Genomic DNA, 112,909 nt, shown 5'->3' with positions numbered 1-112,909 from the left:
AACATTCAAAGCCTGAATACGGAAGAAAAAGATGGCCGCGTTTACAGCGCCTTTATTCGCCTGACCGCCCGTGACCGCGTGCATCTGGCAAATATTATGCGCAAGATCCGCGTGATGCCGGATGTCATTAAAGTCACCCGTAACCGAAACTAGCATTATGAATTCAAAACGTTACGAGCGAATCTGCGAAATGCTCGCCAGGCGTCAGCCTGATCTGACGGTCTGCATGGAGCAGGTCCATAAACCTCATAACGTCTCTGCTATCGTCCGCACCGCAGATGCCGTCGGCGTGCATGAAGTCCACGCCGTCTGGCCAGGCGCACGTATGCGTACCATGGCCTCCACCGCCGCAGGCAGCAACAGCTGGGTATCCGTGAAAACTCACCAGACTATTGGTGAAGCGGTCTCGCACCTGAAAGGGCGTGGCATGCAGGTTCTGGCAACCAACCTCTCTGCTAAAGCCGTGGATTTCCGTGAGATCGACTACACCCGTCCGACCTGTATTTTAATGGGCCAGGAGAAAACGGGGATCACGCAGGAAGCACTGGATTTGGCCGATCGGGACATCATCATTCCGATGATTGGCATGGTCCAGTCACTCAACGTGTCGGTCGCCTCAGCGCTGATCCTGTATGAAGCGCAGCGCCAGCGTCAGAATGCCGGAATGTACGAGCGCAGCAACAGCATGCTGCCGGAAGAGGAGCAGCAGCGCCTGCTGTTTGAAGGTGGCTATCCGGTGCTGGCTCGCGTTGCGAAGCAGAAGAAATTGCCTTACCCCCACGTCAACGCGCAGGGCGAAATTGAAGCCGATGCCGAGTGGTGGTCCACCATGCAGTACGCGGGATAAATCATGAAAGGCCGCCTGCTGGACGCTATACCGCTCAACAGCCTGACGGGCGTGGGCGCGGCACAAAGCAGTAAACTGGCGAAGATTGGCCTGCACACCGTGCAGGATCTCCTGCTCCACCTCCCCCTGCGTTACGAAGACCGTACTCAGCTTTATAAAATTGGCGATCTGCTGCCCGCTATTTACGCCACCGTTGAAGGGGAAGTGCTGAACTGCAACATCACCTTTGGCGGACGCAGGATGATGACCTGCCAGATCAGCGACGGCACCGGTATTCTTACCATGCGCTTTTTCAACTTCAATGCGGCAATGAAAAACAGCCTTGCCACTGGACGACGCGTACTTGCGTACGGTGAAGCCAAACGGGGCAAATACGGCGCGGAGATGATCCACCCGGAATACCGCGTGCAGGGCGATCTCAGCTCACCTGAGCTACAGGAGACGCTCACGCCGGTCTATCCAACCACTGAAGGCATTAAGCAGGCTACGCTGCGCAAGCTCACCGACCAGGCGCTGGAGCTGCTCGATACCTGCGCCATTAACGAGCTGCTGCCGCCGGAGCTGGCGCAGGGCATGATGAGCCTGCCAGAGGCGTTGCGCACCCTGCACCGCCCACCGCCAACGCTTCAGCTTGTTGATTTAGAGAGCGGTAAACACCCCGCCCAACGGCGTCTTATCCTTGAGGAATTACTGGCTCACAACCTGAGCATGCTGGCCCTGCGCGCAGGTGCGCAGCGTTTCCACGCGCAGCCATTAAGCCAGCGTGATGAGCTCAAAGATAAGCTGCTGGCCTCACTGCCGTTTAAACCCACCGGCGCCCAGGCGCGGGTGACCGCCGAGATCGAACGCGATATGGCGCTGGATGTGCCGATGATGCGCCTGGTGCAGGGCGATGTGGGTTCCGGTAAAACGCTGGTCGCCGCGCTGGCCGCTTTGCGCGCTATCGCCCACGGCAAGCAGGTGGCGCTGATGGCACCGACGGAACTGCTGGCCGAGCAGCACGCCAACAATTTCCGTAACTGGTTTGCCCCGCTGGGAATTGAAGTGGGCTGGCTGGCCGGGAAGCAGAAGGGCAAAGCGCGCCTTGCGCAGCAGGAGGCGATAGCCAGCGGGCAGGTGCAGATGATTGTCGGCACGCACGCCATTTTCCAGGAACAGGTGCAGTTTAACGGCCTGGCGCTGGTGATTATCGACGAACAGCACCGCTTTGGTGTTCATCAGCGTCTGGCGTTGTGGGAGAAAGGTCTGCAACAGGGCTTCCACCCGCATCAGCTGATCATGACCGCCACGCCGATTCCGCGCACCCTGGCGATGACGGCCTATGCCGATCTGGATACCTCCACCATCGACGAACTCCCCCCGGGTCGTACGCCGGTGACAACGGTCGCCATTCCGGACACGCGCCGCAGCGACATCATTGACCGCGTGCGCAACGCCTGCACCCACGAAGGACGTCAGGCTTACTGGGTCTGTACCCTGATTGAAGAGTCTGAGCTGCTGGAAGCGCAGGCTGCCGAAGCCACATGGGAAGAGTTAAAGCTCGCCCTGCCGGAGCTGAACGTCGGTCTGGTTCACGGGCGCATGAAGCCTGCCGAAAAGCAGGCGGTGATGCAGTCGTTCAAACAGGGTGAACTGCATTTACTCGTTGCGACCACGGTTATCGAAGTGGGCGTGGACGTGCCGAACTCCAGCCTGATGATTATTGAGAACCCGGAGCGCCTGGGCCTGGCGCAGCTCCACCAGCTACGAGGCCGCGTGGGGCGTGGCGCGATCGCCTCTCACTGCGTGCTGCTCTACAAAGCCCCGCTGTCGAAAACCGCGCAGATGCGTTTGCAGGTATTACGCGACAGCAATGACGGCTTCGTCATTGCGCAAAAAGATCTGGAGATCCGCGGCCCGGGTGAACTGCTGGGCACGCGTCAGACGGGTAACGCCGAATTTAAAGTGGCGGATTTGTTGCGCGATCAGGCCATGATCCCCGAAGTACAACGCCTTGCGCGTCATATTCATGAACGCTACCCCGAACAGGCGGCAGCGTTAATTGAACGCTGGATGCCGGAAACCGAGCGGTATTCCAACGCCTGACGATCAGCCAAACATCGGCAGCATCAGGTAGAGCTTAATGACCAGCGCGTTGACGATATCAATGAAGAATGCCCCCACCATCGGCACCACCAGAAACGCCATGTGCGACGGACCGAACCGTTCAGTGATCGCCTGCATGTTTGCGATGGCCGTTGGCGTTGCCCCCAGTCCAAACCCACAGTGGCCCGCTGCCAGTACCGCCGCATCATAGTTTTTGCCCATCATGCGCCAGGTAACAAAGATGGCATACAGCGCCATAAACACGGCCTGTACCGCCAGGATCGCCACCATCGGCAGCGCCAGCGAGGCCAGTTCCCACAGCTTGAGGCTCATCAGCGCCATCGCCAGGAACAGCGACAGGCTGACGTTCCCCAGCACGGACACTGCGCGCTCAAAGACGCGGTAGAAGCCCATCTGCGCCAGACCGTTGCTCAGGATCACCCCGATAAACAGCACGCAGACAAAGGTTGGCAGTTCGAAAGCCGTTCCCGCCAGCCATTGCGCAACGATTTTGCCCACGGTGAGGCAGATAGCAATCATGGCGATGGTTTCAATCATCACCAGCGAGGTGATACTACGGCCAACGTCCGGTTTTTCAAATGCGGTCGGCACCATTTCATCGTCTGGCCTGCCTTCCGGCGTGGTGGAGTGTTTCACCAGATAGCGCGCCACCGGGCCGCCAATCAGCCCGCCAAGCACCAGGCCAAAGGTCGCGCAGGCCATCGCCACTTCCGTTGCGTTTTCAAAGCCATAGCGTTCGATGAACAGCTTGCTCCACGCCGCGCCCGTTCCGTGGCCACCTGACAGGGTAATCGACCCCGCCAGCAGACCCATCAGCGGATCCAGCCCCAGCAATGACGCCATACCGATGCCGATGGCGTTTTGCATCAGAAGCAGGCCCACCACAACAATCAGAAACACGCCCAGCACCTTGCCACCCGAACGTAGGCTTGCGAGGTTAGCGTTCAGGCCGATAGTGGCAAAGAAGGCCAGCATCAACGGATCTTTCAGGGACATATCAAAATCGATTTCCCAGCCCATGCTTTTTTTCAGTACCAGCAGGGCCAGCGCCACCAGCAAACCACCGGCGACGGGTTCAGGAATGGTGTACTTTTTCAGAAAGGAAACACTGTGTACCAGCTTGCGACCAAGCAGAAGAACCAGCGTTGCGGCAACAAGGGTCGACAACGTATCGAGATGAATCATAAAAGGCTCCTGTTATGCGCGTATTCCATACACACGCGGCGTTATCCTGGGCCGGGTGATGCTCGTCATGAGCCGCCGGCGCGAAAAGTGTAATTTTTTTTTGCTGTTCGTTGTAGAAAAGCTGCTCACACCGGCAGATTTTCTCTCTTTTTTTTGCTGGCAATCGTTTGCTTTTACCAGGTGGTCAGCTAAAATGCCCGCTTTTCCACCGTGGGATTGCCGCCGATGTCTGTTAACACTCTGGAGTCTGCTGATGCGCAACCGATTGCGCAGAAGCAAAACAGCGAACTGATTTACCGCCTTGAAGATCGTCCCCCGCTGCCTCAAACCCTGTTTGCCGCCTGCCAGCACCTGCTGGCGATGTTCGTTGCGGTCATCACGCCGGCTCTGCTGATTTGCCAGGCGCTAGGGTTACCGGCGCAGGATACGCAACACATCATCAGTATGTCTCTGTTCGCTTCCGGCGTGGCCTCCATCATTCAAATTAAAGCCTGGGGTCCGGTGGGTTCAGGTTTGCTGTCGATTCAGGGCACCAGCTTTAACTTTGTGGCGCCGCTGATCATGGGCGGTACGGCACTGAAAACCGGCGGCGCAGATGTCCCGACGATGATGGCGGCGCTTTTCGGCACCCTGATGCTGGCAAGCTGCACAGAGATGTTCATCTCCCGCGTTCTGCACCTGGCGCGCCGGGTGATCACCCCGCTGGTCTCCGGCGTGGTGGTGATGATTATCGGCCTGTCGCTGATTCAGGTGGGTCTGACCTCCATCGGGGGCGGCTACGCGGCAATGAGCGACCATACCTTCGGCGCGCCGAAAAACCTGCTGCTGGCAGGCGTGGTGCTGGCGATCATTATTCTGCTTAACCGTCAGCGTAACCCGTACCTGCGCGTGGCATCGCTGGTGATCGCCATGGCGGCCGGTTACCTGCTGGCGTGGGCGCTGGGTATGCTCCCGGAGAACACCACCCCAACCAACAGCGCGTTGATTACCGTGCCAACGCCGCTCTACTATGGCCTGGGCATTGACTGGAGTCTGCTCCTGCCGCTGATGCTGGTCTTTATGATTACCTCGCTGGAAACCATTGGCGATATCACCGCCACCTCCGACGTGTCCGAGCAGCCGGTCTCCGGCCCGCTGTACATGAAACGTCTTAAAGGCGGCGTGCTGGCGAACGGACTGAACTCGTTTGTCTCGGCGGTGTTCAACACCTTCCCGAACTCCTGCTTCGGCCAGAACAACGGCGTGATCCAGCTGACCGGCGTGGCCAGCCGCTACGTGGGCTTCGTGGTGGCGCTGATGCTCGTGGTCCTCGGCCTGTTCCCGGCGGTAAGCGGATTTGTACAGCACATTCCCGAGCCGGTGCTGGGCGGCGCGACGCTGGTCATGTTCGGTACTATCGCGGCCTCCGGCGTGCGTATCGTCTCCCGCGAGCCGCTGAACCGCCGCGCAATCATGATTATTGCGCTGTCTCTCGCCGTAGGGCTTGGCGTCTCCCAGCAGCCGATGATTTTGCAGTTTGCCCCGGACTGGGTGAAAAACCTGCTCTCTTCCGGCATCGCCGCGGGCGGTATTACCGCTATCGTGCTGAATCTCATTTTCCCGCCTGAAAAGAACTGATCCCCACACGGCAGGCTGTCAATGCCTGCCGTGACATCTCTTTACACCATTCCCGCCTTGAGCATTGCGCATAATTCGTGCATAACACCCTTATGTGCGTTTCGCGGGAGGGAAGACCATGAAATTTATTGGAAAGCTGCTTATCTATCTTCTGGTAGCCCTGCTCATTGTAGTGCTAGCCTTTTATTTTCTGCTCCAGACCCGCTGGGGCGCATCGCAGGTCAGCAGCTGGATCACGGTGAATACCGATTACGAGCTCAACTTTGACCTGATGGATCACCGCTTTTCATCCCCTTCTCACATCCTTCTGGAAAACGTTACCTTCGGACGAGATGGCAAACCGGCCACGCTGGTCGCTAAAAAAGTGGATATTGGCTTAAGCAGCCGCCAGATCACCGACCCGCTGCATATGGATGCCATCACCTTGTTCGATGGCACGCTGAATTTATCGCCGCAGACGGCGCCGCTGCCGTTCCAGGCCGACCGTCTGCAACTGAATAACATGGCCTTTAACAGCCCGAATACGGAGTGGGATCTCAGTGCGCAAAAGGTGACCGGCGGCGTCAGCCCGTGGCAGCCCGAGGCGGGGAACGTACTGGGGAAAAATGCGCAAATCCAGATGAGCGCCGGGTCGCTCACCCTCAACGGCATACCGGCCAACAACGTGCTGATTCAGGGACAACTCAACGGCAAAGAGGTGGCGCTGAATACCATCGGTGCCGATATGGCGCGCGGCTCGCTTACGGGCTCGGCTCTGCGTAATGCCGACGGTGGCTGGGTTATCAACACCCTGCGTCTGAATGAGATCCGCCTGCAAAGCGACAAATCGCTGCTGGATTTCTTCGCCCCTCTCTCCACCCTGCCTTCGTTACAGATTGGGCGGCTGGAAGTGACCGATGCCCGTCTACAGGGGCCAGACTGGGCGGTAACCGACCTCGATCTCAGCCTGCGTAACCTCACCCTGAGTAAAGGTGACTGGCAAAGCCAGGAGGGACGGTTATCCATGAACGCCAGCGAATTTATCTACGGCTCGCTGCATCTGTTTGACCCTATCCTGAATGCGGAATTCTCCCCGCAGGGCATTGCGCTGCGTCAGTTCACCTCCCGCTGGGAAGGGGGCATGGTGCGCACCTCCGGCAACTGGCTGCGCGAGGGTCAGGCGCTGGTGCTGGACGACGTTGCGATTGCCGGGCTGGAATATACGCTTCCGGAAAACTGGAAAACGCTGTGGATGGACCCGCTCCCGGCATGGCTGAACAGCGTGACGCTGAAAAAATTCGGCCTGAGCCGCAACCTGGTGATCGACATCGATCCGGCGTTCCCGTGGCAGATCACCTCCCTCGACGGTTATGGCGCTAATTTGCGGCTGGCGCAGGATCACAAGTGGGGCGTGTGGGGCGGTAACGCAACCCTCAACGGGGCGGCAGCGACCTTTAACCGCGTCGACGTGCGTCGCCCGTCGCTGGCGCTGAATGCCAACGCCGCAACGGTAAATATTACCGACCTGAGCGCCTTTACCGAGAAAGGGATCCTGGAAGCGACCGCCACCGTGTCACAGCTGCCACAGCGACAAACCACCGTGAGCCTGAACGGGCGCGGTGTACCACTCAACGTCTTGCAGCAGTGGGGCTGGCCAGCGCTGCCGATTACGGGCGACGGCAATATTCAGCTCACCGCCAGCGGCAGCGTGCAGGCGAATGCGCCGCTGAAGCCGACGGTGAACGGGAAGCTGAGCGCGGTGAATATGGATAAACAGCAGGTGCAACAGACGATGACGGGTGGTGTGGTGTCGACGGTGGCTCCGGCACAGTAAATAGCCGGGTGGCGGCTTCGCCTTACCCGGCCTACGATCTCATGTAGGCCCGGTAAGCTAAGCGCCACCGGGCATTTTTCCAGCTCAGAGGTGAACCACCACCTCATCCCCCTCGGCTTTCACCACCACACCCCACTCGCTGCCCGCATGTGAACCGCCTTTTACGCCGCCGACCTTCTGCACGTTGCGCAAGCACACCGACCAGTTTTGCGCATCTCCCGTGCCGGTAAAGGTCACGACGTCGCCCTGACGTGACGCCTTCAGCGTAAACAACACGGAACCGTCCGCCGCAGGCACTTCACTCACCGCCGTTGCGCCATCGCTCAGGTTGAAGAGCTGGAAGGCTGTCCCCTCATGCCACGCATAGTCCGGCTTCTGGTTATTATTGCCGAGCGCCAGCAGCGTGTTGTCGCGCACATAGACCGGCAGGCTCTGGAAATCGTGCTGCTGCTTATGCCAGCGGCTACCCTCGATTTCGTCGTTGTGCCACAGGTGCGTCCAGCGCCCTTCCGGCAGCCAGAACTGCACGTCGCCCGCCTCGGAGAACACCGGCGCCACCATCATTGAATCCCCCAGCATGTACTGACGGTCAAGATAGTCACACGCCGGATCGTCCGGGAACTCCAGCATCATCGCCCGCAGCATCGGCGTGCCGAACTCACGCGCCAGAGCCGCCTGACGATACAGGTACGGCATCAGCTGGCATTTCAGCTGCGTGAAGTGGCGCACCACGTCGCAGGACTCGTCATCGTACGCCCACGGCACGCGGTAGGATTTGCTGCCGTGCAGGCGGCTGTGGCTGGAGAACAGCCCGAACGCGCACCAGCGTTTGTAGACGTGCGCCGGAGCGGTGTTTTCGAACCCGCCGATATCGTGGCTCCAGAACCCGAAGCCGGACAGGCCAATCGACAGCCCGCCGCGCAGGCTTTCGGCCATCGATTCATAGTTGGCGTAGCAGTCGCCGCCCCAGTGTACCGGGAACTGTTGCGCACCCACGGACGCGGAGCGGGCAAACAGCACCGCCTCTTCTTCTCCCACCGTCTCTTTCAGCACGTTCCACACCAGCTCGTTATAGATGTAGGCGTAATGGTTGTGCATCTTCTGCGGATCGGAACCGTCGAACCACTGGACGTCCGTCGGGATACGCTCGCCGAAATCGGTCTTGAAGCAGTCGACTCCGATCTCCACCAGGCCTTTCAACTTGTCGGCGTACCACCGGCACGCGTCCGGGTTGGTGAAGTCGTAGATCGCCAGCCCCGGCTGCCATTTGTCCCACTGCCACAGGGAGCCGTCCGGGCGCTTCAGCAGGTAGCCCTTCTCTTTCAGCTCGCGGAAAATCGGGGATTTCTGGCCGATGTACGGGTTAATCCACACGCAGACCTTCAGCCCTTTCTCTTTCAGGCGGCGGATCATCCCTTCCGGATCGGGGAAGGTCACCGGGTCCCACTCGAAGTCGCACCACTGGAAGGCCTTCATCCAGAAGCAGTCGAAGTGGAAGACGTGCAGCGGCAGGTCGCGCTCGGCCATGCCGTCGATAAAGCTGTTCACCGTCGCTTCATCGTAGTTGGTGGTGAAGGAGGTGGTCAGCCACAGGCCGAACGACCACGCAGGCGGCAGCGCCGGGCGGCCAGTGAAGCGGGTATAGCGGTTCAGCACTTCTTTCGGCGTCGGGCCGTCGATCACAAAGTAGTCGAGATATTCCCCTTCCACGCTGAACTGCACTTTGGACACTTTCTCGGAGCCGACTTCAAACGAGACGTTTTCCGGGTGATTCACCAGCACGCCGTAGCCGCGGTTGGTCAGGTAGAACGGGATATTTTTGTAGGACTGCTCGGTGCTGGTGCCCCCGTCGCGGTTCCAGGTTTCGACCGTCTGACCGTTGCGCACCAGGGCGGTGAAGCGCTCGCCCAGGCCGTAGACCGTTTCCCCCACGCCCAGATCCAGACGTTCAAACACATAGTTGCGATCGGTATTGCTGTCCTGTACGTAGCCGTTGTTTTTCAGCTGGCTGCCGGTAATGCGCTGGCCGTTGCGCAGGAAATCCAGCGCCCAGAACTCGCCTTTGGTGACGCGCACGCTGACGCTGCCGCTTTTCAGCTCGGCAAACTCGGCGTTGTTTTCAATCTCTACCTTCACGTCTTTCAGAACGTTCAGCGGATAGTGCGGGCCTTTATTCAGCGCGCCCTGGAAGTGCTCAATGCGCACCCCGACAATCCCTTACTGCGGGGCAAACAGGCGCACCGTGAACATCAACGTGTCGAGCTGCCAGGTGCGTTCGCGCACGTCACGCGGCGCGACATACACCACCAGGTCATTGCCCTGCTGCTCCACGTCGAACACCTGAACCGGATACGTCACGTTCAGGCCCGGTTGAATAAGCCAGTTTCCATCACTGATTTTCATGCTTTCGTCCTCTTAGTTCTGCAATTCTTTACTGACCGGCAGGTTTTCAAACTCCTGCTGATTGCGGCGCGCACCCTGCGCCAGCTCGCGCAGGATTTTGGTCAGGAAGGGGGTTTTCAGCGTGTAGTAGCGTTTGGCGATGATGGCGCTCAGCACGTAGCAGATCGCTGGTGCCAGCGTAAACAGGCCGATAATGATACTGATGGTCGCGCTGTTCTGGGTTTTGGCCGCCGCGTCGTAGCCGCCGCCTGCCAGCATCCAGCCGATCATCGCCCCGCCCAGCGCCAGGCCGAGCTTCAGCACGAACAGCGTGCCCGCAAAGCTGATGCCGGTCAGACGTTTGCCGTTAGTCCATTCGCCGTAGTCGACGGTATCGGACATCATGACCCACTGAATCGGCGTCACCAGCTGATGCAGCACGCCGATAACGAAGATGAAGCCGAACATCAGCACGGTGGCATGCATCGGCACGAAGAACATCGCCACGCTGACCACCGCCAGCGCGGCGTTGGTCCACCAGAAGATGCTCACCTTGCACTTCCAGTCGGTGAGCGGTTTCGCCAGCGCGGAGCCGATCAGGTTACCGACGCAGTAGGTGGTGAGGAAGGCGACGAACACCTCCGGCGAGCCCATGATCCAGGTGCAGTAGTACATCATCGCGCCGCCGCGCACGCAGACGGCGAGGATGTTGAGGATGGTGAGCACGCCGACGATACGCCACTGGTCGTTTTGCCAGATGTCGCGCAGATCTTCCCGCATGGAGGTGGTGCTCGGCGGCACCTGGATGCGCTCTTTGGTGGTGAAGAAGCAGAACGCCAGCATCAGGAACGCGACCACCGACAGCACGGCGATCCCGCCCTGGAAGCCGAACGCTTTATCGTCGCCGCCAATCAGGTTCACCAGCGGCATCATCAGCACCGTAGAGAGCATGCCGCCCGCCGTCGCCAGCACAAAGCGCCAGGACTGGAGGGAGATACGCTGCGTCGGGTCGTTGGTGATCACGCCGCCCAGCGCGCAGTACGGGATGTTGACCACGGTATAGAGCAGGGTCAGCAGCGTGTAGGTGATGGCGGCGTAAACCATTTTGCCGTTGAGGCTCAGGTCCGGCGTGGTGTAGGCCAGCACGCAGACGATGCCGAACGGAATGGCGCCGAACAAAATCCACGGACGGAACTTGCCCCAGCGGCTGCGGGTGCGGTCGGCAATCAGGCCCATGCACGGGTCGGAGATCGCATCCAGCGCGCGGGCCAGCAGGAACATGGTGCCGACAAACCCGGCGGGAATACCAAAAATATCGGTGTAGAAAAACATCATATAAAGCATGACGTTATCAAAAATGATATGGCTGGCGGCGTCTCCCATGCCGTAGCCAATCTTCTCTTTTACTGACAGGACTTCGCTCATATTTTTATCCTTCACGCTGTAGGGGGCGCTGAGACCGGTTACCGTTTTTTAAACCATTGTTTCAGGGGCGGGTATTGCGTTTTCTGGTTAAGAGATTACGTTTCTTGTTTTTTGTGATCGGGATAAAAGTTGGTGAGCACGAAATGCTAACCTGAGGATTTTCTTAAGAATTAGCTGAAACAGGGGGATTCAGGTCAAAAGAGAGGTGAAAAAAGTGGTGTGGGGTATGTGGTAAATGCCTGAAAGTAGCTATAATGCGCCCCGCCTCCATGTAGCAATGCAGGCGCGGAAGATCGTCATCTCCGGTGAGGTGGCTGGACTTCAAATCCAGTTGGGGGCGCCAGCGTTCCCGGGCAGGTTCGACTCCTGTGATCTTCCGCCAAAATAAATTCAACCCTCAAAACCTCAAAACTTTACTAAGTTGCTTTTCTTTGCTATAGAAAAGTTGTCTTGATGTGCTCAAGATACTGGCGATAGTTTTTTTAGGATGTATAATTTCGCGCGAAATTTACTATAACGATGGATTAGAGTATGGGCATACTATTGACAATGGCGAACGATGACGTTTATGACATGAATCATCTCGATGACACTGTTGCCCGTGGCTTCAATACCTCTCACTCATCGCATCAATGCTCAGTCATCGACTTTGAAGTTGAGCTTAAAAAGAAAGATTACATTGAGGCAATGGAAAGGATTGCAGCTGCTGAAGATGAATTTGATTGGTAAAACCAATCAAACTTGAAAGCCACTCTCTGAGTGGTTTTTTTATATTTAACCAGCAATTCAGAACTCTTATGAGGATATTACATGGCTGAACCCGCTGAAGTTATTATTATATCGAATGCAAACGACAGTGATGTTTATGAACAGGACAACCGTAGAATTGATGAAAAAATAAAAGATAGAAGATCACAAGAATTAATTATAGGTTTATGTGGGGCAATAGGTTCTGGGGTAAAAAAACTTAAAGATTCTGTTATAAGCGAATTAAAAGGGGTGGGCTATAAAGTATGCCACATTAGACTTAGCGATTTAATAGCAGATACGCAAGGTGATAAAGCCAGAGAAATAAAATCACTAACTGGTTTTGAAAGATATAAAGTATTGCAGGACCTAGGAGATCAACTTAGAAATACAGATAAAAATAATATGACAGTCGTAGCTGAGATGGCTATTAGAGAGATTGTCACTTTACGTAATGCAGAGTTTAAAGATGAAACAACTAAAGGTGGCTTAGCTAAAACGAAAAAAAAGGTAGCTTACGTCATAGATCAGCTCAAAAACCCGGCCGAGGTTGAATTATTCAGAACAGTCTACCGAAATAACTTTTATCTCATTGGTCTATTAAGAAATAAAGAAGAAAGAGTCCAAAACCTTCGCGATGAACCTATGTCATTAGAACAAGCAAATATTCTGATGGAAAGAGATAGAAGCAGTAAAGATGTTAATGGCAAATCGGTAGATTCAGGACAACAAGTTGAAAAAACACTTTATTTAGCGGACTACTTCATAAAAAACATTGATCAAGTAGCAGATATAAATGCTTCCGTAGGTCGTTTTTTAAAGTTAATACATGGCGTTGGAAATCTAACGCCCACTCATGATGAGACCGGTATATTTACTGCTCATTCCGCATCGTTTCGTTCGGCATGTTTATCTAGGCAAGTCGGTTCTTGTATAATGGATGATAACGGGAATATATTGGCTACAGGATGCAATGACGTACCAAAAGCAGGGGGAGGACTTTATACTTCTAATACGAATACTGATATGCGTTGTTATAACCGTTCTACTTGTTTTAACGATAAGCATAAAGACATCCTTTGTAAGGAAATTGAAGTACTTCTCAACAAGCTAAATGTTGAATCATCAGCTACAATTGCAAAAAAATAATGTCTGAAACTAAAGCAAAATCTATTATAGAATATTCTAGAGCAATTCATGCTGAAATGGATTCCATTATGGCATTAGCTAGAAATACAAACATAAGCTCTGTAGACAAAATAATGTATTGTACGACATTCCCTTGTCATAATTGCGCTAGACATATTGTGGCCGCAGGGATCAAGAAAGTTATTTATATTGAGCCTTATGAAAAGAGTCTTGCATTAGACTTACACAATGATGCAATCACTCAATCAGATACCGAGAGCACCCAAAAAGTAATATTCTGCAACTTTGAAGGCGTATCGCCTTCTCGGTACGAGTCATTTTTCAAAATAAGTAGAATAAGAAAAGAAGAAGGCAAAATCAAGAACTATGAAATAACCAACTCTCCACATGTTGACCCTATATATTTGGATAGTTATATTTCTTATGAAACAAGAATCTCTAAAGAGGTAACAAGCAAGTTGGGTAAACAATCTATTCCTGATTTTGATAAATAAAATTAAGATACCTACAACAGGATCGCGCTCTCAGCGGTTCTGTTGGTAATTTTCATCATATATAATTAAAATGCTAGATTAATTTAAACAACATCTCCGCAATTATTTATGCGAAAATTCACTTAATCTTAACAACTCTTTTCTACCCAAACTTTTCAGCCAGTTCCCTAAACTCATCCCTTCATTTTTTGCTGCTTCCTCAAACTGCGCCTTCAATTCCGGCGTAATACGAATCTGAAACGTCGGTGCTTTGCCGGATTTAGATTTGTTAGGGTCGCGTTTAGCTGTTGACATGTACGTACCTAAAAGAGCAAAATATCATCATCGAGGTACGTACCTTAACATACGAAAACCTCACATTGAAACGCCCTCGCCAAGTACTCGCAATACCGGACGAGAGCTAACCTCACCAACTATCAAGGAGTTGATTATGGCTGATTCGCATTCTACCCCAGACACCGACCAATCCGGAACCGAGCGTTCGTTAATTGTGGGATACCGCCCGAATGTTTTCGACAAATCTACGCCGAAAATCATCCTTTCCGGCAAGTGGCTGCGCGCGGCGGGGTTTGATACCGGACAGCAGGTCACGGTAAAGGTCATGAAAGGATGCATCGTTCTGGTGGCGTATAACGAGCAGGAGCAGAGGTTGCAGGATGATTATAAACGGACGAAAGCAAAGCTTATTGAGATAGAGAAAGCGCTTGCAGCGATCCAAATTCCACATGCTGGAAAGCGCCTCGCAAAATCAAATACAAACCACCTGGCTTAGCGGCTGTTTCTGGCATACTACCTGCCTGGTGCATTAGATGTGGAGGCGACATGGCAGATAAAGACGTAATCCAATCCCCGGCAGGCGAATTTGTTATGTTTGCCAGTGATGATGGAACGGTTCGCATCACATGTCGCTTTGAACATGAAACACTCTGGCTGTCGCAAGCAGCCATTGCGTCTCTTTACCAGGTCACCCCTCAAGCTATTACTCAGCATATTAAAGCTATTTACGAAGAAGGTGAGCTTGAACAAAAAGCAACTTGTAAGGCTTACTTACAAGTTCAGCAAGAAGGTCAGCGCAAGGTCAATCGCAACACACTTCACTATAGCCTGCCCGTCATTCTCGCCATCGGCTATCGCGTCCGATCCACGCGAGGTACACAGTTCCGCCAGTGGGCCACCCAAACGCTACAGGAATACCTGGTTAAAGGCTTCGTTATGGACGACGAGCGCCTGAAAAATCCGCCTGTGGGATCTTCCGCCGTACCTGACTATTTCGATGAAATGCTGGAACGCATTCGCGATATACGAGCCAGCGAACGCCGGGTCTATCTTCGCGTGAGGGAGATTTTCGCATTAGCCGCTGACTATCAGCCGTCGCTCAAAGAAACCACGCAATTCTTTCAGACCATCCAGAATAAACTGCATTTTGCCTGCACTGGGCACACCGCTGCTGAGTTGATTCACCAACGTGCGGACGCCACTCAACCGCATATGGGGTTGACCAGCTATAAAGGCGAAGAAGTCCGTAAAAGCGATGTCACCACCGCAAAAAATTATCTGTCTCAGGATGAGGTGAGCGAGCTTAATCGCGTCGTTAATATGTGGCTCGATTTTGCCGAAGATCAGGCCAAACGCCGCAAGCAGGTATTTTTACGAGACTGGCAAACCAAGCTCGATCAGTTCCTGCAATTCAACGACCGGGACGTTTTAGAAGGCGCAGGAAAAATCAGCAAGAAAGCGGCTGATGAAAAGGCGTGCTCAGAATACATTGAGTTTGAAAAAAAGCAGCGCCTGCTGAAAGAGGCCGAAGGTGAGAAAGATATTGTCGGCTTATTAAAATGGGATAAGCAGGCTAAGCGCTAATCCCGGTATTTCTGCTCAGCTTCATATGCAACAGCGGAAACGGATTCCCCTGCCCGTCCAGTGCCGAGCGCCCGACCTGCTCAAACCCCATATGACGATAAAACGCCACCCCCTGCGGATTCTGCTCGTTCACATCCACTTCATTTACGCCGAATTCTGCGATGGCATATTGCAGCAGCATTTTCCCGATACCCCTCCCCCGGCTCGCATCATCCACAAACAGCATTTCAATGCGATTTTTATCCACGCCCAAAAAGCCGTGAATAATACCCACGTCATCCCGGGCAATCACAACCCTGAGATTAGGCAAATATGCGTTGAGCAATAACGGACGCAGCGCCGCGATATCGCTTTCCTGCAAAAAGCGGTGCGTGGCGCGAACTGACGACTCCCAGACTGCGACGAGGCGTTCAAATTGCGAGGGGTGTGCGGCTTCTATTTTCATGGTGATATTCCGGTTGAGTAAAGTTTCAGGGCAGCAATGTAATGATATTCAGCTCTGCGACGTGCGCCACACGCCAGGCGTACAACCATACTCCGTCTGGAAATGACGAATAAAGTGCGCGCAGTCGCTGAATCCCATCCGCTGCGCAATATCCGTCACGCTTTGCTGTGAGTTCTTCAGCAGCCAGCAAGCATAGCGCAGCCTGGCGCTGCGGATAAATTCGCGGGCCGTTTTGCCGAATTCTGCGTGGAACAGGCGGTTGAGCTGGCGTTCACTCAATGCCACTTCTCGCGCAAGCCCGGCGGTGGTGAGCGGCCGGGTCAGGAACTGTTCAATCAGCATGACGGCGCGGCGCAACCGCGAGTCAGGGATAAGCGCAAGATTCGCCGGACGTGGGGTGGCAATTTCATGCGGAACGAGCGACAAACGCTGGCAGGTGGTGCTGGCGATATCATCCCCGGCATGGGCGCGGATAAGCTCAGTTGCCAGCGTCAGGGTGGAAATACCGCCCGGGCAGGTCAGCACATCGCCATCGTCGATGAAATCATACCCTTGCTCAGCATAAACCAGCGGGAAAGCCTGCCGAAATGCATCAAGGTGGAAAGGATGGATGGACGCTCGTCGTTCATTCAGCAATCCTTCCTGTGCGAGGACAAAACTGCCGGTGCCAATGCCAATGAGCGGAACCCCGGCATGGTGGGCATGTGCCAGATACGCTTTATCCCCCTGATACCCTAAGTCCAGATACTGCAATTCACCGCCGATAACAGCAAGGTAGTTAAAACTGTCCGGCGGCGCATGGGTGGAATCCGGTCTCATGATAATCCCCGCATTGCTGATAATCGGGATATCAGGAAATTCACTTATCAGGCTGATTTTAAATGCTAATTTATCCTGAGCTTTCGCTGCATAACGCAGCGCCTCCAGCAATCCGGAGACGGCCAGGAGTGAATAACGGGGCCATAATATCAACCCAATATGCAGACACTTTTCCGGTACTGATTTCCCCCTATCGGAGGAGTCAAATACACTTTTCATTTGCTTGCCAAATTTAAAATTAATTACATTATCGCAACATGATCTGTCGCACTTTATATTTCTAAGATATTCCTGATATTTTAAATCAAGCATAAATGAGAAGGGAGGAAAATATAATGTTTTTCTCGTTTATATCATTCTTTTTTTGAACCACGACACACATATGTCGGTAATGTTCCTAAGGTAAAGATATAGTTACCATTATGTTGTTCATTGATCCGCATATAAATACTCTTGCCCGGATAGACAAAAAATTGCGGTTCATATTTTTCCAGCCAGCTGTCGTCAACATTATCGTCCGGGAACGTCATATTTTTTTCTGACGTCAGCAAATAGAGATGATCTTGCCTCTCCACCCGAAAGGAAATTTTCCTGTCGATGGTTTTACCCGGATCGCTCTTTGCCCGGCCATTCATGCTCAGGGTGCCGAATTTCCCGTCGAAGGTGTAATTCAGCCAGACCGTCAGCGTCTCATCCGGATGGTGCTGGACCAGATTAGCCTTGCATGAAAAAGGCTGAACGTAAGTTCGGTGCCACAGGTAATAGCCCGTCAGCACGCCTGCGGTGACGAGGCCCGTCACGATGATATACAGCATCTGCCGAAAACGAGTCATGCTAGCTATCCTTCAGGAAATAATCAGATATACAGCGGTTCGGTTCTTTCATTGGCCGGTCGCAGCGAATAACCGACGCACGAGGAAGCAGAGCGTACCAGCTGATGTAAACCCAGGGATATTGCGCGCATTCAGCCTTGAATTGTTCCACATAGGTCAGCGCGGAAGCGCGTTCAGCGTGAGTCTGAATGTCGTTCGCAAGATAAACGCGACAGGCTCCGACGGATGCCGCAAAACGGTAATCCTCAACAAAACGGTTTTCTGTGGCGTTCATATATCCCGTCACGCCTGCCCCGGCCAGGACGATCAATAGCCCCATGACAACAGCCAGCCAGCGCGTGGGCTTCCTGGCAACGGGCGTTGCTGGCGCGGAGGATGCAGAGACCTCCTCGATCGCTGGCGCCTCCACACATTGTTCCTCTGCGGGTTGAGGCGCGACAGGTGAAGACTCTCTGACGGTTATTTGCGTGTCGCTTGCCAGCGTCAACCCAATCCGCGGAATGGTAACGATAGGGTCAGTTTCAAAACCAATCTTTTTGAGCCCTTTGCGCAGGATGGAGATGTTCTGGTAATAGGTATTGGAGGAGACAAGCATGCCGCGGCTTTGCCAGACAATATCAAGGAACTCTTGCTGAGTGACAATCGACCCCGCTCTGTCGATTAATAACAACAGGCATCGGCCTGCTGGCGAATTTAACACAACCACACGGTCAGGATTGTTGATATCACGTAACGTGCTGGCCGCAGGATGAAATTCGACGATATTATTTATAATGTAATGCTTATGCATAGGGGCAGTATGAATTCTCCGGTTAACAGATGTTGAACCTGGGTCACCGCATGTATGGGATGACATTCACGTCGGGATTAATGTGACTGATTAACGGCATGCTGTATATCTTCGCCATTGGCGAAAAATCTTAATTTATATTTCATCCCTTAAGCTTCACTGAACCTGCATAAGAACTCAACCCTTGTAGAATGCGGCTTGCAGAGCCACTTCATCCGCGATCATCCTCATTCTGATGTTTTGTGAAGTGAATTTCCGCTCCACAGAAGTATCTCACTACCGGCAGCATCTCATTTATCAGAGCCTCACCTTTTGGCGCACTCCTCGCCTCTTGACATTGACAAATACCTACATAAAAAAACATTGTACGCCACGGACATGCGTGTCTGAAATATTCAGCACCCTTAAGCCTTAACTTTTCTCAACCAGAACAATATCAATAACTTATATGGTTTTTGTATGCTTTTCAGCCACCGTTCTATCAGTTTTTATCGATGATAACATTCGTAAATTGTTATTCCCCGTCAGCAACTTCACACCCGCACTGACACCAGACGACAAACTCCTTACAAAACATTTATCAAAGCTAAATTTTCATTAAAAATAGAAGCTATCATAATTTACAGAAAGCGAAGCGGAATAAGACCAATCAGAGGGAAGCGTCGTAACCGGTCTCGATCTTAGTAATTAATACAATTTTAGATTAATTCAGATTACCTCTTTATTGGCCGACGTATAGTAGGCCTACACTATGCAATACGTCATTGCTTCGAGAATACTGGCGATAACCTTATAAATAATTCGCCTGTTTACTATTATAAATCGAGGAATAACATGACGAACAATAGCCAAATAACACAGCATATAACTGTTGCACTGATGGGCGGCGATCATTATGCAAGAAACGGCATTAAAACATTATTAAGCAGCATCCGCGACGACCTTCACATCATTATCATCGAAGGAGGTTATCAGGAACTGGATAAGGCGCTGTCGTCGATTCGTGTCGATATCTTATTTATATCTGGCGCAGAGAAATACCATACAGGGTATGACTCACTGAAATATTTAAAAAAAATCAAAGCCACGCAGCCTGAAGTGATGATCTGCCTGTACTCAACCTCTGCCCATTCCCTGTTATGGGTCCGGGAAGATATTGATGCCTATATCTCGCTACAGAACACGGTTTATCAGTGGCGGATAAAGCTAGCAAAAATGGTCGATAGCCATTATCGGCCCCAAAAGCAGCCAGCGGCGTTATCGCTGACGCCTGGAGAAAGGAGGGTATTAAAGGAACTCAGGAACGGACTGGATATACGTTACATCGCAGAACTGGAGAAACTTTCTTATCGCCGCGTGAGCGCCTTAAAAAGCTCAGCGATAAGGAAACTCGGGCTCAGGAATAAGACAGATTTGCTGGTCTTTTTAACCAGTTAGACCTGCCGCTTTCAGAGCAAATCTCGTAATAAAAAAATCAAGGAATTATGAAATGAAAGCACGCCTTACTTGCCATTCTCTGCTGGCATTAAGCATTGCCGCCCTGCTGCCAGCGGGCTCAGCACTGGCAGCCACCACCAGCGGCGGCACGGTTAACTTCAGCGGTAAAGTGGTGACCTCCGCCTGTGCCATCAGCGCCGGTAGCGCCAATATCGACGTCGACATGGGGGAAGTGCGTACCGCCACGCTGGCTGCCGCAGGCAGTGAAGCCAGTACCGCAAAAGCCTTCTCCATCACCCTGGAAGATTGCGAAATCGCCGATACCTCCGCGTCCACGGAAAATAACCCCATCGCCGCAACGACCGTGGCTATCACCTTCACCGGTACGCCGGACAGTACCGATGTCAATAGCCTGGCCGCGGGAGTAAACGGCGGCGCGGGCTCGGCGCAGCATGTCGCTATCCGTCTTTATGACGAACAGGGCAACGTCGTCAGGCTGGGTGAGCCGGCAGCAGCGATCCCCCTGCGTGCGGGGGCGAACACCCTGAACTTCAGCGCGAAATATTACTCCCCACTGGGCAACGCCACGGCGGGTGATGCCAGCGCGGTCGCCACCTACACCGTGACCTATTCGTAATCTTCAGGCCCGGTCTGCTGGCCGGGTCTGACTCAGCTTTCAGGAGACGCACTATGCGCGTAAACACATGGATTTGTCTGGCTGGCACGTTATGTTCATCCGCCGTGTATGCAGGCGGCGTGGGGTTAGGCGCAACGCGGCTGATCTACACCGGCGCGGCTACGCAGACGATGATGCAGGTAAGAAATACCCACCCTGATGCCACGTTCCTGATCCAGTCATGGATGGAAGACGAGAAAGGGAGCCGTACCAACGACTTCGTCATCACGCCGCCGCTGTACGTCATGAAGCCCGCCAGCGAAAGCGCGGTGAAAATCATGTTCAGCGGTGACGCCCTGCCAGCCGATCGCGAGACGCTGTACTGGATGACGGTCAAAGCTATCCCACAGCAGGTTAAAAACGGTTCCGGCAATTCGCTGCAATTCGCCTCTGCCAACCGCATCAAGGTCTTTTATCGCCCGGAGCGGCTCAGGGAAGGTGCAGGGGAGGCATGGAAAAACCTTGCCGGCGCCTACCGCGCGGGCAAGGTCACGCTGACCAACCCAACGCCGTATTACCTCACCACCATTAACGTGAAAATTGATGGCAGGCCGGTATCGCCCGTCATGGTACCGCCGAAAGCCAGCGTGACGCTGGCAGACACCTTCAGCCATGCGAGCAGCATGAGCTACCAGACGATTAACGATTATGGGGCCTGGACGCCCGTCACCCGCACGTCATTGTCCCAATAATAAAAACAGTAAGGCGTGACCACATGAAAATTAAAATCCTGTGCGCCACGGCGATCGCCCTGGTGATTCGGCAAGCCGTGGCTGCCGAAAGCGAGCTGCAATTTAATCCTGCGTTTCTCAACGGCGAGCGCGCCAACAGCGCCGATCTCGCCTGGGTCAACGCCGGGAGCGCGTTGCCGCCGGGCGAGTACAATCTTAACGTGTATATCAATACCCAGTTCGCGTTCACAGGTAACGTCACGTTTCGCGTCGCTGAAAGCACCGCCGGTGAAGCCCTGCCGTGCCTTACGCCTGCACAATTCGCCGCACTTGGCATCGACAGCCGTCAGGCTAAAGGGGGTGAGCTGCCGCCTGCGCAGCGCTGCATTTTTTTAACCCAGTCATTCGCCGATACCCGGTTTGATTTTGACCAGAGGACGCTTACCCTCAACTTCACCGTACCGCAAAGCGCGATGCGCGCTCTGCCGCGCGGATACGTCAGCCCGGAGAGCTGGGAGTCCGGCATCCCTGCCGCGTGGCTGAACTATGTGGTCAATGGCGCGAATAATGACTACCGGGGCGAGACGCGCACGCGGGAACAACAGCTGTTTGTGAGCCTGAACAGCGGCGCCAACCTGGGCGCATGGCGGCTGCGTGATTTCACCACGTGGACCAAAGAGAGTAACGAGCTCACCCACGTCCAGACCTGGCTACAGCGGGATATCCGCGCCCTGCGTGCCCAGGTTTATGCCGGTGAAACGTTCACCTCCTCGCAGGTGTTTGACGCCGTTGGCCTGCGTGGGATTGCCCTGAAGACCGATGACAATATGTTGCCCGCCAGCCTGAGCGGTTACGCGCCTGAAGTGCGCGGCATCGCGCGCAGCAATGCCACGGTGACGGTTCGCCAGAACGGTAACGTCATCTATCAAACCTCCGTTCCGCCGGGGGCGTTTGTGCTGAAAGATCTCTATCCGACCTCTTCCGGCGGCGATCTCGCGGTCACCATTCAGGAGAGCGACGGTAGCCAGACGCAATACACCCTGCCCTTTGCCAGCGTGCCGAATCTGGTGCGTAACGGTCAGGTCAAATATGCTCTGGGTGCGGGGAAATACCGCCCTGCGGGCAATCAGATCTCGCCCTCCTTCGCGCAGGGCGAGCTGTTCCTGGGCTGGCGATACGGCCTCACGTTTTATGGCGGGGCGCAGTTTTCCGATCGCTACACCGGCCTGGCCTTCGGGATCGGGCAGAATCTCGGCCGCTTTGGCGCCTACTCTCTCGACCTCACCCATGCCCGCAGCCAGCTGGCTGATAACCAGCACTACACCGGTGATTCGGTGCGCCTGCGGTACAGCAAGCTGCTGAACGATATCGGGACGCGGGTCAATTTCTTCTCGCTGCGTTACTCAACGGCAGGGTTTTATACTCTCAGCGATACCACTTACAAAGGCATGGCGGGCGGAGCGCCAGAACAGACCGTGGAAGACGATGGCACCGTCACCACTCACTACGACACGGTTTACAACCTGCATATGTCGCGTAAGGCAAAAAATCAGCTGCTGTTGTCGCAGCCGATGGGCGAATACGGCGCGCTGTCGCTGTCCTGGGATCAACAAACCTACTGGAATACGTCAAAAACCACGCAAAGTTTGCAGTTCGCGTGGAACGCGACGTTTCGTAACCTGTCGCTTGGCATCAGCGCCCAGCGTAGCTCTGGCCTGTACGACAACAAGAAAGACAATATCCTCGCGTTGTCCCTGTCGGTGCCGCTGGGTAACCCGGCGCTGTCGACCCGTCTCCGTTTTACCGCTACCCATGCGGATCCCGCTGGCACCACCGCCAGTACCGGTGTCAGTGGTTATCTGCCGGGGCAGGAGAATCTTTTCTATAGCGTCAACCAGCGCTACAGCGCGCAGCAGCACTACGGCGGCGATGCCGCGCTGCAATACGAGGGCGCGTGGGGAGACTATAACCTGGGCTACAGCTACGCCGGTGACTCCCGCAACCTCAGCTACGGGATGAGCGGCGGAGCGGTGCTGCATGAGGATGGTCTGACGCTGAGCCAGCCGCTCGGGAACACCAATATTCTGGTGAAAGCCCCGGGCGCCAGCCATGTCGCCGTGCTCAACCACAAGGGCATCAAAACCGACAGCCGGGGCTATGCGGTGATCCCGTACGCCACGCCGTATCGCGTTAATCAGGTTGCGCTGGATGTCACCACCGTGGGCAATGACGTGGAACTTGAGAACGCCATCGCCAATAAAATTCCCACCGACGGGGCACTGGTTCGCGCCACCCTCACCACGCGTCAGGGAGCAAAAGCGATGTTTATCGTACGTCACGCTAAAGACGTGCTCCCCTTCGGCACGCTGGTCTCGTCAGAGGATGACAAAGCCAGCGGTATCGTCGGCGACGGCGGCAGCGTGTATCTGACCGGCCTGTCAGCGCAGGGAACCTTGCATGCCGTATGGGGACGCGACAGCGCCCAGCGCTGCACGATCCGCTATGCGTTGAACCCGCAGAATTATCACGCCCGCACCGGGCTTTATTCCCAGGAGGCCATATGTCAGTAACCGTCCGTTTCCTCCCCCTGATCCTGCTGATGGTCATCACCGTCCCCGCGCGCGGCTATGACGTGCTGGTTTCCGTGACCGGCAACGTGATCGGCAATACCTGCATTGTCTCGGAAGATTCGAAGGAGCAAAACGTGCCGCTGGGCACCCTCGGCGTGAAGCAATTTAGCGAGGCGGGGGCGGTCAGCAATATCAAAACGCCCTTCACGCTCACCCTTGAAGCGTGCGGCCCCACCTTTGCTGGCGTGAAAATCCGCTTCAGCGGTACGCCGGATGACGAAAACCCGCAGCTTCTGAAAGTCGCTGACGGTGGCGCGACCGGCGTGGCAGTGCAGATTCTGGATAAAGACAGCGTACTTATCCCGCTGGACACCCAAACCGCTGCTTACGGCGCGGCGGGGGATGACAGCGTAAAAATGACCTTCTATGCGCGACTGGCCGCCACGGGTGCGCCGGTCAATGCCGGAGACGTTTCGGCAGTGGCGACCTGGACGACGGAGTATCAATAATGCGTTTACTGTTTTTAGCCCTGTTTTTTATGTCCTCTCAGGCACTTGCCCTCTCCTGGACATCGGATATCACCCTTTCGCCAACACCCATGTCATGGTCCGGCCCGGCAGACTCCATCGTGCCTGGAAAGACGATCGGCTCTGAATGGAGCGCCTCTGCGAGCGTCTCGGAAGTGTTCTGGTGCGGCCTGGTATTTACCTGCTCCAAAGGGACGCTGGAGCCGAGCAGCAGTATAACCGCCACCGGCATCACGGTTATTCTTGATGGCGCAAATTACATGGTATTTGAAACGGGCGTGCCCGGCATCGGCTTCATTCTTGGGCTCAAAGATTATAACGGCACCACCTATGTGCCGATGCAGACGGGCATTACGCAGAGCTATCCGGCCGATGGGACTAACGGTTACGCCACCGCACTGGGCTGGTCGGCAAAAGTGACGTTTATCAAGACCGGCGTTCCGCTGAAATCCGGCGTATACCAGACCCCGACCATTAACGCGGCGATCCTGACGGCCTATAACAACGAAGTGAAAACCGCGCAGGTGATCATCAACCCCACCACCATCACGGTGACGGCAAGCGGCTGCACGGTAGGCACAAAAAGCGCCAACGTCGACCTGGGCACCATTGATGTTCACACGCTGCCCAGCGTAGGCAGCACCTCGCCGTCGGGGGAGTTTAACGTCAGCCTGACCTGCGATGAGAACGTGGCGGTTAACGCAGTGATGACCGATCAGACCACACCGTCAAATATCTCGTCGGTCGTGACGCTGACCGGGGACTCCACGGCCTCCGGCATTGGCGTGCAGTTTTTCTATAACGGTACCGGGCCGCTGATGATGGGGCCAGACAGCTCGGCCGCAGGCACGACGGGACAGTTTTTCATCCAGACCACCAGCGCAGCACAAACGCTATCCCTGCCGTTCCAGGCGCAGTACATCCGAACCGGAGACCTGGTCCCCGGCTCGGCCAATGCCCTGGCAAGCATCACCTTTTCGTATCAGTAGGTTAGTGCTTCACCCACACCAGCTGATCGACCCGGAAGCCCAGACCGCGTGCGGTGTTCAGGTAGTCCTGTTTTACCGCATCCGGAATGGTCGGGGTGCGCGATAAAATCCACAGGTAGTCACGGTTCGGGCCGCTGACCAGCGCGTACTGGTACTTATCGTCCAGCTTGATCACGTTATAGCCGCCGTAGAACGGGCCGAAGAACGATACCTTCAGCGCAGCCGTAGTCGGTTCGCCGGTAAAGTACGCCTTTCCTTCGCTCTCATTCCATTTGTTCTTCACCGGATCATAGCCGCGGTTCAGTACGCTGATACCGCCATCGCTGCGCTTGCCGTACGTCGCGGTGACCTGTTCCAGACCGCGCTCAAAGCGGTTTTCCAGTCGGGCGACTTCATACCATTTGCCGAGATAGCGGCTGGCATCAAAGCCGGTAATGGGCTGCACGCCTTTCGGCGGCGTGGGAGATTTACAGGCAACCAGAGTCAGCGCAATGGCGACACCGGTAACTACAGGCCATAGCCTCATGAGAACTCCTTTCATTTACGCGGTTGGACGTTAAGTGTAGCGCACCCGTGCGGCGCTTCATCCCGTCGGGGAATATTCGTAGTATATTGAGACAACTCCTTCTCTTCGGATGCAGACATGGCTTACTCCATCGGCGAATTCGCCAGACTCAGCGGCATCACCGCCACCACGCTGCGGGCGTGGCAGCGACGCTATGGCTTGCTCAAACCCGAGCGTACGGACGGCGGTCACCGCCTGTACAGCGATGAGGACGTTCAGCAGGCGCTGAAAATCCTCGACTGGGTAAAAAAAGGCGTACCCATCGGTCAGGTTAAATCACTGCTGGAACGCCCTGCGCCGCGCCGCGCCAATAACTGGCAAACCCTGCAACAGGCCATGATGCAAAAGTTGCAGGAGGGGAAAATTGAATCCCTGCGTCAGATGATTTACGACGCCGGACGCGAATACCCAAGGCCAGAGCTGGTCACTAACGTGCTGCGTCCGTTGCGCAGCCAGATATCGGCCAACGTCGCCGCCGCCATGACGCTGCGTGAGATCCTCGACGGCATCCTCATCGCCTATACCTCGTTTTGCCTTGAGGGCGATAAAAAAGCGCCGGGCGATAACGTTCTCATCAGCGGCTGGTACCTCAACGACCCGTGTGAAATCTGGCTCGAAGCGTTAACGCGCACCGGCCAGGGCCACCGCATCGACATCCTGCCGGTTCCCCCTGCCGCGCTGGCCCCGGAAATTTTCCCGGATCGCAAATGGCTGCTGGTCACCAGCGGCAAACTCACCGCCGCGCGGAAAAAGCAGGTTGCGCAGTGGCAGCAGCAGGTTTCCCTTGAGGTAATTATCCTCTGATTATTTTCTGCTGTGGCAATCTTCACGAAAAGTTGAATATTTTTTCGCGCAGCGAGTGCTAACGTTTTCCTGTCACCGACAACTCAACAGGAAAACACGATGAAAAAGACACTCCCTCTGATGATGCTGGCTGCCATGGCTTTCGCGCCTGCCGCATTCAGCGCCCCGGCAGGCACCCTGAGCGTCCACGTTCTGGACCAGCAAACCGGTATGCCGCCAGCAGATGTGACCGTTACGCTGGAGAAGCAGGAGCAGGACAAGTGGACCCCGATTGCCAGCGGTAAAACCGACCACGACGGGCGCATTAAATCGCTTTATCCGCAGGATCAGGATATGGCACCTGGCGTGTATAAAGTGACCTTCAAAACCGCCGATTACTTCCACGGCAAAAAGCTGGACTCCTTCTTCCCGGAAGTGCCGGTGCTGTTCACCGTCACCCGCACCAATGAAAAACTGCACATCCCGCTTCTGCTCAGCCAGTACGGTTACTCAACCTACAAGGGCAGCTGATTGCTCTTGATTTTAAAGACGATTAAAAAATAATCCCGCCAATACTTGGACAAACTCGCATTGTTGTGTAACTTTTAGATATGAGATCGGGAGGTGCACACCATGACAACAAAACCTGTGCTGGGTATTAGCGGATGTTTGACCGGTTCCGCCGTTCGCTTTGACGGCGGGCATAAGCGTATGGGCTTTGTGATGGATGAGCTGGCGCAGTGGGTCGCTTTCCGCCCGGTATGCCCTGAAATGGCTATCGGCCTGCCCACGCCTCGTCCGGCGCTGCGCCTGGTGATGACCACCGGCGGCGAGACAGAAATGCGGTTCAGCAAAGCGCCCCACGATGACGTCACGCAGAAGATGGCCGCATTTACGGCAGATTATCTGCCGAAAATCGGCGATCTGTCGGGGTTTATCGTCTGTGCAAAATCCCCCAGCTGCGGCATGGAGCGCGTGCGGCTGTACGACGAAAACGGCAACCGGGGCCGCAAGGAGGGTGTCGGGCTGTTCACCGCCGCCCTCCTTGAAACTTTCCCCTGGCTGCCCGTCGAAGAAGACGGTCGCCTGCACGATCCGGTACTGCGGGAAAACTTTGTTGAGCGCGTTTTTGCCCTCCACGAACTGAACGTAATGCGTAAAAATGGCCTGACGCGCCGTGCTCTGCTGGACTTTCACAGCCGCTATAAGCTTCAGCTTCTGGCGCACCATCAGGCAGGCTACCGTGAAATTGGCCCGTTCGTGGCATCACTGCACGAGTGGGACGATCTGGACGCGTTTTTCGTGGCCTATCGCGACAAACTGATGACCATCCTGAAAAAACCTGCTTCGCGGAAGAATCACACTAACGTGCTGATGCACATTCAGGGCTATTTCCGTAACCAGCTGAACAGCCGCCAGCGCGGAGAACTGCGTGATGTGATCCTGCATTACCGGGACGGACTGCTGCCGATCCTCGCGCCGCTGACGCTGCTTAAGCATTATCTGGCTGAATACCCTGACCGGTATCTGATGACGCAAAACTACTTTGATCCCTATCCTGATGATTTGGGTCTGCGTCTGGCCGTTACCTGATAAGAAAGAAGCGAAGGCCCCATTGACCCACAGAGGCCCAAAGCTGTACCCCGTTTAGACGACACCCTCACTGTCGTCTTTTTTTTTGCACCCAGCGTAAAATACTGTAATTCTGTACAGGTTAAGCGTGCACAGCGGAGTACCCCGATGATCAAAAATCTGCATATTCAAAACTACCGCTCAATTCGCGATATGTCGCTTGAGCTGGAACAACTCAATATCGTGTTCGGCCCCAACGGCACCGGAAAATCCAATATTTATAAAGCGATTTACCTGATGCACAGCGCGGCGCAGGGGCAATTCTCCCAGGCGCTGGCAAACGAGGGCGGCATTTTGAAAGTGTTCTGGGCGGGCAAAACCCGCAGCGACCAGCTGCGGCGCATGAACCTGGCGGTGGAAACGGAAACCTATGAATATGAGCTTCAGGTCGGGTTCGTGGAAAAGCTGCCCTACCCCTCACAGTTTCAGCTCGATCCGGTGATCAAAGAGGAATCTATCTGGCTGAGCGGCCAGCACCGTCGTCCGTCGTCACAGCTGATGAAGCGTAAGAATCAGGCCGTATTCCTGAACAACGTACATCACGAAAAAGTGACCCACAGCGGTACGCTGTATGAGAACGAGTCAGTGTTCGGGCAGCTCGGCGAACCGCACCTCTACCCCGAAGTGTCGCAGATGCGCGAGTCCCTGCGTAACTGGCGCTTTTATCATGAGTTTTCCGTTTCATCCGGCTCGGCGATCCGCGCGCCGCAGGTGGGTTTCCGCTCCCCGGTGCTGGCCAGCGACGGCGCGAACCTGGCCGCCGCGTTTCAGACCATTGTCGAAATTGGCGACGAGCTGCTGCTGATGCGCATTCTCGACCAGGCCTTCCCCGGCTGCGTGTTTTACAGCGACAACACCGGCGGGCGCTTCCGCATGATGATGCAGCGCGAGGGGCTGAGCAGACCGCTGGAACCGGCAGAGTTCTCCGACGGCACGCTGCGTTTTTTATGCCTGGCGGTGGCGCTGTTAAGCCCGCGCCCTCCCGCATTCATCGCCCTCAACGAACCGGAAAACAGCCTGCATCCGCAGATGCTGCCCGCTCTGGCAAGCCTCATTGCCGAGGCCAGCCGCTACTCGCAAATCTGGCTCACCAGCCACTCGCCGGAGCTGGCGCATTTGATTGAGAAGCACCGATCGTTTTCGCTGTATCAGCTGTCGATGGCGGAGGGGGAGACACGGATGGAGCGGCTGGGGTAATGCACTTCTTTTATGCTGTCACCACTTTCAAGGTCGCCATCAACGACGAAGATGATTTCCGTCGGTATATACCTTCGGCGAATTCTGCGCTCGCGACAGATTATCCAATTTATTGTTGCCAGTTTCTGATGCCAGGATAATCTGTAAACGTTGGTTATCAGATGAGAAAATTAAAATGGATATTGTACTTTTCCCTGGTCAGAACGCCCGCGCATGGGCTGAAACAATGATAAATCTTGAAGCCCGCAAGCTCATCAATACTGCGAATATTGTCGGAGGGCAACATCTCAGCGACGGACTCGCACGGATTAAATTTATGGATGATATTCGGCAGTTTGTGATGCAACAATTTAGTGCTACCCGGGCAGCCAGAAGTGATGAGGAGTGCATGGAATGCCTGAAAAACATCCGGGCTGAGAACGAAAGTCTTCTTGAGCAAAGCAGAATGCTTCGCTCCCGTACAGCTCAGCTTTTTGCTCAGATTGAACTGGTTAAAGAAAATAACAAAGTCGTCGGTTACGTTATCTCATCGATTAAGGTTGTGCTTTCAGGGTTACAGATTGTTGCAGGTGTTGGTGCAATGATGACAATGAATCCAGTGGGTGCGCTTGCAGGAGCGATTCTGGTTATGGATGGTGCAAATGCCATTTCAAAAGAAATTAACAGAACGCTTCAACATCAACCAAACTCCGAAGGTATGCTGGCAGATGGCGTCATGGATATCGCTCAGTTTATGGGATTTAAACGTGAATCAGCACTTGGGGTATTTAATAGCGTAAGCCTGGCAGCAAGCGTCTATACGGTATTTGGCGCCATCCGGAAACCCGAATCATGGCGTCTGTTTCGTTATCTCCCGCTGGATTTCTACCGCAAAGTCGACGGAATGAATCGCGCAGCGCTCACTATGAAAATTGTCGGCTGGGGTGTCTCTGCAAAAGTCTCGTTTGATTTAATTTCTAATGCGTCTGGACAGAACTAATGTATTTCTTTCTGAAGCGCCAGGCTTTGTAGGTAATGATCGGGGGTTGAAAAAACCAGGCAATAATCAATACGATGAAAAGAGAAATGCCACCGGAAACAATATTATAATGTTCAGCGAAAAAAAGAAGCGCCAGGAAAATCAGGGCCACAGTCGCAGTAATACACAGAACCATGATAAATCGCTTACCTAACTCAAGCACTACCTCGAGCAGGGATGAACCATAACGGCTAATGTTTCGGTTCAGATACGCTAATTCTTTTACGGTGAAACCTGATTCAAGTAACTGCGTTTCAATATTGTTCATGCCACTACCTTTTCTTCTGGAAAGTAACGTGGATTATCTTAACCGGAAGAGAAGTGCTTGTAACCCGTCTTATGCATATCCATTGCCGCCAGCTTTAAAGGCAAAGAAGCCGCCCACGTTTTTTTATTCCATCGCGCCAGCATTATTTTTCGCTGCATACGGCTTAACGCGAAACGTCTTACGCCACTCCGCCGGACTGACACCAAAGCGCGCCTTAAACTGCTGCCGATACGTCACCGCTGATAAAAACCCCACCTGCTCAGCGACGCTTTCGATTGGCAGACTGCCGGACTCCAGCAGGATCTGGCTGCGCCGCAGGCGCTCGGCGGTAAGCCAGTCGGCAACGCTCATGCCCGTCGCCTTGATAAAATGGCGGGTCAGCGTGCGTCGGCTCATCGACACCACGTCCGCCAGCGAATCCAGGTTATGCGGTTCGGAAATGTGCTGCTGAAGGTAGTCAATGAGACAGTTAATCCGCCCGTCGCGGGTATCTTTCGGCACAGGTTGCGCAATAAACTGCGCCTGCCCGCCCTCGCGGTGCGGCGGGACGATCATCCGGCGGGCAATCTGATTGGCGACAACGCTGCCAAAGCGCTGGCGGATGATATACAAACAGCAGTCGAGCGCGGCGGCGGTACCTGCCGAGGTGATCACATTGCCGTCGTCCACGTAGAGCGCGTTGATGTCCAGTCGAACGTCCGGAAACAGCGTCTGAAACTGGTGTTCAAACTCCCAGTGGGTGGCGGCCCGTTTGCCGCTGAGTATGCCCGCATAGCCCAGTACAAACGATCCCAGACACAGCCCAACAATTTCCGCCCCGTTGTCTCTGGCCTGAACCAGGCTGTCGAGCAGCGTCTGAGGCGGGCGCTCCAGCACGTGCTGCCAGTAGGGTACAACCACAATTTCAGCCGATGCGATTGCAGAAAAATCCTGCGTCGCATGCAGGGCAAAACCGTCTTTCGAGGTCAGGAATCCCGGTTTTTCAGCGCAGATCGTAACGTTAAAGCGCTTTTCCCCGGATACCGTATCGCCAAACAGAATGCAGGGGACGGAGTAGTGGAACGGGCTAAACCCGTCCACCGCGACAATAGCAACGTTAACAAGCGGCATCTGTCTCTCCTTTCCCCTTTAACACTCAGAATATAACGGTTTCGCCGTCCTGAGGAATGCTCACCGCGTCACTTATCTCGTTGGCGTCAACATACTCGCGCAGCGCGCGGCGGGTCAGCAGGCAGTGGTTGATAGCTTCCATATGGGTCGCCACGATTTTCGCCTGCGGCAGCAGGAAATGCACGTTAAGCAGATCTTCTTCCCCCATGATAATCGGCCCAAACCCAATGACATGAGCGTAACCGGCGTTGAGCACGACGATATCCGGCTGGTGCTTTTGCAGATCGGCCGCCACCGCATCGCGCCAGATGGTATCCCCTGCGATATAAAGCGTCTTCTCATCGGGATGACGGAACACCATGCCGCAGGCTTCCCCCAGAAACTCTGCCAGCTCCGGCACGGCGTAAGCGCGGTCAGTACCGTGCTGGCCGCCGTGGGTTTTCACTATCCGGATATCGCCGTATGTTGTTTCCCCGGTCATGATCGTCAGGTTGGTAAATCCCTGGCTGCGCAGCAGCGCGGCATCGCTATCATTTTGCACGTAGATCGGCTTGCCTTTGGCGATCAGCTCAACGGCGTACTGATCCCAGTGATCGGCATGGGTATGGGTGACGATCACCGCGTCAGCATCCAGAAGCGTTTGAACGTCAACGGGAAGCTCGACCATCGGGTTGCGAATATCAGCCCGCGCCGTGCCGGGAAAACCCGGATAAGTGCCTTTTGGCGCCAGCATTGGGTCGATTAAAAAGCGTTTTCCCGCGTAAGTGATCAGTTGGGTGGCATTGCGAATTTGCGTAATGTTCATGGGCTATCCTCCGGTTGGTATGAGAAGGAGAATAGCCCCAGGGTGCCGTTAAGAATGTGGGCCAAAGGGCGATGATCGATGAAATCGGGTCAATCGATAAACCGCTTGCGCACCCTTTCCAGCGGGGCAATCAGCAGATTGATAAGCGGCTTACGATCGATAACGATATCGGCGTTCACCGTCATCCCGCCCATCAGCATGCGCTTTTTCTTGTCCGGGTCGGTAAACCAGGAGGGGACGCGCACTTTAGCCAGGTAGTAGTTCTGCCCTTCCTGGAGCGGGATCAGCGCCGAATGGGCATCAATGTTTACCTCATAGAAATCGGACAGCGTCGCCTCCACCGAACCGTATTTGTCCACGGGCCAGGAGTCGAAGCGCAGCTTAACCTTATCGCCTTTCGCCACGCGCCCCACCCCCGTTGCCGGAACATACAGGTACCCCTCCATCGTCGCCGCGGTATTTTTACGGATCACCACCACCACCTCGCTATTTTGCGTAATGGCCCGGCCAGGCGGGAAGTTAATCGCCACCACGTAACCATCGGAAGGGGCCAGCATCGCCATGGTGGAACTTCCCCGGCTGGACAGGTTGCGATCGATTTCGCTGATGCGGTTTTTCACATACAGCTGCTCTTCGCTCAGAGAGTCAATTTGCGACTGGGTGCTGTCGGTCAGGCTGGTTTTGCGTGCCTCAAGCTCAAGAATAGTGCTCTCCTCCAGCGTCAGGTTGAGCTGCGCATTGAGCACATCATTGTGGCTTTTATCGAGATCCACTCTAGAGACATAGCCCTTCCCGGAGACGGATTTCCACGCCTCGTAGGTGTCGGTGCTGTTTTTTAACAGCGCGCGCAGCTTCTTCACCTTATCGCGGGAAACGGCGATCTGCTTGTCGGTGAGAGCCAGCTGCTGCGCCAGATTTTTGCGATACGACGCAATCGAGTCCTCAATGGCCTGAATGCGCTGCTCGCTGCGCTTCTTCTCCGCTTCCATCTGCTGGCGGTCAAACTGCACCACCGAGCCCTGCTTGCCGCCATAGTCCTGCGACACGGTGAACAGCGGATCGTTTTCCTTCACGTACTGACCGGGCCGGACGGCAAAATCGACAAGGGTACCGGACTCTCTGGCGCGGACTTCCACATCGCCCTGCGCCGGGATCAACACCCCGCGTGCCAGCGTGGTTTCCGAAAAATTAAAGACAATCGCAAAGACCAGCAGGCAGAGAAAAAAGGCGATGAACAAGGTCAGCACGGCTTTCAGCCGTGGCGCGTTGATGTGATAGCTTTTTGAGAAGTGATGCGGGATCAGCGCCCGCCGCTGTCCGCTTCGGTTTTTTAATTTCACGATATGTCATCCATGATAAATCACTGAAAGATCATCCCATGCACTCCAGAGCGTGGGGGTTTTGCGCAGCGCGTTCAGCGTGTCGGCGGCGGCCTGACGGTAATCCTCCGGCGCATACGCCTGACTCTCCAGCCCAAACTCCGCCGCGTGCAGCGAACAGATCGGCAGCAGCGTTCGGACGCTGTAGCCATAGCGCGATAAAAACCGCGTTGAGACGTCCGTTAACCACGCCTTTTGATCCCCTGCTTGGGTGGAGAACAGCGGCGCATCCGGCAGGCGTTCGTCCATCAGCAGCACCGTCACCAGGCGGTGAGGGGCGAAAAACGAGCTGGCGCGTCGGCCTTCGTGCGCGGCCATCAGCTTATGCAGCGCAGGGTGACGGGTAATAAACTGAAAGCGCACATCGGCTGGCGCGGTGGCGAGCAGCGCATCCACGATCAGACCAAAGCCCGCCCAGCGCATGCCCAGTAGCAGGGTGCGAGATGAACTGTAAAATGCCTGCTCCCGCGTCCACTGCGCCACGTACCCGTGCAGATCAAAACGAACGTTGCGCGCCCAAAGCGCGGGCGGGAAGATCTGCTCCACGAAGTTAAACCCGCTCAGCTCATGCGCATTCTGATGCAGAAAATCAGCCGGAACATCGGCCTCCGGGCAGCGCATAAACTGGCTGTAGTTTTGCGTGATCCGGTTTGCCAGCAGCGTGCGCCCGGCCTGGCGCGCGCAGAGTCGCGCATAGAGACGCGGCAAAAGCATCATTGCTCACTCTCCCGCAGGGTGCCGTTTTCCATGGTATAGAGACGCCCCTGACAGCCCACCACGTCCGGCGAGTGGGTGACAAACACCAGGCCAATCCCCAGGCTACGCAGGTTCGCCAGCACTTTCTGCGCGGTCGTTTTATCCAGGTTCGCCGTCACTTCGTCACAGAGCAGAAGCTTAGGCTGGCTGTACAGGGCGCGCGCCAGAACCAGACGCTGCATCTCCCCGGCAGAGAAAAAGGTGTTCCCCGGCAGCATCTCCGTTTCGTAGCCGTGCGGCAGCCGGGCGACGACGTGGTCCACCTCCGCCAGCCGACACGCGGCAATGACCTGCTCTTTATCCGGTGCGCTGTCAAAGCAGGCGATGTTGTCCAGAATCGAGCCGGTGAAGAGAATATCGTCCGCATGGACGATGCGGATGTGCTGACGCAGTGAGGAAAGATCGCACTCCTCAATGGGGATCTTATTGATCCGCAGCGTGCCAGACGATGCCAGCAGCATGCCGGAGATCAGACGCAGCAGCGTGGTTTTTCCCGACCCGCTCTGGCCCACAATCACCGCCTCTTCGCCCTGCTTCAGGGTCATGTTGATATGCTGTAGCGTGGCCTCCCGGCCAGGATAGGCAAATGAGACATCCTCAAATTGCAGACAGACCGGCGAGGTGACAATCCGCTTCCCAAACTGGCTGGTTTCAGAGGGGGCAAATAGCAGGTCGCCCACGCGATCCAGCGGCCCCTTGAGGGCATTTTTGTCCAGCAGCTTCTGCGCCACCTGCACCATGGCATCGGAAAAATAGCGCTTATAGCTGATATAGGCGTAAAGCATCCCGATGCTCATCTGCCCTTCCAGGATCAGCCACGCGCCAAAGCAGACCACCAGCAGTTGCTCGGCATTGATCACCAGCAGCGAAGCCACGTCAAAGCGGGCCAGTAGCCGCTCTTTACGCATCAGCCCGGCGATGTGCTCGCGCTGGGATTTGTCCATCACCGCATCCCGGGCCTGCTCCATGTTGTTCGCTTTGAGCGTTATGATCCCTTTCTGCGTCTCCACCAGCAGAGACTCATACTGGGCGGTGCGCTCGATGGAGTCATCCACCGCGCGTTGATAGGGGCCGATCAGCGAAAAGCGGATCAGAAAAAACACGCCCATCAGCAGCATTGTCAGCAGCGCAATTTTGACGTTATACAGCAGCATAAACAGCAGGCTGGTGACGGCGATCAGGCTGGAAAAGAGAATTTGCACGTAACCATTGCTGATGAACTCCGCGCAGGCGTGGAGCGATTTCTCAATAGCCAGCACGATGCCCGGCGGGCGCGAGCGGAACCAGCTGGTCTGGGTGCGCAGCATGTAGTGGCGCACGGACTGGCTTAAATCGTCATAGGCAATGTTACGCATCAGGATCTCAAGCAGCTGCTTGAGGAATTTACCGATGACTTCAAAGATAAAGACGATAGCGAAGATCGCGGTGAGCAGGATCACCAGATCGCTGTCGCTGCGGGAAATGGCTTCATCCATAATCAGCTGCACGTAGGTGGGGCTTGCCAGCATGGTGATGAGAGTAAAAATACAGAGCACAAACAGCAGCAGCTGGCGCTGGAACAGGCTCGGAGATTTATTGGCTAAACGGCCAAGCGTGAGCTTTTCATCCGGGGATTTCTTTTCGAAGCACGGCGTGGGCTTAAGCTCAAGCACATAGCCGGAAAAGAGTTTTTCCGCCTCTTTCAGACGGTAACGACGCACGCCGCTGGCCGGGTCGTGAACGGTCACGCTGCGGCTGTCGATCTTCACGATGACCACGAAATGGTTGCCGCGCCAGAAGGCGATGAGCGGCAGCTCAGACGTTTCTATTTCAGTGATTTCGCCTTTAAGCACCCGGCCAGACATATTTTTATCGCTGGCAAGGGTCATCAATTCCGCCATTGAGGTTCCCGCATCGGCGGAAACGGAAATCTCCCGGCGCAGCTGGCTGACGGAGACATGGTGGTCGTAGTGCCCCAACACCATCGCCAGGCAGGCCAGTCCACATTCGGTAAATTCATGCTGGCGAATAACAGGGGTCTTACCCTGTTTTTTATACTGAAAGAGCGAAAACATAATGATCCGTGGCTGAAATAAAAAAATGGCCCGGCAATGCGGGCCATGCGTACAACGTGCTTCTCGCTTAGGCGCTGAAGAAACCGCCGATGAAGCCGCCCACCAGGCCGAATACGCCGCCGATGGTGCCGCCCAGCGCGCCTAACATCTGGCTGCCCGCGTTATAGCCCGCGCTTGCGCCCTGAATAGCGGCAGCAAACGGATCCCAACCACCGATGATGGCCTGTGCTTTTTTGAAATCGATAACTTGCATGATACTTTTCCTGTTAACGTGAATTAGTTGTAGCTACCAACCAGCGCGCCCAGGAAGCCCATTGCGCCACCCAGAACTCCGCCAACCACACCGCCAACCATGCCCATGATGCTGGCGCCGGTGTCGTAACCCAGCTGTGCACCTTTAACCAGACCAGCGAACGGGTTTAACGCGCCGCCAATAATGTCTTTCGCTTCTACGAATGAAATCGCTTTCATTTTTATCTCCTGTAGTGATGGATCTTTAGCATGATGCTAAAGGCTAATTTCCTTTTATGAAGGAAAGCGGTTGCTACGGGCAGGTGGTCAGCGGAATGATTTTATTGCCATAAATAATCATCCGCCTTGCAGCCTGCCCGGCATTATCTATTTCCAGCCGTTGCCCCGGTGGAATATATTTTGAATTGTTGTATTGCGTACTGCACCCGACCGAGGAAACATATTTAAAATAGGTATTCCCGGTATTACTCACCACCCCGTTGCTAAACGCATAATCAAAATGTCGTGTCCATGGGCGGACAATCAAAATAGCCTCAAGCGAGACCACCACATCCGACTGGATGCGCTGGCCTTTGCGCGTGATAACCTTTGCCTGGAGCGGCGTCTCGGTGAATTTTACGCGATAGTATCGCTCTTTGTTGTCATGCGGGCCGGTATAATAAAATTTAAAACCCGCGCGTTCACCGCTCCCCAGCGTTAATTGCTTAGGCGAATACATGACTTCGCCGTCTTTTATTTCGGTTTCTTTTCCCTTCTCTTTAGGAACGTCTACCTGAATAAGCGACACGGTATAATTCTGACGCTCGCTGGTATCGTTTTTTATCGGCTGAAAAACAACTTCTCTTTCGGGAAGAAAATCAATATTCAGACTTTCGATAATTAAAGCATTTGCCCCTGTGGAAATGAAGCAATTTATTGCAAAAATAGCCAGGAATTTTCCAGTCATGGTTGATTAATTCCAGGATGCGCTAACATCTATTCTTCCCTGCGCGGTCACTTCACCAAACCAGCTATTTCCGTCATAGGTGGTTTTCGATACCGGATTATCCATAACGAACTGGAGGATCAGCGGTGTTTTCCAGAGCCACATATCGGTCACGCCGGAACTCATTTTGTCCCACTCTTCCGCATGGGTGGCCGGCGCCGGGATCGACAGTACTTCGCCTTTACAGTTGTGCGCCATCAGCGTCTGGCTTTTCCCCACCAGCACGTTGCCCGGAATGGGAACCGTAAAGCCGTTGCCGCTAAAGGCGCAGTAGTCCACCCCATTCAGGCTTTGGGTAGGCCCGGTGACTTTTACCGTGACCGCAATCGCCGCATCTTTTTGCGCCCCGCTGTAGGTGATGGTGTAGGGGATCTCAATGGGCGCTTCGCCGATAATGCCTTTCCCTGAGCCGCCCAGACCGTCAGGATCGAGGGTGTAATCCGGGTTGTCTGGCACAATTTCCAGCCCGGGTTCGATCGGGTTAATCACCAGGCCGCCCCCCGGCTGGAAGCAGAAATCCGCCGCCAGCGAGCTGTTGCCGGGCGTCAGACACAGGCTGACGATATTGCCAATGTTGCTGCCGTCCCTCGCCTGCGCCACGCTCAGAATTAACGCTTTCGGCAAAAAGATTTTAAGGTACGCTTTGCCGCCCTTTTTCTGCGGCGCTGCAAGGAAGGTGTTCGCCAGGACACGCGTATCGCTAAGGATACCGCCGGAGATACTGTACCAGGTGTTTTCATCGAAGGTCAGCTCGGCGGCAAGCCCGGTGCCGCCGCTCATGTGCGATTGCAGCACGCTGTTGACGCGGGAAGAGGTGAGCGCCAGCCCTCCGTTGTAACCGGAGATATCTTCCCCAACAAATGTGTATTCGAGCAGGTCGCACAGGACGCCAGAGACCGTGTTACGGGTGTACTTGGTGCAGGTGGCCCCCGTTGATCCATCGACAATCGTCACCTCGCCGCTGATCGGGTCAATACCCAGGTTAAGCGCTCTGGAGTTGGTCATGGTCAGCGTGCCCACCTTGTGAAGCGTATTGGTGGTGGTCACTTTGTTGATGGAGCTGATTTGCGGCGTGGAGGTGATGGTCACTTCATCCCCTGGCGCGGCGTTGAGCAAATAGTTAAAGAACGGATCGCCCAGTACCCAGCGCCCGTATGACGTGCCGGGCTCCATCACCGGCGGCTTAACCACCATCGACGTGTCGGTATAGCTGGTCGTCGGGGTGTACCCCGTGTTGCCGCAGGACGAGGAACACGCCGTCCCTTTAAAGAACGGAGAAGCGCTGGAACCGGTCACCGAAAAGTCGATAGTTAACGCGCTGCCTGCCGGGCCGTTGAAGCTGTTGTCCGGGATGTAAGTGGCGATACCGTTATTCGTTTTCGCACTCAGGGTCGGCCACTCGCGCGAACCGTGTAAAAACGCGGTCGACGTGCTGTTCAGACTAAACAGCCCCGCGCTGTTTCCCGTACCGTTATTGTCCGGGTTATTAATGGCGAAATAGGGCAGCTCCTGCGCCTGGGCCGCCGCGCTCATCAGCAGTAAATTAAGAGCGAATATCTTTTTCATCGTCACGTTCCTGCGTTCCTTTTGCTTCCTGCCAGACGAAATCGCCTTTGTCGCAGGAGATGTCCCCAAGCCACAGCGCACCGCGGTTAGACTCGATGTCCAGGCGCACTTCGCAGACGCTGTCGTCCGGCGTGGCGATACTCAGGACAGGGTTGTTCTTATCAACGTCGATCACGAAGCGTCCGTCGTTTTCCGTCCGGGTCAGCCCGACGTGGTTTTTGATCTGCATGGCGCCAATCGGGGCCCCGTTTGCATCCACAAGACGACCAAACAGAGTGACGATTTTCTTCACCTGCGGCTTCATCACCACGGTATTGCCCGGATAAACCGTGATATGGCGACGCGCATTCGCGCCAATCTCATAGCTTTCCGTACCGGTTTCACTGTTCATCACTTCCAGGTCATAAGCCTGGTATGCCGGCAGCGACAGCCAGGTCTTATCCCCTTTGATGCGTTCTGCCCGGCCGTTAAGCTTCAGGGTCAGCGCTTCATCAGATTTGAGACCGGTACTGACAATCACCCCTGCGCTTTCGGTGCCTTTCCCGGCGGCGATGGCCTCTTTGGACCAGCCCACGCTGCCGTCACTGGTCAGCGTGGAGTTCCAGCCTTTACTCATGCCGCTCTGGACGCTGAGGATGTTGCTGTTCCACGGCGTGTCGAAGTTCACGCTGCCGCCGCCGCTTACGCTGCGATCCTGGCGGCTGTTAAAGGCTTTCGAGACGTTGGCGGTAGCCGATTTCAGGTAATCGCCTTCAAACTGGCGGCTGGCGCTGACGTTCAGCGCCGTGCCGGTATCGCGATTGTGGGAAACGCCAACCGACACGGTATTGCCGAGCGGTATAGCGAAATCGAGCATCACGTAACGATCTTTCTCTTCGTAATACCCGTCGTATTTGTTGCGCGACATTCCCACCCGCAGGCGCGCCGTACCGTAGCGACCGGCGTATAACCCCTGGGAGTAGTCCAGCTGATAGCGTTTATAGCGATAGAGGTCGTCCTCCTGGCGCATCAGGCTCAGGTTGCCCGCCGAGGGCAGACCGAACGACGGCAGGCTAAAGGAGGCGCCCCAGGTATTGCCCTTGCTCTCATAGATATCGAGGAACTTGCCACTGGAGAGCTGTTCATGGGAGTACCACACCGAGCCGATCTGCCACGGCAGGCTGAGATTCGCCCCATAGTTGGCGCGATAGGTTCCGTCGGAGGCGGCCATGGTCTGGGTATTCACCGAGAAATAGCCCGTCAGGTTCAGGGAGGCCCACAGCTCGCTGACGATGTGTTCCCGCATCATGTAGGTGGAGGCGTTCCAGTCGACCATCCCGCTGCGCTTGCTGAACGAGGCTCCCACCAGCGACATGGTGTCTTTATGTTTGGTGTCGTAATCGTAGTAGTAGGTGTTGTCCTGCTCGTTTTTGCGTTTCGCGTATTTTTTATAATTGACGACGGATTTATCGCGGCTATACATCCCGCCCCACATCTGCCAGCGCAGCGTTTCCGACACGTTGCTGGAGAACGGCTTATTTACGGTGTACATGCTACGCGACACGGTGCGGCTTCCGCTCACCACCTCAACTTCGATGCTGTAGATCCCGTAGGGCAGGCTGCTGGTGTCAATTTCATGGTTGCCGACGTCAAAGCGCTGAATGCCGATAAGCTGCCCGTCACGACGAATACGGGCCTCGCCCGCCGTGGGGAAATAGACCACCACCGGCGTCAGAGAGAGCGTGTTATCGCGTTTGCGGGAGTTGGCCTGGTTGCCCATGGAAACGCCGTAGACTTCACCGCCGGAAATCCCGCTGACGCTCGCCAGAGACTGCATCGCCCAGCCGTTCAGCATGCCTGCGGCGTAGCGCATCCCTTGATAGTCGCGCTCCCACATAACCGCATTCATCTGGGTATCGCTGCTGCTCTCGTTGACGTAGCCAGAGCCGTCGATCAGCACATGATCGACGCCCATTGAGATCCAGTTTCTCGCGTTCAGATAGCCCGACGACCAGCTGTCACCGTAGCCGCTCTCGGTGTGATACGCCCCGAGGTTGTAGGAGAACGTGCCGCTCAGGTCGTCAGACTCCGGCGCATCAATGTCCACCTCACGCGGGCGAATATTCACCCCGTAGTCGCTCTGCGACAGATTCAGCAACAGGCGCATTTTTTTCTGATCCAGCTCGAACGCGGACCCCGTACTTACCGGAATGCGCATCTGGTCATCAAACTGCTTATCGTTAATGCTCTGCAATAACGTTCTCATCTCTTTTGACAGACGAATGCCGTTATCAGACTCCTGGACCTGAACGTCCCTCAGCCCCAGCTTCAGATCTTTTGCAAAGAGCGTCACGTCACCGATACGAACATATTCGCTCGCCGTGCCTTCGTGGTTCCCTTGTTGTGCTGAGTGTGGACGCGTATTCACCAGATAGACGGGAATTTTGATCCCCTGCTCCAGCAGTGCATAAAGCGAGTCGGGAAAACGGTAATTAGCGATAACCACGGAGCTTGAGGCTGCATGCGCAAGCGCGGGCAGCGTGCCGGATGCGCAAGCCATCATCACCGGCAACACTAATTTATTTTTCACCATGCATCCTTACTTAACAGGAATGAACTGTTTCAGGTCCCATATTCCGAGATGAAAATGGTTATCCGTAACGTTGATATCCTCGATAGCGCGCGAGGTCTCTGGCATCAGGTAGAAGTTTTTGCTACACGGCGTGCCGGGGGATTCCGGATTCGGCTTCAGGCAGGTCCCGGTCGCATTGACGCGAAACGAGGTGTTCCCTTTATTGGTTATTTTTCCCGCCACATAGACGAAATCAATCTTCTTATCCCGGGGCTGAACCACCAGAATGGTGCTCACCACCGCGCGCGTCATCCCGGTGCCGTTTTTTGGCGAACCGCTGTCCACCTCTTCGCTTACCCCTTCATCCGTGAAGGTAATGCGGTAGTAACGCTCTTTGTTATCGGCGTTCCCGTGATAGTAAAATTTGACGATATTGCTGGTACCGGCGGGCATCACCATGCGCGTGGGCGTCAGCAACAGTTCGTCCACTTTCTCCGGATTGATGACGATCCCTTCATCCATTGGGCTGCTGATCCGCTGTGCGCGAACAGAAACAATGCGCACGCTGTCTGCTTCGTTTTTTATTTCCTTGGCGGTGGAGTCAGCATCCGCAGAAATAATGGTGGTGACTTTTCCCACATTAATGGCCAGCGCGGAGGAAGAGATAAATAATAAAAATAAGAAGGCGGATTTGAGGTTAAACATGCTATTTCCCTAAACAGGGGCTTGCGCCCCTGGATCGATCAGGCCTTAGCCCCAGGTTGCGCGGAACGCAACAGACACGGTCCCTTCCCACAGGCTGTTGGTCAGGTCTTTGAACTCTTTCGCCGTACCGGCGTTGTCCTGAGCGGAGTCAACGTAGAAGACAAATTTGTCCTGGCCGGTAATTTCGGTATCTGCCGCCGCGCCTGCGCTGGTGGTCAGGTTCCACAGGCCAGAAGAGACGCCGGTGTTAGAAGAGGAATCAACCAGCGTGGTCCATGCGGTTGATTTCGCCCCCACGGTGCCACCGATAGAGCCCAGGTCGTTACCGCCCCAACGCGCACCCACTTTCAGCTTGGTCGCTTCACCACCCACGCTGAACAGCGTGTTGTTTGAATCGTCGAGGATAGCTTCGAGTTTGAAGCTGGTCGCCGTAGAGTGATCGCCACGGATAGCCACATCAAACAGACCGGTGTCGGTGTTGAAAGATTTGGTGTTGGCGCTGTAAACAAAGTTCAGAGCACGCGTTGGCGTAACAACCAGATCGGATTCGCTGTCTTTGGTCGCGGTTGCCTGCCATGTGGCAGAAGCCGTCGTTTCTGCTGCATTAACTGCGCTCAGGGCAGAAACAGACAGCAGGGAGCCCAGAACGATAGCGTTCAGTTTGTTCATTTATTTAGTCCTTCAAAAAAGAATCCACGTGTATAAAAAGGGGAGCCCCTTTTTCGAGGCGGAGTATAGACAGCCGCAAAATAACGAGGCAATACAGAAAAATTCACTCGACGGAGAGCAACAATAAAAATATAAATAAATTTCTCGTATCTTATTGTTACGTATTGAGTAAATTACTCACTTTCCCGAGTAATAGATAAATATCGATTTTTTAATAAAGAGAAATATCAGGACGTCGGGACAGCCACACACATCATTACAGGCAACACCAGCCCCTTAATTAACCACGCATGTTTTTTTACGCTGGTAATATAGAAGAAGTTGATATTATCAAGTAACATTTCGTTTACAACGCCATCCGGCGCCGCATCATCTTCAGACTTATTCAGCTTTTTATCCTTAATATAAAAGATATTGCTTCCATCGACTTTTTCCACGCTGAGCGTGTAATTTCGGTCAATCAGGTAGCTTTTGCCCTCTTTCTTGAGCACGCCTTTATGAATAACCGTCACAACATCTTTGTTGTTAAACAGGAAAAGCGTGGTTAGCGACATATCGGTTGACTCACCCGTGGAATAGGTTTTCCAGGAAATGGTATCTGACTGGCAGCCAAACCCCTCATCCTGCGTTCTGGTAAAATAGATCCATAACAACGCGATGACAGACAGCGCCAGTACGATACTGAACAGTACACTCATTTTAGTCCTTGACATATTTTAACTCCCGGTCAGGCTTCTGTAAGAAATGCAGTTCTTATAATCGTCGATACTGTCCTGCTGATAACAGATGGCCAGGAAATAATTTTCTATCTGCGACTTTTTAAACCTGGAATAGTAAGCATCTGCAACCTGATGTTGACAGTCGATATGTTGACTGGCGATGACCTCTTTTACGTGATTAAAGTAGTGCTGTCGCGGCTGATACATATTCTTATCGATCAGGTATACCGTACACCGGTCCACTTTACCGAGCAGATGCATATCAGAATCTTTCAGGCTCTCGGCATAGGAATCCCTTTGGTGCAACAGTAAAACAGCGGTGCCGATAACGGTAATCAGTAATAAGGTGCAGAGAGAAATAAAGAGTCTGTGCAGCGATATTAATTGTTTAGGCGGATCGGCATCTTTCTTATGCGCTAGCGTATCGAATGATTCAGAGGCAGATTGTTCACTAAGCGTTGAAACAACCGGCGGCCTGACCGTGTGGTGTTCAATATGCGCGGCAAGGCTAAATCCCTTGCCACGTATCGTTTTTATCAGTAAAGGGTCGCATCCTAATGTACGAAATGCTTTTCTGATTTCACTTATGGCAACATTCAGACTCACCGAAGAACCAGAGAAACCATGATCCTCCCAGACCTTCTTTATCAGGTCGTCTCTGTCGAGAGTTTTACCATTATTGATGATAAGTTCATAAAGCAGACGACCCGCCTGGTTAGATAACTTAATGGATGACTCTTCCTCTCCATTAATCATGATCATACCGGTGTCGACTTCATAAAGCATTGTAAGATCAATGAGATACTTCATATTATTATTACGCCATTGTTAAAATTATGTGCATTTGCCAGGCAATAATAAGTCTAAAGTTTGTGTGGTCAAGTCGCGTGATATTAATTGAGAGATGAATTCATAAAGCTTCATTAATTAACAATTATTAAATCATTAATAAAAATATTTGAACCAACGCATTTAGGTTAAAACATTAAAAAAAACTAACACACAAGATTATAATCTTAAACTTTAGAAATTGTTGGAATAATGTTTTGTTATGTACTTTTTTAGTGCAACATAATATCGTCAAAGCATTCTCCCGAGTCGCCATGCGTCTAGCCGGTACATCAGGGACATGTGTAGCCGATTAACATTCATTTTAAATAACACAAATCTTCATGGAGTTTATCATGTTCAAATCGATCATGACCGTATCACTGCTGGCCGCCGCTATTGCCTCTACCAGCGCAGTGGCCGCAGACAATTCAGCGGGTGGTATCATTAACTTTACCGGCGCTATTACCGATACAACCTGTACCATTAACGGCGGTAAAAGCGCAGACTTTACCGTTGCGCTTTCCCCTATTTCGGTAAAAGATGCAGGCACGACGGTTGGCCTGATCACTAAGAATAAAAAATCTATTGCGCTGACTTTCTCAGGTTGTTCACCAGCAGCCGGAACGACCGGCACCCCGCTGAAAGTGTATTTCTCCAGCGCGGATAATATTTCCACTGACGGTAAATACCTGCTGAATAACAGCGTGAACGAAAGCGATGCCAGCGTGGCACGTAATGTCGGTTTTGCGTTAGTGGAGCCAGGTTCGTCTACGCCAATTACCCTGAACCAGCCTTACACCACAGATATTATGGGTACAGCGACCGCGCCAGATTCCGAGACGCTGACGCTGGATGTTTATTATTATAAAACGAACGCCGCTGCCGCCACCGTGGGCGAGTTAAGCTCCAACGTAACGTATACCATTTCCTACCTGTAATAATGATTATTCAGGCTCTGTTTTCGCAGAGCCTGTATTTAAGGTTGCAATCATGCGCAAGGCAATTTTGCTGGCAGGCTTACTGCTAAGCACCGGTCACTCATGGGCCAATATTGTCATTAATGGCACCCGTGTCCTTTATCCTGAAAATAACAAAGAGGTGATCGTCCAGTTAATGAATACGGGCGATGCGCCCGCTCTGGTGCAATCCTGGATAGATGACGGTGATATTAATTCCACGCCGGAAACAGCCAATGTGCCGTTTTTGCTGTCGCCGCCAGTGATAAAGGTTAACGAACATAATGGCCAACAGCTTCGTATTAAAAAGCTGCCGTCCAGCTTGCCTGCGGATCGCGAATCCGTCTTTTTCCTGAATGTTCTCGACATTCCGCCCAGACCTGAAAATCTGCAAAATCAGAATACCGTTCAGCTGGCGATTAAATCCCGTATCAAACTTTTTTACCGGCCCGCTGCGCTGAAAGGCACGCTGGATGACGCGGTGGCGAAACTGGCGCTCGCCGCCGAAGGCGATCGCTTTCGCATTACAAATAACAGTCCGTTCCATATTACGGTCGCCAATATTTCGCTGGGTAAAACGAAATTGCTCCAGGAGTCCCCTATGGTTTCCCCGTTTGGGCAGCTGACGGTCGCCGCAAAAAATACGGTTAAGCGCGGACAGACCTTCCAGCTGATGTATGTGGACGATCTTGGCGCGTATAAAACCCGGACTTTCACCAGTCAGTGATCGGAAAGACTCACCATGAAAATGAAACAAAACAGACTCTGTCTGCTGGCAGTCTGCACGCTTCTGCTTTCGCATAAATCAGGGGCCGTCTCGTTTGATCCCTCCCTGCTTGCTGGCGCATCCGGTGAGTCCGATCTGTCTCGCTTTTCCGAAAACAACGCCATGCCTGCCGGCAGTCAGGAGATGGATATCTACGTAAACGGCAGCTGGAAGGGACGTTATACCGTCATCTACGGCGAGCAGCGTGACGACATCCGCATTGCCTGGAAAGATGCCCGGTCGCTTGGCATCAACACCACGTCCGTGCCTGCGCCCGCCATTGCGCACGGGCAGGTTCAGCTGCGCGATCTGGTTCAGGGCGGTGAAGTCAAAACCGATACCAGCACCCTGAGTCTGGCGCTTACCGTTCCGCAGGCGGCCGTGCTGCGTACTGAAGAAGGTTACATTGCCCCCCAGTTCTGGGACGAGGGGATACCGGCGCTGATGCTCTCGTGGAACACGACCTGGTACAACACCCGCGCGAAAGGCGCTGCGAAAGACACAAATGATGATTTTTATGCCGGGCTGGATTCCGGCGCCAACCTGTTCGGCTGGCAGTTTCGCGACAGCAGCGCCTGGCGGAAAACGGCCAGCGGAGAGAGTAGCTGGCAGAATAATACCCGCTACCTGCGCCGTCCCCTGGCCTCGCTGAAATCCAACCTGACGCTGGGTGACTTTTATATTCCTGGCGATCTGTTTGATTCCCTGCGCGTGCGCGGCGTGTCGCTGGCGTCGGACATGAAGATGCGCCCAAATTCACAGCAGGGTTTTTCACCGGTGGTTCACGGCGTGGCACGGACGAACGCCCTGGTGAAAGTTATCCAGAATGGCAACGTGATCTATCAGGAGAATGTGCCGCCGGGCCAGTTTACCCTCGACAGCATTCAGCCTACCGGCTCCGCGGGCGATTTGCTGGTGGTGGTGCGTGAAGCGGACGGTTCACAGCAGTCCTTCACGGTGCCGTTTTCCGCCGTACCCGGGATGCTAAAAGAAGGGGTGAGTCAGTACAGCGTGGTGGCGGGTAAAGTGCATCAGAACACGCTCGATGCCGAACCCGCATTCATGCAGGCCACGCTGCGCTACGGGTTTAATAACCTCATCACCGGGTATACCGGGACGATTATTAGCGATAACTACCAGGCCGGGCTTGTCGGTACCGGGTGGAACCTTCCCTTTGGCGCGGTCTCGTTTGATGTCACCCACGCCAAAACCACCCTACAGGATCGCACCAGCAGCGGTCAGAGTTATCGCGTGTCGTACAGCAAATTTATCGATACCACCGCCACCAACTTCACCCTGGCGGCCTATCGCTATTCCACTAAAGGCTATTACAGCTTCAGCGACGCGCTCTATTCGCGCGAAGGGTATCAGCGCCTGAGAGCGCAGTACGACGACTATGAAGATCGGTTTGGCGTTGCGCCCGACATGTCGCTAAGCACCTGGGACGCCATGCGCGCGGCGCAGCCCAAGAATACCTTTACGCTTAACCTTAATCAGCGCCTGCTCAATAACTGGGGCACGGTGTTTGTCTCCGGCACACAGCGCGATTACTGGAACTCACAGCAAACCACGCGCGAATACCAGATGGGCTATTCCAACGCCATCGGCCGCGCCAGCTATACCCTGTCGGCCAGCCGGGTACGGAACAGGGACAGTGAAGAAGAGACGCGCCTTTACCTCTCCCTCAGCCTGCCGTTCTCGCTGTTTGATAATAATGCGTGGATCACCTCCAGCCTGACGGCCAGCGATTCGCATTACGAGCAGAGCAATATCAGCATGAGCGGGAACGCGCTGGCGTCGAACCGACTGAGCTACACCCTCTCCGGCAGTAATGCGCGGGGGGGGAAAAATGCGGCAAGCGTTAACGCCGCGTACCGTTCGAACTTCGCGACACTCGGTGGCTCTTACAGCGAATCCTCCGACTACCGCCAGACCGGGCTCAGCGGACGCGGCAGCCTGGTGGCCTACCCGTGGCACGTTCTCGCCTCAAACGAAACCGGCACAACCATGACTATCGTCGATGCGCCAAAGGCGGAGGGGCTGATGGTGAACGGCGATGAAAGCATTATGACGAACCGCGATGGCGTGGCGCTGGTGCCTTACGCCACCCCGTATCGCAAAAACGCCATTACGTTAACTGAAACGGAAAACAGCGCTGGCGCGGAGGTGATCGGCAATATGGCTAACGTGGCTCCTTACGACGGGGCGGTGAGCTATATCCGCTTTGAAACCGACAAGCGCCAGTCATGGGTACTTCATGCGACGCGCGCCGACGGCAAACCGCTGCCCTTTGGCACCGAAGTGCTGGATGAACATGGTGAATCTGTCGGGTATGTCGGACAGGCCAGCGTACTGTATATCCGTGCTGAACAGCCGCCACGCGCGCTCAACGTGCATCTCCGCGGCGGAAAGTGCGAAATCTCCTCCCCGGCCTGGGGGCTGAACAGCCCCTCATCGGTTTGCCATTAATTACGGATTATCAAAATGTTACGATCATTCATGTTCCTGCTCCTCACCAGCGTTAGCGGGATGAGCTATGCCACCTGCTCCGGCAGCAGCATCGTTTATGGCACACCGATTACCATTGATTTATCGGATAAGCTGAGCCCGGCCACGCCCACATGGACCGGCAGCTTCACCACCCAGTACAGCGGCTCGTTCAACTGTACGACGGGTAATAGCGAATTTTCTTACACGCCGATCCTCTCGACCGACAGCAAATACGCGACCATCCTCGGATTCAGCAACAACAAGTATATGGTGCGGGCGGAGATCACCAATCCCCCGGCCAATAAAACCCTGTCTGCCAGCGGTAGCCATACGGCGTCTGAGCTGAATACACCGTTTACGGTTCGCTTCACCCTCGTTAACCAGAGCGGCACCACCCTGACGGGGGATACGGCGAACATGAGCGACGTTCTGTTCGTCAGCGACATGAGCGGGTTATCTATCTGGGAAATCATCACCTGGCCAATCAATCAGGTCATCAAGATAGCGCAGTGGTTATTCAGCGGGTTCAAGTGGCCTTACGACAACCGCGATATGTTTGGTCAGCCGATGATCATCAAATACGCGCCAAAACTGACTACCTGTTCCTTTGATAATGCGGGGCTGACCGTGGCGCTGCCGACGCTCGGCATTCCCCAGCTCAGTGCATCCTCACAGCCGGGGCTGACGCCTTTTTCACTGAACATGAGCTGTCAGAACGTCGGGGTTAATGGCAATTCCGATCGGGCAATTGAGATGTTTCTGTCCAGCACGCAGCTGCTTTCGACCGACAGCTCGGTGCTGATCGACAGCAGCAGTAGCGCGGCGCAGGGCGTGGGGCTCCGCCTGATAAAACGTGACGCCCCGCAAACGCCGGTGACCTTCTCTACCTCGACCACCAGCCGTGGCAACGCCACAATGATCTTCAGCGTGGCGGCTGGCGCGGCGCTGGACGAACATTTCACCCTTCCGATGGCGGCGTACTATTACGTGTGGGCACCCGCCCAGGTGAGCCAGGGTAAGATCAATACATCGGCTACGCTGAATATTATCTACCCCTGATGTGGACTATTCCTCCATCTTTCCAACCGTCTGCACATACTTAATCAGTTCGCTGTGGTTGGAAAGATTCAGCTTTTTCATCGCATTATGCTTCTGCGTCGCAATGGTACTGACCGAACGGTTTCGATGACGGGCAATCTCCGTCGTTGAAAATCCTTCCACAATAAGATGAAGCACCTCCCACTCTCTGGCCGAGAGGATGGAGCGCGCCCGGGAGCCGGACCGCATTACCCGCCTGAGCCACGAAGAGATCGACGGTTTTTGCCCGTCCGCCATGAGCAACGCGGGTAATTCCTTTTTCAGTTCAGTCAATTCATCCTGCTGACTGATGGTTAATTCAAATTTCATCTCCAGAACTTTTTTTAACAGCCCGTAAGGCAGCTGGGCACCAACAGAACACGCCTGACGTGATGGGTTTTACATAAAGATGTAAAACGGCTGCTGACCTCCGCACTCCACTCTTTATGATTAAGCAGATAATTAAATTCAGTGAAGAAAACATCCACGCTATTATCCGCCACCGCCGCCAGCGCCTGTTCTGTGGAATCGACCTGAGTAATGTTCAGTACGTAATCGGGTAAAAGATCCTGGAGCGCCCGGAATATTATCTCTTTAAATATATTTATTTTATAAAACACCATTACCCTTACGATACGTTCAGTATTATTCATGTCTTTTCTAAATTCTCGTGACCGGAGGAAAATGATAATAGTTTATGTACTCACCACTCACAACCTCTTCGCGCCAGGATTTTATCCTTCTCAGGCCTAAAAATCTGAACAAGGACATTAAATTTATAGAAAAAATTCTATTTTATTCTGCACGCCGTTTCCTCTCGCAGATTAAGCCCTGTCGATAATCCTGCCACGATCACAACTTTTCTCACAGAAACAGCAATAACCCACTGATAAAACAGTGTATCAACTCCATTAATCAACTACCTGACACTTAATATCCACTCCTTTACAGAATAAAAACCTGTCATGAATATTATAAGAAGATTAAAACAATTACATATACCATTAAAACCATTTTTCAATTTTATCTTCTTCTAATAATTGGCATCAGCTTTACTCGCCGGTTTGTATTGGCTTACATTGATGCCATCGCATCGCGTTATTTAAAAAAGTGCTCGCTATTCTTTTAATAAGAGAGTGCGAACCGCCATTTTCTCTTATATGGACTGTTTACTCAGCGAAAGGAGAATGCCAATGCAAAATAAAAAAACAATTCACGTTGCCGTTGTTGACAGCTGCGAATTCACGATGATTGGCCTGCAATCGCTTGGAAAGCGTGAGCCTGATGAAAAACACGACGTTATTTTCCATGGGTTTACCCATATCGAAGAACTTGCTATGAGTGAACAACTCTTTGATATCATCATTTATGATCCGTTGAATACGCGTCATTTCCGGGTGACGACAAATGACGACATTCTCTGCATTAAACAGAAACAAGTGACGGCGAAGATCTATATCTATTCGTTATCCGCCGGCTATTTGAAATTCAAACATGTTGATGGGGTCATCAGCAAAAGAGTCTCCCTGGGGGATATCAAAGCGCTGTGGCAAATACTGATGAGCCAGACGCCGCAAGAGTCTGGCCGTTACAACGTAGGCATGACGACCCGCTTACGCACCCAGGCGAGGCTGTCCAGCGAGGAGGCCAGCGTATTGCGCGGCTATTCCTGTAATCTCAAAACCAAGCAAATCGCCCGTCAGCTGGGGTGTAACGTCAGGCTGGTTTACTTTTATAAGAACAACGCCATGAACAAGCTTAAAGCCGTGCGTGGCCCCTCGTTTTACCAGAGCATTCGCTGGATCCTGAATTAAGAATTTGACCGTGTGTCGTTTGCCTTTTGTTCCCGTGTCCGCGGGAACCTTTTTTTCATTTCCTGAAGGCTGTTCCATGTATACCGTTCTTCCCTCTCCCCTGTTGCAACGTATCTCAGGGCTGCGCTTCCAGCCGCTTGTCGATCTTCATTCGGGCCAGGTGTTCGCGCATGAAGTTCTCGTGGAGATCCATAACGTCAATCTTGAGGTGCTGTTTGCCTCGCTGCCCTCGCGCAGCGCGCTGCAAATCTTCTTCTGGCAGGCCAACACCCTGTTACAGATACCCGCCCGGGACGCTTACTGGCTAAACCTTCCGGCAGAACACCTTCTCGACGAACGCGCTATCCGGTTGTTGCTGGCGTTACGCCATCAGCAGCGGTTAACGATTGAAATTCAGGATCCCCTGACCATCACACGGCTGAGCGAGGCTGAGCAACGTCGTTTTCATGCCACGCTTGTTCGGTTAAAAGAGGCGGGATGGCAAATCTGGCTGGACGATTTAACCCGGGAGTTGGCTGAGGCGTTCGCGCGGCTTGCGCTACCGCTGGATGGGGTAAAAATTGACCGTTCAGCACTGCGCGAGCGCGCGCCGCTTGCCCCGTTTGTGCAGGAGGTCAGGACAGGTATCGCGCAATCAATTCTTATCGAAGGCATCGAGAATTCGCGGGATCTGGCGCGCGCCCGCACGTCCGGCGCACAGTCTGGTCAGGGTTTTCTGTGGCCCGAAAGCCGAACCGATGCCCGCGTAACGCTTTGACGGCCAGCGGAGCGCTGGCCTTTTTACCGGGGCTTACCAGCCCGGCACCGCGCCACCGTTAAAAATGGTCTCCGCCGCTTTCGCCACTTCCGGCGACTGATAGGACTGGATAAATTCCTTCACGTTTTCAGCGTCTTTGTTGTCTTCACGCGTGACCACAATATTCACATAGGGTGAGTTTTTGTCTTCAATAAAGACGCTGTCGTGTACCGGAGACAGCCCCGTTTGCTGGAGATAGGTGGTACTGATGATGGCCACATCCACTTTCGGATCGTCCAGCGCGCGCGGCAGCTGCGCCCCTTCCAGCTCCATAATCTGTAAGTTTTTCGGGTTCGCGGTAATATCCAGCGCCGTTGGCAGCAGGCCAACATCCGGTTTAAGGGTAATCAGCTTCTCTTTTTGCAGCAGCAACAGCGCGCGACCAAGGTTGGTGGGATCGTTTGGAATCGCAATGGTTGCGCCGTCCTTCAGCTCAGACACCGATTTAATCTTTCGGGAGTAACCCGCCATCGGGAAGACGAAGGTATTGGCCACGGCGACCAGATTGTAATTGTGCGCCTTGTTATCTTCTGCAAGGAAAGGGCGATGCTGGAAGACGTTGGCGTCCAGTTCGCCCTGGTTGGTGGCATCGTTGGGTAGCAGCGAGCCGCTAAAGCCCACCAGCTCAACATCCAGACCGTATTTCTCCTTTGCCACCTTTTTGGCGACTTCCGCCACGTCCTGCTCAGCGCCATTGATTACGCCGACTTTAATGTGTCTGGCATCATTGCCGCCCTGGTCACAGCCCGCGAGCAGCAGGCCAGTCAGGAGAAGCACACCCATTCGAAGTTTCACGAGACAGTTCCTTTTGAAAGACGTTTTGAAGACTATATCGACAACGAGACGGCAGGCTAAAAAACGAAAAGGAATCAGTAAGACGGTTAAGTTATATGCGGCCTGTTGCCGGGTGGCGCTGCGCTTACCCGGCCTACGTGACGGGGGAAGTGTAGGCCCGGTAAGCGTAGCGCCACCGGGCGATGGGCATCAGGCTACGGTAGTCCAGGCGCAAGCAGAACCGCTAACCTCACGCCTGCCGACGCAGCGGCGCTTCGCGCAAAAACCACGACAACACAAACGCCAGCACCATAATCCCCGCCGCCAGCATGAACACCGCATGGATCGCCGAGCCGAACGCATCCAGATAGTCCAGACGCAGGGCATCAGGCAGATGGTGTATGGCAACGGGATTAAGTTCGCGCGGCAGTTCCGCCCCTTCCGGCAGCCTGTCGATCAGACCTGATTGCAGAATATGGGTGAACACCGCGCCAAACAGCGCAACGCCAATCGCCCCGCCAATGGAGCGGAACAGCGTCACCCCAGACGTCGCGACGCCGTATTGATCGGCTGACACGCTGTTTTGCACCGCCAGCACCAGCACCTGCATCACCAGTCCCAGCCCCATGCCCAGCACGCCGGTAAACAGGTAAAGCTGCCAGGTTGGAGAGGTGATTGAAATGCGCGTCAGTAACATCATCCCCACCACGCCGAGCAGCGTGCCGAGGATCGGGAACAGACGATATTTCCCGGTACGGCTGATGATGCGCCCGCTGATGATGGAGGTGAGCAACAGCCCCCCCATCAGGGGGATGAGCTGCAAACCGGCCTGCGTCGGCGTGGCGTCTTTTACCACCTGTAAATAGAGCGGCAGGAAAGTGACGGAGCCAAACAGCGACATGCCGATAATAAAACCGATCAGGCTACAGAGCAGGAAGCTGCGGTCGCGGAAGAGCGACAGCGGGATAATCGGCTCCCACGCCAGCCGCTCTTCGTAGATAAACCCGGCGATCCCCGTCAGGCCGAAGGCCAGAATGCACCACAGCTGCGGGTCGCTCCATTGGCGGATCGTCCCCCCCTCGGTGGTAAACAGAATGATGCACAGCAACGCCATGCTGAGGTAAATCGCCCCCAGGTAATCAATCTCATGCTTGCTGCGCCGCGCGCTGCCGTGGAAAACCGCGCCAATCACCAGCAGCGCAAACAGCCCCAGCGGCAGGTTGATGTAGAAAATCCAGCGCCAGGATGCGTGCTGAACGATAAACCCGCCGATCAGCGGCCCTATCACCGTCGCCAGGCCAAACACGCCGCCAAACAGCCCCTGATAGCGACCCCGATCGGCAGGCGGGATCACGTCCGCCACGGCAGCCATGCTGATCACCATCAGCCCCCCGCCCCCCAGCCCTTGCAGGGCGCGCATCAGCACCAGCTGGGTCATGTTCTGCGCCAGACCGCACAGCGCGGACCCCACAAGGAACAGCACAATCGCGATTTGCAGAACGATTTTTCGGCCAAACAGATCGCCGAATTTGCCGTACAGCGGCACCACGATGGTCGAACTGAGGATATAGGCCGTTACCACCCACGAGAGTTTATCCAGCCCGCCCAGCTCACCCACGATAGTCGGCAGCGCGGTGGAAACAATGGTTTGATCCAGCGCCGAGAGCAGCATCACCAGCAGGAGTGCGCTGAACAGCAGCTTAATCGACGGCGCCTTTTTCGCAGGTTGAGTCATTACGTCGGACTCCATAAGACATCACTTGAAATTAATTAATCGTATAATTAATATTTGTGGAAGTGATGAATAAGATCAAGAGATACGGTGACCATGTCAGCACAAAAGGACAATTCTGAACCCCGCCGCCCCGGTCGGCCACGCGGCGGCAAGCGCGTTACCGCCAGCCGTGAACAGCTGCTGGATATCGCCCTGAATCTCTTTTCCCGCCAGGGGATCGCCAATACGTCGTTGAACGCTATTGCCCGCGAAGCAGGCGTGACGCCCGCCATGCTGCACTACTACTTCAACTCCAGAGAACAGTTGCTGGATGCGATGATTGAGGAGCGCTTCCTGCCGTTACGCGAGCGGATCGGGGCGATTTTCGCCGACAACCGGGATTCGCCGGTGGATGCCCTGACGGAAATGGTCAGGGTGCTGGCCGAACTGGCTGAAAAGTATCGCTGGTTTGCCCCGCTGTGGATGCAGGAGGTGATTGGCGAGATGCCGGTACTGCGCACCCATTTGCAGGCACGCTTTGGCGATGAGAAATATCACACCACGCTGGCAACCATCAAAGGCTGGCAGCAGGAAGGAAAGCTGAATCCGGCGCTGGCCCCCGAACTGCTGTTCACTACGCTGCTGAGCCTGGTGCTGGTGCCGTTCTCCCGCATGCGCAATGACGAGAGGCTTAGCGCCCTCTCGCCGGAGATCGTGGTGCGCCACGTGTTAGCCGTGATAGGCACCGGGATCGGCGGTTAAAGATTTTTGGACAGATAGTGTCTCTGCATTCCCTGATAAGGGTAATCCTGCAAGGACATCTGCACCTGATAACCCTGTTTTTCATAGAACGGACGCGCCTGGAAGCTGACCGTATCCACCAGCGCGTGACGACAGCCTTTGCGACGGGCCTCCTCTTCAGCCGTTTTGATAAGCTGGCTTCCCACGCCCGTTCCCCGCACGCTGTCGCTGACCCACAGATAGTCGATGTTCAGCCAGTCGCCTTTCCGTACGCCGATTAACCCGCCCAGCATGACGCCATTGTCGTCTCGCATATATACGCCAATATCGCCACTAAACGTCGCCAGATCTAAATACTGCGCGTTATAGGCTCTTAGCCCCGTTAATAATTCTTCTTTTTCTTCAGCCGTGACTTTATCTGTAATGCTCAGGTGCATAAATCTCTCCTTATTTTCAGCGCAATCTGAATATCTCACAGCTTAACCTTCATAAAAACTCCTTATTTCCTCCATTGTTTAAACAAGGAAATATTCATTCAATATGTAAATAAAAAAAACCTTTCCAATAGGCTCCGAAAACGTATAATGAGAACGATCATTCTCACTTTTTACGGTAGCCGACGATGAGCACAAAGCTGGAAGAACGACAAAAACTACGGCAGGACGAAATCATCACCGCCGCGCGCCGCTGCTTTCGCGCCAGTGGATTTCACGCTGCCAGCATGTCGCAGATCGCCAGCGAAGCCAGGCTCAGCGTCGGACAAATCTATCGCTATTTCAGTAACAAAGACGCGATCATTGAAGAGATGATCCGGCGCATTATCGACTCACGTATTGAGGAGATGCAGGGCAAAACCCTGGTTGAAGGGATGCCGCAGGCGCTTGCCTGGCGCCAGACGCTTAACGAAGATGATGACGCGCTAATGCTCGAAATGTCCGCAGAGGCCACGCGCAATCCGCTGGTGGCAAACATGCTGATCGAAGCCGAAGCCCGCATGTTCGCCAACGCTTGTGAGCACCTTAAAAAGCAGTTCCCCCACCTGAGCGATGAGCATATTCGCTGCTGCGTGGAGATTACCGCTGTGATGATCGAAGGCACGATTTACCGTCGACTCACGCCTTTAAAAGTACCGTCAGAACAATTAGAGCCCATATACCAGAATATTTTAAATATGCTTTTCTCTGCGAAGTAATCGCATGTGAATAATTAGCGGAAATAAGTAATTTCCCTTTTTTCATTTCTGGCTCAGCCAGAGATGCGGGATCGCTGTGCTTTTAATTAGCCCTCCTCCCTGTTAAGCGATTAACAGGGCAGGCTTCGTTCACCCTGGAAAAAGATTATGAAAACCATAACAACCTCCATCGCAGCATTACTCCTCCTGACAGGGTGCGATAATGCGCAAACATCTGCTCCTCAACGTCCTCTTCCGGAAGTGGGGATTGTCACACTCATGAGCCAGCCGGTGTCCGTCGTTAGCGAGCTGACCGGCCGCACCGCCGCCGCGATGAGCGCCGAAGTGCGCCCTCAGGTGGGCGGCATTATTCAGAAACGGCTCTTCACCGAAGGCGATACGGTCAAGGCCGGGCAGGCGCTGTATCAGATCGATCCTTCCAGCTACCGCGCCGCTTATAATGAAGCTGCCGCCGCACTGAAACAGGCGCAGGCGCTGGTGCAGGCCGACTGCCAGAAAGCCCGACGCTATGCGCAGCTGGTGAAGGACGACGGCGTATCACGTCAGGATGCGGAAGACGCGAAGTCCACCTGTGCGCAGGACAAGGCCAGCGTCGAGTCAAAGAAAGCCGCGCTGGAAAGCGCCCGCATTAACCTCAACTGGACCACCGTCACCGCGCCGATTGCCGGACGTATCGGCATCTCCTCTGTGACTCCTGGCGCGCTGGTGACCGCCCAGCAGGATACCGCGCTGGCCACCATTCGCGGGCTGGACAGTATGTACGTCGATTTAACCCGTTCCAGCGCCGATCTGCTGCGTTTACGCAAGCAAACCCTCGCCAGCAACAGCGATACGCTGAACGTGTCGTTGATTCTCGAAGACGGCAGCAGCTACAGCGAAAAAGGCCGCCTGGCGCTGACCGAAGTGGCGGTGGATGAGTCTACCGGCTCAGTTACCCTGCGCGCCGTCTTCCCGAACCCGCAGCATCAGCTTCTGCCGGGCATGTTCGTCCGCGCCAGAGTGGATGAAGGCATCATGAATGACGCGATCCTCGCCCCGCAGCAGGGCATCACTCGCGACGCCAAAGGCACCGCCACCGCGCTGGTGGTGAACGCCAGCAACAAGGTCGAACAGCGTCAGCTGGAGACGGGTGACACCTACGGCGACAAATGGCTGGTGCTGAGCGGTTTGAAGGCTGGCGATAAGCTGATTGTGGAAGGCACCGATAAAGTCACCGCCGGGCAGGAAGTGAAAGCTGAAGAGATGAAAACCAACGGAGGAAACGCCTGATGTTTTCCCGTTTCTTCGTGCGTCGCCCGGTCTTTGCCTGGGTTATCGCCATTCTCATCATGCTCGCCGGAATGCTGGCGATCCGCACGCTGCCCGTTGCGCAGTACCCGGACGTGGCTCCGCCGTCGATCAAAATCTCCGCCACCTATACCGGTGCCTCCGCACAGACGCTGGAAAACAGCGTGACGCAGGTGATCGAGCAGCAGCTCACCGGGCTGGATAACCTGCTCTACTTCACCTCCACCAGCAGCTCGGACGGGTCGGTGAGTATTAACGTCACGTTTGAACAGGGAACCGATCCGGACACCGCTCAGGTACAGGTGCAGAACAAAGTCCAGCAGGCGGAATCGCGCCTGCCGACCGAGGTGCAGCAGTCCGGGATCACCGTCGAAAAATCCCAGAGCAACTTCCTGCTGATCATGGGCGTATATGACAAAACCGACACCGCCAGCAGCTCGGATATCGCCGACTGGCTGGTGAGTAATATGCAGGATCCGCTGGCGCGCGTGAATGGGGTCGGTAGCCTACAGGTGTTCGGTGCAGAATACGCGATGCGCATCTGGCTCGACCCGGCGAAGCTGGCGTCGTACTCGCTGATGCCCTCCGACGTGCAGAGCGCGATTGAAGCGCAGAACGTGCAGGTTTCCGCCGGTAAAATCGGCGCGCTGCCCTCGTCGAACGCCCAACAGCTGACCGCCACCGTCCGCGCTCAGTCGCGTCTGCAAACGGTCGATGAGTTCAAAAAGATCATCGTCAAGAGCCAGTCCAACGGTGCGGTGGTGCGCATCAGCGACGTCGCGCGCGTGGAGATGGGCAGCGAAGATTACACCGCCACCGCGAAGCTGAACGGCCACCCGGCGGCGGGTATGGCGGTGATGCTCTCACCGGGCGCCAACGCGCTTAACACCGCCACGGCGGTAAAAGATAAGATCGCCGAGTTCAAAAAGTCGATGCCGGAAGGCTACGATGTGGCCTACCCGAAAGACAGCACCGAGTTCATCAAGATCTCCGTTGAGGACGTGATTCAGACCCTGTTCGAAGCCATTATCCTCGTGGTGGTGGTGATGTACCTGTTCCTGCAAAACATCCGTGCGACGCTGATCCCGGCGCTGGCGGTGCCGGTGGTGCTGCTGGGCACCTTCGGCGTGCTGGCGCTGTTCGGTTACTCCATCAACACCCTGACGCTATTTGCGATGGTGCTGGCGATAGGGCTTTTGGTGGATGACGCCATCGTGGTGGTGGAAAACGTCGAGCGTATTATGCGCGACGAAGGGCTGCCCGCCCGGGAAGCGACCGAAAAATCGATGGGCGAAATTTCCGGCGCGCTGATCGCCATTGCGCTGGTGCTCTCTGCGGTATTCCTGCCGATGGCCTTCTTCGGCGGCTCTACCGGGGTCATTTACCGCCAGTTCTCGGTCACCATTATTTCGGCGATGTTCCTCTCCGTGGTGGTGGCGCTGACCCTGACGCCCGCGCTGTGCGGCTCGATCCTGAATCACACCGCTCCGCACAAAAAGGGCTTCTTCGGCGCGTTTAACCGCTTCTACAGTAAGACCGAGCACAGCTATCAGAACAAGGTGCTGCGCGCCCTGCGCCGTTCCGGTGGCATGCTGGTGATCTACGCCCTGCTCTGCGGCGCGATGGGGTTCGCCATGCTAAAACTGCCGGGCAGCTTCCTGCCAACCGAAGACCAGGGTGAAATCATGGTGCAGTACACCCTGCCTGCCGGCGCAACCGCGGTGCGTACCGCCGAGGTAAGCCGCCAGGTACGCGAGTGGTTCCTCACCAAAGAGAAAGCCAATACCGACGTGATCTTCACCATTGAAGGCTTCAGCTTCAGCGGCAGCGGCCAGAACGCCGGGATGGCGTTCGTCTCCCTGAAAAACTGGTCAGAGCGCAAAGGCGATGAGAATACCGCCCAGGCCATTGCCCTGCGCGCCACGCAGGAGCTGAGCACCATTCGGGATGCCACAATTTTCGCCATGACGCCCCCGGCGGTGGATGGTTTAGGCCAGAGCAACGGCTTTACCTTTGAGCTGATGGCCAGCGGCGGCACCGACCGCGACGCGCTGCTGAAACTGCGTAACCAGCTGATTGGCGAAGCCAACCAGGACAACTCGCTGCACGCCGTGCGCGCCAACGATCTGCCGCAGATGCCGCAGCTTCAGGTGGATATCGATAACAACAAAGCCGTGTCGCTGGGGCTGTCCCTGAGCGACGTCACCGACACCCTCTCCAGCGCCTGGGGCGGGACCTACGTGAACGACTTTATCGATCGCGGCCGCGTGAAAAAGGTCTACATCCAGGGCGACAGCGACTATCGCGCCGTGCCGTCGGATCTCAACAAGTGGTATGTGCGCGGCAGCGACAGCACCATGACACCGTTCTCCGCCTTCGCCACCACCCGCTGGGAGTACGGCCCGGAAAGCCTGGTGCGCTACAACGGCTCGGCGGCGTATGAGATTCAGGGCGAAAACGCCAGTGGCGCCAGCTCCGGCACGGCGATGAGCAAAATGGAGCAGTTGGCAAACAGCCTGCCGTCCGGCAGCACATGGGCGTGGAGCGGTTTGTCGTTGCAGGAAAAACTGGCGAGCGGCCAGGCGATGAGCCTTTATGCCCTCTCGATCCTGGTGGTGTTCCTGTGCCTGGCAGCGCTGTATGAGAGCTGGTCAGTACCGATTTCGGTCATCATGGTGATCCCGCTAGGGGTGCTGGGCGCGGCGGTTGCCGCCTCCCTGCGCGGCCTGAACAACGACGTCTATTTCCAGGTGGCGCTGCTGACCACCATCGGTCTGTCGTCGAAGAACGCCATTCTGATTGTCGAGTTTGCCGAAGCCAAAGTGGCCGAAGGCTACTCCCTGACGCGCGCCGCCCTGCGGGCCGCCCAGACGCGTCTGCGTCCGATCATCATGACCTCGCTGGCGTTTATCGCAGGCGTGACGCCGCTGGCGATTGCCACCGGCGCCGGGGCCAACAGCCGCGTGGCGATCGGTACCGGTATTATCGGCGGGACGCTGGCCGCGACGCTGCTGGCCATCTTCTTTGTTCCTTTATTCTTTGTACTGGTGAAACGTCTGTTCTCCGGTAAGCACGCAAACCGGAGGTCATAATGTTTCGTGTAACCGTATTAACGTTAGCGCTGCTGAGCGCAGGCTGTGTGTCGTTAGACCCAACGTATCAGCGCCCGGACGCCCCCGTCCCGACGACGTTGCCGGGCGCCCATGGCGAAGCCAACGCCGTGGTGAGCCAGTGGCAGCAGGTGATGAATGATGCGCGGTTGAAAAGCGTGGTGACGATGGCGCTCAACAGCAACCGCGACGTGCAAAAAGCGATTGCGGATATCGACGCCGCCCGTGCCCAGTATGGCGAAACGCGCTCGTCCCTGTTCCCGACGGTGGACGCGGAACTGAGCCACACCCGCAGCCGCACGCTGGCGAGCGGTGTCGCGACAAGTGACGAAGCCAACGGCGCGGTCTCCAGCTTCGAACTGGATCTGTTTGGCCGCAACCAGAGCCTGTCGCGTGCCGCGCGTGAAACCTGGCTTGCCAGCGAATTCACCGCGCAGAACACGCGCCTGACGATGGTCAGCGAGCTGACCACGGCCTGGGTGACGCTGGCGGCGGATAACAGCAATCTGGCGCTGGCGAAGTCCACCCTGGAGAGCGCCGCAAACTCACTCAAGATTGTGAAGCGCCAGCAGGAAGTAGGCGTGGCAGCGGCAACGGACGTCAGTGAAGCGATGGCGGTTTACCAGCAGGCGCGCGCCAGCGTGGCGAGCTACCAGACGCTGGTGATGCAGGACAAAAACGCTCTCAACCTGCTGGCGGGCGATACGGTGCCCGAGAACCTGCTACCCGGCACGCTGGAGAGCCTGAGCGACAACGCCATCACGCTGATCCCGGCGGGCGTTAGCTCCAGCGCGCTGCTGCGTCGTCCGGACATTCAGGAGGCGGAACACAACCTGCTGAGCGCCAACGCCAACATCGGCGCGGCGCGCGCCAACTTCTTCCCGACCATCTCGCTCACCGCCAGCGCGGGCGTCGGCAGCGATTCGCTGTCGTCCCTGTTCAGCCACGGGATGAAGGTCTGGTCGTTTGCCCCTTCCATCACCCTGCCGCTGTTCAGCGGCGGCAACAATATGGCGCAGCTGCGCTATGCGGAAGCCGAGAAAAAAGGGTTAATTGCGACCTATGAGAAAACCATCCAGAGCGCGTTCAAGGACGTGGCCGACGCGCTGGCCCGGCGCGAAACGTTGAGTGAACAGCTTGATGCCCAGCGTGAATACGTGGCGGCGGAGCAAAAAACGCTGGATGTGGCGACGCGCAGTTACAAGGCTGGCGCGGGCGATTATCTGACGGTGCTCACCGCGCAGCGGTCGCTGTGGTCGGCGCAGGAATCACTGATTGCCTTGCAGCAAACCGACCTGGAAAACCGCATCACGCTGTGGCAATCGCTGGGCGGCGGGATTCAGTAACATCACTGCCGGGCGGCGCAACGTTGCCCGGCCATCAGAGTAAATACCTATGGCAAAAGTCTCTTTTTCTTTCGCGGCCATCCTTGGCCTGCTGACGGCGATCGGGCCGCTGTGTTCCGATTTTTATCTTCCGGCGCTGCCGGAGATCGCCACCCAGCTCAACACCTCCACAACGCTGACGCAGCTTTCTCTTACCTCGGCGCTGATTGGCCTGGGGCTGGGACAACTCTTTTTCGGCCCGCTAAGCGATCGCATCGGACGTAAAACGCCGCTGCTGTTCTCACTTTTGCTGTTTGTACTGGCTTCAGTGCTTTGCGCCAGCACGCAGAATATTTACGCCCTGATCGGCTGGCGATTTGTGCAGGGCGTTGCCGGGGCGGGCGGCTCCGTACTTGCCCGCTCCATCGCCCGCGATAACTATCATGGCACGATGCTAACGCAGTTTTTTGCCCTACTGATGACGGTCAACGGCATCGCGCCCGTGGTGTCCCCGGTACTCGGTGGCTATATCGCGTCGCATTTCGACTGGCGGATGCTGTTCTGGGTAATGGCAGGGGCGGGTCTGGCGCTGCTGATCGCCAGCCAGCTTTTTATCCGCGAGTCCCTCACAGAGAAACAGGGCAGGGGATCGCTGACGCAAACCGCCAGGACGGTACTTAAAAATCGTCGCTTTATGCGCTACTGCCTGATCCAGGCCTTCATGCTGGCGGGGCTGTTCGCCTATATCGGGGCATCCTCCTTTGTGATGCAAAACGAGTATGGCCTGAGCGCCATGCAGTTCAGCCTGCTGTTCGGTGTGAACGGTATCGGCCTGATCGTCTCAGCGCTGATTTTCTCCCGTCTGGCACGCCGCCATCTGGCGGAAAGATTGATGCGAACAGGCCTCGTTCTGGCGTTGTCCTGCGCGGGGCTGACATTGCTCTTTGCGTGGATGCAGCTTTCCGTTCCGGCACTGGTTGCACTCTTTTTCACCGTCGCATTTAACAGCGGGATCAGCACCATTGCGGGTTCAGAAGCGATGAGCGCAGTCGACACGAAGGAGTCCGGCACAGCGTCAGCCATTCTGGGCATGCTGATGTTTTTATTCGGCGGGATCGCAGCGCCTCTCGCGGGTATCGGCGGAGAAACGATGCTGAAAATGAGTCTCGCGGTGTTAGTAAGCTATGGCATTGCACTGGCGATCGGATCCCGCACGCAGAATGCGTAAATTCATACTTTTGGCTTGAATCGCGTTGATGAATGTAACGATATATTTCAGGGGAAGCATGTGACTTTCAAAGGAGGTTTCGATGAAATCTGCACACCTGGTTTGCCTGCTCGTTTGCCTGATTTTCGCTGCGTTTGTTCACGCGCAGGAGAAGAGCGCTCCGGAGAAAGAGGCCCAGATAAAACAGCAGGTCCTGAAAGATGTAAAGAAAACCTGTACCCCGCAGAAAAAGCAGAGCGATAAGGCCTGGCAGGCGATGATTTTGTCGTCTGAGGCCAATCAGCTGCTGATCAAAAACGCCATCACCGCCGTGAAGCGTGACAACCTGGACGCCTACTGGGATGCAGTCAGTCAGGTGGATTGTATGGAAGATTACTGAGGGTTGAGCGCCGGGTGGCGCCGCGCTTACCCGGCCTACATTACACGTTTAACGCTTCCGCACATCCGGAATAATTAAATCCCCGCGCAGCACGTAGGACCCCAGCATCTGCGTTTTCTCTGTCAGCCAACTCACGATACGCGCCGCCATGGCGTCCATGGAATACTCAATGGCCGGGATCACTGGGATACCCGGCAGATGCAGCGAACCGCCGAGGCTAAAGACCATGATGTCTTCCGGTACCGATTTATTAAACGCCTGTAACTGCGGGATCACCCGCTGGGCTTCCTGCTCATCCGCCACCAGCAGCGCGTTGAAGTTCAGCGTGGACGCGTTGTTGAGTAATTCCTGAAGCGCAACGGACGATGAAGTTGCGTCCATAAACACGAGGTTGCGATTAAAGGGCAGGAAGTTTTTCTCCAGCGCATGTTTGTAACCCAACAGCACCTGATCGGCAAAGCCGCTGCCGTGCGGGTGGATGAGCGCTATCTGGCGACGCCCCTGGCTGGTGAGATAGTTGCAGGCCGTTTCAGCCGCGAACGCGTGATCGAACTGAATGCTGTTGGCGTTATCGGCTTCCATACAGTCGACCAGAATCACGTTGTCCATGTCCACGTCCAGCGGGAAACGCGCGCCAATCACCAGAATGTCATCACATAAGCCGCAGGAGAGTTCTTCAAGGGCGTTCATCACTTCTGTTTTCGTGTGTGCGAAACGCAGCAGCAGATGTTTTTGATGCTGGCTGAGGTGTTTTTCCAGCGCGTACAGGTAACCGGTGGTCTGGTTAATGTTTTCCTGCGCGCAAATCACCCCAATGCAGCCCGTCGACTGGCTGAGCAGCGACTGGGCGATCACGTTGGGACGATAGTTCAGCTCGTCCACCGCTTTCAGAACAGCCTGGCGGCTGGCTTCTTTAACGCCACGCGACCCGCTCAACACCCGTGATACCGTGGCTTTGGACACCCCGGCCAGACGCGATACATCGTTGATTGTAGACATCTCTCTCCCCTGTCAGACGCAACTGGCGTCTGTAATTTCCATCACCGCTACGGCTCACATTATAGCCAGAACGGAGTATATCCGTTTCCGTTTTCCATGGAAACCGATTTTCCGTTTCCACTCAATTTGATGCCAAAACAGCCAAATTATGTGACCCACATCCGGTTAATTAGCCTCATAAGTAATGGATCTTGATGGTTGTCACACTTCTGTCTTTTATAAATGGAAACCGGTTTCCGTATCATGTCCAATCATCCTCGCAATAACTTTTTACATTTTGAGGATGGTTGTCGATGTTCAAGATTATGCTGTGCTGCTCTGCCGGGATGTCCACCAGCCTGCTGGTCAGCAAAATGATCGATGTAGCAAAAGAACGGGGCTTACCCGTGAAGATAGATGCGTATGGCGTATCCGAATTTGATACGCAGTTTCCGCACTATCAGGTGGTGCTTCTCGGACCGCAAGTGAAATACATGTTAAAGACACTCTCAGACAAGGCAGCGACGCAAGGCATTCCGGTGCAGCCCATCGACATGATGGATTACGGCATGCAGCGTGGCGATAAAGTACTGGACTATGCTCTGTCGCTTATCGAAGCGGCACACTAAAAGGTGTTCACATGAGTTCGTTATATCAATCTATGGTCGCGGTCATTGAGCAATCAATTACCCCGCTGGCCGCGAAGCTGGGTCAGCAAAAGTATGTGATTGCCATCCGCGACGGCTTTACCGCCGCGCTGCCGTTTATGATCATCGGCTCGTTTATGCTGGTGTTTATCTTCCCGCCGTTTTCGGCGGATACCACCAACAGCTTCGCCCGCGGCTGGCTGGATTTCTCCGAGACCTACCGCGAACAGCTGATGCTGCCCTTTAACCTCAGCATGGGCGTGATGACCTTCTTCATCTCGGTGGGGATTGGGGCGAGCCTGGGGCGTCAGTTTAACCTCGATCCGGTGATGTCCGGCCTGCTGGCCTTTATGGCCTTCCTGCTGGTCGCAGCACCCTATGCCGATGGCAAAATTTCGACCCAGTATCTCTCCGGCCAGGGGATCTTCACTGCGCTTATCACCGCGATCTACTCCACCCGCGTGTACGCGTGGCTGAAGCAGAACAACGTCACCATCCGCCTGCCGAAAGAGGTGCCGACCGGCGTGGCGCGTTCGTTTGAGATCCTGATCCCGGTGATGGTGGTGATCGGGACGCTGCACCCGCTGAACCTGTTCATTGAAGCGCAGACCGGCATGATTATCCCGCAGGCGATCATGCACCTGCTGGAGCCGCTGGTCTCGGCGTCTGACTCCCTGCCCGCGATTCTGCTCTCCGTGCTGCTGTGCCAGATCTTCTGGTTCGCGGGTATCCACGGGTCGCTGATTGTCACCGGCATCATGAACCCGTTCTGGATGGCGAACCTCTCTGCAAACCAGGCGGCACTGGCGGCGGGCGCGGCGCTGCCGCACGTTTATCTGCAAGGTTTCTGGGATCACTACCTGCTGATTGGCGGCGTAGGCTCGACCCTGCCGCTGGCGTTCCTCCTGCTGCGTAGCCGCGTTACCCATCTGCGCACCATCGGCAAAATGGGCGTTGTGCCAAGCTTCTTTAACATCAACGAACCGATTCTGTTCGGCGCGCCGATCATCATGAACCCGATGCTGTTTATCCCGTTCGTGTTCGTTCCGCTGGTCAACGCCTGCCTGGCGTACGGCGCAACTAAACTCGGCTGGCTGGCTCAGGTGGTTTCGTTAACCCCGTGGACCACGCCCGCGCCGATTGGCGCCTCGTGGGCGGCGAACTGGGCGCTGAGCCCGGTGGTGATGTGCCTCGTCTGCATGGTGATGTCGGCGCTGATGTACCTGCCGTTCCTGCGCGCCTATGAGCGTACGCTGATTAAAAACGAAGAGCAGAAAGCCCAGGCTGCAACCGTGGGTGCCGCTGAAGCCACAAGCAATTAAGTCAAAGAGGAAGGGTCATGAAATACGCATTTCCCGATAACTTCTGGTGGGGCAGCGCAAGCTCCGCTCTCCAGACGGAAGGGACACGAGAGGGTGAAACCACGTGGGACTACTGGTTTGCCCGCGAGCCGAACCGTTTTCACAACGGCGTGGGGCCGCAGCACACCTCCACGTTTTATCAGCACTGGAAAACGGACATTCAGCTGTTAAAACAGCTGAACCACAACAGCTTTCGTACCTCGATTAGCTGGGCGCGCCTGATCCCCGACGGCATCGGTGAAGTGAACCCGGACGCGGTCGATTTTTACAATCAGGTTATTGATGAGCTGAATGAACAGGGCATCACGCCGTTTATCACCCTGTTCCATTTCGACATGCCGATGGCGATGCAGGAAATTGGCGGCTGGGAAAACCGTGACGTAGTGGACGCTTACGCCCGCTATGCGCAGATATGCTTCGAGCTGTTCGGGGACCGCGTGCTGCACTGGTTTACCTTCAACGAGCCGATTGTTCCGGTGGAAGGCGGTTATCTGTATGACTTCCACTACCCCAACGTAGTGGATTTCCGCCGGGCGGCCACCGTGGCGTATCACACGGTGCTGGCCCATGCGAAGGCGGTTCAGGCCTACCGCGCCGGGCACTACGCGGGGGAGATCGGCATCGTGCTGAACCTGACGCCGTCGTATCCGCGTTCGCAGAACCCGGCAGACGTGAAGGCGGCGCACGTTGCGGATCTAATGTTTAACCGCAGCTTCCTCGACCCGGTCCTGCGCGGCGAATACCCGGCGGATCTGGTGGCGCTGCTGAAATCTTACGACCAGCTGCCCGCCTGCAAGCCGGAAGACGGTTTCCTGATTGCGGAAGGGAAAATCGACCTGCTCGGCATTAACTACTATCAGCCGCGTCGCGTGAAGTGTCGCGACAGCGCGGTGAACCCGCAGGCGCCGTTTATGCCGGAGTGGTTCTTTGATAATTACGAGATGCCGGGCCGCAAGATGAACCCGTACCGCGGCTGGGAAATCTACGAGCCGGGTATTTACGATATTCTGGTTAACCTGCGCGACCATTACGGCAACCCCCGCTGCTTTATTTCGGAAAACGGCATGGGTGTCGAAAATGAGCAGCGCTTTATTGAAAACGGCCAGATTAACGATCAATACCGCATTGATTTTATTTCTGAGCATTTATCGTGGCTGCACAAAGGTATTAGCGAAGGCTGCAATTGTCTTGGCTACCATATGTGGACATTTATTGATAACTGGTCGTGGTGTAATGCGTATAAAAACCGCTACGGTTTTATTCAGCTCGATGTAGAGACGCAGCAGCGCACCATTAAAAAAAGCGGAGAGTGGTTTGCCGCCACCGCCTTAAATAATAGTTTTGATAAAGAGTAATGATGATGATCGCACTAGAAGAAGCCGTAATGGAAATTATCGTCAACGCCGGCCAGTCCCGCAGCCTGTGCTTTGAAGCCCTGCACGCGGCGCGTCAGGGCAACCTTGACGAGGCCAAAAGCCTGCTGCGCGAAGCCGACGGCTATGCGCGCCAGGCGCACAAGATGCAGACCAAACTGATTGAGCAGGACGCGGGCGAAGCCCGCCAGCCGATGACATTAATTATGGTGCACGCGCAGGATCATTTAATGAATTCGCTATTAGCGCGTGAATTATCTGAAGAGATTATTCATTTATATCAGAGATAGTCTATGGCGAAATAATTTAATGTAATACCTCTGTACCTAAAACTAGAAATCCACTTGTTCTGATGATAGCGACATATTCTGTCAGATCGGAGCGGGATGGTTATTGTCTGAATAAAATTAAACTATATTGAGATAACCATGAATACGATTAAAAAACTTCCATTAACCATGGCGGTTATCGCCGCGCTTTGCCCAATTTCCGTCCTCGCTCAGGAATTCACTCAGGAGCAAATCGACGCCATTGTGGCGAAAGCGGTGGATAAAGCCCTGGCCGAGCGTCAGGCTAAAATGGATGCGGCGGTCGCGAAAAAAGCGGACGTGGTGACCGAGCCGCAGAGCGCGGCGCAATCCCCGGATATGGCGATCCCGTTCGGGGTTAAATTTACCGGCTACGCCCGCTACGGCGCGCACTTCCAGGCTGCCGATCAGAAATACGTGGCTGTCGATGGCTCCTACAACGGCGCGTCCGCGATCGGTCGTCTGGGTAACGAAGGCAACGGCGGCGAGTTCCAGCTCTCCAAAGCTTTCAAGGGCGAAAACGGCGCCATCTGGGACATCAACGTGATGATCGACCACTGGGGCGACGAAGTTAACCTCAAGAAAGCCTACGCCGGCGTGACCAACATTATGGCCTCCAACCCGAACGCCTACTTCTGGGCGGGTCGCGACTTCCACCAGCGTCCGCAGCAGGGCATCAACGATTACTTCTGGATGAACCACGACGGTCAGGGCGCCGGGGTGAAGAACTTCGATATCGGCGGCGTGCAGTTTGACGTCGCTGCCGTGGCGGCAGTGGAATCCTGTAGCCCGGAAGTGATGGAAGACGAAGCGAACCCGTCACGCATCACCTGTACCGGCGGGTCCGGCACGGGCGACAAAGGTAACTACGCGGCCACCTCTAAAATCCACGGCATGAAGCTCGGTCCGCTGGATCTGGAGCTGTACGCCAACTACGGCTTTGATTCAAAAGCGGTAGAGAGTGACGAGCGTCTGAACGCCTGGCAGGGCGGCGTGGTGCTGAGCCACACCAACGACAGCGGCGTGAACAAGGTGATCGCCCGCTACTCCGATAATTCTGACAACAGCGTGTTCAATAAAACCGAAGACCTGACCACGGTCTACGCCAGCTTCGAAGGGCTGTACAAATTCACCCAGGCGACGCAGGTGGAGTACATCCTCGCCTTCCACGATTACGACAATAGCCGCGATAAGACCGACAACCGCAAGAACTACAATGCCATCGTGCGCCCGATGCACTGGTGGAACGACGTTCACTCCACCTGGCTGGAAGCGGGCTGGCAGCACGTGGATTACGACAACGGCGGCGACAACAAGGGCTGGAAGCTGACCCTGTCGCAGAACATGTCTATCGCCATGGGGCCGGAGTTCCGCCCGATGCTGCGCTTCTACGTGACCGGCGGCAAGGTGGATAACGAACGCACCGCGCGCGTGAACAACACCAAAGATGAGACGCTGGACGACTTCAACGTCGGCGCGATGTGGGAGGCGTGGTTCTAAAGTAAAAGCAAAACGGCAACGAAAGTTGCCGTTTTTAATGTTCGCTCCCTCTCCCCGTGGGAGAGGGCCGGGGTGAGGGCATCAGGCCGCACACAACCATGCTATGCTGTTGACCGAATTAACGACAACATAACAGGGGAGAACATGGGTTCCACACGCAAAGGGATGCTCAACGTCCTGATCGCCGCCGTTTTATGGGGCAGTTCCGGGGTTTGCGCGCAGTACATCATGGAGAAAAGCCACATTTCTTCGCCTTACCTGACCATGGTTCGTCTGCTGTTTACCGGCGTGATCCTGTTGACGCTCTCCTTCGTTCACGGCGACAAGATTTTCTCGGTCATCAAAAACCGCAAAGACGCCCTCAGCCTGCTGTTTTTCTCGCTGGTTGGCGCGCTCACCGTGGAGCTCACCTTCCTGCTGACGATTGAAAAATCCAACGCTGCGACGGCCACCGTGCTCCAGTTTCTGTCGCCGACCATTATCGTGGCATGGTTTGCGCTGGCGCGGAAAACGCGTCCCGGCATATTTGTCTTATCCGCGATTTTCACGTCGCTTGTGGGTACCTTCCTGCTGGTCACCCACGGCGACCCGACGTCGCTCTCCATCTCGCCTGCCGCGCTGTTCTTCGGTATCGCCTCAGCGTTTGCCGCGGCGTTTTACACCACCTATCCATCGACGCTGATTGCCCGCTACGGCACGCTGCCGATTGTCGGCTGGAGTATGTTGATTGCGGGATTAATGCTGACGCCGTTCTACGCCGGACGCGGCACCACCTTCGTGATCGACGGCGGCCTGCTGCTGGCGTTTTTCTACCTGGTGGTGATTGGCACCGCGCTGACGTTCAGCCTGTATCTGAAAGGCGCACAGATGATCGGCGGGCCGAAAGCGAGCATTCTGAGCTGCGCCGAACCGCTGAGCAGCGCGCTGCTGTCGGTGGTGTTGCTGGGGGTGGCATTCACCCTGCCGGACTGGCTGGGGACGCTGTTGATTGTGTCGTCGGTGGTGTTGATTTCGATGGATTCACGCAGAAGGGTTAAGGCATCGGCGTAGCCTGATGCCCTCACCCCAACCCTCTCCCACGGGAGAGGGAGAAAAGCACTACTTCGCCTTAACCTTCCCCGCCACCAGCAGCGCCGTCAGCAGCATCAGCGTGCCGGAAATCACCAGCGGTGACGTCAGCCCCAGATGGTCGAGCGCTACGCCGCCCACCGCCGCGCCGCAGGTGTTCGCCAGCTGGATCACCGCTACCTGAATCGACCCGGCTTTTTCCGCCTGATCGGCAAGCGAGCGGGTGATCCACGTCGACCAGCCCACCGGCACCAGCGCAAAGGCAAAGCCCCAGATAATCGCGATGGCAGACGCCACCCACTTATCGCTGCCCCACAACACCAGCACCGCGGCGCTGATCGCCAGCACCAGCGGGGCACCCGCCAGCGCCACCTTCAGGGAGCGCTTCAGGAACTGAGACGACAGTGAGGTGCCGACAAAGCTGGCGATACCGAAGCTCAGGAGCACCAGCGTCAGGCCGTCCACGTCAAAGCCCGCCATGGTCATATACACCGGGCGGATATAGGTGAAGAAAGCAAACTGCCCGGCAAAGGCCATGAAGATGGCGGTCATCCCCGCCAGCACGCCCGGACGTTTCAGCAGCGCGAACATGTTCTGTTTGTGGTGCGCCGCCTCACCCGGCAGGGACGGCAGCGCTTTCCACACCCAGATAATGCACAACACGCCCATCACCGCCGCCGCGTTGAACACGTTACGCCAGCCGATAATCCCGCCGAGGAAGCTGCCCAGCGGCGCGGCAATCACCAGCGCGATGGAGACCGCGCCGAAGATGACGGACAGGGCCTTCGGCACCGTACGCGCGGGCACCAGGCGCATGGTCAGCGAGGCGGACATCGCCCAGAAGCCGCCTAATCCCAGCCCCAGGCAGGCACGGCCGAGCAGCAGCAGGGTGAAGCTTTCAGCGAAAGAGACCAGCAGGCAGGAGAGCGTCAGCAGCACGCTGAACAGAATGACCACTTTACGACGGTCAATGGTGCCGATCGCCTGAGTGATAAACAGGCTGGCGAACATCGCCACAAACGCGGTGACGGTAACGGACTGCCCCGCCACGCCCTCGGAAATGCCCAGATCCTGCGCCATCGGCGTCAGCAGGCTCACCGGTAGAAACTCAACGGTAATCAGGCAGGCGACGCAGAACGCCACGGAGAAAACCGCCGACCAGTTGGGGCGCGACACCTCTTTGGTCTGCGGTGTGGTCGTGGGCTGGGTATGTTCTGTCATGGCATCACCTGAAGATAAAAACGTGCGGAAAAGTCGCGCAGTTTATCATCAAAAGTGTGACGAATTTAACGTTTCGACAACTTTTCTTGCATCGCTGCATTCGCCAGCCCAACGATCCACTCCTGGTGCCCGTTGATCATCGGATTCGGCACGGTGCGAGCAAGTTCCTGTGCAGGAACGCCTTTCTGCGACTCCTGAGTCAGAATACGGACGCGGTTTCCCGGCAAGTCTTCAAACAGCCAGGCGTGGATCACATCCAGACGCGAGCTGGCATCGCCCTCCACCCAGCCGTGCCAGGCGATCCGTGCGGCTTCGCCGTCAACGGGCGGAACATACTCCGTGACCTGCGCCTCAACCGGGAAGCCAAAGGTCGTAAAGCGGAAGCGGGCGTTGGCGCTCAGTTCCGGACCGCTGCCGTCGTGAAAACGAATATCTTCGGCGTTGCTGTAGTAGTTCGGCCACAGGGTAGTGTCGTTAAGCTGCGCCCAAATCTCTTTTGCGCTCAGCCCGGCGACGATGATTTCGTTGGATGCAAAGTTATCGGTTGTGCCTGGCAGGTAGTCGTTTGGCCAGATAATGGCGGATTGTTTCATGGTTCACCTCAGCAGCGAGTGGATGAAGTGATGGTGCGCCTGCGGCAGATATAAATCTAATGACGATGCTTTATACTCTTCATCACGTTTCGTGATATCAGTGCAGATAAAACACGCCCTCTTCCGGGAGGAAAAGCTGGTTATAGCGCAGCTGGAAGGCGTCAAGCTCCTGCGGATCGGGCTCTATCTCGCGCATGAAGCCGAGCGCGAGGCGGATTTGCGCATCGGTGATCGGTGCGGCCAGGCGGGCTTTACGCAGCATGCGGTGCCAGGTATGCAGATTCTCTTCGCTCCCGTCGACGATGCAGACCTGCCAGATAAGCAGGACCTGGGCGGCGTTTTGCAGGTGCGCTTCGTCTGGGCGCTCAAGGTAGCGGATAAACTCATTGCCCGGCGTTTTACCGAACTGGTCGATCATCGATTCTACCGGCATCGGGGTGATACCCAGCCGTTCGCTCAAGCGTTTGATGGCGCGGCGGGAATCCGAGGTCAGGACACGAAACCCAACTACAAACACCACGGCAAGCGTTGCCAGCATTATCCAGACCATGCGTTCTCCTTAGACTAGCCGCCCATCATAGCGGGAAACGCAACGCGTCGACAGCGGGCAGCGCCATAATAGTGAACGGAAAAGAGGTAGCAAAACATCATGAAAGCGGATCTGCGCACGCTGGATCTAAACCTGCTGAAAACGCTTGACGCTCTGCTGGATGAACGCAGCGTCACCCGCGCGGCGGCGCGTCTTGCTCTGACCCAGCCCGCCGTGAGCGGCATGCTCAACCGCCTGCGGGACTACTTCGACGATCCGCTCTTTATCCGCGCCCCGCACGGCATGGTGCCAACCACGCGCGCGGAAGCGCTGGCCGCTCCGGTGAAGCGCATTCTCGCGGATATCGACGTGCTGCTTCAGCCCGTTGCCTTTGACCCAAATACCGCTCGCCTCACCTTCACTCTTGCCGCTACGGATTATGCACTTCGGGCGGTTGTTGTGCCGTTTATCGCCGCCCTTAAAACACAGGCGCCTGGCATACGCGTGCGCGTGGTGCCCGTTACCCCCGGTAGCCTTGTCAGCCAGCTTGAGCAGGGCGCTATTGACGTAGCGCTTATCACCCCCCACACCACGCCCGATGAGCTTCACAGCCGTGCGCTTTATGATGAACGGTACGTATGCATGATGCGCGCCGATCATCCAAACGCCGGAGAGCCAATGACGTTAGACCGATTTTGCGCCCTTGAGCATGTGCTGGTCTCTTACGAGGGAGACGGCTTTCGCGGGGTAACCGATAGCGCGCTGGAGAAAATTGGCCGGACGCGGCACGTGGGGCTCTCGGTGAGCCACTTTTTGGTTCTGCCGGACGTGCTGGCCCTCAGCGATATGATTGCCGTCGTGCCGTCACGCATCGCGGAAAATCAGACGGGGATGTTCATCTGCGAGACGCCAGTTCCCGTGCCAGGCTTTACCAAGAGCATGGCCTGGCACGGCAGAACGCACCGCAATCCCGCGCAGGCGTGGCTGCGCGGGCTGTTGCTGCAAACCAGTCAGCGGGCCTGAAGCCCCTTAAGCAGCGCCTCGTGGAAGCGCTCAGGATCCTGCATCTGCGGCGCGTGGCCCATGTCGTTAAATTCCACCAGCGTAGCGTGCGGGATGCGCTTCGCCGTCTCCTTTCCCAGCACCGCATAGTTGCCGAGCGTTTTGCGGATCTCAGGCGGGGCGAGATCTTTCCCGATGGCGGTGTTGTCCTTCGTGCCGATCATCAATAATACCGGCATCTTCAGCTCGTTAAATTCATAGACGACCGGCTGGGTATAAATCATGTCGTAGAGCAGCGCCGAGTTCCACGCCACGCGCGCTTTGCCTGGCCCGTTGTTTAACCCGGCAAGCATGGTGACCCAGCGCTCGTACTCCGGCTTCCACTCCCCGGCGTAGTAGGTGTTTTTCTCGTACTGACGAATGCCGTCGGCGCTGACCTTCAGCTCGCGCTGGTACCACTGGTCGACCGTAATATGCGGCACGCCGCGCGCTTTCCAGTCCTCCAGGCCTATCGGGTTGACCATCACCAGCTGCTCCACCTGCTGCGGCCACATCAGCGCGTAGCGGGTCGCCAGCATGCCGCCGGTCGAGTGGCCGATAACCGTGACGCGATCGACGCCCAGCGTTTTCAGCAGCGCGTGGGTGTTATCCGCCAGCTGCTGGAAGGTGTACTGATAATGCTCCGGCTTGGTGGATTTGCAGAAGCCGATCTGGTCGGGTGCGATCACGCGATACCCGCTGGCTGAAAGCGTGCGGATCGTGCCGTCCCAGGTACCGGCGCAGAAGTTTTTGCCGTGCATCAGCACCGCGGTGCGGCCGTTGGGTTTTTCCGGCTTCACGTCCAGGTAAGCCATATCCAGAGGCTGGTTCTGCGAGGTAAAGGTAAAGTGTTTTACCAGCCAGCCGTAGTCAAAACCTTCCAGCTTCTCGCCGTAGGTAGGTGCATTCGCGGCCATTGCGGGGGAGGCCAGCGCCATCAGCAGCGCCAGGCAGGACAATCGTCGGGTTAACATGCAAGCTCTCCGTTAGCAAAAGGGGCTAAGGCTGCACGAAAGGCGGCAGCAAAAACACTGTAGAGCAAGGAGAGGAATGGGTGTGTAAAGCGGGGTAAAGGTAGAGCCTCTGTTAATTCATACTGGTGAGTTTTACAGATTATTGCTGGAGCTATTGAAGCGGCAGAAATCATGGCCTGCCGCTTATCTTCAATTAAATCAGAGCATTTTCTGTCGCTGAATATAGGGTTCCTTCACAAAATCAGCCAACAAGTAGACGAGATCATGCAAAAGCCCAGTTAACGCTTTCGCTACTGCCTCAGGCAGATTATTAGTTAGCAACGATTGTGTAAGAGCAACGGCGTAAGAAACGGGAATGTCAGTCTCCTGCCAGCATTCAGGCATAGTGGAGACGGGTATTTCTTCCGCAGAAAGCTTGTCGATTAAATGCACTGGCAGATCATTTTCGCAAAGACTTTCCATATGGATAAGCGCATTTAGTAAGCGTCCACATATGGCATTGCGTTCTGCGGCATCGTCCGTTTCGACAAGCACGCTCGCAAACGCGGCGCTGAAATCTGCAACATCAAAAAGATCTGCATTAGAGGGAAGCGGATGAGAGATTAGCTGATAGATAAATTCGTCGTGATGATTTGAAAAATTAAGGGTTGGAACAGTAGCCATAAGGCAGCCTCTTTGCGCAATTTTAGGTAATTATCACCACCTGGGTTCCTACGCCCGAGGGTGGTGACGCTGACGAAGGTAGGAAGTACCGATGCACAAAGAAACCGGCCAGCCTTTCGGCTGCTCCGTCAGCGCCACCATGATTCTATCCAGATATGCGCTGCCCTGACAAAAAAAATCGTCATTTTGTGCATTTATTCGGGTTCCTACGCCCGGTTGCAGGTGTGCTGCAACGAGGGCAATTTATGCCTTGAGAAAGAGTTGGTAAAGGGGTTTAGCTAATGACAGGTGAAGCAATTTCATTTTTACGAAGCGGCTTCCAAAATCTTGAGAAAATACATAAAAAAGATATATATTGTTCGAAATTCATCACCAACATAGCATGAAATTTTTTAGGTTTATTTTTCTTTGTTTAAGTCAATACACAGGATAGAAAAATGACAAAGCATTTAGAACTACCTTTTAATTGGTCTGATAAAGTTGAAGACTTACCACCTGATACTCTCGAACGTAGTGAATATGCTCGATTCTTAACATCTTTTTTAGTAGATAAAGGAACAGATGGTAATTATGTTTTAAACTTAGACGCACAATGGGGGGCAGGCAAAACATGGTTTATACGTAGGTGGATGCATGAAATATCCAATACCTATCCGACAGTTTATATTGATGCATGGAAAAATGATCACTCTGGGGATCCTTTTCTGACAGTTGTTTCAGAGATTAAATCATCGCTAACAACTAAAACAGAACTCTCTATTTTAGAAAACAATGTAATTAAAGGCACATGGCGATTGATGAAATCAATTGCGCCAGAAGTAACCAAGTGTTTTATTAAAAACAAACTTGGAATTGATACTGAGGATCTTGATCTCGACTCTGAGGCTGATCTTGGTTCAAAAATAGTAGATGAATTACTAAAATCTCATGAGCAAGCAAACTCTTCAGCCGAAAATTTCAAAAAATCAATACATGAATGGCTCGAAGCAGTAATAGATACGAATGAAGGTAAATATGCATACCCACTTTTTATTTTCATTGATGAACTGGATCGCTGTCGACCGAACTATGCCATCGATATGCTTGAAACTATAAAGCATCTCTTTGACATAAATAATGTTGTTTTCGTCATTGCAACTGATAAAGAACAATTGTCTCACTCAATTTGTTCTGTTTATGGCTCCGGATTTGATGCCACTAGATATCTTGATCGATTTTTTATACGTTCTGTCACCTTAAAAAAGAGAAGTTTATTTGATTTCATAGATAAAAGAATAAGCAACTCTGTTACTTTTAACAAAACAATACTCACTAAAGAATTAATTATACATGATCAACAAACTGATAAAGTTCTTTTAGTGAAGGAAATTTTAACCACTATTGCAGATGGTTTTTCAATGGATTTAAGGACAGTAAACTTGTGGTTTGAAAGACTTGAATCCATATATAGCCACACAAATAAAAACATTGAGATTATATCATTAAGTTTTATGCTAGCTATCTATACATGTCATAACACATACTATAAGGATATGTTGTCTGGAATAGACATATTCTCCAACAACAGTAAAAAAACCATATTTTCCATATTCAAACCCCAAACAAACTTCACTACTAAAACATCAACTAAAGACATATTATTAAACACAACATCTTTTACATTTTCTGCTTACCCCATACATGACTATGTATTTTCTGAAAAAATAAACCCAATATACTTAATTTCAATAATTATGAGTAAATTTGGAATAAGCCATAACCATAAACAAAAGAAAGATAAAATACTTAATGATATTTTACACTCCCCAAATAATTACGATGCAATTGAAAAGCAAACATATTATTTTGATGGGAAACAATACAAAATAAACCAAGCAACTGATATTTATATAGACAAATTTTTTGAGGAAAATCCAATATCATTAAAGGATTACCATGATTTATGCGAGTTAGCGATGTTAATAGAATAGATAGAGCTTTCATAAGTTACATGATAAAAAAGCCCGGCATCACACACCGGGCAAAGAAGTTACCTGCACACTCAGGCTACTTTTAATTTCTGCGCACGATTCTCACGGCGAATTTTACGTTCTTCCAGCACCGCTACCATCGCCATCAGGACGATACAGCCGATCGCTGCCGCATCCAGCGCCGCGAATGTGCCCGCCCAGCCGGTGAGGCCGAAAATCGGCGTGCCGTCGGCGATCATCCCCAGGCCCAGCTTGGCGAAGCTGTCGCCGATCAGGTAGGCGAAGGTGCCTTTAATCCCATCGGCGGCGCCGATCGCTTTTTTCGGCACGAACCCTACGGCCGCCACGCCAATCAGCAGCTGAGGGCCAAACACCAGGAAGCCGAGCGCGAACAGGGACGCCAGATAAACGTACTGGTTGCTGGCGTGCTGGTAAACGCCGAGCGTGGCGATAATCAGCGCCAGCGCGATGCAGGCCACCAGCGCGCGACGGCCGTTGGCGAGGTCGGAGAGCCAGCCCCACAGCAGCGTGCCGACCAGCGCGCCCACTTCGAACAGGGTGAAGCCCTGAATCGCCACCTCTTTAGAAAGCTTCAGCTCCTGGAAAGCATACACGGTTGACCACTGGTCAATGCCGATACGCACCACGTAGAGGAAGATGTTTGAGAAGCAGAGCAGCCAAATCACTTTGTTTTTCAGCACGTACTCAACAAAGATCTGCCATTTGGTCATCTCGTTCTCTTCGGTCTCTTTGTCCTCTTCGCTGATCTCCTCGCCGAACAGCTCTTCGGCTTTGCCGAGGCCGTACGATTCCGGGGAGTCGCTGCCGTAGCGAAGGCCGATAAAGCCGACGATCAGGGCGATAATCGACGGGAAGATAAACATGCCGATCACATGGCCGTCGAACAGGTAGTTTGCGCCGAACAGCGCTACGCCAGCCGCGCCCGCCCCGCCGAGGTTGTGGGAGATGTTCCACATGCCGAGGTAGGAACCACGCTTGCGGCGCGGGGTCCATTTGGTAATGGTGGAATAGCTGCACGACCCGCCGGTACTCTGGAAGAAACCGCTCAGGGCGTAGAAGGCGATCATCAGGAACAGGCTAACGGACCCCGCGCCCATGCTGGCGCTGAAGCCGAGCATACAGATGGCGGAGAGGATCAGCATAAACGGCAGGAATTGCTTGGTGTTTTTGCCGTCTGCATAGTACGAGACAACGGTTTTCCCCACGCCGTAGGTGATGGAGAAGCCCAGGCCAATCATCCCCAGCTGCGTCATGCTCAGCCCGTAGGTCGAGATCATGTCGTTCTGCGCGATGTTAAAGTTTTTGCGGATCAGATACATGGTCAGGTAGCCGATGAAGACCACCAGATAAGACTGCATGAACGGTTTGAACCACATCTTGCGCCGCACGTCGAGCGGCAGATCCAGGGTCGGCTTGCGCACCTGGTTTAAGAAGGCCAGCATGGTTGGTTTACTCCTGAGCTGATTTTTGCAGCATTGTAAAAACCAGCCAGGAGAGATGCCTGAGACAGCGTCCAGGTGAAACCGGGAAAATTTCTTAGTTTTGCGCGTCTCGGCAGCAAAAGGTGAGGCGCGTCACGCTTCGCGCGGCGCCTGCGCGTGCAAAAACGGCAGTAAAAGCAGGGCGGAGATGCCCGCCGCGATGGCGATCACCGCGAAGAACCCGCTCCAGTGCCAGATGTCGATCACCCGCGCCAGCGGCCAGCCGGAGAGCGATGCGCCAAGATAGGCAAACAGCCCGACAAAGCCCGTCGCCGCGCCGGCCGCCTCTTTGTGGGAACACTCCGCCGCCGCCATGCCGATCAGCATCTGCGGGCCAAAGACGAAAAATCCGATGGTGAAGAAGCACGCCGCCTGCATCACGTAGCTGGCGAACGGCATCAACCATAGTGAGCCGACGGAGAGCAAGATCCCGGCGGCAAAAATCAGGTTCATCGGGCCGCGGTTGCCGTTGAACAGCTTGTCCGAGCCCCAGCCCGCCACCAGCGCGCCGATAAACCCGCCCAGTTCAAACATGGTCACCGCCGAGTTGGCGGTCACCAGATCCACGCCGAGCGTCTCGGACATGTACAGGTTGCCCCAGTCGTTGATGGCCGCGCGCACCACGTAGACCAGCACGTAGCAGAGCGACAGCAGCCAGATGTAGGGGTTTTTCAGCACGTATTTGGTGAGGATCTCCTGGCGGGACAGCCCGGCCCCTTCCTGCTGCTGGGCGATCTCCATCTCGTCGTGCCGCCAGTCGCCCACCGGTGGAAGGCCGACGGTTTGCGGCCTGTCGCGCAGGCGCCAGCAGAGGAACAGCCCGGCGACAATCGCCAGGCCACCGGCAATCATCATCCCCGCGCGCCAGCCGTAGTGCAGCGCCGCGGCACCCACCACCATCGGGATCAGCGCCCCGCCGACGTTATGCGCGGTGTTCCATATCGCCCACCAGCCGCCGCGCTCGTTGCGTGAGTACCAGGCGGTCAGCAGGCGGGCGCAGACCGGCGCGCCCCAGCCCTGGAAAAAGGCGTTCAGCGCCCACAGCAGGGCGAAGGCCCAGAGCGAGGTGGAGAAGCCAAACAGAATATTCACCACGCCGGTGGCGATCAGCCCGACGCCCATAAAATAACGCGCGTTGGAGCGATCGCTGACGATGCCGGAGAAGAACTTCGACAGGCCGTAGGTGATGTAAAACAGCGTCGCCAGCAGGCCGATGTCGGTGCGGGTCATCACGCCGCTCGCGAGGATCTCCGGCGCGGCGGCGTTGAAGCTTTTGCGGGTAAAGTAGAACAGCGCGTAGCCGAGCCAGATGGTAATCAGGATATGGCGACGCCAGTAGCGGTAGCGGGAGTCGATTTCCGCTTTGTTGCTTAGCGGGGCGGCGCTGGCGGGGGTTTTAAACATGATGCGTCCTTAACGGCAAACTGACGCTGACGCGCGTCCCGTGGGTGCAGGAGAGGCTCAGCGTGCCGCCAAGCGCCTTTACGCGCTCGCGCATGCCCGCCAGGCCAAAGCCCTGCTGGCCGGAGCCCGGCGGCAGGCCGCAGCCGTCGTCTTCAATTACCAGCATCAGGCGCTCGTCCTGCTGCCAGCCCTGGATCGTGACCGCGCTGGCACTGGCATGTTTGACGATATTGTTCAGCCCCTCCTGACAGACGCGGAACAGGGTTACGCGCTGGCCTTCGCTCAGCGCAGATTCGTTAATTCGCCAGTCGAGATGGCTGACAATGCCGCGGCTTTCCAGCTCCATCTCGCGCATCAGGGAGCGTACCGCCTGCTCCAGGGAGAGATCGTCAAGCTGGCGCGGGCGCAGCCGCCCTAACAGGCGACGAACGGAATCATAGACGCCCAGCGAAAGCTGTTCGATATGCGCCCCGCCCTGCTTCACGCCCGCGTTTTCTGCCGCCAGGCGCTGAACAATGCCCGCCTGGGTACGGATGGCGGTGATGGTCTGGCCGATGTCGTCGTGCAGCTCGCGGGCAACCTCTTGCCGCACGCTCTCTTCCGTCTCCAGCAGACGCTCCGCCAGACGGCGGTTGCGCGCCAGCTCGTTTTGCAGGGACTGGTTCAGCTCGCGCAGGCGCTGTATGCCCGCGCCGAGCAGCAGCCCGGTCAGGCTCTGGGCCAGCAGGGAAAGCAGTAAATCTACCGGATGATCGTGCCAGGTCTGGCTGGCAATCAGCGCGATGGCGTTCATCAGCGTGGCGATCAATGCGCCCTGCCAGCCGTAGTGCCAGGCAAGGGCGATGATCGGCAGCGCCAGACAAAACGGCGTGAAGCGTGATAATTCAGCTGGGAGACCAAGCTGGAGCCACAGGCTCACCACAAACAGCAGCAGATACCAGATGAGATGCCGGGCGCGCCAGTTCACCGGCTGGGAGACCAGCGCCGGGCCGAGCGGCTGCCAGACAGTGCTTGTAAGATAATGCCAGATCACAAGGCAGGTCGGGGCCAGCGTCAGGCCGCCGGTAAGGGTCAGCAGCAGGGCGTTAAGCACCTCCTTTTCACCCACCCACGGCAGGGACTGCAACAGCGCGGCGGCAATTAGTGCCGCCCCCTGACGCAGCAGCGTGCGCCAGTCGCGCTGGTGACGGTAGCGGGAAATGAGGGCGACCGGGATAAGCGTGAGCAGGCTTCCGGTTATCAATAACGGCAGATGCGCCAGCGCCACTTCCTGCGCCAGCCAGATCAGCATCAGCCACTCTGCGCCCAGCAGCACCGGCCAGTAGCCGCGAGGGCATTGCAGCATCAGCCCCAGACGCAGGCCAAAGGGGAACAGCAGCACCGCCAGCTCCGGGCGTTCCACCAGATGCAGGCTGATACTCCACAGGCAGAACCACGCGGCGGAGAAGATAAAAAAGCTGGCGACAACGGCGATCAGCCGCGAAAAAAGGGAGTTCATTGCCAGCTGTCAAACATACGGCGCGCCAGCTCGACATCGTTACTGACGTTGAGTTTTTCCATCAGGTTGGCGCGATGAACGTGAACGGTCTTTGGCGACAACCCCAGCTCTACGGCAATCTCTTTCACCGACATGCCCTGGGCAAGTTTCTCTGCCACCTGACGCTCGCGCCGGGTGAGCGGATCCTGTCGTCCAGCCGCCAGCTTGATGGCGATTTCCGGCGTCAGGTAGCAGCCGCCGGTGGAGACGGTGCGCACGGCGGCAATCAGCTCGTCCGGGCTGCAGCGTTTAGAGAGGAAGCCGCGTGCGCCCGCGTTGAGTGCCTGCTCGACCAGCGCCGGGCTGTCGTGGACCGAGAGCATAATGGTCGCCATTCCTTTCGGCAGCTGGCTTAACAGCTCCAGCCCGGAGAGATCCGGCATCGAAATGTCGCAGATACAGACCTGAACCCCGCGCCCCGGCAGGCCCGCCAGCGCCTCGCGACCGGAGCCAAACTCGGCCACGACCTGGAAATCCGGTTCGAGGTTGAGAAGCTGGGCAAAGCCAGAGCGGACGATAAGGTGGTCGTCAATAAGGGCGATGGTGGTCATGTGTGTTCCTGCGGTCTGAAAAAGCCGGATGGCGCTGCACTTATCCGGCCTACAAGAGCGAAAGACGCTTACCTTAAGCGATCTATTCGAAGAACACCGCAATTTTGTTAAACATGGTGGGATCGGACTGGTTGCGCGCCACTTTGGTGACGTCTTCCAGCTTGTCGATCTGCGCTATCATCTGCTCCAGACGCTGGTCGTCGTTGACCAGTAGCCAGATGCGGCTGTGCTCGCTGCCCTGAATCGGCAGGCAGAGAATGCCTTCCACGTTAAATGCCCGGCGGGCAAACAGCCCGCAGACGTGGGTCATGACGCCAGGGTGGTTGCGGACGGTGAGTTCCAGAATGACGTTATCATGTTGTTTCTGCATGGCTTATTCTCCCACCATCTCAGTATTTGCCGCACCCGGCGGCACCATCGGATACACTTTTTGTTCAGGGTCGATACGCACGTGGATCAACGCCGGGCCAGGGCGAGAAATCGCATCCTGCAACGCCGCGTGGGCATCTTCTTCGGCGTTCAGATCGCAGGTGTGCAGGCCAAAACCAGCGGCAATCTGCATGAAGTTGATCATCCCCGGATAGGTCGCCGCAAACACGCCCTGCTTATAGAACAGGCTCTGCTGCTGGTGTACCAGACCCAGCGCCTCGTTGTTCATCAGAATGATTTTGACGTCTAACTGGTTTTCGGCCGCCGTCGCCATCTCCTGAATATTCATCATCAGGCTGCCGTCACCGGAGAAGCAGATCACCTTACGGTCCGGGTTGGCGAGCGCCGCGCCAACCGCTGCTGGCAGGCCGAAGCCCATGGTGCCAAGGCCGCCGGAGGTCAGCCACTGGCGCGGGCGGTTCAGCGGATACGCCTGGGCAGTCCACATCTGATGCTGGCCGACGTCGGTGGTGATAATCGCGCTGTCATCCACGCAGGCGGCAACAGCGTTGATAAGACCATAGTGGCTCAGCGGGTCGCCCTCGGTTGGGATAGCGCCCGGGAACTCGCGTTGCAGATCGGCCACCAGCTGGCGCCAGTCGGCGCGGTCGGTTGCCACCGTCTGCGGGATCAGCTGCGCCAGCACCTCGGCCACGTCGCCCTGGATCGCCACGTGCGGCTGCTTGATTTTACCCAGCTCGGCGCGGTCGATATCCACGTGAATGATTTTGGCGTTCGGGCAGAACTGCTCGGTTTTGCCAATCGCCCGGTCATCAAAACGCGCCCCCATAACTATCAGCAAATCCGCCTCTTGCAGGATGTAGTTGGTGCTGCGCGCGCCGTGCATGCCCAGCATCCCTAAAGACAATGGATGCGCTTTGGGCAGCATACCCAGCGCCATCAGGGTCATGGTGGTCGGCAGGTTGGCTTTTTCCGCAAACTGGCGGATTTCATCCGCGGCGTTGATCGCCCCGCCGCCCAGATACAGCACCGGGCGTTTGGCGGCGTTGATCATTGCCGCCGCATCGCGCACGCTCTCAGCGCTGAACTCCGGCGCGGGGGCACGCTCGCCCGGCTCCGGCAGAATGTCGATCTCGATCTCTGCGGTCTGGACATCCTTAGGAATGTCTATCCACACCGGGCCCGGGCGGCCAGACTGCGCGATGCGGAACGCATCGCTGATAACCTGAGGCAGCTCGCTGATATCGCGAACTAAATAGTTATGTTTGGTGATGGGGATAGAGATGCCGTAGGTATCGACTTCCTGGAACGCATCGGTGCCGATCATCGAGGACGGCACCTGGCCGGTAATGCAGATCAGCGGAATGGAGTCGAGACGCGCGTCGGCGATGGCGGTCACCAGGTTAGTGGCGCCCGGCCCGCTACAGGCCATACAGACCGCTGGTTTACCCTGGGTACGCGCCATGCCCTGGGCGATAAAGCCTGCGCCCTGCTCGTGGCGCGCCAGCACGTGGCGGATCTGTGTGCTTTGGCTTAACGCATCATACAGCGGCAGCACGGTCCCACCCGGGATGCCCGCAACGGTGGTGATGCCCTGTCGTTCCAGTAAATGAACAATCAGCTGCGCGCCTGTAAAACGCGTCTTGGTGGATGTTGTGCCCGAACTTGCCATGCTCCAGTCCTTTTCTTCTGAGCCAGCTTTACGCGTCGTAGTTCAGGTTGCAGATGCGTTGGCTGCGTTCCCTCACCCCAGTCACGTACCTATGTACGCTCCTGGGGATTCGCTCACTTGCCGCCTTCCTGCAACCCGAACTACTTAGCGTATCCGGGAGGGGCCCTAAACGAAAAACCCCGCCCGGTTTGCGCCGGCGGGGTTTTGGATTCGTGTGTTGATCCAGTCCCTACGGCGCATTGCCGACGACCACCACCACACGCACGACGACCACTGCGGCAGGTTGCGCAGTTTTTAGTAGGGTCGAAGTGAAGATGGATGAAGTCATTGGGGACCTGTGTTTGGAATCATTGATTGAATTTATACAAACACAGGTTTTCGGGCGTGACAATGGAAATATTTTCATCTGCGCAAAAATGCGTCAGGGATCACGTTTCAGTAAGTTGCTCGCTCATTCCAGGCATCACTATAGATGACATTGCCGTCACAATACTTCCAGGTGATTTTCTCGTAGCGTATAAGAACCGTTTTAAGATGTGTTCCGGTGTTTGCGCCGGGATACAGGTCTGGTGTGATTGAGGTTATTTTCACATTCTCAAGGAGGATATTAAAATATTCCTGTTCTAAACCCGCCTCATTAATCTGATACATCTTAATAGTGGCTGACTTGAGCATTCTTCCCGTACTCAGCGCCCGAAATAAAATCGGGGTTACACGATCAAATTTCTTCTGAAACATGACGGGCATGTGTATGCGCGTGCCCGTTAATTTCCGGTATTTCCGTCGACTGGAATGTTGACATTATGAGTGAACGATTTGAGTTCAATTGCACCTTCACGCCCTGACACAAGGCAAGAGCCAACCATGGGAGAACCATTTTCATCTGTTAAAAACAAATAAGCTGGGTTTGACATAAAAAAATCCTTTTTATATTATTTAATCGTACTTATCAAAGTGGCCGAAAATTATCGGATGTACAATAATAAATACAATGATAGAAATGAATGTTAGTAATACCCAGTGGTCAGGCACCAACCACAGGAACAAGGAGGCGCACGCAAAAATATAAACAGGAAATAAAATATCCGTAAATAGAATTGATAACAGACTCTTAAACATGCTCCTTGCCCTTTAAGTCTTTATAAATTGCATCGAAATCCTTATAGAATCCCAACTGCACCTTCTTAATGAGTTCAGACAGGAAAGGCTCAAAAAAGTAGTAAAGCATCTCCAGTTGTGCGGCATAGAGGGTGGCGTAATACTTAGGGTCCAATGTTTTCAGGCGGCGAGCAGCAAGAGCGCACTTCTGTTCCGTTCCAATCAATTGAAGCGCCATGACAACGTTAGGTACGCGGCGTGCAAGCCGTTCGACGACGATTTCAGACAGCAGGCCTGATTCGGACAGGGATTTGGCCAGACCCCATGCTATTGCTAAACGCGCGGCCTTGCTGGTCGGTATGTTATTAACAAGCCCTGTTACTTTTGAATCTATCTTACGAACGCGATTGTGTTCATTCCCATTTTCTGAATCGGAAATAACACGTTCAAAATAAAGATAGAGCATGTGTGCTATTACATCGCGATAACGGTAAAGCGAGAGAATTGAGAGGTACATTCTCTTTTCTTCTGAGAGAAGCTCGTCACATACATCGTGATAGCTGGGGATTAAGCATGATGAGTACCAACTTACACGCTCAATTCCTGAGTAAATATCAGAGCCGATCCCCTTTAATGCTCTCCATGTTCCTGCAACACCTTGCTGTCCATAAATAGTCAACTGCCTGTCACTCTGGAACTTCATCTTTAAATAATCAGATGCTTGCATAATGTGTCCACACAATGATTGCGGCTATAGAAATATACATTGAAAAGTCCAGAAATTCAAACCAGTAAAATTGCTTTACATAAACATTCACATAAAAAATAAGTCAGTACGATTTTATTTATTAGGTTATATACGAAACAACTTAATTACTTGAAGGGCATTAGCGGTTTTTATTAGTTCACACATTTTTAGTTTAATCATTGCAAAATGAGTCTAATACCTATCTCTATAAAGAGAGTTGCATAAGCGATGCTATCCCGTTCACAACGAAGCTAAATAGCAGAAACCTCGCTTTTACAGCAGTCTTTTTATGGGCAGACCAGAAAACAAAAAACCCCGCCTAAGCGAGGTTTTTATCAGGGTTTTGCGGTTGGTTGCCGCAGAACACACTGTGTTACGTCAACGCGAAAAGTATACGCGATCGAAGACGAACGCGCAATTCCGGCACGGATTTTGACGTTTTTGAGTATGGATCGCCTTCCAAAATTTGTCCATAAAATACTGTTCATGCATACAGTATTTATCTATACTGAGGGTGTTCGCAGTGAGCGAGGGGGCCGCAGTTTACCGGCGCAACGAAGTCCTGGCTGAAACGGGTGGTGCCGTCAGTGCCTTAACCCCTGAAGTGAGCACACTGTGTTACGTCAATCCAGGTGCTGGCCACAGGCGGCGGAAAGGTACGCCAGCATCGTGCTCCTTTTAACCAAAAGGAGACGCGTATGAGCGTCGTGGATATGGTCATACTTGTCCTCAAACTCATTGTTGCTGTATTGCAACTGCTTGATGCTGTCCTGAAATACGTTAAGTGATTCAGGTTCAAGTCGCACCTGAGAGGGGCGGGCAACCGCCCCTCTTTAATAACGAGGGAATGCTATGTCGCGTCTGTTAATTGAGCCTGTTACGCCTGATGAACCGGGCTATATCGCCCTGAAGGCCGAGAGTATCGCGTTGAATTTCAATATGCTGCGCAGGCTGGAAGAGAACTGGCAGCGCGGTGAGAATCGCTTTAACGCGCCGGGTGAAAAGCTGCTGGGGGCGTTTCTTAACGGCAGGCTGGTGGGCGTGTGCGGCCTCAACCGCGATCCGTTCAGCCAGCAGCCGCGCGCCGGACGTATTCGTCATCTCTATGTCAGCGAAAAGTGCCGTGGGCAGGGCATTGGCAAACAACTTTTGACCGTGGTGATGGCGGATGCCAGCATCTGGTTTGATTTTCTTAATACCCATGCGCCGGAAACCGCGTACGGATTTTACCATCGGGCGGGCTTCAGGCTGGTGTCAGACGAACCCCGGGTGACGCACCGCCTTTTTTGCGCAGTGTAAGCGGCTGGCAGCATCGACGGGTGAATGTTACAGTTGGATGACATTTCACCAACCGATACGCCATGACCATCACCGTTTTCTGCATTTTACTGTTCGCCGCACTGCTGCATGCCAGCTGGAACGCCATCGTTAAAGCCGGAACGGATAAACTCTACTCGGCGATCGGAGTCAGCGGTTCAGCCGCGCTTATTGCCCTGATTTTACTGCCCTTCTCTCCTCAGCCAACTGCCGCAAGCTGGCCATATTTGTTCGTCTCCTGTGCGTTACAGGTGGTGTATACGGTACTGGTGGCAAAAACTTATCAGGTCTCCGACATGAGCCAGACCTACCCCCTTATGCGCGGGACGGCCCCTCTGCTGGTGGCGCTGATCAGCGTAATGGTGCTCGGGGATCATCTCTCCTGGCTTGCGTGGTCCGGCATCGGGGTCATTTGTCTTTCGATTCTGGCGATGGCGATGAACGGCCGCATGCAGTCACGCAAGGGGATCTGGCTGGCGCTGCTGAACGCCTGTTTTATCGCCGGGTATACCCTGGTGGACGGCACCGGTGTGCGACTCTCGGACACTGCGCTGGGCTACACGCTCTGGACCTTCTTCATGAACGGTTTCTGTCTGCTGAGCTGGGCAATGGTGGCGCGGCGTCGCGAAGCGTCCAGCTACCTGCGCCTGCACTGGAAAAAAGGGCTGCTCGGCGGCGTCGGGACGATGGGATCTTACGGTCTGGCACTCTGGGCGATGACCCAGGCACCGCTGGCTGTGGTCGCCGCACTACGTGAAACCTCTATTCTCTTCGGCGCATTAATCGCATTTGTGCTTTTAAAAGAGAAGGTTGCCGGCCTGCGCATCGCGGCGGCACTGGGTATTGCTGCCGGTGCGATCCTGCTGCGCCTGGCGTAATTCGCTGGCAACATTAGTTGCCGATCTTGTTTACAAATCATGACTTCACGTCTTCTGTCATTCATCACAGTAATGCTTAAATTGTCATCTCTCTGTGGTAGATTCCTCGCGCATTTATGGGAATGCATAGTCACTTATTCTTCATTTATCTCTTTTGGCAAAAGTATTCAGCGACATGAAAAAGCAACGGAACGTGAACTTATTGTTGATGCTGGTGTTACTGGTGGCCGTCGGGCAGATGGCGCAAACCATCTACATTCCAGCGATTGCCGATATGGCAAAAGATCTGAGCGTCCGCGAAGGTGCAGTCCAGAGCGTGATGGCAGCCTATCTGCTAACCTATGGCGTTTCACAGCTGGTTTATGGTCCCCTGTCCGATCGCGTCGGGCGTCGTCCGGTCATTCTGGTGGGCATGAGCATTTTCATGGTAGCGACGATGATCGCCATTACCACTCACAGCCTGACCGTCCTGATTGCCGCCAGCGCCCTTCAGGGTGTGGGCACCGGCGTCGGCGGGGTTATGGCGCGTACCCTGCCGCGTGATATGTACCAGGGCACACAGCTTCGCCACGCCAACAGTCTGTTAAATATGGGTATTCTGGTCAGCCCGCTGCTGGCCCCGCTGATTGGGGGTCTGCTGGACACCGTCTGGTCCTGGCGCGCCTGTTATGCCTTCCTGCTGGTGCTGTGCATTATTGTCACCTTCAGCATGGGGCGCTGGATGCCGGAAACCCGCCCAAAAGACGCGCCGCGCACGAAGCTCATCGCCAGCTACAAAACGCTGTTCGGTAATGGGTCCTTTACCTGTTATCTGTTGATGCTAATCGGCGGCCTGGCGGGCATTGCGGTGTTTGAAGCCTGTTCCGGCGTGCTGCTGGGCGCGGGCCTTGGCCTGAGCAGTATGGTGGTGAGTATTCTGTTTATTCTGCCGATCCCGGCGGCGTTCTTCGGCGCATGGTTCGCCGGACGTCCGAACAAGCGTTTCTCCACCCTGATGTGGCAGTCGGTGATCAGCTGTCTGCTGGCCGGGCTGATGATGTGGATCCCGGGGCTGTTTGACGTAATGTCGGTCTGGACGTTGCTCATCCCGGCAGCGCTGTTCTTCTTCGGCGCGGGCATGCTGTTTCCCCTCGCCACCAGCGGCGCGATGGAGCCGTTCCCGTTCCTCGCAGGCACGGCAGGCGCGCTGGTGGGCGGTTTGCAGAACATCGGTTCCGGCGCGCTGGCCTGGCTTTCGGCTATGATGCCGCAGACCGGGCAGGCGAGTTTAGGCTTGCTGATGACCCTGATGGGGCTGCTGATTTTGCTGTGCTGGCTGCCGCTGGCGTCGCGTGTCTCGCATCACGAACAGCCGGTTTAACCGCATGATGGCCCGGCTTCTCGCCGGGCTTTTCACAGACGGGCGCAATCATCGCCTGCAATAGCCGCTCTGGGGCAGGCCGCCACGCCCCCTCTTCCCCGTCATAAAACTGAACATCGGCGTTTATCGCATACGGGATGTTGGCATGTTGCAGCTCGCACGCCATAAACGTGGCAAACGCCATCTGCGAGGCGGTTGGCGTCAGGCTTTTCGATTCGCCCACCCCCCAGCCGCCAACCCAGCTCACATGCCCGGTTTTTTGTTGCCAGTGCAGCGCGGCGTTGATTCGGTTACGGATAGCCGCTTTCTCAGCCGCAGTTCCGGACGTCCACGGGTATTTACCGTTCGTTTTCAGCGGACCCCAGGGGAAAATATGCCACTCCGCCAGCAGGTAATTCTGGCTGTGCGCGGGTAGCTTCAGGCTGGATAAATCCTCCGGCGCGGCGCGCAGACGAGGGGCGATAAAAATCATGCGGCTGGCATCAATGGCGTGAATGTCTTTGATCGCTTTCTCATACACCCGGTTGAGCGAAGCAACGTTGTGGTTGAGCTTGTCCGCCGGTTCGTAGATCAGGTCAAAGCCCAGCAACGGCGAGCGCTGACCAAAATAGTGCGCCACGGCAATCCACCAGTTAATCACCTCTTTTTCGGTATCCGCTTTCGGGTCGTTTTTATATTCATCGGCCTGATAAGCGATGATGGGGATGACGCCGTATTGCTCGCAGGCCTCCACCAGCTTACGCAGGTGAATCAGCCGCGCTTCCGTCGGTTCGCCCGCCACCCGAATACGGACATGGTGTATGCCTTTCGCCTGAAAATCACGGACCACCAGCGGGTCGAATTCGCGGATACCGCGCTCGGTGCGTGCCCAGTCCACATCCATCCCGACGCCCAGCTGCTGCGCATAACGGGCAGCCGTCAGCGGCGGCTCAGCGGCAGTCGCCCAGCCGGAAGAGAGTAAGATCGCAGTGGCAATAAAAGGCTTTAACACGGTTTACCCTGGAAAAATCAAAAGCATTACCTGTATTTAGCACGCTTTTTCACATTTGGTGTAGAGCGAAAGCGTAATAATTCTTCAACCCGCCAGCTCTCTTAGCCAGCCGATAAAGGCGTCAATTTTCGGCCACTGACGGCCGGGAAGCGTTGAGACGTAATAATGCTGATGGCACTTGAGGGTTTCCCCATCAAAGGGTGCGATCAACTCCCCCCGTTCGAGACGTTTTTGCACCAGCCGCTTTCTCCCCATCGCCACCCCGACATTACTCATGGCCGCGATAATGGCTAAATCAGAACGATCGAAGCCAATACCCGATGATAACGGCATATTCACCGCGAAATGCTGCGCCCAGCTCAGCCACTCATCCGTACCGGAATCATTGCTCCAGGCCTGACGGTCGTGCAGTAACGTGCAGTGGCTGAGGTTATGGGGGTTTTTCAGCAGTTCATGCTCCCGGGCATACGCTGGCGAGCAGACGGGCAAAATCTCTTCATCCATCAAAAAGTGATGAGAAAGGTGGTTTGGCGGCGTATCGTCGAAATAGAGCGCCAGATCGATGCCGGTTCGCTGCATGTTGACGTAATCATTACCAGTCAGAATAGTAAGTGAAATCGACGGGTAGCGGCGGGTAAAATCCCCCAGCATCGGCACCAGCCAGCACTGGGCGATCGACGGCCGGGAGTACACCGTTAGCGTACCTGACAGCGCCTGGTTTTTAATGTCCAGGATCTCCTGATTCAGGGTGTCGAGGGACGATTTCAGCGTCCAGTAAACGCGCTTGCCTTCCTGCGTCAGCTCCACTTTACGGTGTGAGCGGACAAACAGCTGAATGCCCAGCTCCTCTTCCAGCAGGTTAATGCGGTGGCTCACCGCGCTGGGGCTGAGCGACAGCTCCGCCGCCGCCAGGGCGAAGGACTCATGCCGGGCAGCCACTTCAAAGGTGTACATTTTCGACAGCTGCCAGCCGTTTAACAGCCGGTTTCTGCCTTCATTCGCATCGGTCATCACAATTCCCACACGTAATTTCTGCGTTCAGCATACCGCTCAAGAATGAATTTATGTGAACCAGCGGCAAAATAAGTGCGCTTTTTAGAGTCCAGTCACTCAGTTGATCCAATCTGGCTCAGCTGAACGCCAATTTATATCGTTTGTCAGCCCAAGCCGTTTTTTCGTCCAATATGCCCAGATGACATAAGGGTGAGGTGAGATATGGGATCTCAGGTCTGGGTTGTGGCAACGCTGCTTGTCAGCATCGTGTTGATTGTTTTAACCATCGTAAAACTGAAGTTTCACCCGTTCCTCGCGCTGCTGCTGGCAAGCTTTTTCGTTGGCGCGATGATGGGAATGAGCCCGCTGGATATGGTTAACGCCATTGAGAGCGGGATTGGCGGTACGCTGGGCTTCCTGGCGGCGGTTATCGGTCTTGGCACTATTCTCGGCAAAATGATGGAAGTCTCCGGCGCGGCAGAGCGCATCGGGATTACGTTGCAGCGCTGCCGCTGGCTGTCGGCGGACGTGATTATGGTCCTGGTCGGCCTGATCTGCGGCATTACGCTGTTTGTTGAAGTGGGCGTGGTACTGCTGATCCCGCTGGCGTTTTCCATCGCCAAAAAGACCAACACGTCGCTGCTCAAGCTGGCCATTCCGCTCTGTACCGCACTAATGGCAGTGCACTGCGTGGTGCCGCCGCATCCGGCCGCACTATTTGTCACCAACAAATTAGGGGCGGACGTCGGGACGGTGATTGTCTACGGTCTGATGGTGGGCCTGATGGCGTCTCTGGTTGGTGGCCCGCTGTTCCTGAAGCTGCTCGGCAACCGTCTGCCCTATAAGCCGGTTCCGGCGGAATTTTCAGACCTGAAGGTGCGGGAAGAGCACACTCTGCCGTCGCTGGGCGCCACGCTGTTCACCGTGCTGCTGCCGATTGCCCTGATGCTGGTGAAAACCATTGCCGAGCTGAACATGGCAAAAGAAGGCTCGCTGTATACCCTGCTGGAGTTTATCGGCAACCCCATCACCGCGATGTTTATCGCCGTGTTTGTCGCCTACTACCTGCTGGGGATCCGCCAGCACATGGGCATGGGCGCAATGCTGATCCATACGGAGCACGGCTTTGGCTCTATCGCCAACATTTTGCTGATTATCGGTGCGGGCGGGGCGTTCAACGCCATCCTTAAAATCAGTGGTCTGGCGGAGACGCTGGCGCATATTCTCTCGAACCTGCATATGCACCCTATCCTTCTCGCCTGGCTGGTGGCACTGGTGCTGCACGCCGCCGTGGGTTCGGCAACGGTAGCGATGATGGGTGCCACGGCGATAGTGGCGCCGATGCTGCCGCTCTACCCGAACGTAAGCCCGGAGATCATCACCATTGCCATCGGGTCCGGCGCTATTGGCTGCACGATCGTGACCGACTCTCTCTTCTGGCTGGTGAAGCAGTACTGCGGCGCGACCCTGAATGAGACCTTCAAATACTATACGACGGCGACGTTTATCGCCTCGGTGCTTGCACTTGGCGGCACATTCCTGCTTTCTTTCATTATCTGAGCGCGAAGAGACGTATTATGGAAAACGCAACTATCACTACTTTAACCGCACAGTTTCCTCTGGTTGAGGATCTGATTGCCCTGAAAGAAACCACCTGGCTTAACCCGCGCACCACGACGCTGGCGGAAGGATTGCCGTATGTCGGGCTGACCAAAGCCGACGTGGACGACGCGCACGCGCGCCTGAAACGCTTCGCGCCGTATCTGGCGAAAGCGTTCCCGGAAACGGCGGCAACGGGCGGGATTATCGAATCCGACCTGGTCGCGATCCCGGCGATGCAGGCGCGGCTGGAGAAAGAGTCCGGTAAGGCCATTCCAGGCACGCTGCTGCTGAAAAAAGACAGCCATCTGCCGATTTCCGGCTCGATCAAAGCGCGCGGCGGCATCTATGAGGTGCTGACTCATGCGGAGAAACTGGCGCTGGACGCCGGGTTGCTGAGCCTTGAAGACGACTACAGCGTTCTGCTGGAGCCGCGCTTTAAGAACTTCTTCAGCCAGTACAGCATCGCGGTGGGCTCAACCGGCAACCTGGGGATGTCCATCGGCATTATGAGCGCCCGCATTGGCTTTAAGGTGACGGTGCATATGTCCGCCGACGCCCGCGAGTGGAAGAAAACCAAACTGCGCAGCCACGGCGTGATCGTCGTGGAATATGAGCAGGATTACGGCGTGGCGGTGGAGCAGGGACGCAAAGCGGCGGAAAGCGATCCGAACTGCTTCTTTATTGACGATGAGAATTCACGCACGCTGTTCCTGGGCTATGCGGTTGCTGGCGAGCGCCTGAAGGCGCAGTTTATCGAACAGGGCCGCGTGGTGGATGCCGATCATCCTCTGTACGTCTATCTGCCGTGCGGCGTCGGCGGCGGCCCCGGCGGCGTGGCTTTTGGCCTGAAGCTGGCCTTTGGCGATAACGTCCACTGCTTCTTTGCGGAGCCAACGCACTCACCGTGCATGCTGCTGGGCGTTTATACCGGGCTGCACGATGAAATCGCCGTGCAGGACCTGGGTATTGATAACGTGACGGCGGCGGACGGACTGGCGGTAGGACGTGCCTCCGGCTTCGTGGGCCGCGCGATGGAGCGCCTGCTCGACGGGTTCTATACCCTCTCCGATCAAAGCATGTACGACATGCTCGGCTGGCTGGCGCAGGAGGAAAGGATTCGCCTGGAGCCGTCGGCGCTGGCGGGGATGGCCGGGCCGCTGCGCGTCGATGCCGATGAGAACGTTACCCACCTGGTGTGGGCGACCGGCGGCGGCATGGTGCCGGAAGACGAGATGGCGAAATATTTAGCGAAAGGGAAGTAATTATGCCGGGTGGCGGCTGCGCCTTACCCGGCCTACAGGTGCAAAATTTGTTGAATGTGGGTTACCGCAAACAGCAGTGACAACGACAGCACGGCCAGGGCGATGAGGAACTTATCCCGCACCGCTTTCGGCTGCGCAAAGTCGTTCTGCGACACGTCCATCAGGTTACGGCTGCGGGTGTAGCGCCATAAAATGATGGCTACCAGCGCCAGCACAACAATGGAGATCCAGAATGGCGCCCCCGTGCGGTGCCAGTTGTGCTTAATGGCAAGAGCGATCAGCGCGCCATACCCCAGCAGCGTGCGCAGCCAGGCCAGCGAGGTTCGCTCTGGCTGAAGGCCGGGGTCCGCTTCCCGCCGCGCTTTGCGGCTATCCGGCATACAGCACCAGTAACATCACTACGCCCGCAACCATCAGCAAAATCGTACTGATAATGAGCAAGCCGCGCGTGTAGGGGAGATCCTGCTTCAGACGCATCGCCTTTTCATTTCTCAGCCAGCGCAGATAGCCATAAATCGCCAGCACGCCGGCAATCAGGCACAGTAGCAGGGCCAGCACTTCGCGAATCAACGGGGTGGCAAAATCGGGGGCGAGCTGATCAAGGCCGACGCCTGCGGCCAGAAAGCCCAGGGCGGTGCGGATCCACGCTAAGAACGTGCGTTCGTTAGCCAGTGAGAAGCGGTAGTCCGGTGCTTCACCGAGGCGGGAAATGTTCATGAAAGTTCCTTGTCGTGCTGCATGCAGGCTTCAGCATAGCGTAATTCAGCCAGGACAAGGAGACCGGCATCAGGCGATGCCGGTCAGAAAGATTAGTGCAGCTCTGGCCAGTAATCCTTATTCGCTTCAATCAGATCGTCCAGAATCGCCTTCGCCACCGATGCGCTCGGTACGGTTTTCGACAGGGTAATCGCCTGCCAGAGTTTCTGATACGAGCGCTGCTCCCAGGCGTCCACCACCAGTTTTTCCACCGCCACCTGCTGGCTCATGAGCCCTTTCTGGAAGTGCGGAATATCACCCACGGTCAGCGGCTCCGGTCCGTTGTGGCCGACCAGACAAGGGATTTCTACCATCGCGTCAGCATCAAAGTTATGGATAGCCCCATTGTTAGGCACAATCAGCAGCATGCGTTCCTGGGTGTTAAAGGCAATCGCGGTCGCCAGATCGACGATGTACGACGCATGTTCGTCAATTTCCAGTTCACCGGCAGAAGAATGACCGGCTTCGATAATCGCCCGACATGAACTGAATACATGCTTCTCACGGTGATCCATCACTTCATTGGCGCGGGTACGCTCCGGATTGGAATGGGCGACCACATAGTCCGGGAACAGGTAATACTTCAGGTAGGTGTTCGGCATGGTGTCCGGATCCAGCGCCTGTACGTCTTTGGCCTTGGCGAAGGTATCGTTCCAGCTCGCTTCAGTATGCACATCTTCCGAAGGCGGAACATAACCGTTTTTCGCCACGTATTCGCGCAGTCTCGGCATCAGATCGTTGCCGTTCTGATCTTCAATCGACGTCCACCAGCCGAAGTGGTTCAGACCGTAGTAGCGCACGCGCATCTCTTTGCGGTCTTTCAGGCCGACGATTTGCGCCATACGCCCTTCAATGCCGATCGGCATATCGCAGATGTTGAGGATTTTCGCGTTCGGACGCAGGCGGCGCGTGGCTTCCGCGACAATCGCCGCCGGGTTGGAGTAGTTCAACATCCACGCGTTCGGGGAGTACTGCTCCATGTAATCCACCAGCTCCAGCACGCCGCCGATGGAGCGCATGCCGTAGGAGATGCCGCCCGGCCCGCACGTTTCCTGGCCCAGCACGCCGTGGCGCAGCGGGATTTTTTCATCTTTTTCACGCATGGGATATTTGCCAACGCGAATATGCGCCATCACGAAATCCACATCGGTAAAGGCCGCTTCAGGATCGGTGGTGTAACTAAATTCAATCTCCGGCGCCTGCTCCTTAAGGATGATTTTACACGCCTCGGCGATGATCTCCTGACGTGCTCCGTCATTGTCATAGAACTTCAGCGCACGCAGCGGGAAACGGTCACGGTTGGCTAACAGCATCAGGACGATACCAGGCGTGAATGTACTGCCGCCGCCTGCAATAACAACTGAGAATTTTTTCATGATATAGCCTCTGTCAGAGTGGTTTGTTCGTTTGTTAAAGGGGTTTTCATCAGCGATTCCAGCTGGTCGCGCACCTGAGGAACGTGCAGACCGACAATCACCTGTATGCCGTTGCCGCGCCGCACCACACCGTGTGCGCCCAGGGCTTTGAATACGTCATCGCTTTGGGTTTTCGTCATATCCACCAGGGCGATACGCAGGCGGGTGGCGCAGTTATTGATACTTTCGATATTCGCTGCGCCGCCGAGCGCCTGTAAGAACCCAGCGGCCTGTCCGACCTGCTGGCTGGCTGCCGCCGGGGCGGTGGTTTGCCCACGAGCGGCCTTATAGTCGGCCTTGCTGTAGAGCTTGATTTCGCTCTCTTCCCGGCCCGGCGTTTTGAGATTCAGACGTTCGATAAGCGTTCTGAAGACCACGAAGTAGATCCCGGTGAAGCAGAGGCCGATGCCAATCTGGGTGAATACCGTCGAGGCGTGGTTATGGAACATCGGGATCCAGTTTTGCGGCAGGAACTGGTCCAGCAGACCGCCGCCCATGTTCCCCACCACCCCGAAGATATACATCACCGTCGCCATCGTTGCGGCCAGCACGGCGTGGATGGCAAACAGCAAAGGCGAGATAAACAGGAAGGTGAACTCCAGCGGTTCGGTAATGCCCACCAACACGGCGGTAAGCGTGGCCGGGATCAGCAGACCTGCCACTTTGACGCGGTTCTCCGGTGACGCGGTATACCAGATAGCCAGCGCAATACCGACTGAGCCAAACACCTTAGAGTTGCCGTGCAGCGCGAATCCGCCCTCCGGGAACAGCGTTTTAAGCGGCACAGTGCTCTGGCTGAATTCCTGAAGGTGCTGTGCCCAGTAGACCTGAATGCCGCCTTCTACCGCAGCCGGGCCGAAGATAAACGGACCGTAGACAAAGTGGTGTAATCCGGTTGGGATCAGAATGCGTTCCAGGAAGGTATAAACCCATACGCCCAGCGCGCCAGCGGTACGTAGAAAGGCCTGCAACGACTCAATGCCCATCTGCACTTTCGGCCAGCCCAGCAGCGTCAGCCAGGCGCAGGGGATCATCACGAAGAACGCGAGGATAACGACAAACGAGGTGCCCTGGAAAATCCCCAGAAAGACCGGCAACGGCTTGTCGAAAAATCGGTTGTGGATGGCGGTGACGAGCCCGGAAATGATAATCGCCCCGATGATGCTGGTATCAAGCGTTTTGATTCCGGCAATCATCGCCAGCCCGCTGCCGGCAGTGGGTTCAGCAGAGAAGTCGACGCCAAAGAAGTGACCCCAGGTCATCCCCATCGCATTGATAAAATAGTTCCAGGTCAGGAAGCTAATCAGCACCGCCAGACAGGCGCGGCCCTGCGCCTGCTTTGCCAGGCCAATCGGTAAGCCGACAGCAAAAATCAGCGGCATATTACGGAACACCGCCCAGCCGCCCTCTTCGATGATGTGAACAATTTGCGCGAACAGATTATCAGGCGCGGTTAAGGCCTCACCGACAAACAGCGGATTGCGAAGCATGATGGCGATCCCAACCACGATCCCGGCAAAGGGAAACAGCAAAACCGGGGTGAACATGGCGCCGCCAAAACGTTGTATTTGACTGAGCATTTTTAAATCCTCATGAAACAACCTGTAGGGGATAGAGGCCTTTATGGTTTTTTACTGGCCTGAGGTGAGCATAAGAAGTTACTGATGCGGGAACATGGCGTGCCGCTGCGATTCGTGATCGCATTCATGGTTTTAATTTGACCAATCAGGTCTACTTTTTAAACCAAACATGGACAAGTTAAGACGTATTCCACGCCATGATGTGCGCAGAGAGGTCTACTGGTGATCTACAAATCAATTGCCGATCGGCTACGGCTGCGGCTGAATTCTTCGGACTACAACATTGGCAGTCCGTTACCCGGAGAAAAAGCGCTGGCAAAGGAGTTTGGCGTAGCCCGGATGACCGTCCGCAAGGCGCTGGATCTGCTGGTAAGCTGGGGGCTGGTTGAACGTCGACACGGCAGCGGGACGTTCGTGGCGCGCAAAGACGTTCATCATGAAACGACTAACCTGACTGGGCTGGTGGAGGTATTGCGCCAGCAGGGGAAAGAAGTGCAAAGCAAGGTGTTGCAGTTTGAAGTGATGCCCGCGCCGCCCGCCATCGCCAGCCAGCTGCGGATTCAGGTTGATGAGCGGATCTATTTTTCAAGGCGGGTGCGTTACGTGGACGGAAAACCGCTGATGCTGGAGGACAGCTTTATGCCGGTGAAGCTGTTCCGCAATCTTTCCCTGGCGCATCTCGAAGGGTCTAAGTTTGATTACATCGAGAAGGAGTGTGGGATCACCATCAGCGGCAACTACGAGAGCCTGACGCCGGTGCTGGCAGATAAACAGCTGGCCGGTTATATGAATGTGCCGGAACAGACGCCGCTGCTGCGCATCACTTCCCTTTCCTACAGCGACAGCGGCGAGTTCCTCAATTATTCCGTGATGTTCCGGAACACAAGCGATTACCAGGTGGACTACCATCTGCGGCGTATCCACCCGGAAGACTTATTAGCCCATCCCCCAGAATAGCACCGCCAGTAGCTGCGGGGTGATGATGCGCAGAAACATCACCAGCGGATAAACCGTGGCGTAGGATAACGCCGCCGCGCCGCTGGTGGCGTGCAGGTTATTGGCGAACGCCAGCGCGGGCGGATCGGTCATGGAACCGGCCAGCATGCCGCACAGCGTGAGATAGTTCATTTTAGCGAACATACGCGCCAATAATCCGACAGTTATCAGTGGGATAGCGGTAATAAATATGCCGTATCCTACCCAGCTCATCCCTTCGCCGTTCACCAGAGTATCGACAAAATCGCCGCCGGATTTCAGCCCCACCACCGCCAGAAACAGCACGATGCCCAACTCCCGCAGCGCCAGGTTAGCGCTCGGCGGCATAAACCAGTAGAGCTTACCGATGGAGCCGATACGCCCGAGGATAAGCGCCATAATGAGCGGCCCGCCTGCCAGACCCAGCTTCAGTGCTACCGGGAAGCCGGGCACATACAGGGGGATGGAGCCAAGCATGACGCCAAGCCCGACGCCGATAAAGACCGGCAGCATCTGCACCTGCTGGAGTTTTTGCTGGGCGTTGCCCACCATGTCCGCTACGGCATCAATAGATGAAGGACGCCCGACGAGGTTGAGAATATCACCGAATTGCAGGCTGGCATCCTGGCTGGCCACCAGCTCGACACCGGCGCGGTTAAGCCGGGAGATCACCACGTCATAACGCTCTTTAACCTGCAAATCGCGTATTTTCTTGCCCAGAACCTTCTCATTGGTCACTACCACGCGCTCCACGCGCATGTCCGTTCCACGGGTTGAGAGTGAGGTATCCACCTCCTGACCGATCACCAGCCGGGCATTGTTTAAATCCGCCGGTTGCCCTACCAGATGCAGGAGATCGCCGTGCTGAATAAGGGTATCCGGTGAAGGCACCATCAGCGTTTCATCACGTTTCAGGCGGGAACAGATAATGGTCGCGCTGTTCAGAATGGGAACATCCTGAATCGCCATATTGTTCAAATTAGGGTTTTCGACGCGAATATTGATAGTTTTAATGAGCGCATGGCCGTTGGTCAGCGTGCTTTCATGCTCTTTTGCCTCCTGCTCGACGTTAACGCGGAACAGCACGCGCACCAGCCACATCGAGAGCAAAATACCGCAAATGCCAAACGGATAGGCCATGGCGTAGCTCATCCCCATCTGATCGACGACATCAGCAGGGATACCCAGATCGCGCAGAATTTGCTGGCCCGCCCCGAGCGCGGGCGTATTCGTGACGGCGCCGGAGAAGATGCCCAGCACGACGGGCAGCGGAATAGCGAAGAGTTTATGCAGGATCGCGGTGACCAGCCCACCCATCACAACAATGCCGAAGGCAAAGAGATTAAGGCGTAAACCGGAGACGCGCAGGGAAGCGAAGAAGCCCGGCCCCACCTGAATACCGATGGTATACACAAAGAGGATCAGGCCGAACTCCTGGATGAAATGCAGCATATCGGCGCTGAGCACCCACCCAAGCTGGTCGGCAAAATGGCCGACAAAAATCCCGCCGAACAGCACCCCGCCAATCCCAAACCCGACGCCGCGGATTTTGATATTCCCCAGCCATAGCCCCACTACCGCGACAAGGGCCAACACGCTGACGGTTAACGCGATATCACTCATGTTCCACATCCTGTGTATAACCTTAGTTATGATAAGGATTCTCTCAGAACTGGCGGCGGTTGTATGGGCGATGGCGCACATAAAAGCCGAAGGTAAACGCAAAACGGTCACCCGAAGGTGACCGTTTTTAGTGTTTGCACCCTCTCCCACAGGGAGAGGGTCGGGGTGAGGGCACCAGCCCGCACACGATTAGCTATTCAACGCCGGGCGTTCGCTAATGGCGATGCGCTGAGGCGCAATGGCTTCCGGCACGTTACGGGTGAGGTCAATGTTCAGCAGCCCGTTAGTGAACGTCGCGCCAGAAACTTCCATATGGTCTGCCAGGGTAAAGCTCAGGCTAAACGGCTGAGTAACAAGCCCCTGATGCAGCCATTTGGTCTCGGTGTCTGGTTTTTCCGGTGACCCTTTCACGGTCAGGCGCGCACCCTCAAGCTGGATGTCGAGATCTTCCTGGCGGAACCCGGCCAGCGCAAGCGTGATGCGGTAGTGGTTATCATCGCTTTTTTCGATGTTGTACGGCGGAAAGGTCTGCTGTTCGGTTGCGCTTTGCAGCGCGTTAGCCAGTTTGTCAAAACCGATCCACTGACGCAGCAGAGGGGAAAAATCATAGTTACGCATACTAAATCTCCTTCTGAGAAGCGAGTTCGGCACAGTTTAATTTTGTGCACAGTTGTACCTGCAAACCCTTGCGGATTCGCATATGCTCCCTTTACGGCAAGCAATTTCAGGTGGGCCGCAGCCGCGACCCGCTTAATTAATTGATTTCGATACGACGCGGTTTTTTCTCTTCCGGAATCACACGTTCCAGTTCGATAAACAGCAGGCCGTTCACCAGGTTCGCGCCCTTGACGTGGATGTTCTCAGCCAGCTGGAACTTGCGTTCAAAGTTACGCTCTGCGATACCCTGGTAGAGGTAGGTTCGTTCTTTCTGCTCGCCCGCATGGGAGCCTTTCACCACCAGCAGATTGTCCTGCGCCGTGATCTCCAGTTCGCTCTCTGCGAAACCGGCAACAGCAATCGCAATGCGATAGTGGTTTTCGTCAACCAGTTCAACGTTGTAAGGAGGATAGCCGTTGCTCTGGCTCTGGTTGTTTTCTAAGTGGTTGAACAGACGATCAAAACCAATGGCAGAACGGTATAGCGGAGAGAGATCGAAATTACGCATAGATAAATGCTCCTGAAATCAGCGAGAAAATGTAGCCTTCCACCATGGACAGGCTTCTGCTTCCCCGAACACCCATCAGGCGTGTCCGTTATCGGGTTACATTCTTAAAATGGGTATGGATACGGCCTTTTCAAGCCTGTTGATGTGAGATTTTTTTGCACTTTGCTGGTTGTCGCATAGACTCAGGGGCACAGCACAAAGGGTTAAATTGCGATGGCGACCACAGTGCGGGAGTTTGGAGCTATCCATTTTGGACGCGCCTCGCTATAACCCTGAGTTGCAGGTCAATGCCGTGCTACTAATGATGACTGAGTGATGATGAGAAATGTTCTGATTAAGCTGGCGACGTTCAGCGGGGTTGTTTTACTTTGCGGGTGTTCGAGCGTGATGTCGCACACCGGCGGTAAAGAAGGAACATATCCGGGGACGCGCGCCAGTGCCGCAATGATCTCTGATGATGAGACAAACTGGGGTACCAAATCTCTGGCGATTCTTGATATGCCGTTTACGGCGGTTGCCGATACGCTTTTGCTGCCGTGGGATATGTTCCGCACCGACAGCTCAGTGCGTTCGCGCGTTGAGAAAAGCGAGCAGGAGACGCTGGCAACCAACTCCGTCATCCCGCCCGCAGCGATGCCTCCACGCTAATTCTGTGCGGTTTCCGTTAGCCACAGCTGGCGGAAACCGTCCTTCGCTTCCATCCATGTAATAAATCGTCCGTCCGGGGAAAACACCACAGCGTCAGCAGACGGCGGATTGCCATGATCGGAGGTCAAAAACGTCACCTCACCGGTCTGCGCATCGCAGCAGGCAATGCGGCTTTCGAGCACAAACCCAAGTGCGCGGCCAGAAGGATGCCAGTTAAAAGCCGACTGAATATCACGCTCAGTGTGGGTCAGCTGGCGCGGCTCGCCGCCCTCAGGGGAGATAAGCCACAGCTGCACAACGCCGTTATCGTCCCGCATTAAAAACGCGACCTGCGTCCCCTGTGGATTGCTGCGCACCCAGTGGCGCGGCACGTTCACCAGCCCCGGATACGCCTTCTGATGGGTGAAGGTAAGGCGGCGTTGCATGACGCCCGCAGGCGGCGCGGGCATTGTATCCGGCGTTCCCTGCAACGGCGCATCGCCCGCTCGTTTCCAGCCCTGCTCGTCTTTGGGAAGATCGACAATAAACAGTTCGGGCACTTTCTCGCCTTTCGCAGACACCGTATCGCCGATAAACGCCAGCCTGTCGTTGCCCACCCAGCCCTCTTCATAGGCGCGGTTGATCTCATCGCTGCCCGGTTTCGGGTTCGGCGTTGTACGGCTTACCAGTACGCTCCAGAAGGTGCCGGCATATTCCCGCGGATGGTTCCCCTGTGGGTTTACTGGGCCAAAAGGCGCCGCCACCCCGACGTTACGCAAATCCAGCTGCGGATCGCGCGCGTGCAGCACATGGTCGTTATAGGTAAAGCTGACGAACTGCCCGTTCGGGCTAAAAACGTGAACGTGGGTGCCGCCACGCAGCGCACCTGCCGTGTAAGGCGCGGTGATATCCATCGCATCAAGATTGCTCACCTGACCATTGTGCGCAATCACCCCCTGACGATGGTGAAAATCATACTGCCAGTCTGCATCCGGGTTTTTCGGGCCGTGGATAAAAACATATTTGTCCTGCGCCGGATGAACGGTTACCACGCCAACATGCGCGCCGTCAGTCGCACGGTAGATCGCCTCAACCTCGCCCGTACTAACATTGACCCGCTCAATGGTTTCACCGGTAAACGACGCGCCGGACGGGCGGACATCATAGACAAGCCACTGGCTGTCTGGCGTCCAGGTGTTGATGTTGGTGAGCTGGTGGTTGCGGGAAGCGAAGGTGATTTGTTTCATGAAAATACCCTGATGCGCGGTTATCGCATCAGGGTAAAACATCCGAAGGGATTAGCCTACTCGTTTCACGTCGCCGACCAGCAGGATGTAGGAGAGCGCCCCGATCAGCGCCACGGCAGAGATATACACCAGCGCCGGACCAAAGCCGTAGTCCTGCGCCAGGTAACCGATGACCAGCGGCACGGTGATCCCGCCCAGGCCGCCAACGAAGTTAAACACGCCGCCGGTCAGGCCAATCAGACGCATCGGCGCCAGCGACGACACCAGCGACCAGGTGATGGAGGCAAAACCGTTCCCGAAGAACGCTACCGCCATCAAGGTCATGATCCACACCGGATCGTTGGTGTAGTTCGCTCCCATGATGCAGGTAGAGATCAGCAGGCCGCAGATAATCGGCGTTTTACGCGCAACGCCCAGTGAGAAGCCTTTTTTCACCAGTTTGTCCGCCAGCCAGCCCGAGAGCAGGACGCCGAAAAACGCCGCAAGGAAGGGTACGGTGGTCATAAAGCCCGCCTTCAGCGCGGTAATCCCTTTTTCCTGGGTCAGATAGTTCGGGAACCAGGTGAGGAAGAACCACAGCGTGGAAGTCACCGCGAACTGGCCCAGATATACGCCCACCAGCTTACGGTGGAAGACCAGCTTCCAGTCCGCTCTGGTCAGCGGCTGGCGCGCCTCTTTTTTCACGGGCGCATCGCCGTCCACCAGGCCACCGCCGTCGCGGATGTAGTCCAGTTCGGCTTTGGTGATGCTTTTGGTCAGGCGCGGCGGCTGATAAACCTTAAACCAGATTAACGACCAGATAATGCCGATCCCGCCGGTGACGATGAACACCCAATGCCAGCTCAGTAGCTCCTGGATCCAGATTAACAGCGGCGTCAGAAATGCCAGGCCAACAAACTGCCCGGAGGTGTAAAAACCAACAGCGGAAGCGCGTTCGTGTTCCGGGAACCAGCTGGTCACCATGCGGTTGTTGGTCGGAAACGCGGGCGCTTCAAACACCCCGGTGATGGCGCGCAGGCCAATCAGTGACATCAGCCCGGTGGCGAAGCCCTGGAACAGGGTCGCCACGGACCAGCCAAAAATAGCGATAAAGTAGGTCAGACGCGACCCCACGCGGTCAAGGAACCAGCCGCCCGGGATCTGGCAGAGCGTATACAGCCAGGCAAACGCCGAGAAGACGTAGCCCATTTCCGCTTTGGTGATGCCAAACTCTTCCTGAATATGAGCCGATGCCACGGCAAGGTTGGCGCGGTCGACATAACAGATGACCACGGTAATAAAGATCATGATCAGCGTCAGGTAACGACGACGCCCGGTTTTTGCAGCAGTAACTGGAATATCCATCGCAATCTGTCTCCAGATTTTGGGCATAGCGAAGCCGCTCACCATGCCCTGTAATTTACAGAGGGTGTATTTGGTTTTTTTAATTAAAAACGTAAACGGAATACGCTAAATAATTCGTGCTGGGGGAAGGCGGCAAGTTTTCGCATCCCCGGGAGCATACAAAAGTATGTGACCGGGGTAAGAAAACGCAGCCAACGCATCACCAGCGCGAAGTATGACGCGCATTTACCACTCGGCTACGGAACCGTCTTCATGACGCCACAGTGGGTTACGCCAGTCCGGCGCACTTTTACTCAGCTCAATGACTTTGGCTTCGTCGATCTCCACGCCAAGGCCCGGCTTCGTTAACGGTTTAAAGAAACCGCCTTCCATGCTGAAGTCTTCCTTGTTTTTCACAAAGTCGAGCAGCTCCGCGCCCTTGTTATAGTGAATGCCCATGCTTTGTTCCTGGAACACCGCATTGCGCGAGACGAAGTCGACGTGCAGACAGGCCGCAAGCGCAATTGGCCCAAGCGGACAGTGCGGGGCCAGCGCCACATCGTAGGCTTCTGCCATTCCGGCAATTTTGTAGCATTCGGTGATGCCACCCGCGTGGGAGAGGTCCGGTTGCAGGATCGCAATGCCGCCCGCTTCCAGCACGCGTTTAAACTCGAAGCGCGAGAACATGCGTTCACCCGCCGCGATGGGAATGTGCGTCTGTTCAGCCAGTTTCGGATAGTATTCCGCCTGCTCGGCCAGCACCGGCTCTTCGATAAACAGCGGGCGATACGGCTCCAGCTCTTTAATCAGCACTTTGGCCATTGGCGCGCTAACGCGGCCGTGGAAATCCAGGCCAAACTCAATCTCGTTGCCGAAAGCCTCGCGGATTTGCGCCACGGTATTCACCGCCCGGTCTACCGCGCGCGAGTTGTCGATAACGCCCATCTCTTCGCAGCCGTTGAGTTTGAAGGTGTCAAAACCGATGTTGCGCAGTTGCCGGATACCGTCGATCACTTCCGCAGGGCGGTCACCGCCCACCCAGCTGTAGGCTTTGATTTTGTCGCGCACCAGGCCGCCCATTAATTGCCAGACCGGGGCATTCAGCACTTTGCCTTTGATATCCCACAGCGCCTGATCAATACCGGCGATGGCGCTCATCAGGATCGGACCGCCACGGTAAAATCCCGCCCGGTACATGACCTGCCACAGGTCGTTGATGCGCGCCGGATCCTGGCCAATCAGGTATTCGCCCAGCTCGTGAACCGCGGCTTCAACGGTGCGCGCACGGCCTTCAATCACCGGCTCGCCCCAGCCAACCACGCCTTCGTCGGTTTCGATTTTCAGGAACATCCAACGCGGGGGTAAACGGTACGTGGTGAGTTTGGTTATTTTCATTGCACTGCCTCTCGATACGCTTTCACAAATGCTGCCGCCTGCTGTGCGGTACGCTCAACGGGCTGTCCGGCACGATAGAGATCGCTGCCCAGCCCGGCGCCCACACAGCCCGCTTTTATCCACTGCACCAGGTTTTCCGGCGTGACGCCGCCCACGGCAAAGACCGGCACGCTGGCGGGTAAGACCGCTTTCAGCGCTTTGATGTAATCCGGACCAAAGGCCGACGACGGGAAAATTTTGAGAGACTGTGCGCCTGCATCGAGGGCGGCAAAGGCTTCTGTAGCCGTGGCGCAACCCGGGCAAACGGTCATGCCGTACTCCACCGCCCGGCGGATCACCTCGGGGTTGATATTCGGTGTGACGATAAGCTTGCAGCCCATCTTCGCCAGTTCATCCACCTGCTCCGGCTGTAATACGGTACCAGCGCCAATCAGCGCCTTATCACCAAACGCCTTCACAATTGCCGGAATGCTTTTTTCCCACTCCGGGGAGTTGAGCGGGATTTCCACCGCGTCGAACCCGGCGTCGATCACCGCGCCAACGTGCGCTAAGGCCTCACCGGGCGTGATACCGCGCAAAATCGCGATCAGGGGAAGTTCAGTTTGCCACTGCATGAGCGATGCTCCTTATGCCTGCCTGAAATGCCGTGTCGCCTTCCACCGCAGCAACATCCCGTCCGATAGCGTGGAACGCCTGGCGGTAACGAGACGTCAGCGATGAACCCGCGACGAGCGTGATGGCCTGCTGCCCGGCGAACGCGTCGCTCAGGGTGGCGACCTCTGCGCCAATCAGCAGGCCGGACAGAAATTCGCTGACCTGTTCGCGCGGAAGATTTCCCAGCACGTGCGAGGCGCGAACCTCAAAAAGTTGCGGCAAAACGGCAGGGGATGCGATCCCGCGCTCCAGCCCGGCGGCAAACGCTTCCGGCGAAGGGGTCTGCTCCGGCAAACCGGCCCCCACCAGCGAGTGCTTAAGCAGCAAGTGGTGCAATTCGCCGGTCATTACGGTGCGAAAGTCATGAATTTGCTCAGCATCCGCCTGGACCCATTTGCAGTGCGTCCCGGGCATGACGTAGACAGAAGAAGGAGAAAGCGTGCGCGCCCCGAGCAGTTGCGTCTCTTCACCGCGCATCACGTTATGGTTATCGTCGCGAGAGACGCATAAACCGGGGATAATCCAGACATTGTCGCCAACGGACGTTAACTGCTCGCCAATGGCAGTGAAATGCACCGGAACCGACAGATAAGGCGCAACCTTCCAGCCTACGTTACTGCCGACCATTCCGGCCATCACCACTGGCGTAGTACCGTCGCGCCAGTTTTGTGTCACCTCTACTAACACCGCTGCTGGGGATTTACCGTTCAGGCGCGTCACACCTGCTTCTGATTGCCTGCGTTCCAGGCACTGCTCACCCTGGTAGAGCCAGGCGCGCAGATTGGTCGATCCCCAGTCAATTGCGATGTAGCGTGATGTCATGTGATTTCCTTCAACCTTCGTGTCGAGCTGGCGATCATGGTCAGCGCCGCCTGCTCTGCCGCATCGCCGTCCTGATGCCGTATCGCATCGAACAGCGCTTTATGTTCCTGAAGCGTTTTCGGCATGTTGGCCTCATCACCCATCCAGGTACGTTCAAATACTGCTCGCTGTAGCGAGCTGATCGCCACGCTAAGCTGCTGTAACACCGGGTTATGCACCGACTGCAATACCGCCTCGTGGTAGCGAATGTCCGCCTCGTTGAACGCCTCCCGATTCTGGTTATTGGCGATCATGTCGTTTAAAGCCGACTCAATCTGTGCCAGGTCACCTGACGTTGCGCGCTCTGCCGCCCAGCGGGCAATGGCCGGTTCCACCAGATTTCGGACTTCGCTCATCGCGCCGATAAGCCGTGGGTCGTAGTCGTTTTCCAGTACCCATTGCAGAACATCGGTATCGAGGTAGTTCCACTGGTTACGCGGCGCCACAAACGCGCCGCGATAGCGCTTCATTTCAATCAGCCGCTTCGCCATCAGCGAGCGGAACACTTCCCGGATGATGTTGCGCGAGGTTTCAAACTCCTCGCACAGTTCCGCCTCTGCTGGCAGCGGCGAACCGGGAACGTATTTGCCACCCACAATCTGAGTGCCCAGCGTGATGACAATGCGATCGGTTTTATTGAGTGTCATGGAGAGTCCTTGTGCTCTGTAAGTCCATCACTACTTTACCGCGACCGCTGAATTTCGCCTCACTTTTGCAGTACAAACGTGAGGCCTTTCGTCTTTGCCGTGGTGACAATGTAGTACAATCAGTTAATGTTGTACTACAATCCAGATCACAAAAAGAACAATCCGATAAATTCAGGGCCAAAAAAAGCCCCGGTAGATAACCGAGGCTGATGATTACAGACAGCTGCTAGGACAGGACAAATTTCTCGATCGCCCAGGCAACGCCGTCTTCCAGGTTAGATTTGGTCACGAAGTTCGCCACTTCTTTTACCGACGGGATCGCGTTATCCATCGCCACGCCCATGCCTGCATATTCGATCATCGCGATATCGTTTTCCTGGTCGCCCAGCGCCATGATCTCCTCAGGCTTGATGCCCAGCGCATCGGCAAGCGATTTGACGCCCGTGCCTTTATTGACGCGTTTATCGAGTATTTCGAGGAAGTACGGCGCACTTTTCAGTACGGTGTATTTCTCTTTTACCTCAGCCGGAATGCGTGAAATGGCTTTGTCGAGAACCGCAGGTTCATCAATCATCATCACTTTCAGGAACTGGGTCGCCGGGTCCATTTTCTCCGCTTCGCAGAATACCAGTGGAATGGTTGCAACGTAGGACTCGTGCACCGTGTAGTAGCTGATATCGCGGTTGGCGGTGTAAAGCGTATTGCGATCGAGCGCGTGGAAGTGAGAGCCCACGTCGCGGGAGAGTTTTTCCAGGAAACGGTAGTCATCATAGCTCAGTGCAGTTTGCGCCACCGTGCTGCCATCGGCTGCCTTTTGCACCAGCGCGCCGTTATAGGTGATGCAGTAATCACCAGGCTGGTTCATGTGCAGCTCTTTCAGGTAACTGTGCACCCCGGCATACGGGCGTCCGGTGGTGAGCACCACGTTCACGCCTTTTTCGCGTGCGGCGGCGATCGCATTTTTAACGGCAGGAGAGATAGTGTGGTCTGGCAGCAGCAGCGTGCCGTCCATATCGATTGCAATGAGTTTGATGGCCATGGGGTCCCCGGGATAAATGAGTGCTACCTCATGCTAACGCGATTAAGCACACAAAAATAGAGCTACCTTGCGCAACAAAAAGCCCCTTTTACGTTTATCCCGGGAACGGGAACTCACTCGCGGGTGAGAACGATTTTGCCAAACGCACCGCGATCCAGATGCTCAAGCGCCTGTTCCAGCTCGTCAAAGCGGTAGCGATGCTCAATCACCGGTTTTAACTCCGTGACATCAACAGCACGGACAAAATCTTCCAGCGCCCGGCGGTGTCCAACCCCAATCCCCTGAATGACGGGGGATTTCAGCAACAGCTCGCTTGCAGGCAGAGAAATTTCTGTCCCGGCCAGCACGCCAATGACCGATATCCGCCCATGAACGGCAACGGCGCGCAGGGAATGTCTCAGGTTCTCCCCACCCACGGTTTCGATAATATGGTCGATGCCGCGATCCTGCGTCAGTGCCAGCGTATTTTCAGCCCAGTCGCCTTTCAGTCGGTTGATGCCCTGGCTGGCCCCCAGCTTTTTGGCCCGCGCCAGTTTTTCATCACTTCCCGAGGAGACAAACACCTCTGCGCCGTGCGCTTTTGCTATCTGCAAAGCGAATAGCGCCACACCGCCCGTCCCTTGTACCAGCACCGATTGCCCGGCGCGTAAATGACCGCGCTCCACCAGCGCGAACCATGCGGTAAGCCCCGCGCAAGGAAGCGTGCTGGCCTCAGCGTCATCCAGGCTTTCCGGGGACGCCACCAGCGCGTTTTCACTCACAATCACATATTCGGCCAGCATGCCCTGGAAGTATCCACCGGACGTTTTATAGGGCAAATCGCGCGCGTCTGCCTGCGGCTTGCCGTCGATCCATTCCGGGAAGAAGGTTGAGATGACGCGTGCGCCAGGTTTGAAACGCGTAACGCCTTCACCGATGCTGTCCACCACGCCTGCCATGTCAGATGCTGGGGTAAACGGGAAGGAAAGCGGAATCGGCATCGTGCCTTCAATCACCATTTTATCCCGGTAGTTGAGCGCAACGGCATTTACCCGTACGCGGACCTCACCCGGGCCTGGCTGTGGAACAGGCTCCTGAACGAGCCTGAGGCTTTCACGACCAAGGGCATCCATTGACCAGCGTTGCATTGTTGCTGTCATTTTTTTCTCCTGTCATCAGATGATTGTTCAGTTCTGACAGTCTACCGTTGACTCAG

108 protein-coding genes, 1 tRNA gene, 3 pseudogenes and 1 other annotated feature (1 of these 113 running past the window's edge) are annotated in these 112,909 nt (G+C 55.3%); of the genes and pseudogenes, 51 read left to right on the top strand and 61 right to left on the bottom strand.

Going from position 1 to position 112,909, the window contains the following annotated elements:
- The 3 genes in view from spoT to recG are tightly spaced (at most 4 nt apart) and all read left to right on the top strand, a layout consistent with a single transcriptional unit that may run on beyond the window.
- Positions 1–153, top strand: the end of a protein-coding gene (spoT, locus tag ACOTXL_RS11250; RefSeq protein ID WP_003860921.1) for a bifunctional GTP diphosphokinase/guanosine-3',5'-bis pyrophosphate 3'-pyrophosphohydrolase. It extends 1,962 nt beyond the left edge of the window; only the last 153 of its 2,115 coding nucleotides appear in the window; the start codon falls outside the window, past its left edge; it ends in the stop codon at positions 151–153.
- Positions 154–157: 4 nt separating this feature from the next.
- The gene (gene trmH, locus ACOTXL_RS11245; RefSeq protein ID WP_003860922.1) at positions 158–847 is read left to right on the top strand and encodes a tRNA (guanosine(18)-2'-O)-methyltransferase TrmH; all 690 of its coding nucleotides are present in this window, start codon (positions 158–160) and stop codon (positions 845–847) included.
- Positions 848–850: 3 nt separating this feature from the next.
- Positions 851–2,932 carry an ATP-dependent DNA helicase RecG gene (gene recG / locus ACOTXL_RS11240; RefSeq protein WP_015570052.1) on the top strand — a complete coding sequence of 694 codons (2,082 nt, stop codon included), beginning with the start codon at positions 851–853 and terminating at the stop codon, positions 2,930–2,932.
- Between the two features lie 3 nt (positions 2,933–2,935).
- Here recG and gltS read toward each other — a convergent pair whose 3' ends face one another.
- Positions 2,936–4,138: a sodium/glutamate symporter gene (gene gltS / locus ACOTXL_RS11235; protein ID WP_006812438.1), complete on the bottom strand. Its 1,203-nt coding sequence runs from the start codon at positions 4,136–4,138 to the stop codon at positions 2,936–2,938.
- Positions 4,139–4,363: 225 nt separating this feature from the next.
- On the opposite strand from gltS, the gene xanP reads away from it, so the two are divergent.
- A complete protein-coding gene (gene xanP, locus ACOTXL_RS11230; protein WP_003860925.1) occupies positions 4,364–5,755 on the top strand; it encodes a xanthine/proton symporter XanP in 1,392 nt (463 codons plus the stop codon).
- 118 nt (positions 5,756–5,873) lie between these two features.
- Entirely contained in the window at positions 5,874–7,568 is a 1,695-nt protein-coding gene (locus tag ACOTXL_RS11225; RefSeq protein WP_023323962.1) for an AsmA family protein, read from the top strand.
- A gap of 84 nt (positions 7,569–7,652) precedes the next feature.
- On the opposite strand, the pseudogene yicI reads toward ACOTXL_RS11225, so the two are convergent.
- Together yicI and ACOTXL_RS11215 are read right to left on the bottom strand one after the other, a co-directional pair.
- Positions 7,653–9,971: pseudogene (yicI, locus tag ACOTXL_RS11220) on the bottom strand (alpha-xylosidase).
- A 12-nt stretch (positions 9,972–9,983) separates the two neighbouring features.
- Positions 9,984–11,375: a glycoside-pentoside-hexuronide family transporter gene (locus ACOTXL_RS11215; protein ID WP_015570055.1), complete on the bottom strand. Its 1,392-nt coding sequence runs from the start codon at positions 11,373–11,375 to the stop codon at positions 9,984–9,986.
- Between the two features lie 287 nt (positions 11,376–11,662).
- Here ACOTXL_RS11215 and ACOTXL_RS11210 point away from each other — a divergent pair.
- From ACOTXL_RS11210 to ACOTXL_RS11195, 4 genes are all read left to right on the top strand, one after another.
- Positions 11,663–11,757, top strand: a tRNA-Sec gene (locus tag ACOTXL_RS11210).
- 149 nt (positions 11,758–11,906) lie between these two features.
- Positions 11,907–12,104, top strand: coding sequence for a hypothetical protein (locus tag ACOTXL_RS11205; RefSeq protein WP_045350360.1), 198 nt, complete (start codon positions 11,907–11,909; stop codon positions 12,102–12,104).
- Between the two features lie 81 nt (positions 12,105–12,185).
- Positions 12,186–13,271 (top strand): hypothetical protein, encoded by a 1,086-nt coding sequence (locus ACOTXL_RS11200; RefSeq protein WP_228041291.1) that lies wholly within the window; start codon positions 12,186–12,188, stop codon positions 13,269–13,271.
- Entirely contained in the window at positions 13,271–13,765 is a 495-nt protein-coding gene (locus ACOTXL_RS11195; protein ID WP_208194722.1) for a deaminase, read from the top strand. Before ACOTXL_RS11200 ends, ACOTXL_RS11195 begins: the two co-directional genes overlap by 1 nt.
- A gap of 102 nt (positions 13,766–13,867) precedes the next feature.
- Here the strand turns inward: ACOTXL_RS11195 and ACOTXL_RS11190 are convergent, their stop codons facing one another.
- Complete coding sequence (locus ACOTXL_RS11190; RefSeq protein ID WP_072050212.1) at positions 13,868–14,059, bottom strand: toxin-antitoxin system HicB family antitoxin; 192 nt, start codon at positions 14,057–14,059, stop codon at positions 13,868–13,870.
- A 136-nt stretch (positions 14,060–14,195) separates the two neighbouring features.
- Here ACOTXL_RS11190 and ACOTXL_RS11185 point away from each other — a divergent pair, with 136 nt between their 5' ends.
- Entirely contained in the window at positions 14,196–14,537 is a 342-nt protein-coding gene (locus tag ACOTXL_RS11185) for a SymE family type I addiction module toxin (RefSeq protein ID WP_045350361.1), read from the top strand.
- Between the two features lie 50 nt (positions 14,538–14,587).
- A complete protein-coding gene (locus ACOTXL_RS11180; protein WP_045350362.1) occupies positions 14,588–15,625 on the top strand; it encodes a virulence RhuM family protein in 1,038 nt (345 codons plus the stop codon).
- Here ACOTXL_RS11180 and ACOTXL_RS11175 read toward each other — a convergent pair.
- The 4 genes from ACOTXL_RS11175 to ACOTXL_RS11160 all read right to left on the bottom strand — a co-directional run bounded on the left by ACOTXL_RS11175 (position 15,615) and on the right by ACOTXL_RS11160 (position 18,512).
- Positions 15,615–16,070, bottom strand: a complete 456-nt coding sequence (locus tag ACOTXL_RS11175) for a GNAT family N-acetyltransferase (protein ID WP_045350363.1) — start codon at positions 16,068–16,070, stop codon at positions 15,615–15,617. The two genes, ACOTXL_RS11180 and ACOTXL_RS11175, sit on opposite strands and share 11 nt — an antisense overlap.
- 48 nt (positions 16,071–16,118) lie before the next feature.
- Entirely contained in the window at positions 16,119–16,889 is a 771-nt protein-coding gene (locus ACOTXL_RS11170) for a GlxA family transcriptional regulator (RefSeq protein ID WP_263740538.1), read from the bottom strand.
- Between the two features lie 353 nt (positions 16,890–17,242).
- Entirely contained in the window at positions 17,243–17,722 is a 480-nt protein-coding gene (locus ACOTXL_RS11165) for a hypothetical protein (RefSeq protein ID WP_045350364.1), read from the bottom strand.
- 1 nt (position 17,723) lies between these two features.
- Positions 17,724–18,512: a winged helix-turn-helix domain-containing protein gene (locus ACOTXL_RS11160; RefSeq protein ID WP_022650133.1), complete on the bottom strand. Its 789-nt coding sequence runs from the start codon at positions 18,510–18,512 to the stop codon at positions 17,724–17,726.
- Positions 18,513–19,346: 834 nt separating this feature from the next.
- Between ACOTXL_RS11160 and ACOTXL_RS11155 the strand changes: the two genes are divergently transcribed.
- From ACOTXL_RS11155 to ACOTXL_RS11130, 6 genes are read left to right on the top strand one after another with little or no spacing between them, the layout of a single operon-like run.
- On the top strand, positions 19,347–19,949 hold the full coding sequence (locus ACOTXL_RS11155) for a helix-turn-helix domain-containing protein (RefSeq protein ID WP_045350365.1): 603 nt from the start codon (positions 19,347–19,349) through the stop codon (positions 19,947–19,949).
- A 52-nt stretch (positions 19,950–20,001) separates the two neighbouring features.
- On the top strand, positions 20,002–20,586 hold the full coding sequence (locus ACOTXL_RS11150) for a fimbrial protein (RefSeq protein WP_023315123.1): 585 nt from the start codon (positions 20,002–20,004) through the stop codon (positions 20,584–20,586).
- 53 nt (positions 20,587–20,639) lie between these two features.
- On the top strand, positions 20,640–21,317 hold the full coding sequence (locus ACOTXL_RS11145) for a fimbrial biogenesis chaperone (protein ID WP_045350366.1): 678 nt from the start codon (positions 20,640–20,642) through the stop codon (positions 21,315–21,317).
- Positions 21,318–21,340: 23 nt separating this feature from the next.
- Positions 21,341–23,866, top strand: coding sequence for a fimbria/pilus outer membrane usher protein (locus tag ACOTXL_RS11140; protein ID WP_045332979.1), 2,526 nt, complete (start codon positions 21,341–21,343; stop codon positions 23,864–23,866).
- Complete coding sequence (locus ACOTXL_RS11135; protein ID WP_022650129.1) at positions 23,857–24,375, top strand: fimbrial protein; 519 nt, start codon at positions 23,857–23,859, stop codon at positions 24,373–24,375. The genes ACOTXL_RS11140 and ACOTXL_RS11135 overlap by 10 nt, the downstream gene beginning before the upstream one ends.
- The gene (locus ACOTXL_RS11130; protein WP_022650128.1) at positions 24,375–25,382 is read left to right on the top strand and encodes a fimbrial protein; all 1,008 of its coding nucleotides are present in this window, start codon (positions 24,375–24,377) and stop codon (positions 25,380–25,382) included. The genes ACOTXL_RS11135 and ACOTXL_RS11130 overlap by 1 nt, the downstream gene beginning before the upstream one ends.
- Position 25,383: 1 nt before the next feature.
- Here the strand turns inward: ACOTXL_RS11130 and ACOTXL_RS11125 are convergent, their stop codons facing one another.
- A complete protein-coding gene (locus ACOTXL_RS11125) occupies positions 25,384–25,908 on the bottom strand; it encodes a lipocalin family protein (RefSeq protein WP_003860954.1) in 525 nt (174 codons plus the stop codon).
- A gap of 117 nt (positions 25,909–26,025) precedes the next feature.
- Between ACOTXL_RS11125 and ACOTXL_RS11120 the strand changes: the two genes are divergently transcribed.
- The 5 genes from ACOTXL_RS11120 to ACOTXL_RS11100 all read left to right on the top strand — a co-directional run bounded on the left by ACOTXL_RS11120 (position 26,026) and on the right by ACOTXL_RS11100 (position 30,538).
- A complete protein-coding gene (locus ACOTXL_RS11120; RefSeq protein WP_022650127.1) occupies positions 26,026–26,751 on the top strand; it encodes a MerR family transcriptional regulator in 726 nt (241 codons plus the stop codon).
- 99 nt (positions 26,752–26,850) lie between these two features.
- Positions 26,851–27,261: a hydroxyisourate hydrolase gene (uraH, locus tag ACOTXL_RS11115; RefSeq protein ID WP_022650126.1), complete on the top strand. Its 411-nt coding sequence runs from the start codon at positions 26,851–26,853 to the stop codon at positions 27,259–27,261.
- Positions 27,262–27,363: 102 nt separating this feature from the next.
- The gene (locus ACOTXL_RS11110; RefSeq protein ID WP_022650125.1) at positions 27,364–28,323 is read left to right on the top strand and encodes a YbgA family protein; all 960 of its coding nucleotides are present in this window, start codon (positions 27,364–27,366) and stop codon (positions 28,321–28,323) included.
- 147 nt (positions 28,324–28,470) lie between these two features.
- The gene (locus ACOTXL_RS11105) at positions 28,471–29,559 is read left to right on the top strand and encodes an AAA family ATPase (RefSeq protein WP_006812462.1); all 1,089 of its coding nucleotides are present in this window, start codon (positions 28,471–28,473) and stop codon (positions 29,557–29,559) included.
- Positions 29,560–29,734: 175 nt separating this feature from the next.
- A complete protein-coding gene (locus ACOTXL_RS11100) occupies positions 29,735–30,538 on the top strand; it encodes a DUF4225 domain-containing protein (RefSeq protein ID WP_022646593.1) in 804 nt (267 codons plus the stop codon).
- Here ACOTXL_RS11100 and ACOTXL_RS11095 read toward each other — a convergent pair.
- From ACOTXL_RS11095 to ACOTXL_RS11025, 15 genes are all read right to left on the bottom strand, one after another.
- Positions 30,516–30,845 carry a hypothetical protein gene (locus ACOTXL_RS11095; RefSeq protein ID WP_023315117.1) on the bottom strand — a complete coding sequence of 110 codons (330 nt, stop codon included), beginning with the start codon at positions 30,843–30,845 and terminating at the stop codon, positions 30,516–30,518. The two genes, ACOTXL_RS11100 and ACOTXL_RS11095, sit on opposite strands and share 23 nt — an antisense overlap.
- Before the next feature lie 123 nt (positions 30,846–30,968).
- Positions 30,969–31,955 carry a GlxA family transcriptional regulator gene (locus tag ACOTXL_RS11090; protein WP_022650122.1) on the bottom strand — a complete coding sequence of 329 codons (987 nt, stop codon included), beginning with the start codon at positions 31,953–31,955 and terminating at the stop codon, positions 30,969–30,971.
- 25 nt (positions 31,956–31,980) lie between these two features.
- A complete protein-coding gene (locus ACOTXL_RS11085; protein ID WP_045350367.1) occupies positions 31,981–32,760 on the bottom strand; it encodes an MBL fold metallo-hydrolase in 780 nt (259 codons plus the stop codon).
- An 89-nt stretch (positions 32,761–32,849) separates the two neighbouring features.
- Positions 32,850–34,100 (bottom strand): HlyD family secretion protein, encoded by a 1,251-nt coding sequence (locus ACOTXL_RS11080; RefSeq protein WP_022650120.1) that lies wholly within the window; start codon positions 34,098–34,100, stop codon positions 32,850–32,852.
- Between the two features lie 6 nt (positions 34,101–34,106).
- Entirely contained in the window at positions 34,107–34,856 is a 750-nt protein-coding gene (locus tag ACOTXL_RS11075; protein ID WP_045332981.1) for a hypothetical protein, read from the bottom strand.
- A complete protein-coding gene (locus tag ACOTXL_RS11070) occupies positions 34,853–36,949 on the bottom strand; it encodes a peptidase domain-containing ABC transporter (RefSeq protein WP_017383654.1) in 2,097 nt (698 codons plus the stop codon). The genes ACOTXL_RS11075 and ACOTXL_RS11070 overlap by 4 nt, the downstream gene beginning before the upstream one ends.
- A gap of 67 nt (positions 36,950–37,016) precedes the next feature.
- Positions 37,017–37,202: a hypothetical protein gene (locus tag ACOTXL_RS11065; protein ID WP_001196016.1), complete on the bottom strand. Its 186-nt coding sequence runs from the start codon at positions 37,200–37,202 to the stop codon at positions 37,017–37,019.
- Positions 37,203–37,225: 23 nt separating this feature from the next.
- Positions 37,226–37,420 (bottom strand): hypothetical protein, encoded by a 195-nt coding sequence (locus ACOTXL_RS11060; protein WP_022646586.1) that lies wholly within the window; start codon positions 37,418–37,420, stop codon positions 37,226–37,228.
- Between the two features lie 73 nt (positions 37,421–37,493).
- Positions 37,494–38,147, bottom strand: coding sequence for a hypothetical protein (locus ACOTXL_RS11055; protein ID WP_006812468.1), 654 nt, complete (start codon positions 38,145–38,147; stop codon positions 37,494–37,496).
- 6 nt (positions 38,148–38,153) lie between these two features.
- The gene (locus tag ACOTXL_RS11050; RefSeq protein WP_045350368.1) at positions 38,154–39,752 is read right to left on the bottom strand and encodes a hypothetical protein; all 1,599 of its coding nucleotides are present in this window, start codon (positions 39,750–39,752) and stop codon (positions 38,154–38,156) included.
- Complete coding sequence (locus ACOTXL_RS11045; RefSeq protein WP_045350369.1) at positions 39,730–42,324, bottom strand: CS1-pili formation C-terminal domain-containing protein; 2,595 nt, start codon at positions 42,322–42,324, stop codon at positions 39,730–39,732. The genes ACOTXL_RS11050 and ACOTXL_RS11045 overlap by 23 nt, the downstream gene beginning before the upstream one ends.
- A 6-nt stretch (positions 42,325–42,330) precedes the next feature.
- A complete protein-coding gene (locus tag ACOTXL_RS11040; RefSeq protein ID WP_022650117.1) occupies positions 42,331–43,008 on the bottom strand; it encodes a hypothetical protein in 678 nt (225 codons plus the stop codon).
- A gap of 45 nt (positions 43,009–43,053) precedes the next feature.
- Positions 43,054–43,677 carry a common pilus major fimbrillin subunit EcpA gene (locus ACOTXL_RS11035; protein WP_003860995.1) on the bottom strand — a complete coding sequence of 208 codons (624 nt, stop codon included), beginning with the start codon at positions 43,675–43,677 and terminating at the stop codon, positions 43,054–43,056.
- A 227-nt stretch (positions 43,678–43,904) separates the two neighbouring features.
- Positions 43,905–44,375 (bottom strand): hypothetical protein, encoded by a 471-nt coding sequence (locus ACOTXL_RS11030; RefSeq protein WP_003860998.1) that lies wholly within the window; start codon positions 44,373–44,375, stop codon positions 43,905–43,907.
- A gap of 18 nt (positions 44,376–44,393) precedes the next feature.
- Entirely contained in the window at positions 44,394–45,206 is an 813-nt protein-coding gene (locus ACOTXL_RS11025; protein ID WP_022650116.1) for a winged helix-turn-helix domain-containing protein, read from the bottom strand.
- A 374-nt stretch (positions 45,207–45,580) separates the two neighbouring features.
- Between ACOTXL_RS11025 and ACOTXL_RS11020 the strand changes: the two genes are divergently transcribed.
- The 4 genes from ACOTXL_RS11020 to ACOTXL_RS11005 are packed head-to-tail and all read left to right on the top strand — an operon-like array spanning position 45,581 to position 50,498.
- The gene (locus ACOTXL_RS11020) at positions 45,581–46,165 is read left to right on the top strand and encodes a fimbrial protein (RefSeq protein ID WP_022646579.1); all 585 of its coding nucleotides are present in this window, start codon (positions 45,581–45,583) and stop codon (positions 46,163–46,165) included.
- Between the two features lie 52 nt (positions 46,166–46,217).
- Entirely contained in the window at positions 46,218–46,910 is a 693-nt protein-coding gene (locus tag ACOTXL_RS11015; RefSeq protein WP_045350370.1) for a fimbrial biogenesis chaperone, read from the top strand.
- Between the two features lie 15 nt (positions 46,911–46,925).
- Positions 46,926–49,418 (top strand): fimbria/pilus outer membrane usher protein, encoded by a 2,493-nt coding sequence (locus ACOTXL_RS11010; protein WP_045346058.1) that lies wholly within the window; start codon positions 46,926–46,928, stop codon positions 49,416–49,418.
- A gap of 15 nt (positions 49,419–49,433) precedes the next feature.
- On the top strand, positions 49,434–50,498 hold the full coding sequence (locus ACOTXL_RS11005) for a fimbrial protein (protein ID WP_022650114.1): 1,065 nt from the start codon (positions 49,434–49,436) through the stop codon (positions 50,496–50,498).
- Positions 50,499–50,504: 6 nt separating this feature from the next.
- Here the strand turns inward: ACOTXL_RS11005 and ACOTXL_RS11000 are convergent, their stop codons facing one another.
- Both ACOTXL_RS11000 and ACOTXL_RS10995 read right to left on the bottom strand, forming a co-directional pair.
- Entirely contained in the window at positions 50,505–50,846 is a 342-nt protein-coding gene (locus ACOTXL_RS11000) for a response regulator transcription factor (RefSeq protein WP_228041290.1), read from the bottom strand.
- A 14-nt stretch (positions 50,847–50,860) separates the two neighbouring features.
- Positions 50,861–51,169, bottom strand: a complete 309-nt coding sequence (locus ACOTXL_RS10995) for a hypothetical protein (RefSeq protein ID WP_228041289.1) — start codon at positions 51,167–51,169, stop codon at positions 50,861–50,863.
- A 540-nt stretch (positions 51,170–51,709) separates the two neighbouring features.
- Between ACOTXL_RS10995 and ACOTXL_RS10990 the strand changes: the two genes are divergently transcribed.
- On the top strand, positions 51,710–52,330 hold the full coding sequence (locus tag ACOTXL_RS10990; protein ID WP_410031826.1) for a LuxR C-terminal-related transcriptional regulator: 621 nt from the start codon (positions 51,710–51,712) through the stop codon (positions 52,328–52,330).
- A 76-nt stretch (positions 52,331–52,406) separates the two neighbouring features.
- Positions 52,407–53,087, top strand: coding sequence for an EAL domain-containing protein (locus ACOTXL_RS10985; protein WP_045342664.1), 681 nt, complete (start codon positions 52,407–52,409; stop codon positions 53,085–53,087).
- Positions 53,088–53,120: 33 nt separating this feature from the next.
- Here the strand turns inward: ACOTXL_RS10985 and nlpA are convergent, their stop codons facing one another.
- On the bottom strand, positions 53,121–53,909 hold the full coding sequence (gene nlpA, locus ACOTXL_RS10980; RefSeq protein WP_080338180.1) for a lipoprotein NlpA: 789 nt from the start codon (positions 53,907–53,909) through the stop codon (positions 53,121–53,123).
- A gap of 241 nt (positions 53,910–54,150) precedes the next feature.
- Positions 54,151–55,650: an MDR family MFS transporter gene (locus ACOTXL_RS10975; RefSeq protein WP_032608159.1), complete on the bottom strand. Its 1,500-nt coding sequence runs from the start codon at positions 55,648–55,650 to the stop codon at positions 54,151–54,153.
- Positions 55,651–55,728: 78 nt separating this feature from the next.
- Between ACOTXL_RS10975 and ACOTXL_RS10970 the strand changes: the two genes are divergently transcribed.
- On the top strand, positions 55,729–56,376 hold the full coding sequence (locus tag ACOTXL_RS10970; protein WP_003861018.1) for a TetR/AcrR family transcriptional regulator: 648 nt from the start codon (positions 55,729–55,731) through the stop codon (positions 56,374–56,376).
- On the opposite strand, the gene ACOTXL_RS10965 is transcribed toward ACOTXL_RS10970, so the two are convergent.
- Positions 56,373–56,792 carry a GNAT family N-acetyltransferase gene (locus tag ACOTXL_RS10965; RefSeq protein WP_022650109.1) on the bottom strand — a complete coding sequence of 140 codons (420 nt, stop codon included), beginning with the start codon at positions 56,790–56,792 and terminating at the stop codon, positions 56,373–56,375. The genes ACOTXL_RS10970 and ACOTXL_RS10965 overlap by 4 nt on opposite strands.
- A 185-nt stretch (positions 56,793–56,977) precedes the next feature.
- Between ACOTXL_RS10965 and ACOTXL_RS10960 the strand changes: the two genes are divergently transcribed.
- The 6 genes from ACOTXL_RS10960 to ACOTXL_RS10935 all read left to right on the top strand — a co-directional run bounded on the left by ACOTXL_RS10960 (position 56,978) and on the right by ACOTXL_RS10935 (position 64,876).
- Complete coding sequence (locus tag ACOTXL_RS10960; RefSeq protein WP_022646570.1) at positions 56,978–57,547, top strand: TetR/AcrR family transcriptional regulator; 570 nt, start codon at positions 56,978–56,980, stop codon at positions 57,545–57,547.
- Positions 57,548–57,694: 147 nt separating this feature from the next.
- Positions 57,695–58,816: an efflux RND transporter periplasmic adaptor subunit gene (locus tag ACOTXL_RS10955; RefSeq protein WP_022650108.1), complete on the top strand. Its 1,122-nt coding sequence runs from the start codon at positions 57,695–57,697 to the stop codon at positions 58,814–58,816.
- Positions 58,816–61,926, top strand: coding sequence for an efflux RND transporter permease subunit (locus ACOTXL_RS10950; protein WP_045350372.1), 3,111 nt, complete (start codon positions 58,816–58,818; stop codon positions 61,924–61,926). Before ACOTXL_RS10955 ends, ACOTXL_RS10950 begins: the two co-directional genes overlap by 1 nt.
- Complete coding sequence (locus ACOTXL_RS10945; protein ID WP_023323933.1) at positions 61,926–63,290, top strand: efflux transporter outer membrane subunit; 1,365 nt, start codon at positions 61,926–61,928, stop codon at positions 63,288–63,290. The genes ACOTXL_RS10950 and ACOTXL_RS10945 overlap by 1 nt, the downstream gene beginning before the upstream one ends.
- 49 nt (positions 63,291–63,339) lie before the next feature.
- Positions 63,340–64,497, top strand: a complete 1,158-nt coding sequence (locus ACOTXL_RS10940) for a multidrug effflux MFS transporter (protein WP_022650105.1) — start codon at positions 63,340–63,342, stop codon at positions 64,495–64,497.
- Positions 64,498–64,579: 82 nt separating this feature from the next.
- On the top strand, positions 64,580–64,876 hold the full coding sequence (locus ACOTXL_RS10935; protein WP_003861030.1) for a YicS family protein: 297 nt from the start codon (positions 64,580–64,582) through the stop codon (positions 64,874–64,876).
- A 48-nt stretch (positions 64,877–64,924) separates the two neighbouring features.
- Here ACOTXL_RS10935 and ACOTXL_RS10930 read toward each other — a convergent pair whose 3' ends face one another.
- Positions 64,925–65,875 (bottom strand): LacI family DNA-binding transcriptional regulator, encoded by a 951-nt coding sequence (locus tag ACOTXL_RS10930; protein WP_003861033.1) that lies wholly within the window; start codon positions 65,873–65,875, stop codon positions 64,925–64,927.
- A gap of 293 nt (positions 65,876–66,168) precedes the next feature.
- Here ACOTXL_RS10930 and ACOTXL_RS10925 point away from each other — a divergent pair, with 293 nt between their 5' ends.
- The 6 genes from ACOTXL_RS10925 to ACOTXL_RS10900 all read left to right on the top strand — a co-directional run bounded on the left by ACOTXL_RS10925 (position 66,169) and on the right by ACOTXL_RS10900 (position 72,093).
- Positions 66,169–66,483, top strand: coding sequence for a PTS sugar transporter subunit IIB (locus tag ACOTXL_RS10925; RefSeq protein WP_003861034.1), 315 nt, complete (start codon positions 66,169–66,171; stop codon positions 66,481–66,483).
- A gap of 11 nt (positions 66,484–66,494) precedes the next feature.
- Positions 66,495–67,823, top strand: coding sequence for a PTS cellobiose transporter subunit IIC (locus tag ACOTXL_RS10920; RefSeq protein ID WP_003861036.1), 1,329 nt, complete (start codon positions 66,495–66,497; stop codon positions 67,821–67,823).
- A 17-nt stretch (positions 67,824–67,840) separates the two neighbouring features.
- The gene (locus ACOTXL_RS10915) at positions 67,841–69,217 is read left to right on the top strand and encodes a glycoside hydrolase family 1 protein (RefSeq protein ID WP_045346064.1); all 1,377 of its coding nucleotides are present in this window, start codon (positions 67,841–67,843) and stop codon (positions 69,215–69,217) included.
- Between the two features lie 5 nt (positions 69,218–69,222).
- On the top strand, positions 69,223–69,525 hold the full coding sequence (locus ACOTXL_RS10910; RefSeq protein WP_014168006.1) for a PTS lactose/cellobiose transporter subunit IIA: 303 nt from the start codon (positions 69,223–69,225) through the stop codon (positions 69,523–69,525).
- Positions 69,526–69,663: 138 nt separating this feature from the next.
- Complete coding sequence (locus ACOTXL_RS10905; RefSeq protein WP_022650103.1) at positions 69,664–71,043, top strand: carbohydrate porin; 1,380 nt, start codon at positions 69,664–69,666, stop codon at positions 71,041–71,043.
- A 144-nt stretch (positions 71,044–71,187) separates the two neighbouring features.
- Complete coding sequence (locus tag ACOTXL_RS10900; protein ID WP_045350373.1) at positions 71,188–72,093, top strand: EamA family transporter; 906 nt, start codon at positions 71,188–71,190, stop codon at positions 72,091–72,093.
- A gap of 48 nt (positions 72,094–72,141) precedes the next feature.
- Here ACOTXL_RS10900 and nepI read toward each other — a convergent pair whose 3' ends face one another.
- The 3 genes from nepI to ACOTXL_RS10885 all read right to left on the bottom strand — a co-directional run bounded on the left by nepI (position 72,142) and on the right by ACOTXL_RS10885 (position 74,475).
- Positions 72,142–73,332, bottom strand: a complete 1,191-nt coding sequence (nepI, locus tag ACOTXL_RS10895; RefSeq protein WP_023326393.1) for a purine ribonucleoside efflux pump NepI — start codon at positions 73,330–73,332, stop codon at positions 72,142–72,144.
- 65 nt (positions 73,333–73,397) lie between these two features.
- Positions 73,398–73,925, bottom strand: a complete 528-nt coding sequence (locus ACOTXL_RS10890; protein ID WP_003861040.1) for an SRPBCC domain-containing protein — start codon at positions 73,923–73,925, stop codon at positions 73,398–73,400.
- 97 nt (positions 73,926–74,022) lie between these two features.
- The gene (locus ACOTXL_RS10885; protein ID WP_003861042.1) at positions 74,023–74,475 is read right to left on the bottom strand and encodes a DUF1198 domain-containing protein; all 453 of its coding nucleotides are present in this window, start codon (positions 74,473–74,475) and stop codon (positions 74,023–74,025) included.
- Positions 74,476–74,574: 99 nt separating this feature from the next.
- Between ACOTXL_RS10885 and ACOTXL_RS10880 the strand changes: the two genes are divergently transcribed.
- Complete coding sequence (locus ACOTXL_RS10880) at positions 74,575–75,477, top strand: LysR family transcriptional regulator (RefSeq protein WP_023323928.1); 903 nt, start codon at positions 74,575–74,577, stop codon at positions 75,475–75,477.
- Here ACOTXL_RS10880 and ACOTXL_RS10875 read toward each other — a convergent pair.
- Together ACOTXL_RS10875 and ACOTXL_RS10870 are read right to left on the bottom strand one after the other, a co-directional pair.
- A complete protein-coding gene (locus ACOTXL_RS10875; RefSeq protein WP_023326392.1) occupies positions 75,465–76,469 on the bottom strand; it encodes an alpha/beta fold hydrolase in 1,005 nt (334 codons plus the stop codon). The genes ACOTXL_RS10880 and ACOTXL_RS10875 overlap by 13 nt on opposite strands.
- Before the next feature lie 198 nt (positions 76,470–76,667).
- Positions 76,668–77,132 (bottom strand): hypothetical protein, encoded by a 465-nt coding sequence (locus ACOTXL_RS10870; protein ID WP_023326391.1) that lies wholly within the window; start codon positions 77,130–77,132, stop codon positions 76,668–76,670.
- A 437-nt stretch (positions 77,133–77,569) separates the two neighbouring features.
- Between ACOTXL_RS10870 and ACOTXL_RS10865 the strand changes: the two genes are divergently transcribed.
- A complete protein-coding gene (locus tag ACOTXL_RS10865) occupies positions 77,570–79,102 on the top strand; it encodes a KAP family P-loop NTPase fold protein (RefSeq protein WP_052686665.1) in 1,533 nt (510 codons plus the stop codon).
- A gap of 71 nt (positions 79,103–79,173) precedes the next feature.
- On the opposite strand, the gene uhpT is transcribed toward ACOTXL_RS10865, so the two are convergent.
- The 9 genes and pseudogenes from uhpT to ACOTXL_RS10820 all read right to left on the bottom strand — a co-directional run bounded on the left by uhpT (position 79,174) and on the right by ACOTXL_RS10820 (position 87,983).
- Positions 79,174–80,565 (bottom strand): hexose-6-phosphate:phosphate antiporter, encoded by a 1,392-nt coding sequence (gene uhpT, locus ACOTXL_RS10860; RefSeq protein WP_023315092.1) that lies wholly within the window; start codon positions 80,563–80,565, stop codon positions 79,174–79,176.
- 132 nt (positions 80,566–80,697) lie between these two features.
- Complete coding sequence (locus tag ACOTXL_RS10855; protein ID WP_003861050.1) at positions 80,698–82,008, bottom strand: MFS transporter; 1,311 nt, start codon at positions 82,006–82,008, stop codon at positions 80,698–80,700.
- Positions 82,001–83,506 carry a signal transduction histidine-protein kinase/phosphatase UhpB gene (gene uhpB, locus ACOTXL_RS10850; RefSeq protein WP_032608151.1) on the bottom strand — a complete coding sequence of 502 codons (1,506 nt, stop codon included), beginning with the start codon at positions 83,504–83,506 and terminating at the stop codon, positions 82,001–82,003. The genes ACOTXL_RS10855 and uhpB overlap by 8 nt, the downstream gene beginning before the upstream one ends.
- The gene (uhpA, locus tag ACOTXL_RS10845; protein ID WP_032608150.1) at positions 83,503–84,096 is read right to left on the bottom strand and encodes a transcriptional regulator UhpA; all 594 of its coding nucleotides are present in this window, start codon (positions 84,094–84,096) and stop codon (positions 83,503–83,505) included. Before uhpA ends, uhpB begins: the two co-directional genes overlap by 4 nt.
- Positions 84,097–84,178: 82 nt before the next feature.
- Positions 84,179–84,466 (bottom strand): acetolactate synthase small subunit, encoded by a 288-nt coding sequence (gene ilvN, locus ACOTXL_RS10840; RefSeq protein ID WP_028014960.1) that lies wholly within the window; start codon positions 84,464–84,466, stop codon positions 84,179–84,181.
- A 3-nt stretch (positions 84,467–84,469) separates the two neighbouring features.
- Positions 84,470–86,158 carry an acetolactate synthase large subunit gene (ilvB, locus tag ACOTXL_RS10835; protein WP_003861056.1) on the bottom strand — a complete coding sequence of 563 codons (1,689 nt, stop codon included), beginning with the start codon at positions 86,156–86,158 and terminating at the stop codon, positions 84,470–84,472.
- Positions 86,159–86,387: 229 nt separating this feature from the next.
- Complete coding sequence (ivbL, locus tag ACOTXL_RS10830; protein ID WP_057979964.1) at positions 86,388–86,486, bottom strand: ilvB operon leader peptide IvbL; 99 nt, start codon at positions 86,484–86,486, stop codon at positions 86,388–86,390.
- A gap of 107 nt (positions 86,487–86,593) precedes the next feature.
- Positions 86,594–87,072, bottom strand: a pseudogene (locus tag ACOTXL_RS10825) (Hcp family type VI secretion system effector).
- 197 nt (positions 87,073–87,269) lie between these two features.
- A complete protein-coding gene (locus ACOTXL_RS10820; protein WP_032608147.1) occupies positions 87,270–87,983 on the bottom strand; it encodes a hypothetical protein in 714 nt (237 codons plus the stop codon).
- Positions 87,984–88,702: 719 nt separating this feature from the next.
- Between ACOTXL_RS10820 and tisB the strand changes: the two genes are divergently transcribed.
- The 4 genes from tisB to emrD all read left to right on the top strand — a co-directional run bounded on the left by tisB (position 88,703) and on the right by emrD (position 91,559).
- On the top strand, positions 88,703–88,792 hold the full coding sequence (tisB, locus tag ACOTXL_RS10815; protein ID WP_022646551.1) for a type I toxin-antitoxin system toxin TisB: 90 nt from the start codon (positions 88,703–88,705) through the stop codon (positions 88,790–88,792).
- A gap of 64 nt (positions 88,793–88,856) precedes the next feature.
- Positions 88,857–89,303, top strand: a complete 447-nt coding sequence (locus ACOTXL_RS10810) for a GNAT family N-acetyltransferase (protein WP_003861064.1) — start codon at positions 88,857–88,859, stop codon at positions 89,301–89,303.
- A gap of 62 nt (positions 89,304–89,365) precedes the next feature.
- Positions 89,366–90,199: a DMT family transporter gene (locus ACOTXL_RS10805; RefSeq protein WP_023323922.1), complete on the top strand. Its 834-nt coding sequence runs from the start codon at positions 89,366–89,368 to the stop codon at positions 90,197–90,199.
- Between the two features lie 175 nt (positions 90,200–90,374).
- Entirely contained in the window at positions 90,375–91,559 is a 1,185-nt protein-coding gene (gene emrD / locus ACOTXL_RS10800) for a multidrug efflux MFS transporter EmrD (protein ID WP_003861070.1), read from the top strand.
- On the opposite strand, the pseudogene ACOTXL_RS10795 reads toward emrD, so the two are convergent.
- Positions 91,465–92,550: pseudogene (locus ACOTXL_RS10795) on the bottom strand (cellulase family glycosylhydrolase); the annotation flags it as partial. The gene emrD and the pseudogene ACOTXL_RS10795 overlap by 95 nt on opposite strands.
- An 84-nt stretch (positions 92,551–92,634) precedes the next feature.
- Entirely contained in the window at positions 92,635–93,561 is a 927-nt protein-coding gene (dsdC, locus tag ACOTXL_RS10790) for a DNA-binding transcriptional regulator DsdC (RefSeq protein WP_003861073.1), read from the bottom strand.
- A 204-nt stretch (positions 93,562–93,765) separates the two neighbouring features.
- Here dsdC and dsdX point away from each other — a divergent pair, with 204 nt between their 5' ends.
- Positions 93,766–95,103 carry a D-serine transporter DsdX gene (gene dsdX, locus ACOTXL_RS10785; RefSeq protein WP_045350374.1) on the top strand — a complete coding sequence of 446 codons (1,338 nt, stop codon included), beginning with the start codon at positions 93,766–93,768 and terminating at the stop codon, positions 95,101–95,103.
- Between the two features lie 17 nt (positions 95,104–95,120).
- Positions 95,121–96,407 carry a D-serine ammonia-lyase gene (gene dsdA / locus ACOTXL_RS10780; protein ID WP_045350375.1) on the top strand — a complete coding sequence of 429 codons (1,287 nt, stop codon included), beginning with the start codon at positions 95,121–95,123 and terminating at the stop codon, positions 96,405–96,407.
- Between the two features lie 32 nt (positions 96,408–96,439).
- Here dsdA and ACOTXL_RS10775 read toward each other — a convergent pair whose 3' ends face one another.
- The 4 genes from ACOTXL_RS10775 to ACOTXL_RS10760 form a co-directional block, all read right to left on the bottom strand.
- The gene (locus ACOTXL_RS10775) at positions 96,440–96,787 is read right to left on the bottom strand and encodes a DUF202 domain-containing protein (RefSeq protein ID WP_022650092.1); all 348 of its coding nucleotides are present in this window, start codon (positions 96,785–96,787) and stop codon (positions 96,440–96,442) included.
- Positions 96,777–97,124 carry a YidH family protein gene (locus ACOTXL_RS10770; protein WP_003861080.1) on the bottom strand — a complete coding sequence of 116 codons (348 nt, stop codon included), beginning with the start codon at positions 97,122–97,124 and terminating at the stop codon, positions 96,777–96,779. Before ACOTXL_RS10770 ends, ACOTXL_RS10775 begins: the two co-directional genes overlap by 11 nt.
- Positions 97,125–97,216: 92 nt before the next feature.
- Positions 97,217–98,539, bottom strand: a complete 1,323-nt coding sequence (locus tag ACOTXL_RS10765) for a 6-phospho-alpha-glucosidase (protein WP_023323917.1) — start codon at positions 98,537–98,539, stop codon at positions 97,217–97,219.
- Positions 98,536–100,158 (bottom strand): alpha-glucoside-specific PTS transporter subunit IIBC, encoded by a 1,623-nt coding sequence (locus ACOTXL_RS10760; protein WP_022650091.1) that lies wholly within the window; start codon positions 100,156–100,158, stop codon positions 98,536–98,538. The genes ACOTXL_RS10765 and ACOTXL_RS10760 overlap by 4 nt, the downstream gene beginning before the upstream one ends.
- A gap of 222 nt (positions 100,159–100,380) precedes the next feature.
- Between ACOTXL_RS10760 and ACOTXL_RS10755 the strand changes: the two genes are divergently transcribed.
- Positions 100,381–101,115, top strand: coding sequence for a GntR family transcriptional regulator (locus tag ACOTXL_RS10755; RefSeq protein ID WP_003861087.1), 735 nt, complete (start codon positions 100,381–100,383; stop codon positions 101,113–101,115).
- Here ACOTXL_RS10755 and ACOTXL_RS10750 read toward each other — a convergent pair.
- The 3 genes from ACOTXL_RS10750 to ibpA all read right to left on the bottom strand — a co-directional run bounded on the left by ACOTXL_RS10750 (position 101,095) and on the right by ibpA (position 103,921).
- Positions 101,095–102,756: a putative transporter gene (locus tag ACOTXL_RS10750; protein WP_003861089.1), complete on the bottom strand. Its 1,662-nt coding sequence runs from the start codon at positions 102,754–102,756 to the stop codon at positions 101,095–101,097. The two genes, ACOTXL_RS10755 and ACOTXL_RS10750, sit on opposite strands and share 21 nt — an antisense overlap.
- Positions 102,757–102,945: 189 nt before the next feature.
- A complete protein-coding gene (gene ibpB, locus ACOTXL_RS10745; protein WP_003861091.1) occupies positions 102,946–103,374 on the bottom strand; it encodes a small heat shock chaperone IbpB in 429 nt (142 codons plus the stop codon).
- Between the two features lie 136 nt (positions 103,375–103,510).
- Positions 103,511–103,921: a small heat shock chaperone IbpA gene (gene ibpA, locus ACOTXL_RS10740; RefSeq protein ID WP_003861094.1), complete on the bottom strand. Its 411-nt coding sequence runs from the start codon at positions 103,919–103,921 to the stop codon at positions 103,511–103,513.
- Positions 103,915–103,989, bottom strand: a sequence feature (ROSE (Repression Of Heat Shock gene Expression) occurs in the 5'-region of heat shock genes and acts as an RNA thermometer to modulate expression.). Its footprint overlaps the gene before it by 7 nt.
- A gap of 247 nt (positions 103,990–104,236) precedes the next feature.
- On the opposite strand from ibpA, the gene ACOTXL_RS10735 reads away from it, so the two are divergent.
- On the top strand, positions 104,237–104,569 hold the full coding sequence (locus ACOTXL_RS10735; RefSeq protein WP_003861096.1) for a YceK/YidQ family lipoprotein: 333 nt from the start codon (positions 104,237–104,239) through the stop codon (positions 104,567–104,569).
- Here the strand turns inward: ACOTXL_RS10735 and ACOTXL_RS10730 are convergent.
- The 8 genes from ACOTXL_RS10730 to ACOTXL_RS10695 form a co-directional block, all read right to left on the bottom strand.
- Complete coding sequence (locus ACOTXL_RS10730) at positions 104,566–105,795, bottom strand: DUF3748 domain-containing protein (RefSeq protein WP_072223427.1); 1,230 nt, start codon at positions 105,793–105,795, stop codon at positions 104,566–104,568. The two genes, ACOTXL_RS10735 and ACOTXL_RS10730, sit on opposite strands and share 4 nt — an antisense overlap.
- Positions 105,796–105,846: 51 nt before the next feature.
- Positions 105,847–107,184: an MFS transporter gene (locus ACOTXL_RS10725; protein WP_015570129.1), complete on the bottom strand. Its 1,338-nt coding sequence runs from the start codon at positions 107,182–107,184 to the stop codon at positions 105,847–105,849.
- A 180-nt stretch (positions 107,185–107,364) separates the two neighbouring features.
- Positions 107,365–108,513, bottom strand: a complete 1,149-nt coding sequence (gene dgoD / locus ACOTXL_RS10720; RefSeq protein ID WP_003861103.1) for a galactonate dehydratase — start codon at positions 108,511–108,513, stop codon at positions 107,365–107,367.
- Complete coding sequence (locus ACOTXL_RS10715; protein ID WP_003861105.1) at positions 108,510–109,127, bottom strand: 2-dehydro-3-deoxy-6-phosphogalactonate aldolase; 618 nt, start codon at positions 109,125–109,127, stop codon at positions 108,510–108,512. The genes dgoD and ACOTXL_RS10715 overlap by 4 nt, the downstream gene beginning before the upstream one ends.
- A complete protein-coding gene (locus tag ACOTXL_RS10710) occupies positions 109,111–109,989 on the bottom strand; it encodes a 2-dehydro-3-deoxygalactonokinase (protein ID WP_045350377.1) in 879 nt (292 codons plus the stop codon). Before ACOTXL_RS10710 ends, ACOTXL_RS10715 begins: the two co-directional genes overlap by 17 nt.
- Positions 109,986–110,675 (bottom strand): D-galactonate utilization transcriptional regulator DgoR, encoded by a 690-nt coding sequence (gene dgoR / locus ACOTXL_RS10705; RefSeq protein ID WP_003861109.1) that lies wholly within the window; start codon positions 110,673–110,675, stop codon positions 109,986–109,988. Before dgoR ends, ACOTXL_RS10710 begins: the two co-directional genes overlap by 4 nt.
- A 226-nt stretch (positions 110,676–110,901) precedes the next feature.
- A complete protein-coding gene (gene yidA, locus ACOTXL_RS10700) occupies positions 110,902–111,714 on the bottom strand; it encodes a sugar-phosphatase (protein ID WP_023295661.1) in 813 nt (270 codons plus the stop codon).
- Between the two features lie 113 nt (positions 111,715–111,827).
- On the bottom strand, positions 111,828–112,853 hold the full coding sequence (locus ACOTXL_RS10695; protein WP_023323911.1) for a zinc-dependent alcohol dehydrogenase family protein: 1,026 nt from the start codon (positions 112,851–112,853) through the stop codon (positions 111,828–111,830).
- Between the last annotated feature and the right edge of the window lie 56 nt (positions 112,854–112,909).

This window comes from Enterobacter cloacae complex sp. IR5402, from assembly GCF_049238125.1.
GTDB classification, from domain to species: Bacteria; Pseudomonadota; Gammaproteobacteria; order Enterobacterales; family Enterobacteriaceae; genus Enterobacter; species Enterobacter hormaechei_C.
This window is presented reverse-complemented; position numbering and strand designations above follow the sequence as displayed.

Excerpts from the sequence above, each read along its gene's own strand:
- trmH (WP_003860922.1), top strand. The coding sequence starts at position 158 with ATGAATTCAAAACGTTACGAGCGAATCTGCGAAATGCTCGCCAGGCGT.
- recG (WP_015570052.1), top strand. The coding sequence starts at position 851 with ATGAAAGGCCGCCTGCTGGACGCTATACCGCTCAACAGCCTGACGGGC.
- gltS (WP_006812438.1), bottom strand. The coding sequence starts at position 4,138 with ATGATTCATCTCGATACGTTGTCGACCCTTGTTGCCGCAACGCTGGTT.
- xanP (WP_003860925.1), top strand. The coding sequence starts at position 4,364 with ATGTCTGTTAACACTCTGGAGTCTGCTGATGCGCAACCGATTGCGCAG.
- ACOTXL_RS11225 (WP_023323962.1), top strand. The coding sequence starts at position 5,874 with ATGAAATTTATTGGAAAGCTGCTTATCTATCTTCTGGTAGCCCTGCTC.
- ACOTXL_RS11215 (WP_015570055.1), bottom strand. The coding sequence starts at position 11,375 with ATGAGCGAAGTCCTGTCAGTAAAAGAGAAGATTGGCTACGGCATGGGA.
- ACOTXL_RS11205 (WP_045350360.1), top strand. The coding sequence starts at position 11,907 with ATGGGCATACTATTGACAATGGCGAACGATGACGTTTATGACATGAAT.
- ACOTXL_RS11200 (WP_228041291.1), top strand. The coding sequence starts at position 12,186 with ATGGCTGAACCCGCTGAAGTTATTATTATATCGAATGCAAACGACAGT.
- ACOTXL_RS11195 (WP_208194722.1), top strand. The coding sequence starts at position 13,271 with ATGTCTGAAACTAAAGCAAAATCTATTATAGAATATTCTAGAGCAATT.
- ACOTXL_RS11190 (WP_072050212.1), bottom strand. The coding sequence starts at position 14,059 with ATGTCAACAGCTAAACGCGACCCTAACAAATCTAAATCCGGCAAAGCA.
- ACOTXL_RS11185 (WP_045350361.1), top strand. The coding sequence starts at position 14,196 with ATGGCTGATTCGCATTCTACCCCAGACACCGACCAATCCGGAACCGAG.
- ACOTXL_RS11180 (WP_045350362.1), top strand. The coding sequence starts at position 14,588 with ATGGCAGATAAAGACGTAATCCAATCCCCGGCAGGCGAATTTGTTATG.
- ACOTXL_RS11175 (WP_045350363.1), bottom strand. The coding sequence starts at position 16,070 with ATGAAAATAGAAGCCGCACACCCCTCGCAATTTGAACGCCTCGTCGCA.
- ACOTXL_RS11170 (WP_263740538.1), bottom strand. The coding sequence starts at position 16,889 with ATGAGACCGGATTCCACCCATGCGCCGCCGGACAGTTTTAACTACCTT.
- ACOTXL_RS11165 (WP_045350364.1), bottom strand. The coding sequence starts at position 17,722 with ATGACTCGTTTTCGGCAGATGCTGTATATCATCGTGACGGGCCTCGTC.
- ACOTXL_RS11160 (WP_022650133.1), bottom strand. The coding sequence starts at position 18,512 with ATGCATAAGCATTACATTATAAATAATATCGTCGAATTTCATCCTGCG.
- ACOTXL_RS11155 (WP_045350365.1), top strand. The coding sequence starts at position 19,347 with ATGACGAACAATAGCCAAATAACACAGCATATAACTGTTGCACTGATG.
- ACOTXL_RS11150 (WP_023315123.1), top strand. The coding sequence starts at position 20,002 with ATGAAAGCACGCCTTACTTGCCATTCTCTGCTGGCATTAAGCATTGCC.
- ACOTXL_RS11145 (WP_045350366.1), top strand. The coding sequence starts at position 20,640 with ATGCGCGTAAACACATGGATTTGTCTGGCTGGCACGTTATGTTCATCC.
- ACOTXL_RS11140 (WP_045332979.1), top strand. The coding sequence starts at position 21,341 with ATGAAAATTAAAATCCTGTGCGCCACGGCGATCGCCCTGGTGATTCGG.
- ACOTXL_RS11135 (WP_022650129.1), top strand. The coding sequence starts at position 23,857 with ATGTCAGTAACCGTCCGTTTCCTCCCCCTGATCCTGCTGATGGTCATC.
- ACOTXL_RS11130 (WP_022650128.1), top strand. The coding sequence starts at position 24,375 with ATGCGTTTACTGTTTTTAGCCCTGTTTTTTATGTCCTCTCAGGCACTT.
- ACOTXL_RS11125 (WP_003860954.1), bottom strand. The coding sequence starts at position 25,908 with ATGAGGCTATGGCCTGTAGTTACCGGTGTCGCCATTGCGCTGACTCTG.
- ACOTXL_RS11120 (WP_022650127.1), top strand. The coding sequence starts at position 26,026 with ATGGCTTACTCCATCGGCGAATTCGCCAGACTCAGCGGCATCACCGCC.
- uraH (WP_022650126.1), top strand. The coding sequence starts at position 26,851 with ATGAAAAAGACACTCCCTCTGATGATGCTGGCTGCCATGGCTTTCGCG.
- ACOTXL_RS11110 (WP_022650125.1), top strand. The coding sequence starts at position 27,364 with ATGACAACAAAACCTGTGCTGGGTATTAGCGGATGTTTGACCGGTTCC.
- ACOTXL_RS11105 (WP_006812462.1), top strand. The coding sequence starts at position 28,471 with ATGATCAAAAATCTGCATATTCAAAACTACCGCTCAATTCGCGATATG.
- ACOTXL_RS11100 (WP_022646593.1), top strand. The coding sequence starts at position 29,735 with ATGGATATTGTACTTTTCCCTGGTCAGAACGCCCGCGCATGGGCTGAA.
- ACOTXL_RS11095 (WP_023315117.1), bottom strand. The coding sequence starts at position 30,845 with ATGAACAATATTGAAACGCAGTTACTTGAATCAGGTTTCACCGTAAAA.
- ACOTXL_RS11090 (WP_022650122.1), bottom strand. The coding sequence starts at position 31,955 with ATGCCGCTTGTTAACGTTGCTATTGTCGCGGTGGACGGGTTTAGCCCG.
- ACOTXL_RS11085 (WP_045350367.1), bottom strand. The coding sequence starts at position 32,760 with ATGAACATTACGCAAATTCGCAATGCCACCCAACTGATCACTTACGCG.
- ACOTXL_RS11075 (WP_045332981.1), bottom strand. The coding sequence starts at position 34,856 with ATGATGCTTTTGCCGCGTCTCTATGCGCGACTCTGCGCGCGCCAGGCC.
- ACOTXL_RS11070 (WP_017383654.1), bottom strand. The coding sequence starts at position 36,949 with ATGTTTTCGCTCTTTCAGTATAAAAAACAGGGTAAGACCCCTGTTATT.
- ACOTXL_RS11065 (WP_001196016.1), bottom strand. The coding sequence starts at position 37,202 with ATGCAAGTTATCGATTTCAAAAAAGCACAGGCCATCATCGGTGGTTGG.
- ACOTXL_RS11060 (WP_022646586.1), bottom strand. The coding sequence starts at position 37,420 with ATGAAAGCGATTTCATTCGTAGAAGCGAAAGACATTATTGGCGGCGCG.
- ACOTXL_RS11055 (WP_006812468.1), bottom strand. The coding sequence starts at position 38,147 with ATGACTGGAAAATTCCTGGCTATTTTTGCAATAAATTGCTTCATTTCC.
- ACOTXL_RS11050 (WP_045350368.1), bottom strand. The coding sequence starts at position 39,752 with ATGAAAAAGATATTCGCTCTTAATTTACTGCTGATGAGCGCGGCGGCC.
- ACOTXL_RS11045 (WP_045350369.1), bottom strand. The coding sequence starts at position 42,324 with ATGGTGAAAAATAAATTAGTGTTGCCGGTGATGATGGCTTGCGCATCC.
- ACOTXL_RS11040 (WP_022650117.1), bottom strand. The coding sequence starts at position 43,008 with ATGTTTAACCTCAAATCCGCCTTCTTATTTTTATTATTTATCTCTTCC.
- ACOTXL_RS11035 (WP_003860995.1), bottom strand. The coding sequence starts at position 43,677 with ATGAACAAACTGAACGCTATCGTTCTGGGCTCCCTGCTGTCTGTTTCT.
- ACOTXL_RS11030 (WP_003860998.1), bottom strand. The coding sequence starts at position 44,375 with ATGAGTGTACTGTTCAGTATCGTACTGGCGCTGTCTGTCATCGCGTTG.
- ACOTXL_RS11025 (WP_022650116.1), bottom strand. The coding sequence starts at position 45,206 with ATGAAGTATCTCATTGATCTTACAATGCTTTATGAAGTCGACACCGGT.
- ACOTXL_RS11020 (WP_022646579.1), top strand. The coding sequence starts at position 45,581 with ATGTTCAAATCGATCATGACCGTATCACTGCTGGCCGCCGCTATTGCC.
- ACOTXL_RS11015 (WP_045350370.1), top strand. The coding sequence starts at position 46,218 with ATGCGCAAGGCAATTTTGCTGGCAGGCTTACTGCTAAGCACCGGTCAC.
- ACOTXL_RS11010 (WP_045346058.1), top strand. The coding sequence starts at position 46,926 with ATGAAAATGAAACAAAACAGACTCTGTCTGCTGGCAGTCTGCACGCTT.
- ACOTXL_RS11005 (WP_022650114.1), top strand. The coding sequence starts at position 49,434 with ATGTTACGATCATTCATGTTCCTGCTCCTCACCAGCGTTAGCGGGATG.
- ACOTXL_RS11000 (WP_228041290.1), bottom strand. The coding sequence starts at position 50,846 with ATGAAATTTGAATTAACCATCAGTCAGCAGGATGAATTGACTGAACTG.
- ACOTXL_RS10995 (WP_228041289.1), bottom strand. The coding sequence starts at position 51,169 with ATGAATAATACTGAACGTATCGTAAGGGTAATGGTGTTTTATAAAATA.
- ACOTXL_RS10990 (WP_410031826.1), top strand. The coding sequence starts at position 51,710 with ATGCAAAATAAAAAAACAATTCACGTTGCCGTTGTTGACAGCTGCGAA.
- ACOTXL_RS10985 (WP_045342664.1), top strand. The coding sequence starts at position 52,407 with ATGTATACCGTTCTTCCCTCTCCCCTGTTGCAACGTATCTCAGGGCTG.
- nlpA (WP_080338180.1), bottom strand. The coding sequence starts at position 53,909 with ATGGGTGTGCTTCTCCTGACTGGCCTGCTGCTCGCGGGCTGTGACCAG.
- ACOTXL_RS10975 (WP_032608159.1), bottom strand. The coding sequence starts at position 55,650 with ATGGAGTCCGACGTAATGACTCAACCTGCGAAAAAGGCGCCGTCGATT.
- ACOTXL_RS10970 (WP_003861018.1), top strand. The coding sequence starts at position 55,729 with ATGTCAGCACAAAAGGACAATTCTGAACCCCGCCGCCCCGGTCGGCCA.
- ACOTXL_RS10965 (WP_022650109.1), bottom strand. The coding sequence starts at position 56,792 with ATGCACCTGAGCATTACAGATAAAGTCACGGCTGAAGAAAAAGAAGAA.
- ACOTXL_RS10960 (WP_022646570.1), top strand. The coding sequence starts at position 56,978 with ATGAGCACAAAGCTGGAAGAACGACAAAAACTACGGCAGGACGAAATC.
- ACOTXL_RS10955 (WP_022650108.1), top strand. The coding sequence starts at position 57,695 with ATGAAAACCATAACAACCTCCATCGCAGCATTACTCCTCCTGACAGGG.
- ACOTXL_RS10950 (WP_045350372.1), top strand. The coding sequence starts at position 58,816 with ATGTTTTCCCGTTTCTTCGTGCGTCGCCCGGTCTTTGCCTGGGTTATC.
- ACOTXL_RS10945 (WP_023323933.1), top strand. The coding sequence starts at position 61,926 with ATGTTTCGTGTAACCGTATTAACGTTAGCGCTGCTGAGCGCAGGCTGT.
- ACOTXL_RS10940 (WP_022650105.1), top strand. The coding sequence starts at position 63,340 with ATGGCAAAAGTCTCTTTTTCTTTCGCGGCCATCCTTGGCCTGCTGACG.
- ACOTXL_RS10935 (WP_003861030.1), top strand. The coding sequence starts at position 64,580 with ATGAAATCTGCACACCTGGTTTGCCTGCTCGTTTGCCTGATTTTCGCT.
- ACOTXL_RS10930 (WP_003861033.1), bottom strand. The coding sequence starts at position 65,875 with ATGTCTACAATCAACGATGTATCGCGTCTGGCCGGGGTGTCCAAAGCC.
- ACOTXL_RS10925 (WP_003861034.1), top strand. The coding sequence starts at position 66,169 with ATGTTCAAGATTATGCTGTGCTGCTCTGCCGGGATGTCCACCAGCCTG.
- ACOTXL_RS10920 (WP_003861036.1), top strand. The coding sequence starts at position 66,495 with ATGAGTTCGTTATATCAATCTATGGTCGCGGTCATTGAGCAATCAATT.
- ACOTXL_RS10915 (WP_045346064.1), top strand. The coding sequence starts at position 67,841 with ATGAAATACGCATTTCCCGATAACTTCTGGTGGGGCAGCGCAAGCTCC.
- ACOTXL_RS10910 (WP_014168006.1), top strand. The coding sequence starts at position 69,223 with ATGATCGCACTAGAAGAAGCCGTAATGGAAATTATCGTCAACGCCGGC.
- ACOTXL_RS10905 (WP_022650103.1), top strand. The coding sequence starts at position 69,664 with ATGAATACGATTAAAAAACTTCCATTAACCATGGCGGTTATCGCCGCG.
- ACOTXL_RS10900 (WP_045350373.1), top strand. The coding sequence starts at position 71,188 with ATGGGTTCCACACGCAAAGGGATGCTCAACGTCCTGATCGCCGCCGTT.
- nepI (WP_023326393.1), bottom strand. The coding sequence starts at position 73,332 with ATGACAGAACATACCCAGCCCACGACCACACCGCAGACCAAAGAGGTG.
- ACOTXL_RS10890 (WP_003861040.1), bottom strand. The coding sequence starts at position 73,925 with ATGAAACAATCCGCCATTATCTGGCCAAACGACTACCTGCCAGGCACA.
- ACOTXL_RS10885 (WP_003861042.1), bottom strand. The coding sequence starts at position 74,475 with ATGGTCTGGATAATGCTGGCAACGCTTGCCGTGGTGTTTGTAGTTGGG.
- ACOTXL_RS10880 (WP_023323928.1), top strand. The coding sequence starts at position 74,575 with ATGAAAGCGGATCTGCGCACGCTGGATCTAAACCTGCTGAAAACGCTT.
- ACOTXL_RS10875 (WP_023326392.1), bottom strand. The coding sequence starts at position 76,469 with ATGTTAACCCGACGATTGTCCTGCCTGGCGCTGCTGATGGCGCTGGCC.
- ACOTXL_RS10870 (WP_023326391.1), bottom strand. The coding sequence starts at position 77,132 with ATGGCTACTGTTCCAACCCTTAATTTTTCAAATCATCACGACGAATTT.
- ACOTXL_RS10865 (WP_052686665.1), top strand. The coding sequence starts at position 77,570 with ATGACAAAGCATTTAGAACTACCTTTTAATTGGTCTGATAAAGTTGAA.
- uhpT (WP_023315092.1), bottom strand. The coding sequence starts at position 80,565 with ATGCTGGCCTTCTTAAACCAGGTGCGCAAGCCGACCCTGGATCTGCCG.
- ACOTXL_RS10855 (WP_003861050.1), bottom strand. The coding sequence starts at position 82,008 with ATGTTTAAAACCCCCGCCAGCGCCGCCCCGCTAAGCAACAAAGCGGAA.
- uhpB (WP_032608151.1), bottom strand. The coding sequence starts at position 83,506 with ATGAACTCCCTTTTTTCGCGGCTGATCGCCGTTGTCGCCAGCTTTTTT.
- uhpA (WP_032608150.1), bottom strand. The coding sequence starts at position 84,096 with ATGACCACCATCGCCCTTATTGACGACCACCTTATCGTCCGCTCTGGC.
- ilvN (WP_028014960.1), bottom strand. The coding sequence starts at position 84,466 with ATGCAGAAACAACATGATAACGTCATTCTGGAACTCACCGTCCGCAAC.
- ilvB (WP_003861056.1), bottom strand. The coding sequence starts at position 86,158 with ATGGCAAGTTCGGGCACAACATCCACCAAGACGCGTTTTACAGGCGCG.
- ivbL (WP_057979964.1), bottom strand. The coding sequence starts at position 86,486 with ATGACTTCATCCATCTTCACTTCGACCCTACTAAAAACTGCGCAACCT.
- ACOTXL_RS10820 (WP_032608147.1), bottom strand. The coding sequence starts at position 87,983 with ATGCAAGCATCTGATTATTTAAAGATGAAGTTCCAGAGTGACAGGCAG.
- tisB (WP_022646551.1), top strand. The coding sequence starts at position 88,703 with ATGAGCGTCGTGGATATGGTCATACTTGTCCTCAAACTCATTGTTGCT.
- ACOTXL_RS10810 (WP_003861064.1), top strand. The coding sequence starts at position 88,857 with ATGTCGCGTCTGTTAATTGAGCCTGTTACGCCTGATGAACCGGGCTAT.
- ACOTXL_RS10805 (WP_023323922.1), top strand. The coding sequence starts at position 89,366 with ATGACCATCACCGTTTTCTGCATTTTACTGTTCGCCGCACTGCTGCAT.
- emrD (WP_003861070.1), top strand. The coding sequence starts at position 90,375 with ATGAAAAAGCAACGGAACGTGAACTTATTGTTGATGCTGGTGTTACTG.
- dsdC (WP_003861073.1), bottom strand. The coding sequence starts at position 93,561 with ATGACCGATGCGAATGAAGGCAGAAACCGGCTGTTAAACGGCTGGCAG.
- dsdX (WP_045350374.1), top strand. The coding sequence starts at position 93,766 with ATGGGATCTCAGGTCTGGGTTGTGGCAACGCTGCTTGTCAGCATCGTG.
- dsdA (WP_045350375.1), top strand. The coding sequence starts at position 95,121 with ATGGAAAACGCAACTATCACTACTTTAACCGCACAGTTTCCTCTGGTT.
- ACOTXL_RS10775 (WP_022650092.1), bottom strand. The coding sequence starts at position 96,787 with ATGCCGGATAGCCGCAAAGCGCGGCGGGAAGCGGACCCCGGCCTTCAG.
- ACOTXL_RS10770 (WP_003861080.1), bottom strand. The coding sequence starts at position 97,124 with ATGAACATTTCCCGCCTCGGTGAAGCACCGGACTACCGCTTCTCACTG.
- ACOTXL_RS10765 (WP_023323917.1), bottom strand. The coding sequence starts at position 98,539 with ATGAAAAAATTCTCAGTTGTTATTGCAGGCGGCGGCAGTACATTCACG.
- ACOTXL_RS10760 (WP_022650091.1), bottom strand. The coding sequence starts at position 100,158 with ATGCTCAGTCAAATACAACGTTTTGGCGGCGCCATGTTCACCCCGGTT.
- ACOTXL_RS10750 (WP_003861089.1), bottom strand. The coding sequence starts at position 102,756 with ATGAGTGATATCGCGTTAACCGTCAGCGTGTTGGCCCTTGTCGCGGTA.
- ibpB (WP_003861091.1), bottom strand. The coding sequence starts at position 103,374 with ATGCGTAACTATGATTTTTCCCCTCTGCTGCGTCAGTGGATCGGTTTT.
- ibpA (WP_003861094.1), bottom strand. The coding sequence starts at position 103,921 with ATGCGTAATTTCGATCTCTCTCCGCTATACCGTTCTGCCATTGGTTTT.
- ACOTXL_RS10735 (WP_003861096.1), top strand. The coding sequence starts at position 104,237 with ATGATGAGAAATGTTCTGATTAAGCTGGCGACGTTCAGCGGGGTTGTT.
- ACOTXL_RS10730 (WP_072223427.1), bottom strand. The coding sequence starts at position 105,795 with ATGAAACAAATCACCTTCGCTTCCCGCAACCACCAGCTCACCAACATC.
- ACOTXL_RS10725 (WP_015570129.1), bottom strand. The coding sequence starts at position 107,184 with ATGGTGAGCGGCTTCGCTATGCCCAAAATCTGGAGACAGATTGCGATG.
- dgoD (WP_003861103.1), bottom strand. The coding sequence starts at position 108,513 with ATGAAAATAACCAAACTCACCACGTACCGTTTACCCCCGCGTTGGATG.
- ACOTXL_RS10715 (WP_003861105.1), bottom strand. The coding sequence starts at position 109,127 with ATGCAGTGGCAAACTGAACTTCCCCTGATCGCGATTTTGCGCGGTATC.
- ACOTXL_RS10710 (WP_045350377.1), bottom strand. The coding sequence starts at position 109,989 with ATGACATCACGCTACATCGCAATTGACTGGGGATCGACCAATCTGCGC.
- dgoR (WP_003861109.1), bottom strand. The coding sequence starts at position 110,675 with ATGACACTCAATAAAACCGATCGCATTGTCATCACGCTGGGCACTCAG.
- yidA (WP_023295661.1), bottom strand. The coding sequence starts at position 111,714 with ATGGCCATCAAACTCATTGCAATCGATATGGACGGCACGCTGCTGCTG.
- ACOTXL_RS10695 (WP_023323911.1), bottom strand. The coding sequence starts at position 112,853 with ATGACAGCAACAATGCAACGCTGGTCAATGGATGCCCTTGGTCGTGAA.